The sequence below is a fragment of the Marihabitans asiaticum genome, assembly GCF_007828725.1.
GTDB classification, from domain to species: Bacteria; Actinomycetota; Actinomycetes; order Actinomycetales; family Dermatophilaceae; genus Marihabitans; species Marihabitans asiaticum.
In genome coordinates this window covers 629,687-743,979 of record NZ_VIUW01000001.1, presented here as the reverse complement: position 1 = coordinate 743,979, position 114,293 = coordinate 629,687, and the positions used below count along the sequence as shown (strand labels likewise).

Annotated in this window: 103 protein-coding genes, 3 tRNA genes and 1 riboswitch (2 of these 107 running past the window's edge); of the genes, 39 read left to right on the top strand and 67 right to left on the bottom strand. The window is 71.7% G+C overall.

Going from position 1 to position 114,293, the window contains the following annotated elements:
* The 17 genes from FB557_RS03510 to FB557_RS03430 all read right to left on the bottom strand — a co-directional run.
* Positions 1–774 carry the 5' portion of a polyprenyl synthetase family protein gene (locus FB557_RS03510; protein ID WP_144855559.1) on the bottom strand. The gene continues 231 nt to the left of window position 1, outside the view, so the window shows 774 of its 1,005 coding nt (coding positions 1–774); its start codon is at positions 772–774; its stop codon lies off the left edge, out of view.
* Positions 775–779: 5 nt separating this feature from the next.
* A complete protein-coding gene (gene nuoN, locus FB557_RS03505) occupies positions 780–2,357 on the bottom strand; it encodes an NADH-quinone oxidoreductase subunit NuoN (RefSeq protein ID WP_144855557.1) in 1,578 nt (525 codons plus the stop codon).
* Complete coding sequence (locus tag FB557_RS03500; protein WP_144855555.1) at positions 2,357–4,057, bottom strand: NADH-quinone oxidoreductase subunit M; 1,701 nt, start codon at positions 4,055–4,057, stop codon at positions 2,357–2,359. Before FB557_RS03500 ends, nuoN begins: the two co-directional genes overlap by 1 nt.
* Positions 4,057–5,985, bottom strand: coding sequence for an NADH-quinone oxidoreductase subunit L (nuoL, locus tag FB557_RS03495; RefSeq protein WP_144856070.1), 1,929 nt, complete (start codon positions 5,983–5,985; stop codon positions 4,057–4,059). The genes FB557_RS03500 and nuoL overlap by 1 nt, the downstream gene beginning before the upstream one ends.
* 28 nt (positions 5,986–6,013) lie before the next feature.
* Positions 6,014–6,313 (bottom strand): NADH-quinone oxidoreductase subunit NuoK, encoded by a 300-nt coding sequence (gene nuoK / locus FB557_RS03490; protein ID WP_144855553.1) that lies wholly within the window; start codon positions 6,311–6,313, stop codon positions 6,014–6,016.
* Positions 6,310–7,083 (bottom strand): NADH-quinone oxidoreductase subunit J, encoded by a 774-nt coding sequence (locus FB557_RS03485; protein ID WP_144855551.1) that lies wholly within the window; start codon positions 7,081–7,083, stop codon positions 6,310–6,312. Before FB557_RS03485 ends, nuoK begins: the two co-directional genes overlap by 4 nt.
* Positions 7,080–7,712, bottom strand: coding sequence for an NADH-quinone oxidoreductase subunit NuoI (gene nuoI / locus FB557_RS03480; RefSeq protein ID WP_144855549.1), 633 nt, complete (start codon positions 7,710–7,712; stop codon positions 7,080–7,082). The genes FB557_RS03485 and nuoI overlap by 4 nt, the downstream gene beginning before the upstream one ends.
* Complete coding sequence (gene nuoH / locus FB557_RS03475) at positions 7,705–9,138, bottom strand: NADH-quinone oxidoreductase subunit NuoH (RefSeq protein ID WP_144855547.1); 1,434 nt, start codon at positions 9,136–9,138, stop codon at positions 7,705–7,707. The genes nuoI and nuoH overlap by 8 nt, the downstream gene beginning before the upstream one ends.
* A complete protein-coding gene (locus FB557_RS03470; protein WP_144855545.1) occupies positions 9,135–11,612 on the bottom strand; it encodes an NADH-quinone oxidoreductase subunit G in 2,478 nt (825 codons plus the stop codon). The genes nuoH and FB557_RS03470 overlap by 4 nt, the downstream gene beginning before the upstream one ends.
* Positions 11,609–12,931: an NADH-quinone oxidoreductase subunit NuoF gene (gene nuoF / locus FB557_RS03465; protein WP_144855543.1), complete on the bottom strand. Its 1,323-nt coding sequence runs from the start codon at positions 12,929–12,931 to the stop codon at positions 11,609–11,611. Before nuoF ends, FB557_RS03470 begins: the two co-directional genes overlap by 4 nt.
* A gap of 1 nt (position 12,932) precedes the next feature.
* Positions 12,933–13,856, bottom strand: coding sequence for an NADH-quinone oxidoreductase subunit NuoE (nuoE, locus tag FB557_RS03460; RefSeq protein WP_144855541.1), 924 nt, complete (start codon positions 13,854–13,856; stop codon positions 12,933–12,935).
* A complete protein-coding gene (locus FB557_RS03455) occupies positions 13,853–15,196 on the bottom strand; it encodes an NADH-quinone oxidoreductase subunit D (RefSeq protein WP_144855539.1) in 1,344 nt (447 codons plus the stop codon). The genes nuoE and FB557_RS03455 overlap by 4 nt, the downstream gene beginning before the upstream one ends.
* On the bottom strand, positions 15,196–16,053 hold the full coding sequence (locus tag FB557_RS03450) for an NADH-quinone oxidoreductase subunit C (protein ID WP_144855537.1): 858 nt from the start codon (positions 16,051–16,053) through the stop codon (positions 15,196–15,198). Before FB557_RS03450 ends, FB557_RS03455 begins: the two co-directional genes overlap by 1 nt.
* The gene (locus FB557_RS03445; RefSeq protein ID WP_144855535.1) at positions 16,050–16,637 is read right to left on the bottom strand and encodes a NuoB/complex I 20 kDa subunit family protein; all 588 of its coding nucleotides are present in this window, start codon (positions 16,635–16,637) and stop codon (positions 16,050–16,052) included. The genes FB557_RS03450 and FB557_RS03445 overlap by 4 nt, the downstream gene beginning before the upstream one ends.
* Positions 16,638–16,659: 22 nt before the next feature.
* Complete coding sequence (locus FB557_RS03440) at positions 16,660–17,022, bottom strand: NADH-quinone oxidoreductase subunit A (RefSeq protein ID WP_144855533.1); 363 nt, start codon at positions 17,020–17,022, stop codon at positions 16,660–16,662.
* Positions 17,023–17,095: 73 nt separating this feature from the next.
* Positions 17,096–18,427 (bottom strand): geranylgeranyl reductase family protein, encoded by a 1,332-nt coding sequence (locus FB557_RS03435; RefSeq protein ID WP_246074368.1) that lies wholly within the window; start codon positions 18,425–18,427, stop codon positions 17,096–17,098.
* Between the two features lie 151 nt (positions 18,428–18,578).
* Positions 18,579–19,271 (bottom strand): demethylmenaquinone methyltransferase, encoded by a 693-nt coding sequence (locus tag FB557_RS03430; protein ID WP_144856065.1) that lies wholly within the window; start codon positions 19,269–19,271, stop codon positions 18,579–18,581.
* Positions 19,272–19,467: 196 nt separating this feature from the next.
* Between FB557_RS03430 and FB557_RS03425 the strand changes: the two genes are divergently transcribed.
* Positions 19,468–20,769 carry an isochorismate synthase gene (locus tag FB557_RS03425; RefSeq protein ID WP_144855531.1) on the top strand — a complete coding sequence of 434 codons (1,302 nt, stop codon included), beginning with the start codon at positions 19,468–19,470 and terminating at the stop codon, positions 20,767–20,769.
* A 24-nt stretch (positions 20,770–20,793) separates the two neighbouring features.
* On the opposite strand, the gene FB557_RS03420 is transcribed toward FB557_RS03425, so the two are convergent.
* From FB557_RS03420 to FB557_RS03365, 12 genes are all read right to left on the bottom strand, one after another.
* Positions 20,794–21,666 carry a carbohydrate ABC transporter permease gene (locus FB557_RS03420; protein ID WP_144855529.1) on the bottom strand — a complete coding sequence of 291 codons (873 nt, stop codon included), beginning with the start codon at positions 21,664–21,666 and terminating at the stop codon, positions 20,794–20,796.
* On the bottom strand, positions 21,666–22,589 hold the full coding sequence (locus tag FB557_RS03415) for a carbohydrate ABC transporter permease (RefSeq protein WP_144855527.1): 924 nt from the start codon (positions 22,587–22,589) through the stop codon (positions 21,666–21,668). Before FB557_RS03415 ends, FB557_RS03420 begins: the two co-directional genes overlap by 1 nt.
* 137 nt (positions 22,590–22,726) lie before the next feature.
* The gene (locus FB557_RS03410; protein ID WP_246074366.1) at positions 22,727–24,100 is read right to left on the bottom strand and encodes an ABC transporter substrate-binding protein; all 1,374 of its coding nucleotides are present in this window, start codon (positions 24,098–24,100) and stop codon (positions 22,727–22,729) included.
* 101 nt (positions 24,101–24,201) lie between these two features.
* Complete coding sequence (gene menD, locus FB557_RS03405; RefSeq protein ID WP_170236167.1) at positions 24,202–26,055, bottom strand: 2-succinyl-5-enolpyruvyl-6-hydroxy-3-cyclohexene-1-carboxylic-acid synthase; 1,854 nt, start codon at positions 26,053–26,055, stop codon at positions 24,202–24,204.
* Between the two features lie 22 nt (positions 26,056–26,077).
* Positions 26,078–27,607 carry a hypothetical protein gene (locus FB557_RS03400; RefSeq protein ID WP_144855523.1) on the bottom strand — a complete coding sequence of 510 codons (1,530 nt, stop codon included), beginning with the start codon at positions 27,605–27,607 and terminating at the stop codon, positions 26,078–26,080.
* Complete coding sequence (locus tag FB557_RS03395) at positions 27,604–27,924, bottom strand: hypothetical protein (RefSeq protein ID WP_144855521.1); 321 nt, start codon at positions 27,922–27,924, stop codon at positions 27,604–27,606. Before FB557_RS03395 ends, FB557_RS03400 begins: the two co-directional genes overlap by 4 nt.
* A 96-nt stretch (positions 27,925–28,020) precedes the next feature.
* Entirely contained in the window at positions 28,021–28,998 is a 978-nt protein-coding gene (locus FB557_RS03390; protein WP_144855519.1) for an o-succinylbenzoate synthase, read from the bottom strand.
* Between the two features lie 7 nt (positions 28,999–29,005).
* The gene (locus tag FB557_RS03385; RefSeq protein WP_144855518.1) at positions 29,006–29,416 is read right to left on the bottom strand and encodes a VOC family protein; all 411 of its coding nucleotides are present in this window, start codon (positions 29,414–29,416) and stop codon (positions 29,006–29,008) included.
* Positions 29,417–29,478: 62 nt separating this feature from the next.
* A complete protein-coding gene (locus FB557_RS03380; RefSeq protein ID WP_246074365.1) occupies positions 29,479–29,874 on the bottom strand; it encodes a PIN domain-containing protein in 396 nt (131 codons plus the stop codon).
* 4 nt (positions 29,875–29,878) lie between these two features.
* Positions 29,879–30,100, bottom strand: coding sequence for a type II toxin-antitoxin system VapB family antitoxin (gene vapB, locus FB557_RS03375; protein ID WP_144855517.1), 222 nt, complete (start codon positions 30,098–30,100; stop codon positions 29,879–29,881).
* Between the two features lie 123 nt (positions 30,101–30,223).
* Entirely contained in the window at positions 30,224–30,565 is a 342-nt protein-coding gene (locus tag FB557_RS03370) for a DUF2200 domain-containing protein (protein ID WP_144855516.1), read from the bottom strand.
* Positions 30,566–30,686: 121 nt separating this feature from the next.
* Complete coding sequence (locus FB557_RS03365; protein ID WP_144855515.1) at positions 30,687–31,580, bottom strand: hypothetical protein; 894 nt, start codon at positions 31,578–31,580, stop codon at positions 30,687–30,689.
* A 139-nt stretch (positions 31,581–31,719) separates the two neighbouring features.
* Here FB557_RS03365 and FB557_RS03360 point away from each other — a divergent pair, with 139 nt between their 5' ends.
* The 6 genes from FB557_RS03360 to FB557_RS03335 all read left to right on the top strand — a co-directional run bounded on the left by FB557_RS03360 (position 31,720) and on the right by FB557_RS03335 (position 37,866).
* A complete protein-coding gene (locus tag FB557_RS03360; protein WP_246074363.1) occupies positions 31,720–32,688 on the top strand; it encodes a 1,4-dihydroxy-2-naphthoyl-CoA synthase in 969 nt (322 codons plus the stop codon).
* A 119-nt stretch (positions 32,689–32,807) separates the two neighbouring features.
* The gene (locus tag FB557_RS03355; protein WP_144855513.1) at positions 32,808–33,389 is read left to right on the top strand and encodes a TMEM165/GDT1 family protein; all 582 of its coding nucleotides are present in this window, start codon (positions 32,808–32,810) and stop codon (positions 33,387–33,389) included.
* A complete protein-coding gene (locus tag FB557_RS03350) occupies positions 33,382–34,200 on the top strand; it encodes a YwiC-like family protein (protein ID WP_281290039.1) in 819 nt (272 codons plus the stop codon). Before FB557_RS03355 ends, FB557_RS03350 begins: the two co-directional genes overlap by 8 nt.
* Before the next feature lie 28 nt (positions 34,201–34,228).
* The gene (menE, locus tag FB557_RS03345; protein ID WP_144855511.1) at positions 34,229–35,398 is read left to right on the top strand and encodes an o-succinylbenzoate--CoA ligase; all 1,170 of its coding nucleotides are present in this window, start codon (positions 34,229–34,231) and stop codon (positions 35,396–35,398) included.
* Positions 35,399–35,727: 329 nt separating this feature from the next.
* Positions 35,728–36,600 (top strand): 1,4-dihydroxy-2-naphthoate polyprenyltransferase, encoded by an 873-nt coding sequence (locus FB557_RS03340; protein WP_144855510.1) that lies wholly within the window; start codon positions 35,728–35,730, stop codon positions 36,598–36,600.
* A 15-nt stretch (positions 36,601–36,615) separates the two neighbouring features.
* Positions 36,616–37,866 (top strand): PQQ-dependent sugar dehydrogenase, encoded by a 1,251-nt coding sequence (locus FB557_RS03335; protein ID WP_144855509.1) that lies wholly within the window; start codon positions 36,616–36,618, stop codon positions 37,864–37,866.
* Between the two features lie 6 nt (positions 37,867–37,872).
* Here the strand turns inward: FB557_RS03335 and FB557_RS03330 are convergent, their stop codons facing one another.
* The 7 genes from FB557_RS03330 to rsmI form a co-directional block, all read right to left on the bottom strand.
* The gene (locus FB557_RS03330) at positions 37,873–38,148 is read right to left on the bottom strand and encodes a DUF4229 domain-containing protein (RefSeq protein ID WP_144855508.1); all 276 of its coding nucleotides are present in this window, start codon (positions 38,146–38,148) and stop codon (positions 37,873–37,875) included.
* Complete coding sequence (ccsB, locus tag FB557_RS03325) at positions 38,148–39,209, bottom strand: c-type cytochrome biogenesis protein CcsB (protein WP_246074362.1); 1,062 nt, start codon at positions 39,207–39,209, stop codon at positions 38,148–38,150. Before ccsB ends, FB557_RS03330 begins: the two co-directional genes overlap by 1 nt.
* A gap of 21 nt (positions 39,210–39,230) precedes the next feature.
* Positions 39,231–40,811 carry a cytochrome c biogenesis protein ResB gene (gene resB, locus FB557_RS03320; protein WP_246074360.1) on the bottom strand — a complete coding sequence of 527 codons (1,581 nt, stop codon included), beginning with the start codon at positions 40,809–40,811 and terminating at the stop codon, positions 39,231–39,233.
* A complete protein-coding gene (locus FB557_RS03315; protein WP_144855506.1) occupies positions 40,808–41,557 on the bottom strand; it encodes a cytochrome c biogenesis CcdA family protein in 750 nt (249 codons plus the stop codon). The genes resB and FB557_RS03315 overlap by 4 nt, the downstream gene beginning before the upstream one ends.
* The gene (locus FB557_RS03310) at positions 41,554–42,204 is read right to left on the bottom strand and encodes a TlpA family protein disulfide reductase (RefSeq protein WP_144855505.1); all 651 of its coding nucleotides are present in this window, start codon (positions 42,202–42,204) and stop codon (positions 41,554–41,556) included. The genes FB557_RS03315 and FB557_RS03310 overlap by 4 nt, the downstream gene beginning before the upstream one ends.
* Positions 42,201–43,046, bottom strand: a complete 846-nt coding sequence (locus FB557_RS03305) for a histidine phosphatase family protein (protein ID WP_144855504.1) — start codon at positions 43,044–43,046, stop codon at positions 42,201–42,203. The genes FB557_RS03310 and FB557_RS03305 overlap by 4 nt, the downstream gene beginning before the upstream one ends.
* Before the next feature lie 193 nt (positions 43,047–43,239).
* Positions 43,240–44,061 (bottom strand): 16S rRNA (cytidine(1402)-2'-O)-methyltransferase, encoded by an 822-nt coding sequence (gene rsmI, locus FB557_RS03300; protein ID WP_144855503.1) that lies wholly within the window; start codon positions 44,059–44,061, stop codon positions 43,240–43,242.
* 28 nt (positions 44,062–44,089) lie between these two features.
* Between rsmI and FB557_RS03295 the strand changes: the two genes are divergently transcribed.
* On the top strand, positions 44,090–45,676 hold the full coding sequence (locus FB557_RS03295) for a dolichyl-phosphate-mannose--protein mannosyltransferase (RefSeq protein ID WP_144855502.1): 1,587 nt from the start codon (positions 44,090–44,092) through the stop codon (positions 45,674–45,676).
* Positions 45,677–45,811: 135 nt separating this feature from the next.
* The gene (locus FB557_RS03290; protein ID WP_144855501.1) at positions 45,812–49,402 is read left to right on the top strand and encodes a TM0106 family RecB-like putative nuclease; all 3,591 of its coding nucleotides are present in this window, start codon (positions 45,812–45,814) and stop codon (positions 49,400–49,402) included.
* Between the two features lie 163 nt (positions 49,403–49,565).
* Here the strand turns inward: FB557_RS03290 and FB557_RS03285 are convergent.
* A tRNA-Ala gene (locus tag FB557_RS03285) sits at positions 49,566–49,641 on the bottom strand.
* A 127-nt stretch (positions 49,642–49,768) separates the two neighbouring features.
* Between FB557_RS03285 and FB557_RS03280 the strand changes: the two genes are divergently transcribed.
* Complete coding sequence (locus FB557_RS03280; protein ID WP_144855500.1) at positions 49,769–51,094, top strand: AI-2E family transporter; 1,326 nt, start codon at positions 49,769–49,771, stop codon at positions 51,092–51,094.
* Positions 51,095–51,131: 37 nt separating this feature from the next.
* On the opposite strand, the gene FB557_RS03275 is transcribed toward FB557_RS03280, so the two are convergent.
* From FB557_RS03275 to FB557_RS03265, 3 genes are all read right to left on the bottom strand, one after another.
* Entirely contained in the window at positions 51,132–52,109 is a 978-nt protein-coding gene (locus FB557_RS03275; RefSeq protein WP_144855499.1) for a hypothetical protein, read from the bottom strand.
* A gap of 80 nt (positions 52,110–52,189) precedes the next feature.
* Positions 52,190–52,837, bottom strand: coding sequence for a GNAT family N-acetyltransferase (locus FB557_RS03270; RefSeq protein ID WP_246074358.1), 648 nt, complete (start codon positions 52,835–52,837; stop codon positions 52,190–52,192).
* The gene (locus FB557_RS03265) at positions 52,834–54,228 is read right to left on the bottom strand and encodes a UTP--glucose-1-phosphate uridylyltransferase (protein WP_144855498.1); all 1,395 of its coding nucleotides are present in this window, start codon (positions 54,226–54,228) and stop codon (positions 52,834–52,836) included. The genes FB557_RS03270 and FB557_RS03265 overlap by 4 nt, the downstream gene beginning before the upstream one ends.
* Before the next feature lie 24 nt (positions 54,229–54,252).
* Between FB557_RS03265 and FB557_RS03260 the strand changes: the two genes are divergently transcribed.
* A complete protein-coding gene (locus tag FB557_RS03260; RefSeq protein ID WP_246074357.1) occupies positions 54,253–54,813 on the top strand; it encodes a 5-formyltetrahydrofolate cyclo-ligase in 561 nt (186 codons plus the stop codon).
* On the opposite strand, the gene FB557_RS03255 is transcribed toward FB557_RS03260, so the two are convergent.
* Positions 54,810–57,449: a penicillin acylase family protein gene (locus tag FB557_RS03255; protein WP_246074355.1), complete on the bottom strand. Its 2,640-nt coding sequence runs from the start codon at positions 57,447–57,449 to the stop codon at positions 54,810–54,812. The two genes, FB557_RS03260 and FB557_RS03255, sit on opposite strands and share 4 nt — an antisense overlap.
* A gap of 40 nt (positions 57,450–57,489) precedes the next feature.
* On the opposite strand from FB557_RS03255, the gene FB557_RS03250 reads away from it, so the two are divergent.
* Positions 57,490–59,031 carry a potassium/proton antiporter gene (locus FB557_RS03250; RefSeq protein ID WP_246074353.1) on the top strand — a complete coding sequence of 514 codons (1,542 nt, stop codon included), beginning with the start codon at positions 57,490–57,492 and terminating at the stop codon, positions 59,029–59,031.
* Between the two features lie 22 nt (positions 59,032–59,053).
* The gene (locus FB557_RS03245; protein ID WP_144855495.1) at positions 59,054–59,428 is read left to right on the top strand and encodes an FmdB family zinc ribbon protein; all 375 of its coding nucleotides are present in this window, start codon (positions 59,054–59,056) and stop codon (positions 59,426–59,428) included.
* On the opposite strand, the gene FB557_RS03240 is transcribed toward FB557_RS03245, so the two are convergent.
* On the bottom strand, positions 59,418–59,918 hold the full coding sequence (locus FB557_RS03240; RefSeq protein ID WP_144855494.1) for a DUF421 domain-containing protein: 501 nt from the start codon (positions 59,916–59,918) through the stop codon (positions 59,418–59,420). The two genes, FB557_RS03245 and FB557_RS03240, sit on opposite strands and share 11 nt — an antisense overlap.
* 187 nt (positions 59,919–60,105) lie before the next feature.
* On the opposite strand from FB557_RS03240, the gene FB557_RS03235 reads away from it, so the two are divergent.
* On the top strand, positions 60,106–60,753 hold the full coding sequence (locus FB557_RS03235; RefSeq protein ID WP_170236166.1) for an SAF domain-containing protein: 648 nt from the start codon (positions 60,106–60,108) through the stop codon (positions 60,751–60,753).
* Positions 60,754–60,918: 165 nt separating this feature from the next.
* Positions 60,919–61,287, top strand: a complete 369-nt coding sequence (gene mscL, locus FB557_RS03230; protein ID WP_144855492.1) for a large conductance mechanosensitive channel protein MscL — start codon at positions 60,919–60,921, stop codon at positions 61,285–61,287.
* A 331-nt stretch (positions 61,288–61,618) separates the two neighbouring features.
* Here the strand turns inward: mscL and FB557_RS03225 are convergent, their stop codons facing one another.
* Together FB557_RS03225 and FB557_RS03220 are read right to left on the bottom strand one after the other, a co-directional pair.
* Positions 61,619–65,278: a DUF4011 domain-containing protein gene (locus FB557_RS03225; protein WP_144855491.1), complete on the bottom strand. Its 3,660-nt coding sequence runs from the start codon at positions 65,276–65,278 to the stop codon at positions 61,619–61,621.
* Between the two features lie 10 nt (positions 65,279–65,288).
* Entirely contained in the window at positions 65,289–66,527 is a 1,239-nt protein-coding gene (locus tag FB557_RS03220; protein ID WP_246074351.1) for an MFS transporter, read from the bottom strand.
* A gap of 52 nt (positions 66,528–66,579) precedes the next feature.
* Here FB557_RS03220 and FB557_RS03215 point away from each other — a divergent pair.
* Positions 66,580–66,651, top strand: a tRNA-Arg gene (locus tag FB557_RS03215).
* A gap of 226 nt (positions 66,652–66,877) precedes the next feature.
* Here the strand turns inward: FB557_RS03215 and FB557_RS14860 are convergent.
* On the bottom strand, positions 66,878–67,279 hold the full coding sequence (locus FB557_RS14860; RefSeq protein WP_170236165.1) for a tyrosine-type recombinase/integrase: 402 nt from the start codon (positions 67,277–67,279) through the stop codon (positions 66,878–66,880).
* Between the two features lie 347 nt (positions 67,280–67,626).
* Between FB557_RS14860 and FB557_RS03205 the strand changes: the two genes are divergently transcribed.
* Complete coding sequence (locus tag FB557_RS03205) at positions 67,627–68,364, top strand: DUF6994 family protein (protein WP_144855489.1); 738 nt, start codon at positions 67,627–67,629, stop codon at positions 68,362–68,364.
* A gap of 147 nt (positions 68,365–68,511) precedes the next feature.
* On the opposite strand, the gene FB557_RS03200 is transcribed toward FB557_RS03205, so the two are convergent.
* The gene (locus FB557_RS03200) at positions 68,512–69,120 is read right to left on the bottom strand and encodes a hypothetical protein (RefSeq protein WP_144855488.1); all 609 of its coding nucleotides are present in this window, start codon (positions 69,118–69,120) and stop codon (positions 68,512–68,514) included.
* 129 nt (positions 69,121–69,249) lie between these two features.
* Here FB557_RS03200 and FB557_RS14105 point away from each other — a divergent pair.
* Positions 69,250–69,347, top strand: a tRNA-Arg gene (locus FB557_RS14105).
* Between the two features lie 119 nt (positions 69,348–69,466).
* Here FB557_RS14105 and FB557_RS03195 read toward each other — a convergent pair.
* Both FB557_RS03195 and FB557_RS03190 read right to left on the bottom strand, forming a co-directional pair.
* Entirely contained in the window at positions 69,467–69,832 is a 366-nt protein-coding gene (locus tag FB557_RS03195; RefSeq protein ID WP_144856054.1) for an SRPBCC family protein, read from the bottom strand.
* Between the two features lie 52 nt (positions 69,833–69,884).
* On the bottom strand, positions 69,885–71,201 hold the full coding sequence (locus FB557_RS03190; RefSeq protein WP_144855487.1) for a glycoside hydrolase family 15 protein: 1,317 nt from the start codon (positions 71,199–71,201) through the stop codon (positions 69,885–69,887).
* Between the two features lie 60 nt (positions 71,202–71,261).
* On the opposite strand from FB557_RS03190, the gene FB557_RS03185 reads away from it, so the two are divergent.
* Together FB557_RS03185 and FB557_RS03180 are read left to right on the top strand one after the other, a co-directional pair.
* A complete protein-coding gene (locus tag FB557_RS03185; protein ID WP_144855486.1) occupies positions 71,262–72,629 on the top strand; it encodes a TrkH family potassium uptake protein in 1,368 nt (455 codons plus the stop codon).
* Positions 72,622–73,041 carry a potassium channel family protein gene (locus FB557_RS03180; protein ID WP_144855485.1) on the top strand — a complete coding sequence of 140 codons (420 nt, stop codon included), beginning with the start codon at positions 72,622–72,624 and terminating at the stop codon, positions 73,039–73,041. Before FB557_RS03185 ends, FB557_RS03180 begins: the two co-directional genes overlap by 8 nt.
* 91 nt (positions 73,042–73,132) lie before the next feature.
* Here FB557_RS03180 and FB557_RS14285 read toward each other — a convergent pair whose 3' ends face one another.
* From FB557_RS14285 to FB557_RS03165, 3 genes are all read right to left on the bottom strand, one after another.
* A complete protein-coding gene (locus FB557_RS14285) occupies positions 73,133–74,110 on the bottom strand; it encodes a C40 family peptidase (protein ID WP_246074349.1) in 978 nt (325 codons plus the stop codon).
* A gap of 1 nt (position 74,111) precedes the next feature.
* Positions 74,112–74,302: riboswitch (cyclic di-AMP (ydaO/yuaA leader) on the bottom strand.
* Positions 74,303–74,598: 296 nt separating this feature from the next.
* Positions 74,599–75,300, bottom strand: a complete 702-nt coding sequence (locus FB557_RS03170) for an iron-dependent transcriptional repressor DtxR (protein WP_144855484.1) — start codon at positions 75,298–75,300, stop codon at positions 74,599–74,601.
* Entirely contained in the window at positions 75,297–76,544 is a 1,248-nt protein-coding gene (locus FB557_RS03165; RefSeq protein WP_170236164.1) for an MFS transporter, read from the bottom strand. Before FB557_RS03165 ends, FB557_RS03170 begins: the two co-directional genes overlap by 4 nt.
* A 55-nt stretch (positions 76,545–76,599) precedes the next feature.
* Here FB557_RS03165 and FB557_RS03160 point away from each other — a divergent pair, with 55 nt between their 5' ends.
* Both FB557_RS03160 and serC read left to right on the top strand, forming a co-directional pair.
* Entirely contained in the window at positions 76,600–77,382 is a 783-nt protein-coding gene (locus FB557_RS03160; protein WP_144855482.1) for a hypothetical protein, read from the top strand.
* The gene (gene serC / locus FB557_RS03155; RefSeq protein ID WP_144855481.1) at positions 77,379–78,506 is read left to right on the top strand and encodes a phosphoserine transaminase; all 1,128 of its coding nucleotides are present in this window, start codon (positions 77,379–77,381) and stop codon (positions 78,504–78,506) included. The genes FB557_RS03160 and serC overlap by 4 nt, the downstream gene beginning before the upstream one ends.
* Before the next feature lie 168 nt (positions 78,507–78,674).
* Here the strand turns inward: serC and FB557_RS03150 are convergent, their stop codons facing one another.
* From FB557_RS03150 to FB557_RS03140, 3 genes are all read right to left on the bottom strand, one after another.
* A complete protein-coding gene (locus tag FB557_RS03150) occupies positions 78,675–79,970 on the bottom strand; it encodes an MFS transporter (protein WP_144855480.1) in 1,296 nt (431 codons plus the stop codon).
* Positions 79,971–79,980: 10 nt separating this feature from the next.
* The gene (locus FB557_RS03145) at positions 79,981–80,412 is read right to left on the bottom strand and encodes a MarR family winged helix-turn-helix transcriptional regulator (RefSeq protein WP_246074347.1); all 432 of its coding nucleotides are present in this window, start codon (positions 80,410–80,412) and stop codon (positions 79,981–79,983) included.
* Positions 80,413–80,599: 187 nt separating this feature from the next.
* A complete protein-coding gene (locus FB557_RS03140) occupies positions 80,600–82,099 on the bottom strand; it encodes an NCS2 family permease (protein ID WP_144855479.1) in 1,500 nt (499 codons plus the stop codon).
* Between the two features lie 32 nt (positions 82,100–82,131).
* Between FB557_RS03140 and FB557_RS03135 the strand changes: the two genes are divergently transcribed.
* Positions 82,132–82,413: a DUF2530 domain-containing protein gene (locus FB557_RS03135; RefSeq protein WP_246074345.1), complete on the top strand. Its 282-nt coding sequence runs from the start codon at positions 82,132–82,134 to the stop codon at positions 82,411–82,413.
* Between the two features lie 18 nt (positions 82,414–82,431).
* Here the strand turns inward: FB557_RS03135 and FB557_RS03130 are convergent, their stop codons facing one another.
* Complete coding sequence (locus FB557_RS03130) at positions 82,432–83,175, bottom strand: DUF3027 domain-containing protein (RefSeq protein ID WP_144855478.1); 744 nt, start codon at positions 83,173–83,175, stop codon at positions 82,432–82,434.
* Positions 83,175–83,570, bottom strand: a complete 396-nt coding sequence (locus FB557_RS14705) for a cold-shock protein (RefSeq protein WP_144855477.1) — start codon at positions 83,568–83,570, stop codon at positions 83,175–83,177. Before FB557_RS14705 ends, FB557_RS03130 begins: the two co-directional genes overlap by 1 nt.
* Positions 83,571–83,731: 161 nt before the next feature.
* Between FB557_RS14705 and FB557_RS03120 the strand changes: the two genes are divergently transcribed.
* Positions 83,732–85,042: an MFS transporter gene (locus FB557_RS03120; RefSeq protein WP_144855476.1), complete on the top strand. Its 1,311-nt coding sequence runs from the start codon at positions 83,732–83,734 to the stop codon at positions 85,040–85,042.
* A 7-nt stretch (positions 85,043–85,049) separates the two neighbouring features.
* Here FB557_RS03120 and FB557_RS03115 read toward each other — a convergent pair whose 3' ends face one another.
* The gene (locus tag FB557_RS03115) at positions 85,050–85,958 is read right to left on the bottom strand and encodes an aldose 1-epimerase family protein (RefSeq protein ID WP_170236163.1); all 909 of its coding nucleotides are present in this window, start codon (positions 85,956–85,958) and stop codon (positions 85,050–85,052) included.
* Between the two features lie 183 nt (positions 85,959–86,141).
* Here FB557_RS03115 and FB557_RS03110 point away from each other — a divergent pair, with 183 nt between their 5' ends.
* The gene (locus tag FB557_RS03110) at positions 86,142–88,430 is read left to right on the top strand and encodes a helicase-associated domain-containing protein (protein ID WP_170236162.1); all 2,289 of its coding nucleotides are present in this window, start codon (positions 86,142–86,144) and stop codon (positions 88,428–88,430) included.
* Between the two features lie 127 nt (positions 88,431–88,557).
* Here FB557_RS03110 and FB557_RS03105 read toward each other — a convergent pair whose 3' ends face one another.
* Entirely contained in the window at positions 88,558–89,505 is a 948-nt protein-coding gene (locus FB557_RS03105; RefSeq protein ID WP_144855473.1) for a hydroxymethylglutaryl-CoA lyase, read from the bottom strand.
* A gap of 35 nt (positions 89,506–89,540) precedes the next feature.
* Here FB557_RS03105 and FB557_RS03100 point away from each other — a divergent pair, with 35 nt between their 5' ends.
* The 8 genes from FB557_RS03100 to FB557_RS03065 all read left to right on the top strand — a co-directional run bounded on the left by FB557_RS03100 (position 89,541) and on the right by FB557_RS03065 (position 98,650).
* On the top strand, positions 89,541–90,050 hold the full coding sequence (locus FB557_RS03100) for an O-acetyl-ADP-ribose deacetylase (protein ID WP_144855472.1): 510 nt from the start codon (positions 89,541–89,543) through the stop codon (positions 90,048–90,050).
* 51 nt (positions 90,051–90,101) lie between these two features.
* Positions 90,102–90,722 carry a hypothetical protein gene (locus FB557_RS03095; RefSeq protein WP_144855471.1) on the top strand — a complete coding sequence of 207 codons (621 nt, stop codon included), beginning with the start codon at positions 90,102–90,104 and terminating at the stop codon, positions 90,720–90,722.
* 49 nt (positions 90,723–90,771) lie between these two features.
* Complete coding sequence (locus tag FB557_RS03090) at positions 90,772–92,424, top strand: DNA repair helicase XPB (RefSeq protein WP_144855470.1); 1,653 nt, start codon at positions 90,772–90,774, stop codon at positions 92,422–92,424.
* 149 nt (positions 92,425–92,573) lie between these two features.
* On the top strand, positions 92,574–93,299 hold the full coding sequence (locus FB557_RS03085) for a response regulator transcription factor (protein ID WP_144855469.1): 726 nt from the start codon (positions 92,574–92,576) through the stop codon (positions 93,297–93,299).
* Positions 93,299–94,747 (top strand): sensor histidine kinase, encoded by a 1,449-nt coding sequence (locus tag FB557_RS03080; protein WP_144855468.1) that lies wholly within the window; start codon positions 93,299–93,301, stop codon positions 94,745–94,747. Before FB557_RS03085 ends, FB557_RS03080 begins: the two co-directional genes overlap by 1 nt.
* 70 nt (positions 94,748–94,817) lie before the next feature.
* Complete coding sequence (locus FB557_RS03075) at positions 94,818–96,143, top strand: S1C family serine protease (protein ID WP_246074343.1); 1,326 nt, start codon at positions 94,818–94,820, stop codon at positions 96,141–96,143.
* Between the two features lie 213 nt (positions 96,144–96,356).
* The gene (locus FB557_RS03070) at positions 96,357–98,282 is read left to right on the top strand and encodes a DUF2339 domain-containing protein (RefSeq protein WP_144855467.1); all 1,926 of its coding nucleotides are present in this window, start codon (positions 96,357–96,359) and stop codon (positions 98,280–98,282) included.
* Positions 98,283–98,353: 71 nt separating this feature from the next.
* Positions 98,354–98,650 carry a WXG100 family type VII secretion target gene (locus FB557_RS03065; RefSeq protein WP_144855466.1) on the top strand — a complete coding sequence of 99 codons (297 nt, stop codon included), beginning with the start codon at positions 98,354–98,356 and terminating at the stop codon, positions 98,648–98,650.
* Between the two features lie 67 nt (positions 98,651–98,717).
* Here FB557_RS03065 and FB557_RS03060 read toward each other — a convergent pair whose 3' ends face one another.
* The 6 genes from FB557_RS03060 to FB557_RS03035 form a co-directional block, all read right to left on the bottom strand.
* Positions 98,718–101,237, bottom strand: a complete 2,520-nt coding sequence (locus FB557_RS03060) for an ABC transporter permease (protein ID WP_144855465.1) — start codon at positions 101,235–101,237, stop codon at positions 98,718–98,720.
* Positions 101,237–101,977 (bottom strand): ABC transporter ATP-binding protein, encoded by a 741-nt coding sequence (locus tag FB557_RS03055; RefSeq protein WP_144855464.1) that lies wholly within the window; start codon positions 101,975–101,977, stop codon positions 101,237–101,239. The genes FB557_RS03060 and FB557_RS03055 overlap by 1 nt, the downstream gene beginning before the upstream one ends.
* Before the next feature lie 203 nt (positions 101,978–102,180).
* Entirely contained in the window at positions 102,181–103,806 is a 1,626-nt protein-coding gene (groL, locus tag FB557_RS03050; protein WP_144855463.1) for a chaperonin GroEL, read from the bottom strand.
* 257 nt (positions 103,807–104,063) lie between these two features.
* On the bottom strand, positions 104,064–104,354 hold the full coding sequence (locus FB557_RS03045; protein WP_211356466.1) for a DUF3263 domain-containing protein: 291 nt from the start codon (positions 104,352–104,354) through the stop codon (positions 104,064–104,066).
* A gap of 136 nt (positions 104,355–104,490) precedes the next feature.
* Positions 104,491–105,864, bottom strand: a complete 1,374-nt coding sequence (locus tag FB557_RS03040) for a pyridoxal phosphate-dependent decarboxylase family protein (protein WP_144855461.1) — start codon at positions 105,862–105,864, stop codon at positions 104,491–104,493.
* Positions 105,865–105,933: 69 nt separating this feature from the next.
* The gene (locus FB557_RS03035; protein WP_144855460.1) at positions 105,934–106,281 is read right to left on the bottom strand and encodes an ArsR/SmtB family transcription factor; all 348 of its coding nucleotides are present in this window, start codon (positions 106,279–106,281) and stop codon (positions 105,934–105,936) included.
* A 75-nt stretch (positions 106,282–106,356) separates the two neighbouring features.
* Between FB557_RS03035 and FB557_RS03030 the strand changes: the two genes are divergently transcribed.
* From FB557_RS03030 to FB557_RS03010, 5 genes are all read left to right on the top strand, one after another.
* Complete coding sequence (locus tag FB557_RS03030) at positions 106,357–106,818, top strand: ArsI/CadI family heavy metal resistance metalloenzyme (protein WP_144855459.1); 462 nt, start codon at positions 106,357–106,359, stop codon at positions 106,816–106,818.
* Complete coding sequence (gene arsB, locus FB557_RS03025; RefSeq protein ID WP_144855458.1) at positions 106,815–107,906, top strand: ACR3 family arsenite efflux transporter; 1,092 nt, start codon at positions 106,815–106,817, stop codon at positions 107,904–107,906. The genes FB557_RS03030 and arsB overlap by 4 nt, the downstream gene beginning before the upstream one ends.
* Positions 107,907–108,076: 170 nt before the next feature.
* Positions 108,077–108,325, top strand: a complete 249-nt coding sequence (locus FB557_RS03020) for a three-helix bundle dimerization domain-containing protein (protein ID WP_144855457.1) — start codon at positions 108,077–108,079, stop codon at positions 108,323–108,325.
* A 116-nt stretch (positions 108,326–108,441) separates the two neighbouring features.
* Positions 108,442–109,119, top strand: a complete 678-nt coding sequence (locus FB557_RS03015) for a uracil-DNA glycosylase (protein WP_144855456.1) — start codon at positions 108,442–108,444, stop codon at positions 109,117–109,119.
* Positions 109,116–109,946 carry an SGNH/GDSL hydrolase family protein gene (locus FB557_RS03010; RefSeq protein ID WP_144855455.1) on the top strand — a complete coding sequence of 277 codons (831 nt, stop codon included), beginning with the start codon at positions 109,116–109,118 and terminating at the stop codon, positions 109,944–109,946. The genes FB557_RS03015 and FB557_RS03010 overlap by 4 nt, the downstream gene beginning before the upstream one ends.
* Positions 109,947–110,045: 99 nt before the next feature.
* Here the strand turns inward: FB557_RS03010 and FB557_RS03005 are convergent, their stop codons facing one another.
* Positions 110,046–111,023: an LCP family protein gene (locus FB557_RS03005; RefSeq protein ID WP_170236161.1), complete on the bottom strand. Its 978-nt coding sequence runs from the start codon at positions 111,021–111,023 to the stop codon at positions 110,046–110,048.
* A 205-nt stretch (positions 111,024–111,228) separates the two neighbouring features.
* Here FB557_RS03005 and FB557_RS03000 point away from each other — a divergent pair, with 205 nt between their 5' ends.
* Complete coding sequence (locus FB557_RS03000) at positions 111,229–112,404, top strand: acyl-CoA dehydrogenase family protein (protein WP_144855453.1); 1,176 nt, start codon at positions 111,229–111,231, stop codon at positions 112,402–112,404.
* On the opposite strand, the gene FB557_RS02995 is transcribed toward FB557_RS03000, so the two are convergent.
* A complete protein-coding gene (locus FB557_RS02995; RefSeq protein WP_144855452.1) occupies positions 112,361–113,821 on the bottom strand; it encodes a WS/DGAT/MGAT family O-acyltransferase in 1,461 nt (486 codons plus the stop codon). The two genes, FB557_RS03000 and FB557_RS02995, sit on opposite strands and share 44 nt — an antisense overlap.
* Positions 113,822–113,874: 53 nt before the next feature.
* On the bottom strand, positions 113,875–114,293 hold the end of the coding sequence (locus tag FB557_RS02990; RefSeq protein WP_144855451.1) for an alpha/beta fold hydrolase. It continues 547 nt past the right edge of the window; the window shows 419 of its 966 coding nt (coding positions 548–966); its start codon lies beyond the right edge, outside the window; the stop codon is at positions 113,875–113,877.

The window sequence follows — 114,293 nt, the reverse complement described above, 5'->3', positions numbered from 1 at the left end:
CTCGGAGGCCAGGGCGTTGAGCACCGGCAGCGTGCGCTTGCCCTCCCGCAGGTCGGTCCCCGGGGTCTTGCCGGAGTCACCCGAGCGAGAGGCGATGTCGATGAGGTCGTCGGCGAGCTGGAAGGCCACCCCAAGACGCTCGCCGTACTCGGTCGCCATATCGACCACCTCGGGGCTGCACCCGCCGAACATCGCGCCGTAGCGGGCCGCGGTCGCGACGAGCACGCCGGTCTTGTCGGCGAGGACGCTGCGGTAGTACTCGCGCGGGTCCTGCCCGTCCGGGCAGGGACGGTCGTCGCGGATCTGACCGGCGCACAGCCGGATGAAGGTCTGCGCCTGGATCTTGACCGCCTGCGGACCGAGATCGGCGATGACGTCCGAGGCGCTGCCGAAGAGCAGGTCCCCCACGAGGATCGCGGTGGAGTTGTCGTACTTGGCGTTGGCGCTCGGCGCGCCACGGCGCAGGTCGGCCTCGTCCATGACGTCGTCGTGGTACAGGCTCGCCAGGTGGGTCAGCTCCACCCCGGCCGCAGCGGCGACGACCTCGTCGGTGATGCCGTCGCCGAGCTCCGCAGCGAGCATCGTCAGGACAGGCCGGAACCTCTTGCCGCCGGCCTGCGCCAGGTGGAGGTTGGCCTCGCTGATGAAGTCGTCCTCGTGCCGGGTGCGCTCGACGATCAGCCGCTCGACCCGCTCGAGCCCGTCGCTGAGCCGCTCGACGAGCTCCTCGCTCGCCCCCGGGACCGCGACGACACCGGGCGTCGCACTCGTCACAGCGGTCACCGCACGAAGGTGCTCGACTGCGCGGCGAGGTCGAGCAGCGGGCCGGGGACGACACCGAGCAGCACGGTGAGGACGACCCCGACGGCGATCGCGACGACGGAGAGCAGCGCCGGCTGGGCCAGGCCCACGTCACCGGACGGAGCGGTGAAGTACATGAGCACGATGACCTTGACGTACACGAAGGCGGTCACGGCGCTGGCAAGCACACCGATGACCACGAGGAGGACCCCGGAGAGCCCACCGTGCGCGACCGCGGGCATGAAGGCGGCGACCTTCGCCGTGAAGCCGGAGGTGAGCGGGATACCGGCGAAGGCGAGGAGCAGCAGCGTCATCGCGGCCGCCACCCACGGGTGCCGTCGTCCCAGACCGGCCCACTGGGAGAGGTGGGTGGCCTCCGCGCCGTTCTCGCGGACCATGTTGACCAGCGCGAAGGCGGCGATGGTCGAGGCGCCGTAGGCCACGAGGTAGAACATCACCCCGCCCACCGCGGTGATGTCGAAGGCGAGCAGGCCGACGAGGATGAAGCCGGCGTGCGCCACCGAGCTGTAGGCGAGCAGTCGCTTGATGTCGGTCTGGGTCACCGAGAGCACGGCCCCGACGATCATCGTCAGCGCGGCGATGACGACCACGCCCGGGCGCCACTCCCACCGCGTGCTCTCCAGGCCCACGTAGACCAGCCGCAGCAGCGCCCCGAAGGCCGCGATCTTGGTGCAGGCGGCCATGAAGCCGGTGACCGGGGACGGCGCGCCCTGGTAGACGTCAGGGGTCCAGGAGTGGAAGGGCACCGCCCCGACCTTGAAGAGCAGGCCGACGAGCAGCATCGCGACGCCGGGCAGGAGCAGCGGCTCGAGGTCACCGCTCGACGCGGCCGCGGCCTCACCGATCGCGGGGATGCGGATCGACCCGGCGTAGCCGTAGATCAGGCCTGCGCCGAAGAGGAAGAACGCCGAGCTGAACGCCCCGAGAAGGAAGTACTTCAGGGCGGCCTCCTGCGAGAGGAGGCGACGCCGACGCGCCAGCCCGGTGAGGATGTAGAGCGGCAGCGAGAGCACCTCGAGCGCGACGAACATCGAGAGCAGGTCGTTCGCGGAGGTGAACATCATCATGCCGCCGAGGCTGAAGAGCGCGAGCGGGAAGACCTCGGTCGTGGCCAGGCCGGCCCGGGCCGCGGCACTCTCGATCGCCGAGCCGGGAGTCGCGGCCCCCATCGGCGTGAAGGCGTCCGGCCCCTCGCCGCCGAACCGCTCGGCCATCACGAGCAGACCGACCAGCCCGAGGGCCAGCAGCACCCCGCTGAGGAAGCGGCTCGGGCCGTCCACGGCCAGCGTGCCGGCGACCGTCGTCCCCGTCACCGAGTCGGCATCGGGGAGGACCAGGGCCGCGAAGGCGATGACCAGGGCGAGGACCGCCAGCCCGACCTGGATCGGGTACCGGAGGCGACGCGGCGCGAAGGCCTCGACGAGGACGCCCAGTACCGCCGCCGCGAAGACGACGATCATCGGCGCGATGGCGACATAGTTGATGTCCGCCATCTCGAACTCGCCCGCTGCGGGCAGGGTGAGCAGGGCAGTCATCAGTGGTCACTCCCGTTGGTCGAGGCGTCGGCGGACTCGGCCGAGGACGCGGGGACGGCATGGTCGGGATCGCTCACCCCGACGAGGTCCAGCGTCCGCTCGACCGCCGGGTTCAGCACGTCGAGCACCGGCGCGGGGTAGAAGCCGAGGATGAGGAAGCTCGCGATGAGCGGGGCGACGACCGCCTTCTCCCGCCAGCTGAGGTCGGCGACGAGGCCGATCCGGCCGGCACGCACCCCTTCGTCGAGGTCCTCACGGATGTACGGCAGGTCCTGCTCCCGCTGCGCCGACTCGTCCCCGCGGAGCAGGGTCGGCTCCCCCTCGACGATCTCCGGCGTCGGGCCGGTCATGACCCGCTTGTACAGGAGGAGCACGTAGAGCGCGGCGAGCACCAGGCCGAGGGCAGCGATCGCACCCGCCCACGGGTAGCGCTGGAAGGTGCCGGTGATCACGAGGAACTCCGAGACGAAGGAGCTCAGGCCAGGCAGCGCGAGCGCGGACAGACCCGCGACGAGGAAGACGCCCGCGAGCACCGGGGTGACCCGCTGCCAGCCGCCGTAGGCGTCGATCCGCGTGCTGCCGCGACGCGCGACGAGCATCCCGGCGACGAGGAAGAGCGCGGCGGTGCTGAAGCCGTGGTTGATCATGTAGAGGTTCGACCCGGCATGGGCCGTGGAGGTGAAGGCGAAGATGCCCAGCACGATGAAGCCGAAGTGGCTGATCGAGGTGAAGGCGATGAGCCGCATCATGTCGACCTGGCCGATGGCAAGCACCGCGCCATAGAGGATCGACACCAGCGCGAGCGCGATGACCACCGGGGTGGCCCACTGGCTGGCCTCGGGGAAGAGCTGGAGGCAGAAGCGGATCATGCCGTAGGTCCCGACCTTGTCGAGCACGCCGACGAGCAGGGTCGCCACGGCCGGCCGGGACTCGGCGGCCGCGTCGGGCAGCCAGGTGTGCACGGGCCACATCGGCGCCTTGATCGCGAAGGCGATGAAGAAGCCGAGGAAGAGCCACTTCTCGGTGCTGCCGCCGATCTCCAGGCCGGTGAGGCGCTCGACGAGGAAGCCGTCGGAGCCGCCGGGGCCGGCGATGTAGAGACCGATGACGGCGACGAGCATGATCAGCCCGCCCGCGAGGGAGTACAGGAGGAACTTCACCGCGGCGTACTGGCGGCGCTCACCGCCGTAGAGCCCGATGAGGAAGTACACCGGGATGAGCATCGCCTCGAAGAAGACGTAGAAGAGGAAGACGTCGGTCGCGGCGAAGACCCCGACCATGAACGGCAGGAGCGAGAGCAGCAGCGCGAAGTAGGTGCTCTCGCTGCGGGTCGAGACCGTCTCGTCCTCCGCGCTGGCCGCCAGACTCGCCGTTTGCCGCCGGTCCAGGTCGTGCCAGGCGGCGAGGAGGCAGATCGGCGCGAGGACGAGCGCCATGAGGATCAGGGCCAGCGAGATGCCGTCGACCCCGAGGGCGTAGGAGACGCCGAGCGAGGGGATCCAGGAGTGCTGCTCGGCGAGCTGGAACTGCTCACCGGAGCCGGTCTGGAACTGCGTGGCGGCGGCCACGCCGATGGCCAGCGTCAGCAGCGAGACGCCGAGGGCGACCCGCTTGGCCAGTCCCCCGGGGAGGAAGGCCGTGACCAGCGACCCGACGAGCGGGACGACGATCAGCAGGGTGAGCCAAGGGAAGTCCGACATCAGTTGATCACCCACAGAGCACCGAGGAAGACGACGACGCCGGCGAGCATCGTCAGGGCATAGCTACGCGCGAAGCCGTTCTGCACCTTGCGCAGGGCCGAGGAGGACCCGCCGATACCTGCGGCCAGGCCGCTCAAGGCACCGTCGACGCCCGCCTTGTCGGCGTAGTTGAGGCTTCTGGTCAGCAGGATGCCGGGCCACTGGAAGAACCCGGAGTTGATCTGGTCCTGGTAGAGGTCCTCGCGGGCCGCGCGGGTGAGCAGGGACCCCTTCGGCGCGGTCGTCGGGACGCTCTCCTTGACGTACCGGAACCAGGCCAGGGCGAGGCCGATCGCGACGACGACCAGCGTCGCGCCCATGATCACCGGGATCGGCAGCACCGGGTGCTCGTGCTCGTGGTGGCCGAGCACCGGCTCGAGCCAGGCCGGGAAGTCCAGGAGCACCATGACCAGACCGAGGGCGGCGGAGCCGACCGCGAGGATGATCATCGGCACCGTCATCGTCGCTGGGGACTCGTGCGGGTGCACGTCGTCGGTCCAGCGCGCCTTGCCGTGGAAGGTCATGAGGAACAGACGGGACATGTAGAACGCGGTGACTCCGGCGCCGAGGAGGGCGGTAAGCCCGAACACCCACGGCTGCCAGCCCTCGCCGATGAAGGCGGCCTCGATGATCTTGTCCTTGGACCAGAAGCCGGCGAAGGGGGGAACGCCGAGGATCGCGAGCCAGCCCAGCCCGAAGGTGATCCAGGTGATCTTCATCGCCCCGGACAGCGCGCCGAAGCGGCGCATGTCGACCTGGTCGTTCATGCCGTGCATGACCGACCCGGCGCCGAGGAACATCCCGGCCTTGAAGAAGCCGTGGGTGATGAGGTGGAAGATCGCGAAGGCGTAGCCGACCGGCCCGAGGCCGGCGGCGAGCATCATGTAGCCGATCTGGCTCATCGTCGAGGCTGCGAGGGCCTTCTTGATGTCGTCCTTGGCGCAGCCGACGACCGCTCCGTAGACGAGCGTGATCGCGCCGACGATCGCGACGACGAGCCGCGCGTCGGGCGAAGCGTCGAAGATCGCGTGGCTGCGCACGATGAGGTAGACACCCGCGGTGACCATCGTCGCGGCGTGGATCAGGGCCGAGACCGGCGTCGGGCCGGCCATGGCGTCGCCGAGCCAGCTCTGCAGCGGGAACTGCGCGGACTTGCCGCACGCCCCGAGGAGCAGCAGCAGGCCGATCGCGGTGAGCGCCGCGGTCGAGGCGTCAGGCACCCCGGCGTTGACCGTGGCGAAGTCGACCGCACCGAAGGTGGCGAAGATCAGCGCGATCGCCAGCGCCATCCCGATGTCACCGACGCGGTTGACGACGAAGGCCTTGTTGGCCGCGGTCGCGTAGGCCGGCTTGTGGTTCCAGAAGCCGATGAGCAGGTACGACGCGAGACCGACGCCCTCCCAGCCGACGAAGAGCAGGAGGTAGGAGTCGGCGAGGACGAGCAGCAGCATCGCCGCGACGAAGAGGTTGAGGTAGGCGAAGAAGCGCCGCTTGTCCGGGTCGTGCTCCATGTACCCCAGGGAGTAGACGTGGATCAGCGACCCGACGAAGGTCACGAGCAGCACGAAGCTGATCGACAGCGGGTCGATGAGCATCCCGGCGGAGAGCTCGAAGCCTCCGGCGGGAATCCACTCGTAGAGGTCGAGGTGGGCGGCCCGCTCGGCCGGGTCCTGGCCCAGCATCGCGACGAGGATCGCGGCGCCGAGCGCGAAAGAGGCCCAGGACAGGCCGGTCGCGAGGAGCGGCCCGAAGGAGTTCGTCGCCCGGCCCCCCAGGAGGAGCAGCGCGGCGCCGGCGAGGGGCAGCGCGACGAGCAGCCAGCCCCAGGCCGTCAGGCCCGAGGCTGCGCTGGCCGCAGCGGCTCCCCCTTCGCCGACCAGGGAGACCATCAGCTGGTTGTGCACCTTGTCCGGCTCCTTACAGCTTCAGCAGGTTGGCGTCGTCGACCGAGGCCGACCGGCGGGCACGGAAGATCGCCATGATGATGCCGAGGCCGACGACGACCTCGGCGGCTGCGACGACCATGACGAAGAGGGCGATCGCCTGACCTTCGAAGCTCCCGTGCATCCGGGCGAAGGTGACGAAGACGAGGTTGGCGGCGTTGAGCATGAGCTCGACCCCCATGAAGACCACGAGCGCGTTGCGCCGCAGTAGCACGGTCGCTCCGCCGACGGTGAAGAGCACCGAGGCGAGCAGGATGTAGTTGAGGTAGCTCATCGCTGGTTGCCCTCCTCGATCGAGCTCTCGGTGCGTCCGGACAGCTCGACGTAGCGGGTGGGCACCGTGACCTGGTCACGCGCGGCGAGCGTGCGGTTGATCGACAGCTCGGAGATGCTGCCGTCGGGCAGCAGCGCCGGGGTGTCGACCGCGTTGTGGCGTGCGTAGACGCCGGGCACCGGGAGCCCGGCGACGTTCTTGCCCTCGCGGAACCGGCGCTCGCTGAGCATGCGTTGGGTCGGCTTGGGGGTGAGCCGCTCGCGGTGGGCCAGCACCATCGCGCCGAGCGCGGCGGTGATGAGCAGCGCTGCGGTGACCTCGAAGACCCAGATGTAGGGGCCGAAGGCGTAGTGCGCCATCGCGACGACGTTGCCCGGGTCCTGGCTGGGGCCAGCCAGGCTCGGCTCGCCGTCGTAGCTGATCCGCCCGACCATCGAGAAGAGCAGCACGATCAGGCCGAGGGAGAGGACCGCGGTGGCGAACCGGTGCCCGGTGAGCGTCTCGACGAGGCTGTCGGAGTGGTCGACGCCGACGAGCATGACGACGAAGAGGAAAAGCATCATCACCGCGCCGGTGTAGACGAAGATGTGCACCACCCCAAGGAAGGGCGCCTCGAGCGAGATCATGTAGAGCACGCCGAGGCAGATCATCGTCACGACCATGCCGATCGCGGCGTGCACTGCCTTGCGTGCGAAGAGCAGAGCGAGCGACGCGCCGACGGCGACGATCGCCACGGCCCAGAAGGTCACCCCTTCGCCCGTGCTGGTCATGACCGCGCCTCCACGTCGTCCTCGTTCCTCGCCGGGCCGTCGGCGTGATCGGCGTGGTGGTGCTCGACCCACGCCTGCTGCTCGGGCGTGGCCTGGGTGACCTTGCCCTGGTAGTAGTCGCGCTCCTCCATGCCCTCGACCATCGGGTGGGGCGCGGGGAGCATCCCCTGCTGCACCGGCGCGAGCAGCTGCTCCTTGGTGAAGATGAGGTCGGCGCGGTTGTTGTCGGCCAGCTCGTACTCGTTGGTCATGGTCAGCGCCCGGGTCGGGCAGGCCTCGATGCACAGCCCGCAGAAGATGCACCGCAGGTAGTTGATCTGGTAGATCCGCCCGTACCGCTCGCCGGGGCTGAAGCGCAGGCCCGCCTCGTCGTCGTTGCTCTCGCCCTCGACCATGATCGCGTCCGCCGGGCAGGCCCAGGCGCACAGCTCGCAGCCGACGCACTTCTCCAGCCCGTCGGGGTGCCGGTTGAGCTGGTGGCGCCCGTGGAAGCGCGGCTGCGTGGGCCACTTGACCTCGGGGTACTCCTGGGTGGCCACCTTCCGGAACATCGTCGAGAAGGTGACGCCGAACCCGGCGACCGGGGCGAAGAGGTCCGAGAAGAACCCGCCCTTGCTCTCGTCAGCCACGGTGCTGCTCCTTGTCGCTGCTCGTGGTGCTGTCGTGGGTGCTGTCAGTGCCGTCCCGGCGCGCCGGTGCCTCGGCGAGCGCGGTCGCTCCCCCGCGGCCGCGCGGGCTCTCGACGAGCCGCTGGCCGGGCAGCGGCGGCACGGGGTGGCCGCCGGCGAAGGGGTCGACCTCGCCCGGGATCGCGGCGGCGGCCTCGGCGGCCTTGGTCTGCTGCTCGGTCCTGGTCTCCCAGAGCCAGGTGCCTCCGAGGACGATCGCGGCGATGAAGCCAATGACGATGAGCGAGGCGATGGAGATCTCCAGGCCGCCCAGGCTGACCACCCCGCTGCCGAAGAAGCCGACCTCGGGCCGGGCCGCGCGCATGAAGGCCACGGCGATGACCCACACGAGGGTGACCGGGATGAGGAACTTCCAGCCGAACTTCATGAACTGGTCGTACCGGGTTCGCGGGAGCGACCCGCGGAGCCAGACGAAGAAGAACATGAACATCCACAGCTTGAGGGTGACCCACAGGACGCCCCACCAGCCGCCGTTGAACATCCCGTCGCCGATCGCGGCGATGCCAGGAGGTGCCGCGGGGCCCCCGAGGAAGAGGGTCGTGGCGAGCGCGGAGACGGTGAACATGTTGATGTACTCGCCGAGGAAGAACATCGCGAAGCGCATGCCGGAGTACTCGGTGAAGTAGCCACCGACGATCTCACCCTCACCCTCGGCGAGGTCGACCGGCAGCCGGTTGGTCTCGCCGACCATCGTGATGACGTAGACGACGAAGCTGACGCACGCCGGGATGATGAACCACATGTCCTGCTGCGCGTGGACGATCTGGCTCGTGCTCATCGACCCGGCGTAGAGGAAGACGGCGACGATCGCCAGACCCATCGCGATCTCGTAGGAGATGAGCTGGGCGGTGGCGCGCAGACCACCGAGCAGCGGGTAGGTCGAGCCCGAGGACCAGCCGGCGAGGACGATCCCGTAGGCGGCGACACCGGCGACGGCGAGCACGAGCAGCGCGGCGACCGGCAGGTCGGTCAGCTGCAGCGGGGTGCGGTGCCCGAACATCATCACGTCCCCGCCGAAGGGGATGATCGCGAAGCCGACGAAGGCCATCGTCGCGAAGATCAGCGGGGCGATGGTGAAGATGAAGGCGTCGGCGGCCTTGGGCCGCACGTCCTCCTTGAGCATCGACTTCATGCCGTCGGCGAGGGTCTGCAGCAGCCCGAAGGGGCCGTTGCGGTTGGGCCCGGGGCGCTGCTGCATCCGGCCGATGATTCGGCGCTCGAACCAGATCACCAGCAGCACGGAGAGCAGCAGGTAGACGAAGATCATCAGCGCCTTGACCAGCGAGAGCCACACCGGGGTGTCGCTGAAGTCCGCCCGCGGGATCGAGGGGTTCACCTCGGCGGCGAGGACGACGAGGTCGGTCATGCGGCACCACCCTTGGTCACGGTGACGACGGCTCCGGCCTGGCCGGCCAGGGCACGCAGGTCACAGCTCTCGGAGTTGGTCGGCAGCCACACGACGTGGTCGACCATCGGCTGGATGTGGACGGGCACGGTGACCCGGACTCCTCCGCCGGAGACGGTGACGAGGTCCCCGGGCACGATCGAGAGGGTCTCGGCGCTGACCGGTGACATCACCGCCCGCGGGGCCTTGGCGGTGCCGGCGAGGAAGGGCTCGCCGTCCTGCATCGTCCCGCGGTCCAGGAGGGTTCGCCAGGTCGCGAGGACCATCTCGCCCGGGCCGGGACTTGGGACCGACACCGGCGAAGGGGGGTCCCCTGCGTCGTCGGTGCGGCCGCCCTGGGGGGCGCGGGGGGCGAGAGCGTCCATCTCGGCGCGCACCTCACGCAGCGACCGGGTGCCGAGGAAGACCCCCAGCTCGTCGGCGAGCATGGAGAGCACCCGGTGGTCGGCCATCGCGGTGGTGTCCAGGGCCGCCCGGTACGGGCGGGGGCGGCCCTCCCAGTCCAGGAAGCTCCCTTCGCTCTCGTCGTGCGGGGCGACCGGCAGGACGACGTCCGCGAAGGGGGTGACCGTGCTCTCGCGCAGGTCGAGGGAGACGACGAAGGCGCGGCGCAGCGCCTCGTGGCCGTCGGCGTGGCCGATGTCGTCGACGTCGACACCGCCGACGACGAGCCCGCCGATCTCGCCGATCGACGCGGACTCGAGGATGGCGGCGGTGTCGCGGCCAGGGGTGGTCGGCAGCTCGGTCTCGGCCTGCCACAGCTCGGCGATCTCGGAGCGGTCGGCCTGGTCGGCGACGAGGCGGCCGCCCGGCAGCAGGCTCGGCAGCGTGCCGGCGTCGAGCGCACCACGCTCACCGGCGCGGCGGGGCACCCAGGCGACGCGGCCGGAGGCGCTACGGGCGAGGTCGGCGGCGGCGGCGAGGGCGCCGGGCACGGTGGCCAGGCGCTCGCCGACGAGGACGATCGCACCCGGGTCGCGCAGCGCGGTCCGGGCGGCGGCGAAGGCGTCGCTGCCCATGTGCTCGCTCGTGCCGTCACCGGCGAGGGCCTGCAGCACCTCGGTCTCGGTGCCGGGAGCGCTCGGCAGGAGCGTCCCGCCGAGCTTGTCCAGCCCGCGGGTCTCCAGCGGCGCGATCGAGAAGACCTTGGTCGCGGCCTTGCGGTAGGCCTTGCGCAGCCGCAGGAAGACGATCGGCGACTCCTCCTCGGGCTCGAAGCCGACGAGGACGACGGTCGTGGCGGTGTCGAGGTCGGCGTAGGTCACGCCGCCGGTCTCGGGGGTGGAGCCGACGACGTGCTCGGCGAGGTAGCGCTCCTCCTCGGCCGAGTGCGGGCGGGCCCGGAAGTCGACGTCATTGGTGCCCAGCGCGAGGCGGGCGAGCTTGCCGTAGGCGTAGGCGTCCTCGCGTCCGACGCGGCCTCCGACGAGCACGGCGGAGCGGGTGGCGCGCAGCCCGTCGGCGGCGACCGCCAGGGCCTCCTGCCAGGAGACCGGGACGAGCTCGCCGTCGCGGCGCACCATCGGCAGCTCGAAGCGGTCGTCGAGCATGGGGTAGGTGAAGGCCCAGCGACCCTTGTCGCAGTTCCACTCCTCGTTGACCTCCGGGGTGGCCAGGGCCATGCGCCGCATGACCTTGCCCCGGCGGTGGTCCACGCGAAGGGAGCAGCCGCTGGCGCAGTGCTCGCACACGCTCGCGGTGGAGACGAGGTCGAAGGGGCGGGAGCGGAAGCGGTAGGCCGCGCCGGTCAGCGCGCCGACCGGGCAGATCTGCACCGTGTTGCCGGAGAAGTAGCTCTCGAAGGGCTGCTCCTCGTAGATGCCGACCTGCTGCAGCGCGCCTCGCTCGACGAGCGCGATGAAGGGGTCACCGGCGACCTGGTCGGAGAAGCGGGTGCACCGGGCGCAGAGGATGCAGCGCTCGCGGTCGAGCAGCACCTGGCTGGAGATGTTGATCGGCTTGGGGTAGGTGCGCTTGACGTCCTCGAAGCGCGAGCTCGCCCGCCCGTTGCTCATCGCCTGGTTCTGCAGCGGGCACTCCCCGCCCTTGTCGCAGACCGGGCAGTCCAGGGGGTGATTGACGAGCAGCAGCTCCATGACGCCCTGCTGCGCCTTGTCGGCGACGGCGGAGGTGAGCTGGGTCTTGACCTCCATGCCGGGGGCCACGGTCATCGTGCACGAGGCCTGCGGCTTGGGCATCGGCTTGACGTTGCCCTCGCGGTCGGGCATCGCGACCTCGACGAGGCACTGCCGGCAGGCGCCGACCGGGTCCAGGCCGGGGTGGTCGCAGAAGCGTGGGATCTGGATGCCCAGCTGCTCGGCGGCGCGGATGACGAGGGTGTCCTTGGGGACCGAGACCTCGAGGCCGTCGATGGTCAGCGCGACCATCTCGACCTCGGGCGCCTCGCCCGAGCTCTTGTCGCTCGTGACGGTCATGCGTTCACCTTCACGGATCGCTGGTTGAAGAGGGTCGAGGCCTCCGGCGGGAAGGCCTCCCACCACGGGGTGTGGCACCCGACCTCGAACTCCTCCCGGAAGTACTTCACCGCCGAGGTCACCGGGCTCGTCGCGCCGTCACCGAGGGCGCAGAAGCTGCGGCCGAGGATGTTGTCGCAGATGTCGACGAGCTTGTCGATGTCCTCCGGCGTGCCCTTGCCGTGCTCGAGCCGCTCGAGCACCTGGGCCAGCCACCACGTGCCCTCGCGGCACGGGGTGCACTTGCCGCAGGACTCGTGCTTGTAGAAGTCGATCCACCGCGAGACCGCGCGGACCACCGAGACCGTCTCGTCGAAGATCTGCAGCGCGCGCGTGCCGAGCATCGAGCCCTCGGCGGCCACGGACTCGAAGTCGAGCGGGACGTCGAGGTGACGGTCGGTGAAGATCGGGGTGGAGGACCCGCCCGGGGTCCAGAACTTCAGCTTCTTGCTCGGGTCGCGCATACCGCCGGCCATGTCGATCAGCTCGCGCAGGGTGATGCCCAGCGGTGCCTCGTACTGGCCCGGGTACTTCACGTGACCGGAGAGGCTGAAGATGCCGAAGCCCTGCGACTTCTCGGTGCCCATGTCGGCGAACCAGTCCGAGCCGTGCAGCAGGATCGGCGGGATCGAGGCGATCGACTCGACGTTGTTGACGACGGTCGGCCGCGCGTAGAGCCCGGCGACGGCCGGGAAGGGGGGCTTGAGCCGAGGCTGGCCGCGGCGGCCCTCGAGGGAGTCCAGCAGCGCCGTCTCCTCGCCGCAGATGTAGGCCCCGGCGCCGGCGTGCACGGTGACGTCGAGGTCGTAGCCGGTGCCCTGGATGTCCTTGCCGAGGTAGCCGGCCGCGTAGGCCTCCTCCACCGCCCGCAGCAGCCGGCGGTAGACGTGCACGACCTCACCCCGGACGTAGATGAAGGCGTGGTTGCACCCGATCGCGAAGGAGGTGATCGCCACCCCTTCGATGAGGAAGTGCGGGGCGGCCATCATCAGCGGGATGTCCTTGCACGTGCCCGGCTCGGACTCGTCGGCGTTGACCACGAGGTAGCGCGGCCCGCCGTCGTCGGGGGGCAGGAAGCCCCACTTCATGCCGGTGGGGAAGCCAGCCCCACCGCGGCCGCGCAGGCCTGAGTCCTTGGCCATCTGCACGAGGTCGGCGGGCTCCATCGTCAGCGCCTGCTTCAGCGCCTGGTAGCCCTCGTTGTCCTCGTAGGTCGCCAGCGTCCAGGACTGGGGGTGGTCCCAGAACTTCGTGAGGATCGGTGTCAGCTGGGTGGCCATGTCACTCACCCTCTCCCGGGGTGTTCTCGTCCTTGTTGTCGTCGTCGGCGAGCTTGGTCGCCTCGGCCGCCTGCGCGTCCTCGCCGGTCGGCGTCTCGTCCGGCTCGTTGGTCGGGGCGTTGACCGAGTCGTGCCGGCCGGCTGCCTGGCCGGACACGGAGGCACCGGCCGCGGAGGGCTCCTCCTCGGTGGCCTGGGAGCCGGAGTGCGAAGGGGGAGCCTGCCACCCTTCGCGCTTGGCCACCTCGACCCCGCGCAGCGAGGCCGCACCCGCACCGGGTCCCTCGTCGGCGAGGCCGTCGGAGAACCCGGCGAGCACCCGCGAGACCTGCTTGAAGGAGCACACCCGCGAGGGGCCCCGGGAGGGGGTGACCTCCTTGCCGGCCCGCAGGTCGTCGACGAGCGCGGTGGTGGACTCGGGCGTCTGGTGGTCGAAGAACTCCCAGTTGGCCATGACGACCGGGGCGTAGTCGCACGCGGCGTTGCACTCGACCCGCTCGAGGGTGATCATCCCGTCCTCGGTCGTCTCGTCGTGGCCGATGCCGAGGTGCTCGGAGACGGTGTCGAAGATCTGGTCACCGCCCATGATCGCGCAGAGGGTGTTGGTGCAGACCCCGACCGTGTACTCGCCGTTGGGGTGGCGCTTGTACTGGGTGTAGAAGGTCGCGACGCCGGAGACCTCCGCGGTGGTGAGGTCGAGCACGCCGGCGCAGAACTCGATGCCGCGGCCGGTGACGTACCCGTCCACGGACTGCACGAGGTGCAGCAGCGGCAGCAGCGCCGAGCGCTTCTGCGGGTACCGGGCGATGACCTGCTCGGCCTCCGCCGACAGGGTCTCGAGGACCTCGTCGTCGTAGGGCTCCTTGCTCTCGCTGCTGACGTGCAGGTGACCCGAGACGGTCACCTCTCCGAAGCCACCACTCATCGGTCGACGCCTCCCATCACGGGGTCGATACTCGCGACCGCGACGACGACGTCGGCGAGGTTGCCGCCCTCGCACATCGCCGATGCGGCCTGCAGGTTGTTGAAGCTCGGGTCACGGAAGTGGGCCCGGTAAGGCCGGGTCCCCCCTTCGCTCACCGTGTGGCACCCCAGCTCCCCCTTCGGGGACTCGACCGCCACATAGGCCTGGCCGGGCGGCACCCGGAAGCCCTCGGTGACGATCTTGAAGTGGTGGATCAGCGCCTCCATCGAGGTGCCCATGATGTTGCGGATGTGCTCGAGGCTGTTGCCGAGGCCGTCACCGCCGAGGGCCAGCTGGGCCGGCCAGGCGATCTTCTTGTCGGCGACCATGACCGGGCCGGGGTTGGCCTCGAGCTCGTCGGTCACCTGCTCGATGATCTTCAGGCTCTCGCGCATCTCCTCGAGCCGGATCGCCAGGCGGTCGTAGGCGTCCGCGCCGGTGCGGGTGACGACCTCGAAGTCGTACTTCTCGTAGCCGCAGTAGGGGGCGAGCTTGCGCAGGTCGTGCGGCAGGCCGGTCGAGCGCAGGATCGGCCCGGTGATGCCGAGCGCGGTGCACCCGGTGAGCGAGAGGTAGCCGACGTTCTTCAGGCGGCCCTTGAGGATGGGGTTCTCCAGGAGGAGCTGCTCGAGCTCACCGATGCCCTTGCGCACGACGGGCACGTACTCGCGGATCATCTCGATCGAGTTGCTCGAGAGGTCCTGCGCGACGCCGCCGGGGCGGATGTAGGCGTTGTTCATCCGCAGGCCGGTGATGTTCTCGATGATCGAGAGCAGCCGCTCGCGCTCGCGGAAGCCGATCGTCATGACCGTCGTCGCGCCGAGCTCCATGCCGCCGGTGCCGAGGCAGATGAGGTGGGAGGAGACGCGGGTCAGCTCCATCATGAGCACGCGGATCGCGTTGGCCCGCTCGGGGATCTCGTCCTCGATGCCGAGCAGGCGCTCCACGGAGAGGCAGTACGCCGCCTCCTGGAACATCGGCGTGAGGTAGTCCATCCGGGTGCAGAAGGTCACGCCCTGGGTCCAGGTGCGGAACTCCATGTTCTTCTCGATGCCCGTGTGCAGGTAGCCGATGCCCGCGCGGGTCTCGGTGACGGTCTCGCCGTCGAGCTCGAGGATGAGGCGGAGCACGCCGTGCGTGGACGGGTGCTGCGGACCCATGTTGACGACGATCCGCTCCTCGGGGTGCATCCCGAGGTCGCCGATCTGCTCGTCCCAGTCGCCGCCGGAGACGTCGATGACGTGGCCCTCGGCGGCCTCGTCCATCGGGGGGGTGGCAGAGAAGCTCGTGGACGTGGACATCAGGTGTACGACCTCCGCTGGTCGGGCGGCGGGATGGTGCCGCCCTTGTACTCGACGGGGACACCGCCGAGCGGGTAGTCCTTGCGCTGGGGGTGGCCGGGCCAGTCGTCCGGCATGAGGATCCGGGTCAGGGCCGGGTGCCCGTCGAAGACGATCCCGAACATGTCCCAGGTCTCCCGCTCGTGCCAGTCGGCGGCCGGGTAGATCCCGACGACGCTGGGCATGTGCGGGTGCTCGTCCGGGACCCCGCACTCGACCCGGACGCGCCGGCCGTGGTGGGTGATCGAGAGCAGCTGGAAGACGGCGTGCAGCTCGGAGCCCTCCAGGTCGGGGTAGTGCACCCCGGAGACCGACATGCACATCTCGAAGCGCAGCGCCGGCTCGTCGCGCAGGGCCTGCATGACGGTCAGCAGGTGCTCGGGGGCGACGTGCAGGGTGAGCTCGCCGCGGTCGACGACGACGGTCCGGAGCGTCCCCGCGCCGGTGGTCTCCTCGAGGGCGTCGACGACGGCGTCGAAGTAGCCGCCGTACGGCCGCTGGGAGGCGCCGGGGAAGAGGATCGGGCTGCGCAGCCCGCCGTAGCCGGAGGTGTCGGCGCCGCTGCTCGCGCCGAACATGCCACGCCGCTCGCCGACGACGACCGGCTCGTGCCCCTCGGGGACCGAGGTGCTCTCGCCCTCCGGCGCCTGCGGGCGGGTGTTGGTGTACTCGACCGGGCGGTTGGTCCCGGTGAGGCTCTCGGTCGAGGGGAAGCCCTTGTTCGCGGTGCCGCCCAGGCCCTCACCGACCCGGTGGACGCCCTGCTCGTCGGCCTTGGCGACCTCGGCGGTCGGCCGGTCCTTCTTCTCCTCACTCATGCCAGGAGGTTCCTTCCGACGAGGGACTCGTGGTCGTGGGTGGGCGCCATCTGCTCGGTGGGCGTCGCCCGCAGCGCGGCCTGCTCGGCGGCGCGTGCGGCGGCCTCGCGGTTGACCCCGAGCTTGCTGGACTGGATCTGCTCGTGCAGCTCGATGATCGCGTTGAGCAGCATCTCGGGGCGCGGCGGGCAGCCCGGCAGGTAGATGTCGACGGGGATGATGTGGTCGACGCCCTGGACGATGGCGTAGTTGTTGAACATCCCGCCCGAGCTGGCGCACACACCCATCGAGATGACCCACTTGGGGTTGGCCATCTGGTCGTAGACCTGCCGCACGACCGGCGCCATCTTCTGGCTGACGCGTCCGGCGACGATCATCAGGTCGGCCTGGCGCGGGGTCGCCGCGAAGCGCTCCATGCCGAAGCGGGCGAGGTCGTAGTACGGCGTGCCGACCGCCATCATCTCGATGGCGCAGCAGGCCAGTCCGAAGGTCGCCGGCCAGATGGAGGCCTTGCGCATGTAGCCGACGACATTCTCCAGCGTCGTCAGCGCGATGCCTGCGGGCAGCTTCTCCTCGAGTCCCATGTGACTTTTCTCCTGGTGCTGATCAGTCCCACTCGAAGCCGCCCCGGCGCCACACGTAGGCGTCCGCGACGAAGAACGAGTTGAGGAGGAAGAGGACGACGGCCATCAGGGTGAAGAGGCCGAGTTGGTCGAAGGCGACGGCGAAGGGGTAGAGGAAGAGCGCCTCGATGTCGAAGATCACGAAGAGCATGGCCGTGAGGTAGTACTTCACGGGGAAGCGCCCGCCCTCGGGCGCCTGGGGGGTGGGCTGGATGCCGCACTCGTAGGCCTGGGCCTTGGCGACGTTGGCACGCGCCGGGCCGACGACGAGGCTGGTACCGACCGACAGCAGGGCGAAGCCGAAGCCGAGGGCCAGGAGGATGCCGAGCGGGATGTACGGGTTCATCGCGCGCTGACCTCACTTTCCGTTCGCGTCGTGCTGTGACGCACGTCATCAATCCTAGGTGCCATGCCCGAGATCATGCGCTCGGGGCCAGGCGAGTCATGGCATTGATCAGCCGGTCGTCGAACCCGCCGCCACGCTCCTGCGGCAAGTTGGCCATGAGCTTGAGCAGGAACCGCATGAGCGTCGTCCGGGGCAGGCCGTACTTCGTGGCCAGGCGCATGACGTCGGGGTTGCCGATGAGCTTGGCGAACTCGGCGCCGAGCCGGAAGTAGCCGCCGTGCATCTGCTTCATCCGCAGGGCGTAGCGCTGCAGCACTGCCTCACGGGCCGCGAGGCTCGACGCCCGGAGGGCCTCGTCGATGACCTCGGCGGCGACGTTGCCCGCCTCGAGGGCGTAGTCGATGCCCTCGCCGTTGAAGGGGTTGACCATCCCGCCGGAGTCGCCGACGAGGAGCAGGCCGTCGGCGTAGAGCGGCTGACGGTTGAAGGCCATCGGCAGGGCCGCAGACTTGATCGGCCCGGTGATCGTCGCCTCGGAGATCCCCCACTCCTGGGGCATCGAGGCCACCCAGCGGCGCATGACGTCCTTGTAGTCGGTCCTGCCGAAGGCGTCGGAGGTGTTGAGGATGCCCAGGCCGATGTTGCTCCGGCCGTCGCCGACGCCGAAGAGCCAGCCGTAGCCCGGCATGAGGATGTCGCGGCCGTCCTCCCCCTTCGTCCACAGCTCGAGGTGGGACTCCATGTACGGGTCGTCATGCCGCGGGGTCTCGTAGTAGGCACGCACCGCGACGCCCATCGGGCGGTCCTCGCGCTTCTCCCGGCCCATGGCCACGGCGAGGCGCGAGCTGACGCCGTCGGAGGCGACGACGACCGGGGCACGGAAGGTCACCCGCTCGCCGGTGGCCCGACCCTGGTCGTTCATCACCTTGGCGACGACGCCGACGACCCGGCCGGTCTCGTCGCGCACCGGCTCGGTGACGTTGTGCCGCTCCAGCAGCCGCGCGCCGCAGCTCTGCGCGTGCCGGGCCAGCCGCTCGTCGAGGTCGCCGCGGGCCCGGACCATGCCGAAGGAGGGGAAGGAGTCGACGTCGGGCCAGTCGAGCTGCAGCCGCATGCCGCCGCCGATGATCCGCAGGCCCTGGTTGTGCGCCCAGCCGTCGGTCTCGTCGGTCGGCAGGCCGAGGTGCATCAGCTGGCGCACCGCGCGCGGGGTCAGCCCGTCACCGCAGATCTTGTCGCGGGGGAAGGCGGACTTCTCCAGCAGCACGACGTCTCGGCCGGCCTGCGCGAGCCACGCGGCGGTGGCGCTGCCGCCCGGCCCGGCGCCGACGACCACGACATCGGCATGCACGACCTCGCCGGCGGTCGCGCCGGTGGTCTCTGCCTCGGTGGCGGGGTGGGTCACGCTCGTCCTTGGGGTGCTTGTGAACGGATTCACGAACTACGACAGGTTACCCATGCCGCGACGGTGGGATCAGTGAGGATCGCCTAACCCGACGCGGTCCCTCGACGCCCCCTTCGGCGGACGAGCGCAGCGAGCAGCCTCGACGGGAGGATCAGGCAGCGACGCCGCGGTGCAGCGCCACCACCCCGCCGCTGAGGTTGGTCCACTCCACCTCGCCCCAGCCGGCCGCGACGAGGTCGCTCGCCAGCTGACGCTGGTCGGGCCAGGCCTGGATCGACTCGGCGAGGTAGACATAGGACTCCGGGTTGGAGCTGATCCGGCGGGCGATCGCGGGGAGCGCCGCCATGAGGTAGCGCTTGTAGATCGTGCGGAACACCGGGACGACCGGGTCGCTGAACTCGCAGACGACGAGCCGCCCGCCCGGCCGGGTGACCCGGCGGAACTCCTCCAGCGCGACGTGCCGGTCGGCGACGTTGCGCAGGCCGAAGGACATCGTCACCGCATCGAAGCTCTCGTCGGCGAAGGGCAGGCGCATGGCGTCGGCGGCGGTGAGGCCCAGCTGGGGGCTGCGGCGCTTGCCCTCGCGAAGCATGCCGAGGGAGAAGTCGGCGGGCACGACGTCGACCCCGCCCTGGGCGAAGGGCTCGCTCGAGGTCGCGGTCCCGGCGGCGATGTCGAGGACCCGCTCCCCCGTCCGGGCTCCGACCGCCTCGAGCACCGCCTTGCGCCAGAGCCGGTCCTGCCCGAGGGAGAGCACGTCGTTGGTCAGGTCGTAGCGCGCAGCGACATCGTCGAACATCGCGGCGACGTCACGGGGGTCCTTCTCGAGCGAGGCGCGGGTCATGGCCGACATCCTCCCACCCCCTTCGCCCTCCCCCTTCGCCCCCAGTCCCGGCTCCACGAAACCCAGCCGGCTGGGTTTCGTGGAACTGGCTGGGTCTCGAAACCCAGCTGGCTCATCAAGACCCAGCCAGCTGGGTTTCGTGTGCCGGGCGAGGCCGGGGGCCGGCGGGAGTACCCGGGCGTAGGCTTGCCCGGCGATGACGACCCTGGACCCGACCCCTTCGCACGCGGACGCGGCCGTGCCCTTGCACGCACGAAGCCGCTCGATCCCGCTCAGCGACGCGAGCGACCTCCTGGCCCTGCTGCCGGTCAGCGCGCACGACGAGGTGCTGTCCTGGGTCCGCAAGGGCGAAGGGGTGATCGGCTGGGGAGTCGCTGCCTCCTACGAGACCAGCGGCGAGGACCGCTTCGAGGCGGCCGAGCGATGGTGGCGCGAGACCGCCGACGCCGCCGAGGTCGAGGACGCGGTGGACCAGCCGGGCAGCGGCCTCGTGTGCTTCGGGTCCATGGCGTTCGCCGCGGACTCCGACATCCCGTCGCGCCTCGTCGTGCCTGAGGTCGTCGTCGGCCGGAGGGGCCGGCACGCCTGGGTGACGACCATCGCCGCCGCCGACGACCCCCCGGCATCGGGGACCGACGAGCGCCTCGGACCGCAGCCGGAGCCGGCCGCCCCGCAGGCCGTCCGGTTCAGCGACGGCGAGCTCTCCGCCGGGTCGTGGGCCGGGGCGGTCGACCAGGCGCTGCACCGCATCGCCGACGACGAGCTCGACAAGGTGGTCCTCGCGCGCAGCCTCGACGTCGACTCCGACGTCGACATCGACCCCCGGTGGATCCTGCGCCGGCTCGCCGAGGACTACGACACGACGTGGGTCTTCGCCGTCGCGGGGATCGTCGGTGCCACGCCGGAGATGCTCGTGCGGCTCGAGCGGGGGCTGGTGACCTCGCGGGTGCTCGCCGGGACGATCCGGCGCACCGGCGACGACAGCCATGACCTGGCCCTCGCCGGCTCGCTCGCCCGGAGCAGCAAGGACCTCGAGGAGCACGAGTACGCGGTGCGCTCGGTCGCCGACGCCCTCGCCGAGCACACGAGCTCGATGAACGTGCCCGAGGCGCCCTTCGTCCTCCACCTGAACAACGTGATGCACCTCGCGACCGACGTCGCCGGCGTCGTCGACGACACCTCGACCTCGCTCACCCTCGCCGCCTCCCTGCACCCCTCGGCCGCGGTGTGCGGCACCCCCACCGCGGTCGCCGGTGAGGTCATCGCCGAGCTCGAGCAGATGGACCGCGGTCGCTACGCCGGCCCGGTCGGGTGGATGGACGCCGGGGGTGACGGCGAGTGGGGGATCGCGCTGCGCTGCGGTGTCTTCACCTCGCCCCGGTCGCTGCGTCTCTACGCCGGGTGCGGCATCGTCGCCGGCTCGGACACCGCCAGCGAGGTCGCCGAGTCCGACGCGAAGTTCCTGCCCATGCGTGAGGCTCTCTCCCCGCGCGGCTGACCTCTCCCCCTTCGCCGGTCGCGGTTACTTGACCGAGCCGGACATCAGCCCGCCGATGAAGTACTTGCCCAGGACGATGTAGACGAGCAGCGTCGGCAGCGAGGCGATGAGCACGCCCGCCATGATCTGGGCGTAGTCCGGGTTCTGCCCGCCGGCGAGCTCGTTGAGCGCGTAGGTCACCGGGCCGTTGTTGCGGTTGGTGAGGAAGAGCGCGAAGAGGAAGTCGTTCCACGCGCTGGTGAACTGCCAGATGAGGGTGACGACCGCGGCCGGCGCCGAGACGGGGATGACGACCGAGCGGAAGATCCGCCACATCCCCGCGCCGTCGACCGTCGCGGCCTCGAGGATCTCCTTCGGCACGGCGGTCGCGTAGTAGTTGCGGAAGATCAGCGTGCAGATCGGGATGCCGAAGATCGTGTGCACCGCGATGAGCACGACGATCCCCTCGAACCACGGGAAGACCGACTGGACGTCGATCATCATCGACTGCAGCGGGATCATCACCGCCTGGTACGGGATGAACATGCCGAAGAGGAAGAGGGTGAAGACCGTCTGCGCGCCGGGGAACTGCCAGCGGGCGAAGACGAAGCCGTTCATCGCCCCGAGGATCGTCGCGAGGACCGCGGAGACCACGGCCATGACGACGGTGCGCACCAGCGCCGGAGCCAGCCGCTCGAAGGCGCTGACCCACCCGTCGAAGGAGAGGTCGGTGGGCAGGCTCCACGCCCCGCTCGGGGTGACCGTCGACTTCAGGCTGGTGACGACGAGGACGTACATCGGCATGAGGACGAGCGCGGCGAAGAGCACGAGCAGTGCCACCCGGAGCACCTTGGCCCAGCCCGCGCTGCGGGTGCCCGGCGCGCCGTGGTGCTCGATGGTCGAGGTGTCAGCAGCCATCAGCCACGCTCCCGCTCGGTCCGGTTGGTGTACCAGAGGTAAGGGACGACGACGACGGCGACGATCACGAGGATGATCGTCGCGTTGACGGCCGCCGCCACCGGGTCACGCTGGGCGAAGAGCTGGGTCCACATGAGGGTGGCCGGCACCGACGCCGTGTACGAGTTCGGGCCGGCGATCGCGTAGATCAGGTCGAACATCTTCATCGACATGTGTCCGACGATGATCAGCGCGGAGAGCGCGATCGGCGAGAGCTGGGGGAAGAGGACGTGGCGGTAGACCTGCCACTCGCTCGCACCGTCGATGCGGGCGGCCTCTCGCTGGTCCTCCCCGATCCCGCGGAAGCCGGCGAGGAAGAGCGCCATGATGTACCCGGAGAGCTGCCAGATCGCGGGCAGCGCCATGGCCGCCATGTTCCACCGGCTGTCGGCGGACCACCAGCTCGACTGCAGGCCGTCCAGGCCGAGCTTGACGAAGAGCTGGTTCAGCCCGATGGCTGCGCCCTCCCCCTTCGCCGGGCTGAGCAGCCAGCGCCAGACCACGCCGGCGGCGATGAAGCTCACCGCCATCGGGAAGAGGTAGATCGAGCGGAAGACCCCTTCGCCGCGCACGCCCTTCTCGAGCAGGATCGACCAGAGCAGCCCCATGATCATCGTGCCGACGACGAAGACGACGGTGAGGACGAGCAGGTTCCACAGCGCGTGCTGGTAGTCGGCCGACCCGAGCAGCTCGGTGTAGTTGCGGTACCCGCCCTCGTGGATCGAGCGCTCCTCGAACTTCCCGCCGACGACGACCCGCCGGGTCGCGACGTTGAGCGAGGTCCAGATGTTCTGCGCGATGAGGTAGTAGACGAAGATGCCGACGAGGATGATCGACGGCAGCACCATGAGCAGGCCGGGCAGCCAGTTCTTCGGCCGTTGCATCGCATGCACTCCTGGGGTGGCGAAGGGGGTGTCGGGAGGTGTCGCGAAGGGGGTGAGGGGCGAAGGGGGTGCCCTCAGGGGTGACGCGGGCCGGACCCCGATGGGCGTCGGGGTCCGGCCGGCTCACCCGGTAGGCGTCACTGCCCGTGCTTCTCCGCGGCGGAGGTGAGGTCGGAGACCATGGCCTCCTCGTCCTGGGCGGAGTAGAACTTCGCCACGGCGGAGGAGACGTCGGTCAGCCATGCCAGCGGCACCGCAGCGCCGTGGGCGATCGAGCTGACGATGGTGTCGGACTGGAAGTCCTCCATCGCGCTCTGCTGGTACTCCGGGAACTCATCGGCTGCGACGTCGGTCCGGGCCGGGATCGACCCCTTCGCCTTGTTGAAGGCCAGCTGGCCCTCGGCGGAGCCGACGGTCATGAGCCAGTCCTTGGAGCCGTCGGGGTTGTCGGCGCCCTTCGGCAGGGTGAAGGAGTCGGCGAGGAAGTCGAAGACGCCGTCGGTGCCGGGGACGGGGAAGTAGGTGTAGTCCTCGCCCTCGGTGGCGTCGTTCTCGGTGAACTGCGCGACCGCCCAGTCGCCCATGACGTTGTACGCAGCGTCGCCCTTGTAGACCGCGTCGATGCTCGGCGGCCAGTCGTCACCGTCGGAGGCGGTGTTGGCGTAGCCGAGCAGCTCCTTGTAGTGGCTGACGGCGGTCTTGACGCCCTCGGAGTCCCACTTCGTCGAGCCGTCGAAGAGCCCGTTGTAGCTCTCCGGGCCGAGGTCGGAGAGGAGGACGGTCTCGAAGAGCTGGACCTGGGTCCACGTGCCGCCGATGTGCAGCGGCGTCTTCACCCCCGACTCCTTGACCTTCTCCATGTCGGCGAGCCAGGCCTCCATGTCGGCCGGCGGCTCGTTGATGCCGGCCTCCTTGAGCACCTTCGGGTTGGCCCAGACGACGTTGGCGCGGTGGATGTTGCTCGGGATCGAGTAGATGTCGCCCTCGACGGTGAGCCGGTCGAGCAGGTCCTGGGGGAAGACGTCGGAGCCGCCGAGGGCAGCCATGACGTCGTTGACCGGCTCGATCTGGTCGGCGGCGATGTAGTCGGTCAGCTCGGCGCCGGCGTGCCCCTGGAAGGACCCGGGCGGGTTGTCGTTCTCCAGGTCCGAGGCGAGCTTGGCCTTGGCGTTGGACCCGGCACCGCCAGCGACGGCGAGGTTGACGAAGGAGTCGTTCGGGTACTGCTTCTCGAACTCCGCGGTGAGCGCGTCCAGCCCCTTCTTCTCCGACCCGTCGGCCCACCAGGTGAAGACACCGACCTCACCGCCGGCCCCACCCTCCTTGGGCTCGTAGGCCTCGGCGCTGTTGGTCTCCGAGCTGCTGGCATCGCCGGCGCCGGCGTCCCCGGAGCCCCCCGAGTCGCCCCCGGTGGCGCACGCGCTCAGCCCGAGGGCGGCGACGGCCAGGAGCGCGGCGGAGCGTGTCGTGGATGTACGCATGTCGTTCCTTCCGCTGGTCGGAGCGAGCATGCCCCGACGGTGGTGCACACGTGAGTCGTGTGCGGACATTATGAGCACGCGCTTCGCCGCCCGTTCATCGAACCCGCGGATCGTGACCGGGCCGTTGCCGGCTAGTCGATCCCGGCGGCGGCCAGGCGAAGGGAGTCGAGGTCGCCGCGTCGTCGGCCCAGGTCGAGCGGCACGCGGAGGACCCGGATGCCTCGGGCGGGTTCGCCCAGCGCGGCCGCGAGGTCCGCGCCGGTCGTCACGGTGCGCGCCGGCCACCCGTGCGCCTGCGCCACGGCGCAGAGGTCGCTGCGGGTGGGGGTGGCGAAGACCCGCTCGAAGTCGGCGGAGCGCTCCGGCGCGCCGTGCTCCAGGGTGCTGAAGATGCCGCCGCCGCGGTCGTCGAGGACGACGACGGTCAGGTCTGGCACCGGTTCGTCCGGGCCGAGCATGAGAGCGGTGGCGTCGTGGAGGAAGGTCAGGTCGCCCACGACCGCGATCGTGCTGGCCTCGGGGTCGGCCAGGGCGAGCCCGGCGGCGGTGGAGAGGCACCCGTCGATGCCGGCGAGCCCGCGGCTGGCGACGACGTCGACGTCGGCGCGCGGTCGGGCGAGCCCGAGGTGGTGGTCACGGGCGGCGCTGCTGCTGCCGAGGAAGACCCGGGCCCGCGGCGGTGCGGCGCGGTCGACGGCGGCGAGGACCTGCATCCCGCTCTCGAGCCGCTCGGCCTGCAGGAGCGGGCCGGCCGCCGAGGCCAGGGCCCGCCCGAGCTCGCGCCAGTCCCGCAGCCAGGAGTCCTCGGGCCCCCGACGGGCCGCATCTGCGGGGTCGGTCCGCAGGGAGGCGAAGGGGTGGATGCTTGCCTGCTCGTGCGTCGGGTCCGCCCAGGAGTGGGTCTCGCTCACGAGGTGGACCTCTTCGGCGGCGCGCTGCAGGGCGGCCACCTGCCGCCCGAGCGTCGGACGGCCGATGACGACGAGGGAGCGCACGGGGTGCCGCGCGCGCCACGCCTCCGCGTGCAGGGCGAGCGTGCCGTGCGGGAGGAGGACGTCGGCGTGCTCTGGTGGGGGCGGGGAACCGGGCTCGGCGAGCACCGGCACCCCGTGGGCGCTGGCCCAGGCGAAGGCCGCGCGCCGGTGACCGGCGGTCGGCAGGTCGCCGATGACGGCGAGCGTCCCCGGCCCGTCGGGCAGTCTCGTGCCGGGCTGACGCTCGGACGCCAGCGACAGGTCATGGTGCGCTTGGCGCGGGTCGCGGTTCTCTTGGCGCGGGTCGCGGTGCCCTCGGCGTAGGTCTCGCACCCACGGGCCGCCGTCGTCGCGCCCGCGGCACGACTCGGGGAGCGCGACCCCCTCCCCGCCCGGGACGAGCGGGTCGCGGTAGGGCAAATTGAGATGGACCGGGCCGGGGTGGGCGAGGTCGGGGTGGGCGAGGACCGCGCCGACCGGCTCTCCCCCTTCGCCGCCGGTCGCCGCGGACACGGCACGCGCGGCCGTGGTGCGCAGGGCCGCGCACTGCTGGGCGAGCCGATCGCCGGCAGGGGTCTCGAGGTCGACGAAAAGCCGGGTCCGGGCCGGGCCGAAGATGCCCACCTGGTCGGTGGCCTGGTTGGCGCCGACGCCGCGCAGCTCCGGCGGGCGGTCCGCGGTGAGGAGCAGCAGGGGCACCTGCCCGTGGTCGGCCTCGAGGACGGCGGGGTGGAGGTTCGCGACGGCGGTGCCGCTCGTCGTGACGACCGCCGCCGGCACCCGGCTGACCTTGGCCAGCCCGAGGGCGGTGAAGGCGGCTGCACGCTCGTCGACCCGGACGTGCAGGGTCAGCGCACCGGTGCGCTCGAGGTGCTGCGCGGCGTAGGCGAGCGGGGCGGAGCGCGAGCCGGGCGCGAGGACGACATGGCGCACCCCGAGGCGGACCAGCTCGTCGAGCAGCGCGAGCGCTGCGACGACCGACGGCGTCGCGGGGTCGGGGCTCGTCTGCACGCCTGAGATCGTCGCACGTCGCTCACTCTCGAGGCACCCGCTCCACGTCGTAGTCGACGACCACCGGCGCGCCAGCACCGCCCGGCGCGCCGAGGAAGTCGAGGGCTCCGGCGCGCCACTCCCGCAACGAGGGCTCGTCCGCGAGCTGCCGGTCGAGCAGGGCAGCGGTCTCGACGTACCGGAGGTTCTCGTGGGCGGCGGTGGAGCGTCGGCGCTCGGCCGCGTCGTCCAGGTCGCGTCGCACGGTGACCCACTCCCCCGAGTCGGGGTTGCGCTCCCCGTCGAGCATCGGCACGAGGTCCTGGCGGTGCTCCAAGGAGAGGACCGAGACCCCCTTCGGCATGGTCACCCCGCCGATCGGTGCGCCAGAGGTCACGACGTGGGACACCCCCCGGTGCCGCCGGCGGAAGGCCGGGTCGGCGGCCAGCCGGGCCGCCGTCAGCCCGCCCTGGCTGTGACCGGACAGCAGCACCGGGTCGTTCACCCCCTTCGCGCTCCTGCCGACCCGCGCCTTGGAGTCGGCGAGGGCCGAGCTGACCGCCGCCATCGTCAGCGTCGAGCCACCCGCGACGAGGGCCATGTTGCTCGTCATGTCGAAGGGCTCCGCGCCCGGCTTGACGTCGAAGGTCTGGGTGCCGGGGATGTCCACGACCCAGGCATAGCCGCCGTCCGCGGTCGGCAGCCCGGTGACCCGCACCTGGTCGCCGCCGGAGGTGGGCGAGTCGTTGGCCACGAGGTCGGCCAGCCCCGCCGGCCGTCGCCACCCCTCGGCCGCCGGGTCGACCGCGGTCGCCGTGGTCCGGACCGCGAAGCCGGACTCGTCGAGGACGAGCCCACCGCCCAGCGCCGTGATGGTCGCGGCGGCGTCCTCGTGACTCGCGGACGGGTAGGGCACACCAGCCCTGCGGGCGGCGACGGCCAGGCCCAGACCGACGAGGGGCTGGCCCTCGCCCAGCCCGGTGAGCAGCCCCTCGGCGCCGCCGACGAGGTGCTCGAGGACCCACGGCTGCTCGTAGACCAACCGGTCCGCAAGCGGTCCCGCCTCGGCCTGGACGTCCCGGGTGAGACCGAGGGAGGCGCGAAGGTGGGGTCGCAGCCACCGGGCGTCGAGGCGCTGAACCCCCTTCGCCACGACCCAGCCGGCGGCGGTGAGCCCGGCGACCGGCAGCACGAGGGGCGCGAGGGCGGCCCCGACGGCGGTCCCGACCGCCTGGTCGGCCTCGTCCACGGCGCGCTCCGCGGCGGCCTCGCCCGCGCGGTAGCTGAGGACGCAGGCCGTCACCGCCTCGGCGAGGCCGCGCAGCGCAAGGGACTCACCGGCCGCTCCCCACGGACCTGCGGCGGAGGCCAGGTCGCGCTCGCAGCCCCACGAGGCGGCGGGAGCGAGGACACCGGCCACCGCGAAGAACGGGTGGGCCGCGACGGCCGCGATGTCGCCGGCGACGTCGCTCAGCTCGTCGGAGAGGTCACGCAGCCGGCCAGCTGCGACCTCGAGCGTGTCCAGCCCGACGGCTACTCCCCCGGCGCCGCCGCTGACCTCGAGCCCGCTCACCTGGCCAGCTCCAGCGCCGCAAGCGCCGCCGCCCGGATCCCCCGCGCCCGCCCGGCGGCCGCCGCCCCGAGCGCGCGCACCTGGGCGGCTGAATCGTCCAGGTCCGCTGCGACCCGGCGCAGCCGGGCGCACCGCTCGTGCACCTGGTCCTCGTACAGCTGCGCCGCGTGCGCCTGCCACTCCAGCTCGGCGCACTCGGCGACCACGGCCGCGATCGCGGCCACCCGCCGGCTCAGCGCCTCCAGCCGCGCGGCCAGGTCAGCCGGCACCCCGTCGTCGTCGAGGTCGAGCATCCGGGTGACGTCCAGATCGAGCATGCCTGCGATCGAAGCCGCACGCAGGCCTTGCCGCGAGGCCGCCCACCTCGGCTGTGGACGGGCGGGCGCACCCGGAACGGGCTGTGAATCGTGCCCTCAGAGCAGCGCCCACGCCGCGCCCAGGCGCTCGCGCCACCACTGCACCCGCTCCGGCGGTGCGGCGAGCTCGTCCAGGCGTGCCTCGTCGACCACCACCTCACGTACCGGCAGCGACCCCGCTCGCGGCACCAGCGGCTCGTGCGTCACGTCACCGTCGAGCAGGTTGACGGTGCCCAGCCCGCAGGCGAAGGGCAGCTCCGGCAGCGCCGCCGCCAGCGCCACCCCGGCCCGGATCCCCACGCTGCTGTCCAGGGCGGAGGAGACGACGGCGGGCAGTCCGCAGTCCTGCACCACCCGCAGCGCCGAGCGCACCCCGCCGAGGGGCGCGACCTTGACGACGACGACATCGGCGGCCTCGAGCCGGGCGACGCGGAGCGGGTCCTCGGCCTTGCGGATCGACTCGTCCGCGGCGATCCGTACGTCGATCCCGTTGCGGGCCAGCGCCATCCGCACCTCGCGCAGCTCGGTGGCGGTTGCGCAGGGCTGCTCGACGTACTCCAGGGCGAAGGGGGCGAGCCGGCTGATCGCGTCGACCGCCTGGTCGACCGACCACCCGCCGTTGGCGTCCAGTCGGACCTGGCCGTCCGGCCCGAGGACGTCGCGGACGGCGGCGACCCGGGCGAGGTCGTCGGTGAGGGACTGGCCCCTCTCAGCGACCTTGACCTTGGCGGTGCGGCACCCGTCGAAGCGGGCGATGACGGCCGGGACTGCCTCCGCGGTGACGGCGGGAACCGTTGCGTTGCACGGGATCTCGTCGCGCAGCGGCGCCGGCCATCCGGTGTCGGCGGCCTCCAGGGCGGCGGCGAGCCATCGGCTCGCCTCGGGCGGCTCGTACTCGACGAAGGGGGAGAACTCGGCCCACCCCTTCGCTCCCTTGACCAGGGCGACCTCCCGCCGGTCCAGGCCGCGGAAGCGGACCCGCAGGGGGATCGAGACAACCCGCAGGCTCTTCTGGAGCTGCTCGAGCGAGGTCATGGGATGGTCACCGGTCGCGGCTGGAGAGCACGCAGAACTCGTTGCCCTCGGGGTCGGCCAGGACGGTCCAGGTGACCTCGTCGGCGTGCTGGCCGACATCGACGTAGGTGGCGCCGCGCTCGACCAGGGCGGCGATCTCGGCGTCCCGGTCCTGACTGCGGTGGGGGGCAAGGTCGATGTGCAGCCTGTTCTTGACCGCCTTCCCCTCGGGGACGGGGACGAAGACGAGCCCGGTCCGCGCGCTCAGCCAGGTGCCGAGGTCATCGATCACCTCGTCGTCCGCGGCCACGTCCGGCACGACGCACACCTCGTGCTCGTCCTCGTAGGCGATCTGCCAATCGAGTGTCTGCGCCCACCACCGGCCGAGCGTCGCGATGTCGTGGGCGTCGACCACGGTCGTGTACCAGCGCAGAGCCATGGTCATGAAACTACTCGGCGCTGACGCTACTCGGCTCTCCGTCTGCGGGGTGTGAGCGAAACTCAGAGGTGGAGACGTTCGATGGGCTGGCCGGTGGTCTCGGCGATGAGGTCGAAGTCCTTGTCCAGGTGGAGCACGGTGAGCCCGGCGAGTTCAGCAGTGGCTGCGAGGACGAGGTCGGGAACAGAGGGCGCGCGATGCTGGCCGCGTCCGGCAAGAAGGAGCTGGACCTCAAGCGATCGGTCCTCGATCGCTGGGGTCAGGTACTCGACCGGCATGGACGAGAGCGGGGGAGCAGTGAAGGCGCCGTGGGCGGCGGCACCGCCGCGGGCGGAGTACCCGATCTCAAGTCGGGTCATCGCGGTGATCCGGATCAGGCCTTGCTGGATGCGATTCGCCCACTCTTCAGCGTCTGGACTCTCACTATCCGCACGAGCGCGGACTTGTCGATGAGCCACTCGCTCACCGCCACGCGTTGCCCATTACCTCGGGATCGACCAGATCCGCGAACCGGTCGGCGAACAGGCGCAGGTCCGAGGGCGTGACTGGGCTTGCGACGGTCGCGGCATCGGCGGCGAGTCGGCGACGGATGTACTCAGCCCGGGACAGGCCTAGACGTGCAGCATTGGCGTCGACGCCAGCCAGAACGGCGTCGGGTATATCTCGGACGAGCACATCAGCCATCGGAAGACCTCCTGATATCGGATGATCTCACTACACCGCTCGCTTCCCGCCGGCCTGCCGGGACCAACCAAACCTTGCCCCAGGAGCTCGTACCTGCCCAGGGCTTCGCGCCCGCGCCGATGATCAGCCCCGCAAGACCTTCTCCATCGGGCGGCCCTTGGAAAGCTCGTCGACGAGCTTGTCCAGATACCGGATCTGGCGCATCAGCGGGTCCTGCACCTCCTGGACCTTCACGCCGCATACCGACCCGGTGATCTCGCTCGCGGCGGGGTTGAGGGTCGCGGCGGCGAAGAAGTCGGCGAAGGTGGTCTCCTCGGCAAGATGCTGCTCGAGCTCGGCCTGGTCGAATCCCGTGAGCCACCGGATCACCTCGTCGACCTCGCCCTGGGTGCGCCCCTTCTTCTCCACCTTTGTCACATAGTGCGGGTAGACCGAGGCGACGCTGGTGGTGAAGATCCGGTGCATCCGACCAGAGTAGGTACGGCGCATGCTCGAGATCAGCGCGACCGAGACCAAGGCGATGCGCACCGACCTGGCCGACATCGCACGGGAAGCCGAACGGAGGGCCGGTCAGGCCTAGCGGGCGTCACCCCTTCGCGGCGTCGGTCTCCAGGCGACCCGCCAGGTCGCGGTAGACGACGAGGCTGCGCCGGAAGGACGACAGCAGCAACGAGGCATCCCCGAGCACGTACACGCTCGGCGCCTCCGCCGGAGTCCGTCCGTGCGGCCACTGCGGCCCACCGACCAGCTCCGCCAAACGCCCCGACCTGTCCGTCGGCACGGCGCGATCAGCCACTCCCTCGAGCAGGGTCTTGACGGCGAAGCCGCGCCCGGTGCCCGCGAGCGCGTTGGCCTTGATCACGCAGTGCAGCACCGCGGCGGCGACCCAGGAGTCCTCCACCTCACGCCACGCGTCGAGGACCTTCGCCCCCGCGGCCCGCACGAGCAGCCGCCGGCTGGCGGTCAGTAGCTCGGGACCGAGGAGGAGGTGGCCGTAGGCGGCCTGGACGTGCTCGTCGATGATCTGCACCCGCTCGCGCAGATGCCCAGGGACAACCCCGAGGTCGAGCTCCTCGTCCGCCGGCAGGGGTGTCGTGTCGAGCGAGGCGAGCCCGTCGGCTCCCCCGACGACCCGGCCGAGCCAGTCGAGCATCGCCTCGTGCGGCTCCTCCCGGACTGGCACAGGGCGCTCGACGACCCGGGGCCCGCGAAGCAGCCCGCGTCCCTCCAGCTCGTAGGCCGCGCACTCGTACCCGCTCCCCTGAACGGCACGCCGCCGCACGTCGACGAGGTGGCCGTCGATGAGCACGATCTCGGTGAGGTCCCCCGGAGCCCCACCGCCGGGACCCGGCTCCCACCCGTCGTGGCCGAGGTGGGGTGCTGGGAACCCGTCGATGATCGAGGCGATGCAGTCCTCGCAGGAGCAGTCCTCCTCTCCCCCGTCGTACGCCTCGACCGCCCGCAGCCATCGCTCACCCATGTCCTTCTCCTCCGTCGTCGCAGGGCTCGTGCGGACCACTCGACCGGCTCGCGGTCGAGGGCGCTCCCCCCTTCGCCCGCCTGTGGACGACGTTGCCGAGGGCCGAAGGGGTGTGGACAGGCAACTACGCTGGTCGCTCGTGAGTGCACTGACCGGCCTGAGCGAGACCTTCGACCCGAGCGCTTGGGAGGAGGTGCCCGGTTTCGATGACCTGACCGACATCACCTACCACCGGGCGAGCGGCGACGGACCGTCGTCCGGGGTGGTGCGGATCGCCTTCGACCGGCCCGAGGTGCTCAACGCCTTTCGCCCGCACACCGTCGACGAGCTGTACCGCACCCTCGACCATGCCCGCCGCACCCCCGATGTCGGCGTCGTCCTGCTCACCGGCAACGGCCCCTCACCGCGGGAGGGCAGCAGCGCGACGACGCAGGGCTGGTCCTTCTGCACCGGCGGCGACCAGAGGATCCGCGGCCGGTCCGGGTACCAGTACTCCGGCGAGGGCGGCGACGAGACCGCCGCCGGTGTCGACGAGCGGCGGGTCAAGGCCGAAGGGGGGCGCCTTCACATCCTCGAGGTGCAGCGGCTGATCCGCACGATGCCCAAGGTCGTCATCGCGGTCGTGAACGGATGGGCGGCCGGTGGCGGGCACAGCCTGCACGTCGTCTGCGACATGACTCTCGCCAGCCGCGAGCACGCCCGCTTCAAGCAGACCGACGCCGACGTCGGCAGCTTCGACGCCGGGTACGGCTCGGCCTACCTCGCCCGCATGGTCGGGCAGAAGGCGGCGCGCGAGATCTTCTTCCTCGGCCGGGCCTACACCGCCGAGCAGATGCACCAGATGGGCGCGGTCAACATGGTCATCGACCACGCCGACCTCGAGCGCGAGGCCCTCGCCGTCGCCCGGGAGATCATGGGCAAGAGCCCGCAGGCGATCCGGATGCTCAAGTTCGCCTTCAACCTCGCCGACGACGGGCTGATGGGTCAGCAGGTCTTCGCCGGCGAGGCGACCCGGCTGGCGTACATGACCGACGAGGCCGTCGAGGGGCGCGACCAGTTCCTCGAGAAGCGCGAGCCGGACTGGTCGCCCTTCCCCTGGTACTTCTAGGAGGGGGCACCGGCCTTGCGTTCCCCGATTCGAAGAAGAACCGACCGCTCGACGTGACGCTCCTTCTTCGAACCACCTGACCACGCCCGACCGAACACCCAAGACGGACCAGGACTCACGTGGATGCCTTCCTCCTCTCCACCGCGGTGATCTTCCTCGCCGAGCTGGGCGACAAGTCCCAGCTCATGGCGATGACCTTCGCGACCCGCTACCGCGCCCGCGACGTCATCCTCGCGATCACCGCCGCGACCCTCATCGTCCACCTCGCCTCGGTCGCGATCGGGGCGGCGATCGGCACCGCCTTCGCCGACTACCAGTCCTGGATCGCGGTCGCCGCCGGTATCGCCTTCGTCGCCTTCGGGCTGTGGACGCTGCGCGGCGACGAGCTGACCGAGGAGGAGGCCGGCAAGGCCCGCAAGGCCACCGGGAGCGCACTGCTCGCCGTCGGTGGCGCCTTCTTCCTCGCCGAGCTCGGCGACAAGACGATGCTCGCGACGATCACCCTGGCCACCCGGGAGGGGTGGTTCGGCACGTGGATCGGGTCGACCCTGGGCATGGTGGCCGCCGACGCCCTCGCCATCGCCGTCGGGGCGGTGCTCGGCCGCGCGCTGCCCGAGCGTACGGTGAAGATCGGAGCCGCCGTCCTGTTCTTCCTCTTCGGCGCGCTCCTCATCGCGGAGGGAGCAGGCTGGGTTGGCTGAGCGGGTCGCTTCGGTCGAGCGAAGGGGGACGAGCTCGCCTCGTCGGTCTGGTCGCCGCCGGCGACCGCCGGGCTGGGTCCCGAACCAGCACGGCGCGTGGGCGATGCTGATCGCCCCGGTCGTCCTCGGCGCACTCCTCGCCAGCCGCCTCGACTGGCGCCATCTGCTGCTCCTCGCCTTCGTCGTCAGCGGCTACCTCGCGTTCTTCGCCACCGGCCTGTGGCTGAAGTCCCGCCGCAAGGCCCGCTACCTGCCACCCCTTCGCGCCTACCTGCCCCTGGCCGCGCTGCTCGGGCTGGGCGTGCTCGCGGCCGCGCCGCACCTGCTCGCCTGGGCGCCGCTCTTCGCCCTGCCGCTCGCGATCGGGCTCTATGCGTCGGCCACCCGCGACGAGCGCAGCATCTGGTCCGGGCTCGCGACGACCGCCGGCGCGACCCTGCTCACCCCCGTCGCCTACGACGTCACCGGCGGCTGGGGCGACCAGACCGCGACGGTGTGGTGGGCCACCGCGGCCCTCGGCGGCTACCTCGCGGGCACCGTCTTCTACGTCAAGACGATGATCCGGGAGCGGGGGGCGAAGGGGTGGGCGCTCGCCTCGCTCGGATGGCACGTGCTCGCTCTCCTGGTCGTCGCGATGATCCCCGACGTCGTCGACCGCGTGTCCGACCACCCCGCCGCAACCGCGGTCTACGTCCTGCTCCTCCTGCGCTCGATGCTCTTCCCCCGCTACCGGCTCTCGCCCAAGGCCGTAGGGATCATCGAGATCGTCGCGACCGTGGCCGTCGTCCTGGCGCTCGGTCTGACCGGCTAGAACGCGCGGTACGCAAGGATAGGCCGCGATGCCCGAGCCGCTGATCACCGACCTGCCCATGTCCGCAGGGCCCGCTGGCCTTGAGGTGCTCCCTCGGCTGGAGCGGGCGCTGGCCGGGCAGGGCCCGGTCCGCCCGCACGACCCGAGCGTCACCCCGCAGCCGCTGCCACGGCACGACGGAGAGCTGCCGTCCGACCTCGCCGTCGTCGTCGGGACCTCGGGGTCGACCGGCACTCCCAAGCTCGCGATGCTCGGTGCCCAGGCCCTCGCCGCGAGCGCCGCCGCCACCCACGACCGGCTCGGCGGGCCGGGGCAGTGGCTCCTCGCCCTGCCACCGCACCACGTCGCCGGGCTGCAGGTCCTGCTCCGGTCGATCCACGCGGGGACCCGGCCGGTCGTGACCGACCCGAGCCTGACCCCCTTCGCGCTGGTCCAGGCCGTCGCCGCGATGGACGGCGAGCGCCGTTACGCCTCCCTCGTCCCCGCCCAGCTGGGCCAGATGGTCGAGGATCCCATGGGCTTGGAGGCGCTCAGCCGCCTCGATGCCGTCCTCGTCGGGGGCGCCGCCACCCCGCCGCCGGTGGCCCAGCGGGCCCGCGACGCCGGGGTGCGCATCGTCCTCACCTACGGGATGAGCGAGACCTGCGGCGGATGCGTCTACGACGGCCGGGCACTGTCGGGGCTCGACGTCCGGGTGTCCGACCGGGGCACCCTCGAGCTCGGCGGGCCGTGCGTCGCGTACGGCTACCTGGGAGAGCCTGAGTTGACCGCGGAGTACTTCGTGACCGACGCCGGGGCCCGCTGGTTCCGCACCGACGACGTCGGCAGCGTCGACGAGCGCGGCAAGGTCAGCGTCACCGGGCGGGCCGACGACCTCATCAACTCGGGGGGGCTCAAGGTCGCCCCGCGCCTGGTCGAGGAAGCCGCCCTGGCGCACGTGCCGGCGATCACCGGCGCGATCGCGGTCGGGGTGCCGCACGAGCGCTGGGGCGAAGGGGTGGCCCTCCTCGTCACGACCTCGCCGGGTGGTCCGCCGGTCGGCTCGGTACCCGAGGGCGGGGTCGCGCAGATCCGCGAGATGCTCCGGGCCCACCTGCCTGCGCACGCGCTCCCCCAGGTGGTGCGGGTCACCTCGAAGCTGCCGACGCTCGGACCGGGCAAGCCCGACCGCCGAGCCGCCGCTCAGGTGCTGGGCTGACCCACGACCGTCCCACGACGTCGCGCGCCTCGACCACCTCGCGTCTGCGCACACCCTCGCGCCACCTCACGTCTGCGCACACCGCCTCGGACCCGACCGCGGTGTCGCCGCGAGGACATACCCCTTCGCGGACGAAAACTACGGATCGGTCATATGCCCATGCACGGGATGCATGGGCATATGACCGATCCGTACTATGTCGCGGAGAGGGGGTACCCCTCTCGTGCGCCTCACCAGGACGGACGCGAGCGTCCGGCGGCACGGGGTGGGCGAAGTTCGTAGAATTGGGCGACACCCTCCCTTCGCCCAGGAAGTTCTAACGCGCCCTCATGGCCACACTCGCCCAGTGGATCGCCGGGTCCCGGCCCCGCACCCTCCCCGCCGCCGTCGCCCCCGTCGTGGTCGGCACCGCAGCAGCCGCCGCGATCGACAAGAGTGATCTCGCCCTCGCGGTGATCGCGCTCGTCGTCGCGGTGAGCCTGCAGATCGGGGTCAACTACGCCAACGACTACAGCGACGGGGTCCGCGGCACCGACGAGGAGCGAGTCGGGCCGGTGCGCCTCGTCGGGCAGCGCCTGGCCGACCCGGAGAACGTCAAGCTGATGGCCTTCGGGTGGTTCGGGGTCGGCGCCCTCGCCGGTCTGGCCCTCGTCGCGCTGGCCCAGACGTGGATCCTCGTGCCGCTCGGCGCGCTGGCGATCCTCGCGGCGTGGCGTTACACCGGCGGTGACAACCCGTACGGCTACCGGGGCCTGGGCGAGGTCTACGTCTTCGTCTTCTTCGGTCTCATGGCCGTGCTCGGCACCCAGCTCACCCAGGCCGGCGAGACCACGCTCGTCGGTCTGCTCGGGGCCATCGCGTGCGGGGCGCTCACCTCGGCGATCCTCGTCGCCAACAACCTGCGCGACATCCCGACCGACCGCCAGAGCGGCAAGCACACCCTCGCCGTCCGGCTCGGCGACCGGGGCACCCGCACGCTGTACCTCGGGCTCGTCGGCGTGGCCGTGCTGTGCACCCTGCTCATGGCGATCTGGCACCACTGGGCGCCGATCTCGCTCATCGGTCTGGTCATCCTCGCCCCGGGCATCAAGGCCGTCGTCGGCGGCGCCACCGGACGCGCGCTCATCCCCGCGCTGGCGACCACCGGCATGGGCTTGCTCGCGTGGAGCCTGCTCCTCTTCTTCCCGTTAGCCCGCGGCTGAGGGCACGCTAGGGGGATGAGCTCACGTCCCCTCGCCCTGCTCGCCGCCGCCGTGGTCGGTCTCGGTGGGTGCTCAGGAGGTGGGGCAACCCCAGGGGCCTCTCCCAGCAGCGACGAGCAGGCCGGCGGGTCCAGCCAGCAGAGCGGCTCCTCCCCCGACGCCATCCCGACCGAGCGGGTCGACGACCTCCAGGTCGAGGTCGTCGCGAGCGGACTGGAGCACCCCTGGGACATCGGGTTCCTCGGCGACGGCTCGGCCGTCGTCACCGAGCGGGCCGGGCGCCTGCGGCACCTGCCCAGCCTGGACACCGGGACCCAGCCGGTCGAGCTTCGCGCCGGGCTGGACGATGTCTACGCCCAGGGCGAAGGGGGTCTGCTCGGCCTCGCGGTCCTCGGCCAGGGCGAGAGCGGCTGGGCCCAGGCGCAGGTGGTGGTCTGCTTCAACCACGCCGAGGACGGCGAGCCGGTCGACATCCGGCTCGTCCAGCTCACCCTCGACCCGGCGAACCGGCGGGCCACCCGAGACCGAGACGTGCTCACCGGGCTGCCAACCTCCACCGGCCGGCACTCCGGGTGCCGACCGACCCTGGCCAGCGACGGGACCCTCTTCGTCGGCACCGGCGACACCGCTGACCCCGGCGTGCCCCAGGACCTCTCGAGCCTCGGCGGCAAGGTGCTGCGGATCGACCCCGACACCGGCGATGGGGCGAGCGGTAACCCCTTCGCCGACAGCTCCGACCCCGACCAGCGGCGCGTCTACTCCTTCGGGCACCGCAACGTTCAGGGGGTCGCGCAGCGACCCGGCACCGAGGACGACCCGCAGGTCTGGACCTCCGAGCACGGGCCGAGCGTGGACGACGAGGTCAACCTCATCGAGCCCGGCGGCAACTACGGGTGGGACCCCAGCCAGGGCGGTGAGGTGAGCAGCTACGACGAGTCGGTACCGATGACCGACACCGAGCGCTTCCCGGACGCGGTCGAGGCGGCGTGGAGCTCCGGCGACCCGACCGAGGCGATCGCGGGAGCGGCCTTCCTCGAGGGCGAGCAGTGGGGTGAGCGGGAGGGGATGCTCGCCGTCACCGCGCTCAAGGGCGAGAAGCTCATGCTCTTCGCTCTCGAGGGCGAGACGGTGACCCAGGTGCAGGTCCCGGCTGCGCTGGAGGAGCACGGCCGGCTGCGCGCCGCCCGGCTCGGCCCCGACGGTGCGCTGTACGTCACGACGAGCAACGGCTCCGACGACAAGGTCTTGCGGGTCACCCCCGGCTGAGGCCGCTCAGCGGAAGTGCTCGTCGTCGACGCTCTCGTCGGACTCCACCGTCGTCTTTGGCTCCTGGTGACGGGCCTCCAGACGGGCCCGCTGCCGCTCCTCGATCCGACGCACCGCATCGTCGCGGAAGGGCCGCAGCACGAAGAACGAGACGACCATCGAGAGCAGGAACGCGCCGACGACCAACCAGGGTCGCTGCGCCTCGTCGCGCAGACCTACCAGCCAGAGCGCGGAGAGACAGCCGAAGAAGACGAGGATGCGCAGGATCGTGTAGCGCAGCATCAGCCCACTCCTGCGTAGCTGTGCTGGCCGACGAAGTAGAAGTTGACGATCGTGTAGTTGATGACGATGCACGCGAAGCCGGCCAGCGCGATCCAGGCGACGGTGCGCCGGTCGGCGTTCTTGGTCACCCGGGCGTGCAGGTAGGCGGCGTAGACCACCCAGATGACGAAGGTCCACACCTCCTTGGGGTCCCAGTTCCAGTACGAGCTCCACGCCTGACGGGCCCAGATCGCGCCGGCGATGAGGGTGAAGGTCCACATCGGGAAGGCAACGACGTTCATCCCGTAGGAGAGCCGCTCGAGCTTCGGCGCCGCGGGCAGCTTGGCCCAGAACGAGCGCTTGCTCGCCCGGTCACGGATGAGGAAGAGCGCCGCGAGCACCGCACCGACGATGGACAGCCCGGTCGCGAGGGTGGCGATCGAGACGTGGATGACGAGCCAGTACGAGTCGAGGCTCGGCACGAGCTCGGCCGCCTCGGTGTACCAGATCGTCCCCGCGAGCCAGAGGAGCAGGGTCACCGGCGCGAGGACGAAGAGACCGAGCCAGTGCATGCCCCGGCGCAGCGGCACGAGGCAGTACGCGAGCATCGCGAAGAACCCGCCCGCGACCGAGAACTCGAAGAGGTTGCCCAGCGGCGCCCGCTCGACCGACAGGCCCCGCAGCACGAGCGAGAGCAGCAGCAGTCCCGTGCCCAGCCAGGACAGCGCGCCGCCGATCCCGGCACCGACGCGTGCCCGCTCGGGGTCTGCGCCCGACCGTTCGTCTGAGGTTCCCCGGGGATCTGCGGCAGTGGGGGGGTCGGTGGAGGGCGACCGTTCGTCTGAGGCTCCCCGGGGATCTGCGGAGGCCGGGGCACCGGCGAGGGCGGCGACCTGCTCGGCCCGGGCGCGGGCGCGCGCGGAGCGGGCGGCGTCATCCGCCTCGACCGCGGCCTCCGCATCACGCTCCGCCGCAGGGACCGCTCCGGCGAGATAGACGGCATAGGCGATCATCGCCAGCGTCAGCACACCGACAGCGGAGTAGAGGGCGTAGTTGGCGTAGATCGCCAGGGTCTCGTTCATCACGCTCTCGATTCTCGCACCTCAGCGCTCGGCGGGCGCCGAGCGCTGCGACAACTCGTCCGCGAGGTCGGTGACCACCCGGCTGAGGCGGTCGTCCTCCCCCTTCGCCATCCCGCCGAGGTGGACGACCGACCGGCCGTCACCGGCGGGCACGACCCGGACGAAGACCCGGCGTCCCCGGATGACCAGGGACGCGATGAGGCCGAGCAGCGCTACCACGGAGGAGCCGAGGACGAGCTCCTTGCCGGGGTCGTCGCGCACGGCGAAGCCGGCGAAGCGGTCCACTCGGTCGAAGGTGACCGTGCCCCGCCCGCCGGGCAGGTCCTTGGTCTCCCCTGGCTGCAGCCAGATCCGGGCGATGTCCTCGCTGCCGTCGTCCGGGGCGACCGGCTCCATCGTGTCGGTGTCGATCGAGAAGACCGACTGGGCCGACCCCTTCGGGTAGAGCTCACCCTCGTAGACGCTCATCGCCAGCGCCGGGTTGCGCAGGTCGGGGAAGACCGAGATCGGGCCCTGGGTGTCGTCGATGACCGCGGTCGGCAGGAAGAGCCCGACGAGGCCGAGCTGCTTGGGCTGGGCGGCGCCGACCTTGATCGCACCGGTCGAGCGGTAGCTGCCGTCCTGGGCGAGGAAGGCGGTGGCGCCGGAGTAGATCACCTGGCCGTCCCGGTCCTTGACGGTGACGACCGGGGCGTAACCGTTGCCGAGGAGGAAGACGGTCGCGTCGTCGAGCTCGAGCGGCTCGTTGACGGCGACGTGCGCGGGCTGGGTCGCCCCGCCGAGCCGGTCGGCGTAGCGCACCTCGGCGGAGAAGGCGCGCGGCATGCCGATCTGGCCGGCCTGGTCCTCCTCGAAGCTGGCGGTCATCTTCTCCACGGTCAGGGCGAAGGGGGTGAGGTCCTCCCCGTCGACGAGCGGGCCGGGAGCCCAGGTGTCGTAGCGGGTCACCGTGGAGACGAAGGACTCGCCCTCGGGCACGACGATGTCGGCCCGCCAGCCGTAGAGGTGCCCGATGGCCATCCCGACGATGAGGGTGACGAGCGAGCCGTGGAAGAGGAGGTTGCCGACCTCCTTCAGGTACCCGGACTCGGCGGAGATCGTCGTCTCGTCGTGGCGGGCGATGCGGAACCGCTTGCGGCGCAACGTACTCGCGGCATCGTCGAGCACAGCGGGCAGGTCCTCGTCGGCGACGACGAAGGCGTCGTGAGCCTCGAGCCGCTGCAGCCGCCGAGGGGCACGAGGAGGCCGTGCCCGCAGCTGGCGGGCAAGGGTGATCGTGCGCGGGACGATGCACCCGACGAGCGAGGTGAAGAGGAGCAGGTAGATCGCCGAGAACCACGGCGAGGAGTACACGTCGAAGGCGTACAGGCGGTCCAGGACCGGCCCGGCGTCGGGGTGGCGCTCGATCCAGTCCGTCGTCCGGGCAGGGTCCAGGGAGCGCTGGGGGAACATCGACCCGGGAACGGCGCCGATCGCGAGGAGCAGGAGCAGGAAGAGCGCGGTGCGCATGCTCGTGAGCTGCCGCCACGCCCAGCGCGCCCAGCCGACCGGTCCGAGCCGGGGTTGGGTGACGCCGTCCCGGCGGGTCGCGCGGGTGCTCACAGCACCACCTCGAAGCCGCTGATCCACCGGTTCTGCAGCCACACCGTGATCTCGGCCCACCAGCCGGTCACGAGGAGCACCCCGATGAGGAGCAGCAGCACCCCGCCGGCGAGCTGGATGCCGCGCTGGTGGCGCCGCAGCCACCCCGAGACCGCGCCCCACCGCTCGTAGGCCCCCGCGATGAGGACGAAGGGCAGGCCCAGCCCGATGCAGTAGGCGATCGCGAGGACGACGGCGCGGGTGGTGCCGGCGTCACCGGTCAGCGAGAGGGCGAGGACCGCGGCGAGGGTGGGGCCGACGCAGGGAGCCCAGCCGAGCCCGAAGACCGCGCCGAGCACCGGTGCACCGGCCAGCCCCGTCGCCGGGCGCACCGGTAGCCGCACGGTGCGCTGGGTGCGCCGGCCACCCGCGCCGAGGAAGACCAGCGCCATGGCGATGACGAGCGCCCCGCCGACCCGGCTGAGCAGCTCACGATGCTCGACCAGGGCCCGCCCGGCGGAGGCGACGAACATCGTCGCGAGGACGAAGACGACGGTGAAGCCGGCGACGAAGAGCAGCGCCCCGAGCATCATCCGGCGCGGCGAGCGTCGCTCCAGGCTCGTCTCGGACAGCCCGGTGACGTACCCGAGGTACCCGGGCACGAGCGGCAGCACGCACGGCGAGGCGAAGGAGACCAGGCCCGCCAGCGCCGCGAGCAGCGCGGCGAGCGGAAGGGCTCCCCCTTCGATCGTGTCGGCGGGGTTCACCCCGCACTCTCCTCCGCAGACGACTCATCCGAGGACTGCGCCGGCGACTCGGCGAGCACATCGTCGACCAGGCCGGTCAGGGTCGACTCGCTGATGACCCCCTGGACGACGGCCGCGACCCTCCCTTCGCGATCGAGGACGGCGGTCGAGGGCTGGGTCGCCAGCACCCCCTGCATGTCGATCGCGGTGGAGCCGGACTTGTCGAAGATCGATGGCCAGACGAAGCCCCAGGCAGCGGCCTGCGCCTTGCCGGTCTCGATCGACGGCTCCCGGTAGTCGATCCCGACGAAGCGCACCGGGGCGCCCTGCTCCTGGTACTTCTCGTGGACGGCGACGAGGTGCGGCGCCTCCCGCTCGCACGGCCCGCACCACGACGCCCAGAGGTTGACCACGACGACCTCGCCGCGCAGGTCCTGCAGGCTCAGCTCCTCGCCGTCGAGGGTCGGCCCGGTGAGGGTGATCGGCTCCTTGCGCTCCTCGGGCGGGGTGGTGACGATCGAGCCGTCGCCGGCGACGTATCCCTTCTCGGAGCCCTGCTTGGCCTGCTCGGCGACGGAGTTCGGGTCGGAGGAGCAGGCGGACGCCCCGGCGAGCAGGGCTGCGCCGGAGAGGACTGCGGTGACGCGGCGGGCGAAGGGGGTGGTCATGCCCCGGTGGTCTTCTGCGCCTGCGGGTAGAGGTGGGCGGCGGGCTCGGAGTACTCGACGGCCTCGAGCTCGTCGCCGCGGTAGACCAGGGTGGTCAGCGAGGCGAGGTTGCACTGGCGGCGGCGCGGGTCGTGCCACAGGCTGCGGCCCTCGAGCGCGCTGCGGATCGTCCAGATCGGCAGCTGGTGGCTGACGATGACCGCCTCGTGGCCGCGGGCGTGGTCGCGGGCGTTCTCGATGGCCTCGGTCATCCGCTTGGCGATGGCGCGGTAGGACTCGCCCCAGGTGGGCTTGGTGGGGTCACGCACCCACCACCAGCGCCGCGGGTCGAGCAGCAGCCGCTTGCGGAAGCGTCGCCCCTCGAACTTGTTGCCCGCCTCGATCACGCGAGGGTCGATGATCGCGCGCTCGATGCCGTGCCGCTCGATCGTCGGGGCGGCGGTCTCGGCGGTGCGCACCAGCGGGGAGTGCACGACAAGGGTGATGTCGCGCTCGGCGAGGTGATCGGCGACGACCCGCGCCATCTCGTGCCCCAGCTCGGAGAGGTGGTAGCCGGGCAGGCGGCCGTAGAGGATCTTCTCGGGGTTGTCGACCTCGCCGTGGCGCAGCAGGTGCACGACGGTCCGCTCGCTGCCGCCGGTGGAGGGGCGGTGACCCTCGCGGGCGCCCTCGGCGGCCTCGCGGGCCGCGCCCTTCGCCGACTCGGAGGTCTCGACCGGGCCGGGCACGTCCGTGCCGGAGTCGGGGGCGACCTCGGGGCCGAAGGGGGAGTCCTCCTGACCGTCCAGCTCGCGCTCGTCGACGGGGTCGAGCGCGTCCTTGGGCTGCGGCGACTGGCTCATGGCCTGGATTGTCTCAGGCGAGCCTGGGAACGCGGTGCGCCGGGACGCATTCCCGCTGCCCCTTCCCCTCACGAAACCCAGCTGGCTGGGTTTCGTGGACCTGGCTGGCTCTCGAGGCCCAGCCAGGTCCACAAGACCCAGCTGGCTGGGTTTTGTGGAGCGGCGAAGGGGGCGAGTCGGCCGAGCGAAGGGGTCACCCCAGCGTGGAGTCGTAGAGCGCCTTCTTGCTCAGCCCGGTCTGCTCGGCGACGTGGGCGGCGGCCTCCTTGCGGCGCATCCCGCCCTCGACGAGCCGAGCCACCTGCCCGGCCCCGTCCTCCAGCGACACCGCGACCTCCGCTGCCGGTGCGCCGGCGACGACGACGGTAATCTCCCCCTTCGCCCCCTCGGCAGCCCAGTCCGCAAGCCCGGCCAGGCCGCCGCGGCGGACCTCCTCGTAGGTCTTGGTCAGCTCCCGGCACACCGCGGCCGGCCGCTCGCCGCCGAAGGCGCCCGCCATCGCGGTCAACGTCGCCGCGAGCCGGTGCGGTGCCTCGAAGAAGACCATCGTGCGCCGCTCGCCCGCCAGCTCGCGCAACGCCCGGGCCCGCTCCCCCTCCTTGCGCGGCAGGAAGCCCTCGAAGCAGAAGCGGTCCACCGGCAGACCCGAGACCGCGAGCGCCATGAGCACCGCGCTCGGGCCGGGCACGCAGGTCACCGGCAGGTCCGCCGCCGCGCACGCCTGGACCACCCGGTACCCCGGGTCCGAGACCGAAGGCATGCCCGCGTCGGTCACGAGGAGGACCCGCTCCCCCTTCGCCACCGCGTCGACGAGATCAGCGGTGCGCGAGGCCTCGTTGTGCTCGTGGTAGCTCACCACTCGGCTGGGCACGCTCACCCCGAGGGCCGCGCACAGCCGGCGCAGGCGTCGGGTGTCCTCGGCCGCGACGACATCGGCCGCCGTCAGCTCCTCGGCGAGCCGGGGCGCGGCATCACGCGGGTCACCGATCGGGGTGGCGGCGAGGATCAGAGGCATGGGGGCAGTCTCGCCTACGATGCGGGCCATGGGTCGCGTCGAGGAGCTGCGCGTGCGGCTCCTCGGCCGACTTCCCACCTTCGACTCTCGCCGCGAGCGGCTGCTCGGCTGGCTCGGTCCGCTCCTCTTCGCGGTCATCGGGGGTGTCCTGCGCTTTTGGCGGCTGGACCGGCCCCACCAGCTCGTCTTCGACGAGACCTACTACGTCAAGCAGGGCGTCTCGATGCTGCGCTACGGCGTCGAGATGCGCTGGACCGGCGACGGCGAGGAGGTCGACCCGCTCTTCACCGCCGGCACGCTGGACGTCTTCAAGACCGCCGAGGGCGACATGGTCGTCCACCCACCGGTTGGCAAGTGGGTGATCGCGGCCGGGGAGTGGCTCTTCGGGCCGACGAGCTCGTGGGGATGGCGCTTCGCGGTCGCGCTGCTCGGCACCCTCTCGATCCTCATGATCGGGCGGATCGCGCGGCGGCTCTTCGCGAGCAGCTTCCTCGGGACGGCGGCGGCGTTTCTCACCGCGTTCGAGGGGCACCACTTCGTGCACAGCCGCACGGCGCTGCTCGACATCATCCTCATGTTCTTCGCGCTCGCGGCCTTCGGCGCGCTGCTGGTCGACCGGGACGACTACCGGCGACGGCTAGCGGCCGCGGTGGGGTCCCTGCCGGCGAGGGGCCCGGACCGGCTGGCTCGGCTGCGATACGGCCCGATGATCTGGTGGCGGCCCTGGCGGCTCGTCGGCGCGCTCATGCTCGGGCTGGCCTGCGGCACGAAGTGGTCGGGGCTGTACTTCTTCGCCGCGTTCGGGCTGATGAGCGTGCTGTGGGACGTCGGGGCGCGGCGCGCGGTCGGGGTGCGGCACTGGCTGGTCACGGGTCTGTGGCGGGACGGGGCGTGGGCCTTCGTGACGATGACGCCGGTGATCCTCGCGACCTACCTCGCGAGCTTCGCCGGGTGGTTCGCCAGCGACCGCGGGTACGCCCGGCACTGGGCGAGCGAGCACCCCGGCGAAGGGGTGACGTGGTTGCCCGAGTCGCTGCGCTCCCTGCTGCACTACCACCACGAGGCGCTGACCTTCCACAACGGCCTGACCTCGCCGCACACCTACGAGTCCAACCCGTGGTCGTGGATGATCCAGTCCCGGCCGACGTCCTTCTTCTACGAGGGCAAGGACGCGAGCGCCGTCGGCTGCGAGGTCGAGAAGTGCTCGAAGGCGATCACCAGCCTCGGGTCGGTCTCGATCTGGTGGGCGGCGACCGCGGCGCTCTTCGTGCTGCTCGTGGCGTGGGCGATGCGCCGCGACTGGCGAGCGGGGGCGATCCTCGCCGGCTTCGTCGGGGGGTGGCTGCCGTGGTTCGCCCTGCAGCACCGGACGATCTTCACCTTCTACACGATCTCCTTCCAGCCGTGGGTGATCCTCGCGGTGGTCTACCTGCTCGCCCTGGCGATGCCCCCGGCCAGGTCGAGCGCGCTGCGCAGACAAGTGGGGTATGCGCTGATCGGCGGATACGCGCTGGTGGTGCTGGCCAACTTCGCCTTCTTCTGGCCGATCTGGACCGCCCAGGTGATCCCCTACGAGCACTGGCAGTGGCGGATGTGGTTCCCCAGCTGGGTCTGACCCCGGCCCCTCCAAACTGCTGCATGCAGCACTTCGGTGTCGGTGCAGCAGATGCAGGTGCGGCACCGACACCAAACTGCTGCAGGGTCGCCCGACCCGGACGCGCTGTCGGCCCCCGGCCGTAGCCTTCGGTCCATGCTCTTCCCCGACGGCGGCGCCCCCGGCCAGGTCGTCCTCTCCGCGAGCGACCTCCGGGCGGCCGGCGAGTGCGAGCACGCCCTGCTCGCCGAGCTCGACGTCGCGACCGGCCGCTCCCCCGCTTCCCCGCTCGAGGTCGACGAGGTGGCGGCGCGGGCGGCTGACCTCGGGACCGCCCACGAGCAGCGCGTGCTGCTAGCCCTGGCCACCGCCTACCCGGGCGGGGTGCGCAGCCCGGTCAGACCCGCTCCGACCCCGCAGGGCTACCGCGAGGCGATGCACCAGACCCTCGCCCTCATGGCCGACCCCCAGGTGGCGGTCATCCACCAGGCGTGCGTCTACGACGGTGGGCTGCCAGGCACCGCGACCCCGCTCGTGGGATTCGCCGACTTCCTCGTGCGCGGCGACGACGGCGCATGGATCGTCTGCGACGCCAAGCTCGCCCAGTCCGAGTCGGTCACCGCCCTGCTGCAGATCGGCGCCTACGCCGACATCCTCCAGCGGGCACGGGCGGCCCTCGACGGGGGGGCGAAGGGGGCGGTGCGGCTCGCCCCCTTCGCCCGCCTGATCCTCGGTGACGACGAGGTGAGCGACACCGCGCTGGCCGACCTGCTGCCGGTGGTCCGCGCCCGGCGGGCGCGACTGACCAGCCTGGTCACCGACCAGCTGGCCGAGCACGATCCCGTCGGCTGGGGTGACCCCCGCCTGGACGCGTGCCTGAGCTGCCCGCACTGCCAGCGCCACCTCGAGGCGCGCGACGACGTGCTGCTCGTGGCCGGGGTGCATGCCGACCAGCGCGCCCGGCTCACCGCGGTCGGGGTCGAGACGATCACCGGGCTGGCCGACCTGCCCGAGGACGCCCGAGTCCCCGGGCTGCGCCCCGACCGCCTGCAGCGGCTCCGGGCGCAGGCACGACTCCAGCTGCGCGCCCGCGAGACAGCGTCCCACGGCACGTCCGGCGAGGCGTCGCTGCCCGTGGAGGTGCACACCCCCGGCGCCCTGGCGATCCTGCCGCCGCCGAGCGAGGGCGATGTGTTCTTCGACTTCGAGGGCGACCCGATGTGGCACGAGCCGGGGTCACGGGTGTGGGGGCTGGAGTACCTCTTCGGCTGCCTCACCCACGACGGCGGAGCCCAGACCTACCGGGCCTTCTGGGCGCACAGCCGGGCCGACGAGGGCCGGGCGCTGATGGACTTCCTCGGCTGGCTGCAGGAGCGGCGGCGCCGTTGGCCGGACCTGCACGTCTACCACTACGCCGACTACGAGCGGGCCGCCCTGCTCCGCCTCGCCGCCCGCCATGGTGTCGGGCAGCAAGTGGTCGACGCGCTGCTCGTCGACGGCGTGTTCGTCGACCTCTACCCCGTGGTCAAGGCGGGGGTCCGGGTCGGGACCGGGTCGTACTCGATCAAGAAGCTCGAACCCCTCTACATGGGCGATGAGCTGCGCGACGCCGACGGGGTGACCGGCGGCGGGGACTCGATCGTGGAGTACCACCGCTACGTCCAGGCCGGGCTCGACGGCGACGGGGCGTTGGCGGCCGAGCGGCTCGAGGACATCCGGCAGTACAACGAGTACGACTGCCTCTCGACGCTCCGGCTGCGGGACTGGCTGCTGGCGCGAGCCGATGAGTACGGCATCGCGCCCACACCCGGGCGCGCGGCGCCGGACCCGGACGAGCAGGTCGAGGACGAGCACCCGGTCGAGGTCGCCGTCCGCGAGCGTCTCGGCGACCTCCCCCGAGAGCAGCGCACCGCCGAGCAGCAGGCCCTGGCGATGCTCGGCGCCGCGGTGCAGTACCACCGCCGCGAGGCCAAGCCGCACTGGTGGGGTCACTTCGACCGGCTCGAGAGCCCGGCGGAGCAGTGGGTGCGCTCCGGCGATGTCTTCGTCACCGAGTCCGCCCGCGTGCTGCAGCCGTGGCAGCGGCCCACCCCGCGCAGCAACCCAGTGCGCCTCCTCGAGCTTCGTGGTGAGCTCAACCCTGGGCTCGCCAGCCGGGTCGGTGGGTCGCTCGTCGCCGTCTACGGCGACCCGGTGCCGCCGTGCCTGGCCAAGGACAAGCTCCCGCACGGCGCTCGCGAGGTGACGATCCAGGACCTCTCCTCCACCGTCGACGAGCACGGGGTGGAGGTGAGCACCATCGTCGTCGCGGAGAAGCTGCCGAACGGGGGCGAGGATTACCACTGCCTCCCGATCGGTCTCGGCCCCAGCGCTCCCCCGCCGGCCGGCAAGATCGTCGAGGCGCTCGAGCGGGTCGCCTTCGAGGCCCTCGACGCCGAGGGCGCTGCCGCAGCGCCGGCCACGCCCGCGCTCGACCTGCTCCGGCGGGTCCCGCCGCGCCTCACCGGGCGCACCCATCTGCCGCGCACCGGTGACAGCGTCGCGGACGTGCGCGACGCCCTGCTGGCCCTCGACCACTCCTACCTCGCGGTGCAGGGGCCGCCGGGCACGGGCAAGACCTATGTCGGCTCCCGCGTCGTCGCCGAGCTGGTCCTGACCCACCGGTGGCGGGTGGCCGTGACTTCGCAGAGCCACGCGGCGGTCGAGAACTTCCTCGACGCCGTGGTCGAGGCGGGCGTCCCCGCGGGGCAGGTCGGCAAGCGGGACGCGAAGGGGGATCAGCCCGCCTGGACCGTGCTCGAGGGCTACGGGCACGCCGGCTTCGCCGCCGAGCACGACGAGGCCGGGCGGGGGTACGTCATCGGGGGGACGGCGTGGGATCTCACCCACCCGGAGCGGATCGAGCCCGGGCAGTGCGATCTCGTCGTCGTCGACGAGGCTGGCCAGTTCGCGGTGGCGCCGACCGTGGCGGTCTCGACCGCCGGCCGGCTGCTACTGCTCCTCGGCGACCCGCAGCAGCTGCCGCAGGTCAGCCAGGGCACCCACTCCGAGCCGGTCGACGCCTCCGCCCTGGGGTGGCTGATCGATGGCGCCTCGACGATGCCGGAGGACCTCGGGTACTTCCTGCCCGACACGTGGCGGATGCACCCCGACCTCACGGCACCGATCTCACGCCTCGCGTACGACGACCAGCTGGGCAGCAAGGCCGGCGTGACCGGCGCGCGCTCGCTGGAGGGCGTCGCCCCCGGGCTGCACGTCGTGCCCGTGGACCATGCCGACCGGCGTACGTCCTCCCCGGAGGAGGCGGAGGCGATCCGTGACCTCATCACCTCGCTCCAGGGCCGCACCTGGACCGACCCCGGAGCCGACGAGGGCGGCGGCGCTCGCCCCCTTCGCCCCGCTGACGTGCTCGTCGTCACCGCCTACAACCATCAGGTGCGCACGGTGCGCGCGGCCCTCGACGCCGCGGGGCTTAACGAGACCGTCGTCGGCACCGTCGACAAGCTCCAGGGTCAGCAGGCGCCGGTGGTGATCGTCTCGATGTGCGCCTCGACGGTGCACGACGTGAGCCGCGGCCTGCGATTCCTGCTCAGCCGCAACCGGCTCAACGTCGCGATCTCTCGCGGCCAGCACGCCGCCTACGTCGTGATGTCGCCACGGCTGGTCGAGGCCGCCCCCCGCAGCCCCGGCGAGCTGCGCGCGCTGGGTGCCTTCATGGGCCTGGTGACGGACTCCCGCACGCCTTGAGCAGGGATCAAACCTCTCCGATATCCCGCCTGCCCCCGCCGTCGCGAGTGAGCGCGACACGCCGCTACCCCGTGCGCGTAGCGGCGTGTTGCGCTCACTCGCTGGTGACATGACAAGACCCTCAAGCCCGGTGGCTCGAGGGTCCGTGAGATGTCGGGTCACATGGTGGAGCTGAGGGGATTCGAACCCCTGACCTTCTCATTGCGAACGAGACGCGCTACCAACTGCGCCACAGCCCCAGGTGCAGCGGCCACGATAACACCGAGCGATCCACCCGGGCCAAACGACTAGGCTCACCGAAGCGTCGGGCGCGGCACGCCCCCTTCGCCGTTGCCGAGAACACGCGCCCGACCTGCGAGGACACCGATGCCAGAGGATCACCAGCCCGACACCTCCGGCTCCCCGGACCCCACTCCTCGGCGTCGCCGGCTGCCGTCCGTGGCCGACGTCGTCGCGGCGGTTCGGGAGGGCCAGGCGAGCACCGTGCCTCGGCCGATCGTCGTCGAGTCGCGCCCCTCGGCCGAGAACCGCGAGGACCGTCACTTCGTGCCGCCGATGGTGCGCGCCGCGAGCGAGTGGACCTGGCGCACCTTGGTCATCGGCGTCGGCATCCTGGCCCTGCTCAAGCTGATGAGCATCATGGCGCAGGTCGTCTTCCCCGTCATCGTCGCCGTGCTGCTCGCCGCCCTGCTGCACCCGATCTTCCGCCGGCTCAACGCGATCATGCCGCGCGGGCTGGCCTCCGGGCTGACCGTCATCGGGACCCTGGCGGTCATCTCGGTCCTGGTCAGCTTCGTCGTGAACCAGTTCACCCACCAGTTCGACGACATGTCGAGCCAGGTCAGCGAGGGCATCGGCAGCATCCGCACCTGGCTCCGTGACACCTTCGGCCTCTCCGACGGCCAGCTGAGCCAGTACATCGAGCAGGCACGCGACCGGGTGGGGCAGAGCGGCGAGCTGGGTCAGTACGCGGCGCAGGCCGGCTTCACCGTCGGGACGGTCCTCACCGGGGCGGTCATCGCCCTCTTCACCCTCTTCTTCTTCCTCTACGACGGCCCGGCGATCTGGAGCTGGATCGTGCGACTCTTCCCCCGCACGGCACGGACCAAGATCATGTCCAGCGGCCAGATCGCCTGGGGCCAGCTCAAGGCCTTCACCCGGGCGACCATCCTCGTCGCGGGAGCCGACGCCATCGGGATCAGCCTGGGCGCCATGCTCCTCGGGGTCCCGTTCGCGTCGGGCATCGCCCTGCTCGTCTTCCTCGGCGCGTTCGTCCCGGTCATCGGTGCCTTCGTCTCCGGCTTCATCGCCGTGATCCTCGCGCTCGTCGCTCAGGGCCCGGTGACCGCTCTGCTCATGTTCGGCGTCGTCGTCCTCGTGCAGCAGGTCGAGTCCAACGTGCTGCAGCCACTCCTGCTGGGTCGCGCGGTCCGGGTGCACCCACTCGCGGTGATCCTCGCGATCGCCGCAGGCGTCATCGTCGCCGGGATCTTCGGGGCGCTCGTGGCCGTCCCCCTCGTCGCCGTGCTCAACGCCGTCTCCCACCACCTGCTCGACCCCGATCCGCCGGAGGTCAGCTCGCCCGAGGCGCTACTCACGCCGGAGGAGCACGCCGAGGTAGAGCAGGAGGTCGCCGAGAGCGAGGAGTCCTCGGAGATCAAGCCCGGGGAGTCGCCCTACCGGTCGTCCTGACCGCGCGCTCGGACGCGGCGGCTGCGAAGGAAGCGGGTCAGCCCGTGATCGCGCGGGGGGCGACGACGTCGTCCACGTCGTCGTCGATGGCCGGCAGCGCCTGGGGAGCGTCGCCGCTCGCAGCGGCGGCCACCGGCTCCTCGGTGACGGGGCGCGCGGGCGCCTTCGCCTTCATCGTGTACGTGGGCCGCGGGACCGGCACCGGCTCCCACGTGCCGTCCTCGGCCGGGTCGTGCCCGGTCGGGTGGTCGTCGGCCGACGGCGAAGGGGGAACCTGCTCGCCGGCACGGTCCTCGACGTCGAAGGGGGAGTCCGTAGCCACCTCGTCCGCCTCGGCGGCGACGTCGCGGTGCTGCGGCGCCGGCCGGGCCACCGCGGCCCGCACGGCTGCGCGGTCCTCGGCGGGGTGGACGCGGTCGACGCCTTCGGCGTGGCCGACAGAGCTGGGGCGGGCGCTCGCGGCCCGACGTGCGTGGCCACGCTGAGCGCTGCGTCGCGCCTGCTCGGCCCGCACGTCCTGGCGCAGCCACCCGAAGGACGCGACGAGGCCGACGAGGAGAAGACCCGGGACGAGCCACGGCAGCGGGCCGACGGCGGCGAGCAGGAGGGTGAGCGGGAGCAGCACGAGATGGGTCAGCAGGGCCAGGCCCCGCACCTTGCGCGGCGCGTCGACGACGGCTGCCACGGCGCCCGGCCGGGACGAAGCCGGTGTCGGTCGGGTGGCGAAGGAGGCGGTCCGGTCGAGGCGGCCGACCGAATCACGCTGCCGCGCCTCCGGCGCGCCGCGCTTGACGACGACCTCCGGCCGAGCAGCGCGCGCGGGAGAGACGACGTAGGACCGGGCCGGCTGCTCGGTCTGGCTCAACCGGTGGGCGTCGAGGACACGCATCGCGGCCGAGAACCGGTCGACCGAGCGGATCGTCGCGAGGTGATCGCGGCGCCTGACCCAGTACTGCACAAGATATGCAGCCCAGATCGCCACGACGACGACGAAGATCAGGCTGCTCGACTGCACGACGCCAGACTATGAAGGGGAACTCCTGTGACTGGTGAGGCAGCACGGTGTGTCGCGGCGGCCGTCTCGCACGCGGGCCCTCATCCCGGTGGTGCGGCGTGCAAGCGACCCATCAGACCCCCTTCGCCGAGGTCCTCGGCCAGCACGGCAAACGAGCGGTGGTCGCGCCAGTCGCCGTCGATGTGCAGGTACCGCGCACGCAGGCCCTCGTCACGCAGGCCCAGCTTGCGTACGACCGCCAGCGAGGCGGTGTTCTCCGGCCGGATGTTGATCTCGACCCGGTGCAGCCCGAGCGCACCCAGCACATGGTCGCCGGCGAGCGCCACCGCCGTCGGCGCGATCCCCCGGCCGGCTACCTCCTCGACGACCCAGTACCCGAGCGTGCACGACCGGAACGACCCGAGGATGATGCTGCTCACCGTCAGCTGACCGACCAGGCGGTCGTCCACGACGACGACGAAGGGGAGGGCGGCCCCCCTTCGCGCGTCCGAGTCCATCCGCGCCTGATAGCTCCCGAAGTCCTCGCTCGCCCCCGGCACCGGCGGGGTCGCATCCCACGGCCGCAGCCAGGATGCGTTGCGCGAGCGGGCCTGCACGAACTCCCGCTCGTCGCCGGCGCGCAGCTCGCGCAGCAGCACCTGCTCACCGCCCGGGGTGCGGCCGCGCAGCTCGACCGGCCAGCTGGCCCTGTCGGCCCGCCCCCCGAGGATGCGGCGCAGCACGCTCACGACAGCTGCACGTCACCCTCGAGACGCGTCCGGTCGGGCACCTCCGCCGGCTGGGCGGCGGAGACCGTCACCTCACCGGCGCAGGAGACGTCGGCACCGAAGGTGATGTCACCCTCGACGGTCAAGGAGGTGCACTCGCGCAGCGACGGCGAGCCGTGCGGGAACCGCGCGTCGAAGTCCGCGATGAGTTTGTAGTGGTCGTCCAGCGAGATCACCGGGTCGGGCCGGTCCGAGGCAGCCTGGACCAGGGAGTCCCCGTCGAGACCGAAGAGGTCGCTGCGCAGCAGGAGCAGCTCGTTGGTCGTCTTCACCGGGCGGAAGCGGCTGCGCGGCACGCGGATGGCCTGGCTGCCGTCGAACCGCTCGATCGCCGCGCCCATCGCCGACTCGATCTGGATCACCTTGGTCGAGCTCTTGTCGGTGGGGTCGACGGTCTTGCGGTTGACGACGATCGGCAGGCCGAGCCCGCCCTCCTGCTCGCCGAGCATCGCGGCGAGGTGGTCGACGCTGACCCAGAGGTTGTTCGTATGGAACCACTGGTGGCGCTCGGTGTCCTGGAAGTAGTGGTCCTCGCCCTCGGGGACCATCGCGGAGTCGCGCAGGACCAGCCGCCCGTCGCTCTTGCGCACCGCGAGATGCCCGCCCTTGCGGTCGTTGGCGGTGCGCTCGGTGACCTCGGCGGCGTAGGGCAGGTCCTCGCGCAGCAGCCACGCCGCGATGTCCGGGTCGCAGCTGGCGCCGAGGTTGTCGGCGTTGGAGATGAAGACGTAGCGGATCCCGTGCTCCTGCATCTGGCCGAGGATCCCGCTGGCGGCCAGGGAGACGTAGACATCGCCGTGGCCGGGCGGGCACCACTCCAGGCTGGGGTCCGCCGGGTGCTCGACCGGGGTGAGGTCGTCGGCGCGCAGCTTGGGCTCCATCGACTGGACGAAGTCCAGCGGCAGGGACTGCTCGGCCAGCTCGGGGTAGGCCCGCAACGCCTCCAGCGACGGCTCGCGAGTACGGAAGGAGTTCATCAGCACCAGCGGCGGGCGCACGCCGAATCGCTCGCCCAGACCGAGCACCTGGCGGGCGATGATGTCGATGAAGGTCAGCCCCTCCATCGCCACGAGCGCGGTCTTGGGCCCAGACATCCCCATGCTCGTGCCCAGCCCGCCGTTGAGCTTGACGATCGCCACCTGGCCGAGCGCAGCCGCCCGCTCCTCGTCGGTGACATCGATCTCGGTCAGCTCGGGCACCTCACCCATCGGCTCGATCGAGTCCTCCGGGATCAGGCCGGCGGCGCCCTCGGCCAGCTGCCTCCAGTAGGACTCGAAGACGGCCCGCGCGCGCGGGTCGACTCCCTTGTCCTGCATCTTCGCCAGTGCCTGCTCCAGCCCCTGTGCTGTCATGAACGCCAGCCTACGATGAGGCTCGTGGAGGATCCCCGGGCCGCCAAGCGCGAGCTGCGCACCCGTCTGCGCGGGCAGCGTCGCGAGATCAGCGCGGCGCGCGACCTGGGCTTCGACGACGCGGCCCTGCGCGGGCACATCCTCACCGTCGCCGAGACGGTCCGGCCGGCCAAGCGGCGTGGTGTGGCCCTGTCCTATCTCTCGCTCCCTCACGAGCCGCCGACGACCGCCACCAACCGTGCCCTGGTCGACCAGGGCTGGCAGGTGCTCGCGCCGATCACCCTCGACACCCTCGACCTCGACTGGTTCGACCTCGCCGACGAGGGCCGGACCCCGCTCGGCGTCGGCGCACCTCAGCGCGCCGACCTCGCGCTCGTCCCCGGCCTGGCCGTGGACCGCCACGGCACCCGCATGGGTCAGGGCGGCGGCTGCTACGACCGCGTGCTGCCCCGCCTCCGGGCCGGCACTCCCTTCGCCGTGCTGCTCCACCCGGGAGAGCTGACCACCGATCCCCTCCCCCGAGAGCCGCACGACCAGCCGGTGCGCCTGGTGCTCACCGCCGACGGCCCGGTCGAGGTCGGCTAGCCACCGTCCTCGGCCGCGGCCGGCTCGAGGGTCAGCTCGTCCTCGGCCGCCTCGCGCACAGCGCCCTCGGTGAATCGCCACGGGTAGGTCTGGGCGGTCGCCCACGCCTGGACCTGGTCGGTGTAGTGGTCGTCGAAGGGCCGCCCGCTCGCACCGGTCTGGTTGACCCAGCGCGAGGCGTCAAGGTCATCGAGGTCGACCACCATCCGCATCGACGGCGCAGCGGTGACGTCGAATCCCGCAGAGGCGTCCCAGGCGTTGGCGTTGACGATCGAGCTACCGCCGGGCAGGGCGTAGCCGCCGCGGTTGAAGATGGCCCGGACCGGTGCGGGGACGCTCTCGCCGCCGAGCACCTGGTGCGTGAGGTTCGCCTGGTGCAGGTCGCCCCAGCGCCAGCCGGACGGGTCCTTGCCGAGCCGCTGGGTGAGGTCGAGGCGGGCGTCGACCAGCGCCTGACGCAGCACCTCGTCTCGGCCCTCGATGACCCCTGCGGTGCCCCGGTTGTCCCACCACCCCGAGCGCGGGTTCTCCAGCAGCCGGGTGACCGCCTCCCACTGTGTCGAGCTGCCCGAGGCCTGCAGGTCGCTCGGCAGGTCGTCGTTGAAGGTCAGCCGGACCAGCTGGGACCACACGGCGTTGTAGTACGCCGCGGCGGCCCCGGCCTGGCCGTCGACCGGCTGGGTGTAGTCCCACTCGCGCAGCAGGTCGCGGGCGTCCTCGACGAAGGGGTCGTCCAGCTCGATGCGCATGAGGTGCTCGACGAGAACCGGCGCGAACTCGTGCCGCGTGTCCCCCTGGATCCGCGCCATCTTGTCCGGTGTGATGGTCGGCTCGCTCGCGAGGAGGTCGAGGATGCGCTGCGCCCGGTAGCCGTAGTCCCAGTCCTCGGTAAGGAAGGGGCGGACCTGCCGGGTCACCATCTGGTTGGCGGTGACGATCAGCCCGTCCTCGGGGTTGTACACGTGCGGGAGCTCCTCGAAGGGGACGAAGCCCTCCCAGTCGAAGCGGCTGTCCCAGCCGGGGACGGGCAGCTGGCCCGGGGAGAGACCGGGTGGCCCGTCGACCCCGTAGCTGCGGATCGGGACCGCTCCCGGCGCCTGGTAGCCGATGTTGCCCTCGACGTCGGCGTACACGAGGTTCTGGCTCGGGACGGCGAAGTCGCGGGCCGCATCCTGGAACTCCTCGAAGTCACCCGCCCGGTTCAGCGCGAAGATCGCGTCGGCCGTGGTGGCGGGCGTGAGCGCGGTCCAGGCCAGCGATACCGCGTAGCTGCTGTCGCCCTCCACCCCTTCGGGATCCTCGCCCGCCTCGGCCACGCCGCTCACGACGTCGGAGACGATCGGCCCGTGCACCGTGGAGCGCACGGTCATCGTCACGTCCTCACCCCCGGCGACCGCGATCGTCTCCTCCCGCAGCGTGAGCTCGACGTCCTCGCGGTCACGGCGGTAGGTCTGCTCCTCGTCGTCGACGTCCTCGAGGTAGAAGTCGGTGACGTCCGGGGCGAGGTTGGTGAATCCCCAGGCGATCTTCGCGTTGTGCCCGATGACGACACCGGGGAGCCCGGCGAAGGAGTAGCCGCTCACCTCCAGCGGGCACTCCTCGCTCACCTCGCGGCAGTGCAGTCCCACCTGGTACCAGATGCCGGGGATCGAGATGCCAAGGTGCGGGTCGTTGGCCAGCAGCGGCTTGCCGGTGGAGGAGCGATCCCCCGAGACCACCCACGAGTTGGAGCCGATCCCCTCTCCGTGACCGAGCAGCTCGGGCACGGCGTCGAGGGCCTGGCCAGCGGCAGCCAGGGCGTCCTGCGTCGCCTCGTCCCGGACGCCGGGCGAAGGGAGGGACGCCGCCTCCGCGGAGGCAGCGGACTCCCCCTTCGCCTGCTCGATCGGGGCCGGGTCGGAGGACCCCCGGTCGCGCTTCGGGGTCCACTCATCGGCCGAGAGGATCGGCTCGCGCTGGCTCGCGTCGTACTCGGGGAAGAAGTCGCGCATCATCGAGTCGCTGACCTTGCCGCGCATCCGGGCCCGGGTGAGCTCCTGGGTGTAGTTGCCGCGCAGGTCCCAGGCCATCGCCTTGAGCCACGCGAGGGAGTCGACCGGGCCCCACTCCTCCACCCGGTAGTCCGGGTTCTGCTGGGCGAGCACCGTGTACTCCAGGGCCATGTCGCCGATCCCGTCCTGCGCCTCGATCCAGGCGTTCACCCCGTCGGAGTAGGCCTGCAGCGCCCGGCGGGTGCTCGGCTCGAGCATCGGCAGCTCGGCCTCGGCGACCCGCCGCCACCCCATGGTGCGGATCACCTTGTCGGTCTCGACACCGGCCTCGCCGACCATCTCGCTGAGCCGGCCGGCGGTGATCCGGCGGCGCAGGTCCATCTCGAAGAAGCGGTCCTGGGCGTGGACGTAGCCCTGGGCGATCATGAGGTCATCGAGCGTGTCCGCGTAGATGTCGGGGACGCCGCGCTCGTCGCGGAGGACGGTCACCGGGGCGCTGAGTCCCTCGACCTGCAGCGTGCCGTCGGTGTCGGGCATCGTGCGGCGGACCTGGGTCCAGGCGAGCGCACCGAGGGCGAGGGCGAGCACGACGACCGCCGCCGTGATGCCGATGACTACGCGGCGAATCGTCGAAGAGGAAGGCACCCTGCGAGACTATCCACGGTCGAGGACGGGAGGTGGGACCGTGGGCTGGAGTGCCGCCGACGCGCTCGTCGACGCTGACTCCCTCGGCCCGGTTCTCCTCGTCTCGGCCGCGGTCCTCGTCGTCTGCATCGTCGCGGTCCGACTCACCGCCCGGTCCGGCCTCCCCACGCTGCTGGCCTACCTCGCGGTCGGTCTGGTGCTCGGCGAGGGGGGCCTGGGGATCAACTTCAGCTCCGCCGAGATCGGGCAGGTCCTTGGCTACTCGGCGCTGATCCTCATCCTCGCCGAGGGCGGCCTGACCACGCGCTGGAGCTCGATCCGCAACGCCGTCGCCCCGGCGGTCACCCTGTCGACCGTCGGCGTCGTGGTGTCGGTCTTCGTCACCGCCGCAGCCGCGCACTGGCTCCTGGGTTGGAGCTGGCAGGTCTCGCTGCTCGTCGGGGCCATCGTCAGCTCAACCGACGCGGCGGCCGTCTTCTCGGTGCTGCGCACCGTGCCGCTGCCGCGGCGCATCTCGGGGATGCTCGAGGCCGAGTCGGGGTTCAACGACGCCCCGGTCGTCATGCTTGTCGTCGCGATCACGACCAGCCTGGCCAACCCGGCGGAAGCCCAGCCGTGGTGGATGATCGGCATCCTCGCCGTGGTCCAGCTCAGCGTCGGAACGGTCATCGGCGCGGCCGTCGGCTACGTCGGCGGGGGGCTGCTGCGTCGCACTGCGGCGGCGACCTCCGGGCTCTTCGCCATCGGCGTGGTGTCGGTCTCGGTCCTCGCCTTCGGCGCGGCCACGGTGGTGGGCACCTCGGGCTTCATCGCCTGCTACGTCGCCGCGCTCGTCATGGGCAACATGTCGCTCCCGCACCGCTCGGCGATGCTCGGCTTCGCCGAGTCGGTGGGGTGGTTGGCCCAGATCGGCCTCTTCGTCATGCTCGGCCTGCTCGCCTCGCCCAGCGGCTTCGTCGACCAGCTCACCCCGGCCCTCGTGCTCGGCCTGGTACTGCTCCTCCTGGCCCGCCCGGTCTCGGTGATCGTCTCGCTCACGCCGTTCCGGGTTGGGTGGCGTGACCAGGTCTTCTTATCGTGGGCCGGTCTGCGCGGCGCGGTGCCGGTCGTCCTCGCCACCGTCCCGGTGACGGTGGGTGTCGACGGGGTGAGCTGGATCTTCGACCTCGTCTTCGTGCTCGTCGTCCTCTTCACCCTCATCCAGGCTCCGTCGCTGCCCTGGGTGGCACGCCACCTGGGGGTCACCGAGTCCGGACACACCCAGGACCTCACCGTCGAGTCCGAGCCGCTGGAGTCGATCGACGCCGACCTCGTGGAGGTCGCGGTCGAGGAGGGGTCTCGGCTGCACGGCGTGCAGGTCTTCGAGCTGAGACTGCCGAAGGGGGCGAACGTCGCCCTGATCGTGCGGGACGACGGCTCCTTCGTCCCGTCGCCGACGACGCCGATCCGGGTGGGTGATCAGCTCCTCGTCGTGAGCAGCCGCGGGTTGCGTAGCGAGGTCGAGCGGCGGGTGCGAGCCGTGAGCCGGCACGGCCGCCTGGCGGGGTGGATCCCAGAGCCCAGCGGGTCCGACGCGCGGTGAGCTCGGTCCGTATGATTCCGCCGTGCCTACCTATGCCTACGGCTGCACGGAGTGCGGTCACGAGTTCGACGCCGTCCAGTCTTTCTCCGAGGACTCCCTGACGCAGTGCCCGGAGTGCGGCGGCGCGCTGCGCAAGAAGTTCGGCGCGGTCGGCGTGGTGTTCAAGGGCGGCGGCTTCTACAAGACCGACTCCCGGTCGACGACCGGCTCCGGCTCGTCGTCGACCTCGTCCGGCGGTTCGAGCTCCTCTGCCGATGCCGGCTCGGGGTCGGGATCGGGCAAGGACTCCGGCGCGTCCTCCAGCGCGTCGACGGGCAGCACGACCGGATCGGGCACCGCCTCGGGGTCGACCTCCTCCGGGACGGGGTCCTCCGGGAGCGCCGGCGTCACGACGTGATCACGCTGATCGTGCCTCCGGACTCGAGCACCGCGTACCGCACCTCCTCGACTCCGGTGACGCCGGCCTGACGGAGCTGCTGCTCGAGGATCACCGGGGAGACCCTCTCGCGCCGCAGCCGGTCGTGCAGGATCCGGCCGTCGGCGACGAGGACGACCGGGTCATTGTCGACGAGGTCCTGCACCGTGCGGGAGCGAGCGCCCGCGGCCGAGATGACCATCTGCGCGATCACGAGGACAAGGAGCGCGATCGCCGCCGGCGCGATGCTGGGACCCAGGACGGCGCTCGCGACGAGCGAGCCCGCGGCCACGTTCGTGAGGAAGTCGTAGGACGTGAAGGACGAGAAGGTGCGGGTGCCGAACGTGCGCGCCAGCACGACGATGTACGCCAGCATGAGTAGCGTCGCCGCGACGATCTTGACGACAAGAGCCATGGACCAGCCGCCCAGCGGGGTCAGCACGTCCTGAACAGCCTGTAGCACCACGTCCATGGCCACCAGCGTCGCACCTCGGCGGCGTCCGACTCGGGGAACGCGGGGCCCCTCCCCCGCCGGTACCAGCCCTCGGACGCAGGACCGCCTCCCTCGGTGTGCACAGGGCAGCGCCGTCCCCCACGACTGTCCACAGGGATCGCGACCCTTGGCGCAGAGGTCGGCGGGTCGACCTAGCGTCCCGAGCATGACCGCGATCCTCGCCGAGCACCTCCCCTCGCTCTTCGGGCCCGGCCGCCGTCCGGCCTGGCGCAGGACCGTGGCGCGGCGACTGCTGGCCCTGGCGTGCGTTGCCTTGGCCCTGAGCACCGTGCTGGGCGAGGTCGGGCCCGGTCCGACCCGGCGGGTCGTCGTGGCGACCGCGCCGACGGGTGCGGGCGAGCCCGTCACGCAGGGTGCGGTCCGGCTTGAGGAGCGCCCGGCAGCCGAGCTTCCGGACGCGGCGCTGACCGCCCTCGACCAGGTGGTCGGGCTGATGAGCACCGTGGACGTCGCCGCAGGGGAGGTCTTCACGGGGGCACGGGTGCTGGGGCGGGACCGCGCGGTAGCGGGGCCTTCACGCCGGTTGGTGAGCGTTCCCCTGGCCCTCTCCTCGCCCGGTGTGTCGGTCGGCGACCGGGTCGACGTCTTCGTGCCGGGCTCCTCGACCGCGGTGGCCACCGGCGGTCAGGTTGCCGCGCTTCCCGCATCGGAGGACCAGGGCAGCCTCACCGAGCCGACCGCCGTGCTGTCGCTGCGTCCCGAGGATGCCGCTGCTGTGATCGGGGCACTCGACGCGGACCGGGCCGTCGGTCTCGTCCTCATCGCGCATCACGTCCCGTCCGATGCGGCGTGATACGTGTCACATCAGCGCAGGAAAGGCCAGGTGAGAGCCCCGCGAGCCGGTCGGCGAGGACGTCAGCCTGGACGCCGAGTTGCACTGGGCACGGCGCCACCTCATCCTTCTATGTCGGCGTACGAACCGACGCCGCCACCGCTCTCACTTAAGGACATCACCCCCATGAAGGGCTTCAGAGACTTCCTCATGCGCGGCAATCTCGTCGAGATCGCCGTCGGCCTGATCATCGCCACCGCGTTCGCCTCCCTCGTCACCGCCTTCACCAACGTGCTCATCGAGGCCATCGGCAAGCTGACCGGTGGTGCGGAGTTCAACTTCGACGAGATGGAGATCTTCGGGTTCCAGTCCGTCGGCCCGTTCCTCACCGCGCTCGTCGCCTTCCTCATCATGGCGGCCGTCGTCTACTTCGCCGTCGTCAAGCCCTACCAGGCGATGCGCGAGCGCTTCGTCGCCGAGGAGGAGGAGACCACCGACGAGTCCGTCGAGCTCCTCCGCGAGATCCGCGACTCCCTGCGCGCCGGTCGCGGCTGACCCACGACCCCTCGAGGTGCACGGGCCGCCTGCGGCCCACCTCGGAGCGCCCGAAGGGGCGGAAGCGATCGCTTCCGCCCCTTCGTCGTCCCTGGACGCGCGTCGTCTCCCGGCGCGTGCTAATGCCAGTGCGGCGGCCGCTCGTCGAGCAGCCACTGCTCTCGGGCGTCTGCCGCCGTCGACCCGTCGCTGTCTCGACCGCGCCGTCGGCGGGGAGCACCGTCCGGCTGCGCGCTCGCTGCCCGCGCCGCTTCCGAGGTGCCAGGGTGCTGCGCCCTCCGCCGCCCGCGGCGCGGCCGGGCCTCATCCCCTGCGTCGGAGTCGTCGCTCATCACAGGTCTGCGTGGTCGTTCGGACGGCAGGCCTCCTGCAGGGCGCGGAGCACCTTGGCCTCCTGGCGGGCGGGGTCGGCGAAGATGTCGATCGCCCAGAGCCGTAGGTGTCGCCAGCCGAGAGCGGTCAGCTCCTGAGGGAGGATCCGGTCACGCTGCCGAGCGCCGGCGCGGGTGGCGGACTCGGGCCCGTCGAGGCTGATGGCCAGCTGGTACCCGCTGCGGTCGGGATCGCCGACCGCGATGTCGACCCGGTGCACGCCGTGCCCGACCCCGGCCACCGCCCGGAGTCCCGCGAGCTGGAGTCGCTGCACGAAGCCGTCGACGAGCGCCCCCGCGCCCCCATCCGCCCCAGACCGCACCTGCCAAGGCAGGTACCCGGCCTGGAGCGCCCCCGATTGCGGGTCGGCGCCCTCTTCGCTGGGATCACCCCGGCTGGGATCGCGCTCGAGATCGTCCAGCTCGGCCAGCACCTGACGCAACGCGGCCGTGCCGCTGTCACGCGGGGCTGCGCGCAGGTCGCGGACGGTCACGGGGGTCACCCAGTCAACCTGCCTGCGGCCCCGGGTCAGTGCGGTCACGACGAGCCGTCCGCCCCCGGCCGCCGCCAGAGCGCGTGAGGACCCGGTGGACGGGGCGCCGGCGGCGCCCTCGACGCTCACCGGTCCGACGCTCACGACGACCCGGTCTCGTTGCTCGCGCTGCCACCGGTCGACGGGCTTGATCAGCAGCGGTTCGTCCAGCCCGTCGATCGCGCGCGCCACGTCCGGACGCTGCCGGACGATCTCGCGCACGGCCGCGCGGATCTCCGCGGCCCGCCCTTCGTCGAAGGTGACCACGCCCAGAGATTCGCACCCGGTGACCGCCCGCTCGGCGACGAGAGCCGCGACGACCCCCACCTCGCTGCCCGCGTCGTTGCTCAGCTGACGCAACCGAGGAGTCGGGTCCTCGTCCGGCGCGGGCGTGTGCACCAGGCCGCGGTCCACGGCACTCGGCAGCCAGGGCCTCGGGTCGCCGCTCACCCGAAGCCGGACCACTGGAAGAAGGGTCTCAGCGGGGTCAGCGAGCCCCGCGTAGTCCAGCGGCGGCGCGGTGATCGCCGGGTCTGTGCTGTAGCCGCGCGGTCCCTGCTGCGTGGTGTCACCGACGACGACCAGCTGGTCGGCCCGGGCGACCGCAGCCGCGACGCGGGCCAGGGTGGTCCGGCTCGCGTCGTCGACGACGACGAGGTCGAAGCGCTCGTCGGCGGGGAGGACCAGCCCCACGGCCAGCGGGCTCATCGCCCAGCACGGGGCGCTCGCGCGCAGCAGGTCCTGCCAGGTGTGCAGACCGTCGCGCCATCGCGGCGCCGCCCGTCGACCCTCCGCGGCCGCCGCGACCGCGTGCGCGACCCGGCGGCTGCCCCGGCCCTGCTCACGGAAGGTCGCCCGGGCGGCTCGGTGCACGTCCCGGGCGTTGGCGGCGACCGTCCCGCGGTCGGCCTCGACGAACTCCTCAAGGGCCGCGTCGAGGTCGGCGCTCGTCACCGAGCCGTAGTGCGTGTCGTCGCTGGCGACCTGCTGCAGCACGGACATCCACCAGACGTAGCGCAGCTCGTCAGCCACGGCGGCCTCGGGCACCCGGCGACGGGCGAGGTCGTCGACCACGTCGCCCAGACCCGTCTCGTCGAGGGCATCGAGGTCGTCCTGGGTCTCGGCACAGGCGAGAGCGCCCGCACGATCACGCCGCAGCTCGCGGAGGCGGTCCCGCAGCTCGTCGTAGGGCAGCTCCGCCAGGGGCCGTTGCTGCGACGGCAGCACCTCGTCGAGCGAGGCCAGTGCGTCGTGCACCCGCTCGTACGCGTCGTGGGCGTCGTTGATCGCCACCGGGATGCGCGGCCGGCCTCCGCCACCGACGATGCGGGCCCAGGATGCGCGCTGCTCCCGCGCCTCGACCAGTGCGGCGTGCAGGTCGGCAGGCGGGCGCCCCGGACGGAGCAGCTTGCGCGCCTGCCGGCTCAAGCGCCGCCGCTCGATCACCCCGAGGTCGGTGGTGGGCGAGGTCGCGTCGATGAGCGGCTCGACCGGAGCGTCGAAGAGCTCGGGCCGGAAGATGTCCAGGGTGTCTCGCACCCGCTCCACCGCCGAGAGGAATCGGCCGTGATCGGCCGGTGCCTGCGCCACGGGCTCGGTGATGTCGCGGAAGACCTCGATCATCGTCGCGTCCAGGGCCGCGAGGTCGCGCTCCAGCAGCCCGTCGATGGTCTCCTCGGCCCAGCTCACCCCCTTCGCCGGTGTCAGGCGGGCACGCCACCAGGGTGAGACCGACCCCCGCCGGTCCCACGCGAACTCGTGGGCCAGCCGAGCGGCGTGGGGGGCCGAGCGCTCGATCGCGTCCAGGTCGGTGCGGCGCAGGACATCTTGGGCCAGCCGGACACGGCAGTGTGGCGGCGGGTCAGCCGCCGCGAGAGCCACGACGGCGTCGCGCGCCTCGGCGACGCTGACCCCCCAGGGCTCGCGCGGCAGGTTGGTCGCGTGGGCGTGGCGGTCGAGGATCTCGGCGGCGCGGGCGGCGCGGCGCCGAGTCTGCACGGCGTCGGTCTCGTCTCCCTGGGCGGGGACCTGCCACCGACCGGTGATCTGGGTCGGGTCGACGGCGCCGGCAGGGTCGTCGACGTGCAGCACGAGGTCGCTGAGGCCGACCCGCTCGAGGTAGCGCGCGGCGGCGTGCAGCGCGGCGGACTTCTCGGCGAGCAGCAGCACCCGACGGCCGTCCGCCGCGGCCCCGGCGATCACCGCGGCGACGAGGCGGGCCGCGTCGATGCCCGGCGGGGACTCGACGTAGAGGTCCTCTCCTCCGCAGATGCGGTCCAGCACCGCCTGCTGCTCGGCCGGTAGGTCGAGGACCGAGCGGTCCACCCCTTCGTCCGGCTGTCGACCGCCGACGATCCCCTGCGACGGGGTCTCACCCCGGAGCACCCGCAGCGCCCGATGTCCCGCGATCCGCTGCTCCATCGCCTCGAGGTCGGCGATCGACTCGGCCTTGCCGTACGGGTAGAGGGCGAGGTCCAGCGACGGGCTGACCTCGAAGCCGGGAACCTCGGTGCACCTCTCCCGCAGGGCGGCGTACACGGGGTCAGGGTTGAAGCCGTTGCCCGGGCCGCGACCGAGGTCGACCAGGCGGGCCACCTTGTCCGCGCCACCTGCGCGGGGTCCCAGCACGGTCAGCAGGGCGGGGTTGATCTCGACGTCGGCGTGGAAGTCCAGGCGCAGGTCTGCATCGACGTCCGTCGGGCGCAGGTCGACCCGTCGCAGCAGCACCGGCGCGGCGGGCGATCGCTCGGGGTCGTGGGTGTGCCAGGTCGCCGTTCCCATAGCGAGGAACGACGTGGTCAGGCCGTGCTCCTCGGCGATCTCGCAGGCTCGCTCGCGCAGCCGCGTCGCCGCCCGCTGGGCGCGCAGCCGGGCGTCGCTCTCGCGGACGAGGTCGCTGATCCGCACGGCGCGCCCGGCGAGGAGCATCGCGATGCCCCCAGGGTGGGCGTGGGTGAGGGGGACGACCTCGCTGGTGTCGCGGCGGGGCCAGATGAGGGTGTTGGGCCCCCCGAGCTCCATGAGCTCCTCGCGCCAGACGTCACTCGTCCCTGCCGAGGGGGACGGACGCAGGGGCGGCAGACTCACACGCCCGAGGTTAGCCCGCCGGGCGCGGTCCTTCGCGGTGGCGCAGCGCGACGACCCCGACCAGGGCCGCAAGCAGGCCGACGGCCACCGCGAGGACGGCGTAGCCGAGCCGGTCGAAGACGACACCCGCCAGCGCGCCACCGGCTGCGGCGGTCAGCCCCATCACGAGGTCGGCGACGCCCTGGGCTGCGGGCCGGTCGCGAAGGGGGATGACCTGGGTCAGCAGGGTCGACCCGGAGACGAGGGTGCAGCTCCATCCCAGACCGAGGAGGACCAGACCTGCGGTGAGCGGCAGCGAGCTGCCGTCGGGGCTGATCCCGGCCGAGATCGCCGCGACGAGGAGGATGCACGAGCCGGTGACTGCGACGGCGCGGGCGCCGAGCCGGTCCACCGCCCACCCGGTGACCGGGGAGAGCGCGTACATCCCGGCGATGTGCAGGCTGATCGTCAGGCCGATGACATGCAGCTCGGCGTGGCCGTGGCGCATGTGCAGCGGGGTCATGATCATCAGGGCGACCATCGTCGCGTGGCCGAGGGCCATGACCGCCAGACCGGTGACGGCGAAGGGGTGAGCCCGGATCGTGCGCAGCCCCTGCCGGACCCCTCCGCGGGTGCGACCCGGCTCGTCGTGGTCGACGTGCTGGGCGCGGGCGACGAGCAGCGGGTCGGGGCGCAGGAAGATCTGCAGCACGGCCGCGGCGAGGAGGAAGCCCGCGATGGCCAGGACGAAGGGGCCGGCCAGCGGCGGCAGGCGGAGGACGTCGGCGATGTCTGCGCCCGGTCCGGTGAGATTGGGGCCGGCCACGGCCCCAACGGTGGTGGCCCAGACGACGAGGGAGAGGTCTCTCCCCCTTCGCTCGTCGGCAGAGAGGTCGGTCGCGGCGAACCGGGCCTGGCTGTTGGTTGCGGTGCCGGCGCCGAGGAGCAGGCTGGCGAGGATCAGGAGCGGGAAGTTGCCGAAGACGGCGGCGGCGATCATCCCGAGCCCGCCGAGGGTGGCGAGGAGGTAGCCGGTGCGCAGGCCGGGGCGGCGGCCACGCTCGGCCATGATCCCGGCGATGATCACCGCGAAGATGGCGCTACCGAGCACCTGCGCGGTGCCGCCGAAGCCCGCGAGCGCCTCGGAGCCGGAGAGATCGGCGGCGAGAATCGCACCGACGGTGACCCCCGCCCCCTGCCCCAGCGCTCCCATCGTCTGTGACGTGACCAACGTGAGGATGGTCCTCGTCTGCGCAGGGTGGCCGGTCACGGCGGCAGGCTAGGCCAAGTACTCTGTCCGGGGCCGCCCGGGTAGCGGCCACGCCCTCGTAGCTCAGGGGAAGAGCACTTCTCTCCTAAAGAAGGTGTCGCAGGTTCGAATCCTGCCGGGGGCACAGCCGATCCTGCGAGCTTGCGAAGCAGGATGGATGGGCCCCCGGCAGAAGTAACAGGTGCTCGAACGGAGTGAGAGCGCCGACGGGGGCACTGCTTGATTCCGGGTTTCTCGGATCTGGGAAGCACTCGCTAGGGCCGGCTGTGGCCGGGTTATGGCCGGGTCACGCCTCAGAAGACCCTCCGCCGAGCCCGTCTAGAGCCCTCGCGACAGCGTCGAGCTCGTCGTCATAGAGGTGCGCGTAACTCCGAGCGAGCCGTCGTGGTGATCGAACCGTGGCCCATGGCCTTCTGGATGAATCGCAGGTCAGCACCCGCCATCCGAGCCAGGCTCCCGAAGGTCCGCCGCAGGTCGTGCGGTGTCACCTCGTCCAGGCCGAGCGAGGCGCGAGCCGAGTCGAACCCTGACCGACGCCGCCAGTTGCGACTGCGCATGTAAGTGTCCTCAGGCGACGGGAAGACCAGGTCCCTTCGCCCCCACCCAGTGCAGACATGCAGCGTCCTTCTCGACCGCGAAACGTTGATGGGGTCACTGTGCAAGTCGGCGCCGACATCGAGCGGCGATTGAGGCGCTGGCCTCCCTACCGGCTGCTCTGCGGGTTGTTGCGGTAACGGTTCTGCCGAGTTCACCTCTTACAGATCAAGGCGCGCCTCCGGCGCGCGGGCATGCGGCCCCGCCCGTTCCGGGCTCGGCGGGCGTACCTGGCCCCGCACAGCACACAGCAAGAGCGCCCCGGTCCAGTACCGAGACGCCTTCACCATCCGAGCCACCGACCCATCGCTACACGATCCGGCCTCCGGGCCACCGCCTCAAGCGGCAACCGAGCACCGTGGCCCAGGAAGGTGCTCCCGCACCTGCTCACGACGCTTCTCCCAGCGTGGCCGCTTGACCCGGCGACCCTCAGACCGACTCTGCTCCGCTATGAGTTCGGTGGCTCTCTTTGGTCTCCAGCCTGGACTTGGTCGACACTGGATGAGTGGATGCGGCTCCCTGGCTCGACGTTGAGCACGACTTCTTCGCTGATACCCCCAAGGGGAAGGACCCGGACCACCGCAGCGACTCCTTGCGGCGGTTTCATCAGTTGCTGTGGTCAAAGCCCCTGCGATCTGGGCGAGCCATCCGCCTCACTCTTCCATCTCGGAGGAACGAGGGCTACCTGATCCACCAGGACGGCGAAACGAGGCTCTGGTTCGGCAGCGATGCCATTACCCACTCCTACGGCAGCTGGCTGCGACCCGCGCCCTTGGTCCAGGCCGTCAGCGGCCTCACCGACGAGCAGCGAAGCAGGTACCTCGGGCAGCCCTACACGATCGCCCAGACGATGATCTGGCCCGTGCGAGCGTCCGATAGGCCCACGATCAACCAAGCGCGTGGCACTCGCTCCGCGATCGCCGATCGGATCGATCTCACCTTGGAGTGCATCCGACGCCACTACGACTGCAGCGGCGAGTCGCCGCTCACGGATGTCCTCACCGCCTACGGGGACTTCTTCGCCATGTTCCAAGGCTTCGACGAGTTCATCGACTTCTTCCACCTACAGGACCTCGTCAGCGACGACTACGCCAGGGTCAGGTACTTCCTTCCCAACAACGACTTCCAGCGCCACGGGTCTCCCCAGACCACACAGGAGTACGTCGACTACCGCGAGGCACAGCTCGACTTCGTCGACCGCCGAAGCAGGCGCATCGACCAGTGGCTGGCCGAGCACATCTGACAGGACCACGACACACCCGGAGGCGCCCCGGCCGGCACTCCGCCACCATCGTGCGATGGCCTGCCCCACGTCGTCAGCGACCGCTGATGGTTAGCTCCATGCCGTCGAATGGGGTTCCGCTTCTGTCGACCCTCCGGGTGGAGCTCCTCAGATCGACTGAACGTCGCTTCCCACGCGGACGAACCTCTCGCCGCCGACCGAGAAAACCAGGGACACACGAGGGGCTAGCTCAGCTTTGACGACCTTGTTTGCCGCCTGCTGAGGCTCCGTAGGGAGCTCTTGAAGACCGAGCTCCTCGACTGACTCCGTTACGCCGAACACCCTTCCGGTGTGTACTTGGTTCGCGCTCATGAGCACCTTCTCGGCATCGGTGCCACGGTCGAGAACGAGGGAGACGTCCGTCATGTCGACGGCGCCTTGGTTGGTCACCTCGATGTTCACCTTGGTGTAGGTGCCTCTGGACTTAATCGGGACCATGGGCTTGTACCTGACGGCACTACGGCGAGAATCCAGGGTGATGGCACGCTTTCGTTCCGCGGCGTCATCCCTGAACGTTCGTACTCCGTAGATGAGCGCCCCTACGGTACCCAGCCCGCCGACCCACGTTCCTAAGGAGCCAATGGCGTTGACACGGACCTCGCATCCGGGTCCGGGAGCACAAGCAGTCCAGCTCCCCATACCCCAACCGATCACGATGCCCGCAACGACTCCAATGAGCAGGCCAAGAAGACCGTCCAAGCGGCCAAGGAGTTTCACCCCCGCATGGTTGCAGCCCTTCGAGCGCTTCGTGGGCTTCCACGACGGAACTTGGTGATCGAGTCGCCCCGGCGAAGGCCGGATTTTGGACGTACGACAGACGCCGCGGCCGCCACGACCGAAGGCGACAACCCCGAGTTCACGCGGTTGGCACGGTTCCTAACCGACCAGACCGGACCCTCGCGACTCTCCTAAAGAAGGTGTCGCAGGTTCGAATCCTGCCGGGGGCACAGCCGATCCTGCGAGCTTGCGAAGCAGGATGGATGGGCCCCCTAGCTAGCGCGCGTGGGAACATCAGCCCATTGACTGTTGATGCGGGGCACTCAGCAGGTAGCCCCCAGTGCCGTCAGCTCACCAACCGGTGCAGGGCCCACCAGGCCAGCGGCCGGTACCCGATCACTAGCACGGCCGGAGCGTGCACGACCACCCACGCCGTGACGCCCTCGCCCACCTCGTCGACACCGTGGTCTAGCGGTACCCCAGGTCCTGGGCCGACCCGCCAGGACCATCGGCGTGCCGACTCGTCGACATCGGTGATGACGAAGGGGATCCGACCGACCGGGGAGGCCAGCACCTCCCCCTTCGTCCCCGGTCGGATGACCGGGTCATCGCACCGCACACCCCGAATCTGGGGCGCCCACGATGACCAGGTGTCAGGCGTCGTGTACCGACGCCACACCTCATCGGCCGGCGCCGGGCCAGTCGCGCGCACGAGGGAGGTCACGACCACATCCTCTCGCGCCCGGACGCATCCGCGGGCCCGCTCATACCCCTTCGCTCAGGGCACGAAGGGCGAGGACCACCGACGCCGCGGTCCAGGCCAACGGTGCGGGGCCAGCGGGAGAGCCGTCGGCGAGCACCTTCTCGGGCAGGGACCCGGCCACCGTCCGGTGCTCGTCGAGCCAGCGCAGCGTCTCCTGCGCCCGCTCGCGGGTCGCCGGATCGCCCGCCCAGGCGCCCGCAAGCACCGCGGTCTCCGGCGTCCAGGCCACCCCGTCGACGCGCCACCCCACACCCGGCGCGTAGCCGCCGTTCGCCCGTCGCATCCGCCCTGCGGCGCCGTCCAGCGCCGCCCGGAGCGACCCCTCGGCATCCCCCGCCGAGCGATACGGCGGCAGCATGAAGGCGATCGCCGTGTCGCGCTGGGTCCGCCCCCGCTCCCGCGGCCACCCGGCGGCCCCGAAGACCGCCGCCGCGCGCTCCTCCAGCCGCTCCGCCGCCCGGGCGCACCGCCGAGCCAGCCCCACGTCCCCTTCGCCACCCAGGCGGGCGAGCACCGGGACCGCGGCCTCGAGCCCGGCCAGGATCGGCGCCACCGTCCCCAAGGTCAGGCGTGAGGTCGCCACCTCCCAGTAGTCCGGGCTGACCCGCGGCAGGCCGTCGGCGCCCAGGCGGTCCAGTCCCATCCGGGCGCACCGCCGCACCAGATCCGCCACGACGTCCCGGTACGGCCCGCCGACCCACGTGCCGTGCAGCCGCCCGCACGCCCAGAGCACCCAGCCGATCCCGTCGTCCTGCGGATGACGCCCGTCCGGCACTCCCCCTTCGGGCAGGTACCGCGCCTCTACCCGGTCCTCCCCGACCAGCCGGGCCAGCGCCGCCAGCTGGCGGACCGCCGTACCGACGTCGCCCAGCTCGGCGAACGCCACCGCGACGTGCGCGGTGTCACGCGGCCAGGCGTAGCGCCACCGCCCCTCCCAGCCCGCGACGGCCACCGGCAGCCGCCACGACAGCACCCACAGGTCCAGCGCCGCCCCCGTGAGCAGCTCGCGGTGCTCACCGGTCGGGTCGAGCAGCGCGTACGGGATACCCGCCAGCAGCTCGTCCTGCGCCGCCACCGCCGCCTCGGCACCCCGCCCGTCCAGCGTCCGCCGCCCCTCGACGAGCAGGCCACGGTCGGTCTCCTCGACGCCCCGCCGGGAGGCGCGCCACCCCCCTTCGCCGACCGTCGTCGCCACGGTCACCCCGAAGGACAGCTCGTCGGCCCGAGCCCGACCGTCCCGGTAGGCGCCTCCCGCGCCGGCCACGCCGAGCGCGAGCAGCCCGCCGCCACCGGTCAGGGCGGCGCGGCGAGAGATCACGGCCACATCCTGCCCGGCGAGTTGCGGCGGCGGCGCAGAGCAGGTCTAGAGTCCCGACTCGTGGATCGAGGAGCACGCACTCCTGCGGGCCGAGCGATCGACCTGCTGCTGGCCAACCCCGCGCGGTCGGTGCTCACCGGCTTCGCCGCCTTCATCACCCTGGGGACCCTCCTCCTCCGGCTGCCCATCGCGCACGAGGAGGGGCAGAGCACCGACCTCATCACCGCGCTCTTCACGGCGACGTCCGCGACCTGCGTCACCGGTCTGGTCACCGTCGACACCGCCACCCACTGGTCGGCCTTCGGCGAAGGGGTGATCCTCGCCCTGATCCAGGTGGGCGGCTTCGGCGTGATGTCGGCCGCGTCGTTGCTCGTCCTCCTCCTCGGGCGGCGGCTCACCGGCGCCACCTCGATCCTCAGCCAGGCCGAGTCCCGCGCGGTCGAGCACGAGGAGGCCCGCTTCGTGCTGCGCGGCATCGCCCGGGTGACCCTGCTCGTCCAGGGTGTCGTCGCGATCGCCCTCTTCCTGCGCTTCTGGCTCGGCTACGACATGCCGGTGGGTCAGGCGGCCTACCACGGCTTCTTCCACAGCCTGTCGGCGTTCAACAACGCCGGCTTCGGGCTGCGCGCCGACAGCATCACGCCGTGGGCGCAGGACCCGCTGATCAACCTGCCGCTCATGGCTGCGGTGATGATCGGCGGCATCGGGTTCCCCGTGCTGTGGGGTCTGCGCCGTCACCTCTTCCGGGTCGGACGGTGGTCGGTGCACATGCTCGTGACCGTCTGGGTGTCGGTCTTCTTGTGGGTGGCCGGGGCGCTCGCCTTCGCCGTCTTCGAGTGGACCAACCCGAAGACGCTCGGGGCGCTCTCGCCGGGCGGTCGGGTGATGGCCTCGGCATTCCAGTCAGTCGTCGCGCGCACTGCCGGCTTCAACAGCGTGTCCATCGGCGACCTGCACCCCGAGACCCTGCTGACCCTCGACGCCTTGATGTTCGTCGGCGGCGGGAGCGCCGGCACGGCCGGCGGGCTCAAGGTCGGCACCTTCGCCCTGCTCGGCTTCGTCATCTGGGCCGAGCTGCGCGGCGAGCCGACGGTGCACGCCTTCCACCGGCGCCTGCCGTCGGCGACGATCCGGCAGGCGCTGACCGTCGCCCTGCTGTCGGTCGGCGGGGTCGCGACCGGCACCGCCGGGCTGCTCATCGCCACCGACGCCGAGCTCGACGCGGTCCTCTTCGAGGCGGTCTCGGCCTTCGCCACCGTCGGGATGTCCACCGGACTGACCCCCGAGCTCGGGGTCGGCGGTCAGCTCATCGTCATCGGGCTGATGTTCTTCGGCAGGCTCGGTCCGATCACGCTCGGCGCCGCGCTGGCGCTGCGCAACCGACCTCGGCGCTACGAGGTCCCGGAAGAGAGGGTTCTCGTTGGCTAGGTACGACGTCGCCGTGCTGGGGCTCGGCCGCTTCGGCAGCGCGCTCGCCATGGAGCTCGAGCAGGCCGGGGTCCGGGTGCTCGGCGTGGACACCGACGAGCGGCTGGTCCAGTCGCTCGCCGACGACATCCGGCATCTCGCGATCGCCGAGGCGCACGACGTCGAGACCCTCGAGCAGCTCGGCATCACCCCCGACACCCTGTGCGTGCTCGGGATGACCGACATCGAGGCCTCCCTGCTCATCCTCACCTCGCTGAACTCCCTCGGGGTGAAGGAGATCTGGGCCAAGTCGGGGTCCTCGCAGCACACCAAGGCGCTCAGCCGGCTGGGGGCGACCCGGATCATGCAGCCGGAGCGCGAGGCCGGCCTGACGATGGCCGGCGAGCTCATCGACCGTCAGGCGAAGGGGTGAGCCCACCCGCTCGAGAACGGCGACGCCCCCGCCGGCGGGAACCGTGGTTCCTGCCGGCGGGGGCGGGCGAAGGGGGGAGGTCGGGTGCCGGTTACTGGACCCGGCCGTAGCCGGACACGCCGCTGAAGACCGGGCGGACCGAGACCGACTTGCCCGTCCGCGGAGCGTCGATCATCTGGCCGTTGCCCACGTAGATCCCGACGTGCCAGGCAGGGGAGCCGAAGAAGACGAGGTCGCCCGGCTGGGGGTTGCTCACCGGCACGGTGGCGGCCTGCTGCGCGGTCGTCACGCGGGGCAGGGACTTGCCGGCCTTGCCGAAGACGTACTGGGTGAAGCCCGAGCAGTCGAAGCCGGAGGGGCTGGACCCGCCGTAGACGTACGGGGTGCCGGTGTACTGCTTGGCGATGCCGATGACCCCGCCGGACGTTGCCGGCGGCGCGCTCTGCTTGGCCGTGGTGGACGAGCTGCCCGAGCCGCTCGACGACGAGCCGCTCGCGCTGGTGGAGGAGCTGCTCGAGCTGGTGGACGAGGAGCTGCCCGAGCCGCCGGCGGAGGGCTGGCTGGACGTGGCGTCGGCGCTGGAGGACTCCGACTGCCCGGCCTGCTCCTGCGCGGCCTGGGACTCGCGCTCGGCGTCGCGGGCCGCGCGGGCCTCCTCGGCCTCGCGGGCCTCCTGCGCCGCCTGAGCCTGCTCGGCCTCGCGGGCCTCCTGCGCCTCACGCTGGCGCTGCTCGACCAGCCAGCGGGGCGGACCCTCGGGCTTCTTGACCGCCTCGACGGTCAGGGCGCCGAAGGCCTGAGCGGTGACCGACGGGGTGACCGTCTCGGGCGCGGCGACTGCCGGGGCCGCTGCCGCCGGCGCGGCCGCTGCGGGACGGGACTCCGCGACGGCCTCGGTGTCGGCCGCGACGGCGGGCACCGCGACGGCGGCGACGAGCCCACCCGTCGCGGCGAGGACGGCGGAGCCCTTCAGGAGGGGCGTGGACGCCTCGGAGACGAGGGTCGCCAGCTCGGTCGCCGGGTTGTAGCGGCCTGCCGCGCGGTGGCGGCCGTGTGCACGTTCGGTCACGTCATGTCCTCTGCGCGCCTACGAGGTGAGCTGTCGGGTTCGGGTGGAGGTTCACCCGGCCCTCGGCCGCCCGCGGGCGACCTGGAGGACTTGACCCCTAGGAGCTTGCGCTCCGCGAGTGGGTCCCCCGTTCCTGCTGCATGTGATGCCAGGGGCACCGACCACGGCAGCAGGACTCGGCGATCCGTGGTTGGCGGCCCACCGTGTCGTGGTGGACGTGCCCGACCGTACACACCGCCGAACCGAATGTCACATTCTGGTCACGGCGAGCCGGGATAGCGCGCCCGCCCAGCCCTGCCCCCTTCGTCCCCAGTCCCGGCGCCCGCCTAGGCCCCCTTCGCCACTCGTGCCGTTCGGGCAGAAATGGCGGGCGTGTCGCGCGACACGCCCGCCATTTCTGCCAAGAGGGCAAATCTGGCGACTGGGAGGAGCGAAGGGGGTACACCCACCCCGAATCGGCGCGCGCCGATGAGCGCTTCGGGTGAGACTCAGGGCCGGCCGACGAAGACGTGGCTGGCGACGTCGAGCGGCAGGGACACCCCTTCGCTCCTGGGCTGGCCCTCGCGGACGATGACGATCCGGTCGGCGTCGTCGAAGACGTCGACCCGCTCATTCGGGCGGATCTCGGCGGCGGTCAGCAGGGCGAGGGCTCCCTCGTCGCCCTGGACCGGCTCACCGAGTCGGCGCACGACGTGCGGGCCCTCGATCGCGTTCACGGCGACCTCGGTCAGGCTGGCCAGCCCCTCGCGGAAGTCGTCCGGGCCCTCCTCGCCGAGGAGCTCGTCCAGACCGGGGATCGGGTTGCCGTAGGGGGACTCGCGGTGCTCGCCGAGCAGCGCCACGATCTTGCGCTCGACCTGGTCGCTCATGACGTGCTCCCAGCGGCAGGCCTCCTCGTGGACGAACTCCCACTCCAGGCCGATCACCTCGGTGAGCAGCAGCTCGGCGAGACGGTGCTTGCGCATGACCCTCGTGGCGTAGCGGCTGCCCTCGTCGGTCAGCGCGAGGCGCCGGTCCTCCCCCACCGTCACCAGCCCGTCGCGCTCCATCCGGGCAACGGTCTGCGACACCGTCGGACCCGAGTGGTCCAGCCGCTCCGCGATCCGGGCACGCATCGGGGTGATGCCCTCCTCCCTGAGCTCGAAGATCGTCCGGAGGTACATCTCAGTGGTATCGACGAGGTCCTTCACGAAGATGATTGTGCAACGTCGCGCCCACTTAGGCCACCCTTAGCCGCTGCTCGATCGCTGCGGAGGGTCCACCACCCCACCCACCCCGCGCCGAGCAGCCCCACCACGCCGATCGCGAGCGCCGTCGTCGTGAGGCTGACCAGCGCGGTGAGCACGGCCACGGCCAGCGAGCCGCCGGCGTGCCCGACCTCGCCGCAGAAGCGCCACCCACCGAGGAACTCCGAGCGACCGGCGTCGGGGGCGTTGTCCGCGCCGAGCGTCATGACGATCCCCGCGCCGAGCCCGTTCGCCACCGCCATGGCGCTCGCGACGGCCACGAGGCCGCCGAAGCCGTCCGCCAGCGGCAGCGCCGCGATGGTGACCGCGAGCAGGACGGTCATCGGGGTCGCCACCGCCGCGCGCCCCACCTGGTCCATCACCCATCCCGCCGGGTAGACGAGGAGCAGCTCGAGCGCGCCGGCCACGGCGAAGGCGGTCGAGCTCTCCACACCGCCGAGCCCGAGATGGGCGGCCCAGAGGGGCAGGATCACCACGCGCGCCTGCCGCAGCGCGGACATGATCACCACGGCCCCGCCGACGGTGAGCAGGGTCCGCGCGTGGCGCCGCAGCACCCGCACGAGGCTGCCCAGCCCCTGCTCGCCCGCCGCTGCGGCGCCCATCGCCCGGTCACGGGAGGCGGTGATGTCAGGGGTCAGCGCGACGATGGTCAGGGATGTCGCCGCCCCGGCGATCGCGACGACGAAGGCCCCCTGCAGCCCAACCAGCGACACCGCCACGCCCCCGAGGGCCGGCCCGAGGAGCATCCCCAGCCGCAGCGCGCCGCCGAGCAGGGACATCCCACGAGCGAGCCGGTCCGCCGGCAGCAGGTCGATCATGAATCCCTGGCGGGCGAGGAAGTACACGCTGCTCGCCAGACCCGCGACGCACAGCGCGGCGCCCATGACGACCAGGCTCGGCACGAACCCGGCCACCGCGAGCGCGACCACGTCGACGACCCCGGCAAGTACGAGGGCACGCCGCTCACCCACTCGGGCGACGAGCACCCCGGCGGGCAGCGCACCGATCAGCTGGCCCACGCCGATCAGCGCGACGACGAGCCCCGCGGCCGCGAGAGAGGCGCCGAGCTGCTCGTGCGCCCGCAGCGCGGCGACCGGCAGCACCGCGCCGATGGCCGTGCCGTTGCCGATCACCGGCCCGTAGGCCGGCAACGCGATCTGCCGCCAGGCGAAGGGGGGTGCGCTCACCGACTCAGCCTGGCACCTCCCGTCGGGCGCGCCTGCGTCAGTAGGCTCAGCGGACATGGCCACGGATCACCCCCCTTCGTCCTCGGTCGTCCCCGCTGCACGGTCCGGCCCACCGGGCTGCGGCAACGGCGGCTGGGTCTGCGGACTCCTCGCCGAGCGGGTCGACGCGCTGAGCGCGGCGACCGACGACCTGCCCGCGGTCCAGGTGCGGCTCTCGGCCCCGACGCCGGTCGAGACCCCGCTGCGGTGGGAGGTCGACGGGGAGGCGGGCGACGCCGACGTCAGCGTGCGACTGCTCGACGGGGAGACGCTCATCGGGTCGGCGCGGCGAGCTCCGGCGCCCGCGCTGACCGTGCCGAGCCCGGTCGACCTCGCGACCGCGCGCCAGGCCGCCGCCGACTGTGACATCACCAGCCACCCCTACCCCGGGTGCTACGTGTGCGGCCCGGATGCGGCGGATGGCCTGCACATCTACGCCGGATCGGTCCCCAGCACGTCGGTGCACGCCGCGACGGTGACGCTTCCGGACGAGGGGCTGCCGCCGGTGCTCGCCGCGCTGGACTGCCCCGGGGCCTTCGCCGTCGGCTTCGGCGAGGACACCCTGCTGCTCGGCACCTTCACCGCGCAGGTCCTCGCCGACGTGCCGCGGGAGCGCGAGCTCGTCGTCATGGCGTGGGACGAGGGCCGGGAGGGGCGCAAGCGGCACTGCGGCACGGCGCTGCTGGACGGCGGCGAGGTGCTCGCGCAGGCCGCCGCGACCTGGATCGTCGTCACCCGGGAGACGATCCCCGGCACCGCGCCCGCGGGGTCGGCTGCGACCGGTCGGGAGGGCTCGTGAGCGCGCTACCGGCCCACCTGCTCCCGACCGACGGCCGATTCGGCGCCGGCCCGAGCAAGGTGCGCCCGGAGCAGGTCGCCGCGCTCGCTCGGCTGGCCGAGGTCGGTGACGGGAGGACGCCTCTGCTCGGGACGTCGCACCGGCAGCAGCCGGTGCGCTCCCTCGTCGGGTCGGTGCGGCGCGGGCTGCTCGACCTCTTCGACGCCCCGGACGGCTACGAGGTGGTGCTCGGCAACGGCGGGTCGACGGCCTTCTGGGACGTGGCGACCTTCGGCCTGCTGGAGCAGAAGGCCCAGCACTGCGTCTTCGGTGAGTTCTCCGCCAAGTTCGCCGAGGTGACCCGCTCCGCCCCCTTCGTTCAAGACCCGAGCGTGCGCGAGGCGGCACCCGGGTCGGTCGCCCTCCCCGAGCCCGAGGAGGGGGTCGACCTCTACGCGTGGCCGCACAACGAGACCTCGACCGGCGCGATGGCTCCGGTGCGCCGGCCGAAGGGGGATCCCGGCTCGCTCGTCGTCGTGGACGCCACCTCGGCGGCCGGTGGCGTCGCGGTCGACCTCGCCGAGACCGACGTGTACTACTTCGCGCCGCAGAAGTGCTTCGCCTCCGACGGGGGGCTGTGGCTGGCGCTGATGAGCCCGACCGCGATCGAGCGCGCCGTCGACCTCAAGGACTCGGGCACGTGGATCCCGGCGAGCCTCGACCTCGTCACCGCGATCGAGCAGTCCCGCCAGGACCAGACCTACAACACCCCGGCGCTCGCGACCCTGGTGATGCTCGACGAGCAGGTCCGCTGGATCCTCGACAACGGTGGGCTGGCCTGGGCCGACGCCCGGACCCGGGAGTCCTCCGGCCTGGTCTACGACTGGGCCGAGGATCGGGCGGAGGCCACCCCCTTCGTCCGTGAGGTCGAGCACCGCAGCCAGGTGGTGACGACGGTCGACTTCGCCGACGACGTCGACGCGGCGGCGATGGCGGCGACGCTGCGCGAGCACGGCGTGGTCGACGTCGAGCCCTACCGCAAGCTCGGCCGCAACCAGCTGCGGATCGCGACCTTCCCCGCGATCGAGCCCGACGACGTCCGGGCCCTCCTCGCCTGCCTGGACCACCTGCTCGACCACCGCTGACCAAAGTGCTGCATGCAGCACTTCCGCGGCCGTGCAGCAGATGCATCTGCTGCACGGCCAACAAAGTGCTGCGCGGTCGGCCGACCTCCTACAGGAAGAACCCCGCGGCGACGGCGAAGACGAGGGAGAAGAGGACGACGATCGTCGTCACGCGGCGAACTCGTGGGCTCATCGGGCGGCCTCCGGCATCGTGTGGGTGGGTCGGCGCACCGGGGTGCTGGTCACGACGATCCGCGGACGGCGCGCCGACTCATAGCTCACCGACACGTTCTCACGATGGGCGAGCCAGACCGACACCGCCGCGAGGGTGAGCGCGATGGCGATCGCTCCGACCCCGATGGTCCAGCGCGGCCCGAGGACGTCGCCGATCCACCCGACGACCGGCGCGCCGATCGGGGTGCCGCCGAAGAAGATCGCCATGTACAGGGCCATGACCCGGCCGCGCATCGCGGGATCGGTGCGCATCTGCACCATCGCGTTGGCCGTGGTCATCGCGGTGAGCGCGGTGAGCCCGCACGCCGCGAGCGCGACGGCGAAGGCGAGGTAGCCGGGTGCGAGCGCCGCGGCGCCGGCAGCCACGGTGAAGCCGAGCAGGGCGAGCAGGAGCACCCGCAGCCGCGGCTCGGAGCGCCGGGCGGCGAGCAGGGCCGCGGCGAGCGAGCCGATCGCCATGACCGAGCCGAGCAGGCCGTACTCCTGAGACCCCTTGTCGAAGACCTGCGTGGCCATGAGCGCGATGGTGATCTGGAAGTTCATCCCGAAGGTGCCGAGCACGAAGATCAGGAGCATGACGAGCTGCAGGTCGGGACGTCCGCGCACGTAGCGCAGCCCCTCGGAGATCGAGCCGCGGCGGGCGGCCCGCGGCGCCGGGGTGAGATCGGCGGCGCGCAGGGCGGCCAGGGAGAGCAGCACCGCGGCGAAGGTGGCGGCGTTGGCCAGCATCGTCGGGCCCGACCCGACGGCCGCGATCGAGACACCGGCGACAGCAGGGCCGACGAGGCGGCCGAGGTTGAAGGAGGCGCTGTTCAGCGCGACGGCGTTGGGCAGCCGGGTGCTCGGCACCATCTCGCCGACGAAGGTCTGCCGCGCCGGGTTGTCGAAGGCGGTGGCGACACCGGTGAGCAGCGCGAGGGCGTAGAAGTGCCACAGCTGCGCGGTGCCGGTCAGCACGAGGACGCCGCCGATGAGGGCCGAGAGCAGCAGCACGGTCTGGGTGACCATGAGCAGCGTCCGCTTGGGCAGCTGGTCGGTCACGGCGCCGCTCCACGGCGCGAGGAGCAGGACGGGCAGGAACTGCAGGCCGGTGACGATGCCGAGGGCGCTGGCGGAGTGGTCGGTCAGCTCGGTGAGGACGACCCAGTCCTGGGAGACCCGACCCATCCAGGTGCCGACGTTGGAGATCAGCGCGCCGAGCGCCCAGACGCGGTAGTTGCGGATCGAGAGAGAGGCGAAGGTGGGGCTCACGGCTGGGCAGTCACCTCGCCGCGATCCGGTCGAGGATCTGGGTTGCCGCGGTGAGCGTGGCCCGGTCGGTCTCGCTCAGCTCGGCGACGCGGGAAACCATCCAGGCGTCCCGGCGGGCCCGGGTGCGCCGCAGCGTCTCCCGGCCGGCGTCGGTGAGCGAGATGAGCACCTGGCGCCCGTCGTCCGGGTGGTCCGAGCGGTCGAGCAGCCCGTCGTCGACGAGGCAGGTCAGGGTGCGGGTCATGCTCGGCGCGGAGACCTTCTCGATCTCGGCGAGCGCTCGCGGCGTCAGCGGCCCGGCCTCGAGGCGGGCGAGCACGGAGAACTGGTGCGGCGCCACCTCGTGGTCGCTCTCGAAGCGGACCCGGCGGCTGATCCGCATGCACGCCAGCCGGAGATCCTCCGACAGGGCGCGCACGGACTGGTCCTGGGCCGTGGGCACTGGCTCATCCCCCTTCGCTGTCATGGTCGGGACAGTTAGCACAACTCATTACTCTTGCTAACTATTCCCTGCCTACAAGACCCAGCCAGCTGGGTCTTGTGGACCTGGCTGGGCCTCGAGACCCAGCCAGGTCAGCGAAACCCAGCCGGCTGGGTTTTGTGGGGACGCCCAGGACGGCGAAGGGGGGTCAGCTCACCCCGAGGACGTCCTTGATCGGGTCGATCGCGAAGTAGAGGACGAAGAGCCCGGAGGTCAGCCACATGAGCGGGTGCACCGACCCGGCCCGGCCGCGCACGATCTTGAGGAAGACGTAGGTGACGAAGCCGGCGCCGATGCCCGCGGTGATCGAGTAGGTGAAGGGCATGAGGATGATCGTGAGGAAGGCGGGGATCGCGATCTCCAGGTCGTCCCAGCTGATCTGGGTGACCTGCTGCATCATGAGGAAGCCGACGAGGACCAGCGCCGGGGTCGCCGCCTCGTAGGGGACCATCGCCACGAGCGGGCTGAGGAAGGTCGCCAGGAGGAAGAGCACGCCGGTGACGATCGCCGCGAGGCCGGTGCGCGCCCCTTCGCCGACGCCGGACGCGGACTCGATGTAGGAGGTGTTCGAGGAGACGCTGCCCGCGCCGCCGGCGATCGCGCCGATCGAGTCGACGACGAGGATCCGCTGGCTGTTCGGCGGGTTGCCCTCCTCGTCGAGCAGGCCACCCTCGGCGCCGACGGCGACCATCGTGCCCATCGTGTCGAAGAAGTCGGCGAGCATGAGGGTGAAGACGAGCAGCGACGCCGAGACGATGCCGATCTTGCCGAAGGACCCGAGCAGGCTGAACTGGCCGAGCAGCCCGAAGTCGGGCATCGAGACGACCTGGTCGGGCAGGGCGGGCACGTTCAGACCCCAGCCGGTCGGGTTCTCCACCGTGCCGTCGGTGCCGACGATGCGCGGGCCGATGTCGGCGAGCGCCTCGACGATGATCGCGAGCACGGTCGTGCCGATGATGCCGTAGAGGATCGCGCCCTTCACCCCGCGCAGGTACAGCGCGAAGATCACGAAGAGTCCGACGACGAAGACGAGCAGCGGCCACCCGGCGAGGAAGCCGCCGACGCCGAGCTCGCCGAGCGGCCCGCCGGCCGCCTTGCGCACGAAGCCGGCGTCGACCAGCCCGATGACGGCGATGAAGAGACCGATGCCGACGCTGATCGCGACCTTGAGCTGAGCCGGGACCGCGTGCAGCACGGCCTTGCGGAAGCCGGTGAGCACGAGGAGCAGGATGATGATGCCCTCGAGGACCACCAGGCCCATCGCGTCGGCCCAGGTCATCCCGGGCAGCTTGGCGATGCCGAAGGCGACGAAGGCGTTGAGCCCAAGCCCCGCGGCGAGCGCCAGCGGGTAGTTGGCGACCGCGCCCATGAGGATCGTCAGCAGCCCGGCGACGAGGGCCGTGCCGGCGGCGACGAGGGTCTTGGCCTGCTCGACGTCGCCGCCGCCGAGGAAGCCGCCGGTTGCGTCGGCCTGCGTCCCGATGATCAGCGGGTTGAGCACGACGATGTAGGCCATGGTGAAGAAGGTGGCGAGCCCACCGCGGACCTCCCGGCCCAGGGTCGAGCCGCGCTCGGTGATCTTGAAGTACCCGTCGAGTCCGGCGGGCGTCTTCGAGCCGGCTGCGGTGGCGTCAGGGGTGGAGGACATGGCGGCAGGTTAGTGGGCCTACCCTGACCTTCGTGACCCAGGACCGTGGCACCGCCGAGGTGGACGAGGAGAGGGGCGAAGGGGGGAGCCGGCCGGCTCCCGTACCGGCTCCGGTGCAGCTACGCACCGACCGTCTCGTCCTCGTCGGGATCGGTGCGTGGCTGGTCGCGCTCGTCGTCGTGCTGCTCGTCCCGGCCCTGCGCTCGGGGGACCGCGACTGGTGGCCGTGGGCGTGCGTCAGCGGTGCCGCGCTCGGGTGCCTCGGCTACGCCTACCTGCGTCGTGGTCGGGGCAACGCCGCCGATGCCACCTGAGCGGCGAAGGGGGTCGGCTCAGAGCTCGTCGTAGGTCAGCTCGTCGAGGATCGGGTCGGGCAGCTGCTCCGGGTCGGGGTGGGTGATGTCGACCTCGGAGTGCGCACCGCACCCGTGGTCCAGGCTCACCACGGTGCCGTCGCTCGGGGACCACTCGTTGGCGCACACCCCGAAGGTGGAGCGCAGCGCACCGGCCAGGGGCACGAAGTAACCGCAGGTGACGCAGTGCTCCTTGGCCTTCTTCGCGTGCGGGGAGTCCGGCCCGTGCTCGCCGTCGTACCACCGCTGAGCGGCGGCTTCCCTCCCTTCGCCCGAGAGGACCCGGGGCCGGCCCAGGCCCAGCTCCCACTGCGCGAGGGTGTCGACCTCTTCCTCGCCGGTGGCCTCGAAGCCGGCGACGAGGTTGGGGTCGTCGTCGACCTTCGGGGTGACATCGCCGGGGCCGACGTCGCCGGGGGCGAGTCGCTCGGACCAGGGAACCCACTCCGGCGGGAGGAGAGCGTCCTCGCCCGGCAGCAGGTGGGTCTCGCAGATCGTGGGGGTCTTGGCCCGCGGCGCCCGGGACAGGGTCGCCGCCCACCGCCAGCCGCGGTACCCGGGCGCGGTGCAGGTGTAGTAGTGCGTCCCGAGCCGCTCGCCCTCCATGACGAAGCCCTCGTGCTCGCCGACCGTGCCCGCGTCGGCGATCTCGAGCACCGCCTCACGACCGACCTCGGTCGCGGTGCGCAGGACCGTGTCCGTCCGGACCGACTTGGCCGCCATCAGGCGTCCAGGTCGTCCGCGACGCGACGCAGCACGGTCGCGATCTTCTTGCCGTGCCCGCGGTCGGGGTAGCGGCCGCGGCGCAGGCCGCCGGAGATGTCGTCGAGGAGCTTGATGAGGTCCTCGACGATGACGACCATGTCCTCGGGCTCCTTGCGGTCCCGCTCGCGGCGGTTGGCCGTCACGCTCGGAGCGGGGTCGAGCACCTGGACCGACAGCGCCTGGCTGCCGCGCCGCCCCTCGACGATGCCGAACTCGACCCGCGTGCCGCCCTTGAGGGTCTCGGTGCCCTGGGGCAGCGCGTTCGCGTGGAGGAAGACGTCCTCGCCGTCGTCGCCGGAGATGAAGCCGAAGCCCTTCTCCTGGTCGTACCACTTGACCTTGCCAGTCGGCACGGTGCACCTCTTGATCGGTCGTCGCGGCGCGCTCGCGCCGCGGATGTCATCAACGTTCCGGGGGCGCGCGGGGGCCGAGCCCGCCGCGCGTCTGTGGTCCTAGGCTAGCCGTCCTGCTCTCGAGATGCCGAGTCCTGCCAGGTCGGGCACAGTGTGACGCCATGACCACACCCGCCACATCCCTCCTGCCGGTGGACGTCCCCGCCGGCAGCATCGAGCCGGGTGTGCGGGGGTTCTGGCGGGCGTTGCCGCGGGAGGGCCGCTTCCTCCTCTCGACCGTCGCGCTGCAGCACCTCGGACGCGGGATGACCCTGCCCTTCACCGTGATCTACCTGGGCGAGGTGCGTGGCTTCAGCCTCGAGGTCGCCGGTGCGCTGCTCGGCGCGACAGCGGTCGTGGCGGCCGTGTACGGCCCGATCGCGGGCACCTTCGTCGACAAGGTTGGCGCCCGCCTGGTCGTGATGTCCGGCAGCATCCTCGCGAGCATCGGCACCGTTCTGCTCGCGGCGACCACCAACCTCACGATCGCCGTGCTCATGGTCCTCTTCCTCGGTCTGGCGCACGGCACCGGCTGGTCGGCGTCGAACAGCCTCATCTCGGCGATCGTCGCGGGGCCGCTGCGGCAGCGCTACTTCGGGGTCAACTTCGCCCTGCTCAACCTCGGCATCGGTGTCGGCGGCCTTCTCGCCGGCGTCGTCGTCGATGTCGACCGGCCGATGACCTTCGTCCTGCTCTTCCTCCTCGACGCCGTCCTCGTCCTCATCCCCGTGATCTGGCTGCTCGGGCCGCTGCGGCACGTGCACGGCCGCGCTCTTCCCGGCGCGGACGATGACCGGCCCTCCTACCGCACGGTGCTGCGGCGCCCCGGCTTCGGCTGGATCCTCGGCGTGACCGCGCTCAGCTCGATCGTCGGCTACGGCCAGATGGAGGCGGGCATCCCCGCCTTCGCCCGGAGCATCTCGCAGGTGAGCACCGAGGCGGTCGGCGCCCTCTTCGCCGCCAACACCGTCGTCATCGTCGCGCTGCAGTTCACCGTGCTGCAGCGCATCGAGGGCCACCGGCGGACCCGGGTGATGCTCGCGATGCTCGCGATCTGGATGCTCGCCTACGGCCTCCTCGGCCTGTCCGGGCTGCTGCCGGGATCGCTCGCCGCCGCCGTCCTCGCCGTCTCCTGGGGTGCGGTGTTCGGCCTGGGCGAGACCCTGCTCCAGCCCTCGATCCCCGCGATGGTCAACGATGCGGCGCCGGACCACCTGCGCGGCCGGATGAACGCGGCGAACTCGACCGCCTTCATGCTCGGGGCCGTGGTCGGCCCGGTGCTCGCCGGCCAGATCCTCGGCAAGGACCAGGGCTGGCTCTTCGTCGCGGTGATGGTCGTCGGACTCCTGGGCTGCGCGGCGATGGTGCTCAAGATCGAGCGCATCGTCCCCCCGGCGATCAACGGCGTCCCCGAGAGCAACCCCTCGCCCTGAGTCCGGATCAGACCCGGCGTGCCTCGATCCCCCACTGCGCGGTCCACGTCTGGTCCGGCTCGAGCAGCACGAGCGAGGTCCCGGTCGCGAAGGCGTCCGCCGGGCACGACAGCGGCTCGACCGCGATGCCCGGCACTCCCCCTTCGCCCCTCGCCCGCCCGGTGAAGATCTGCACCCAGTCCAGCCCAGGCCCGCCCCACACCGAGCTGGTCATCACCTCGGTCTCCAGGCGCACCTCCCAGCACCGGTCCTCGCCGCGGGTCAGGTCGGTGTAGGCGTGGTCCAGCGAGCGCTCGCCGAGGCGGGCGCCGTCGCGCAGGTCGAAGGGGGTGCCCCTCACCGGGCGAAGGGAGGTCGGCAGCTTGCGCTCGTCGACCTCCATGACCTGCTCGGCCGGCACCGTCAGCCGGGCGTCGTCGGCCCGCGTCTCCCCCAGGGTGAGATAGGGGTGCGCGCCGTACCCCCACGGGGCCACCTCCCCGCCGACGTTGGTCGCCTGGGTGGTGCAGGTCAGGCCGCGCTCGTCGAGGACCCACGCCACGCTCACCTCGACGTGGAAGGGGTAGCCCGGCCGCGGCAGCAGCGTGTGGGCGAGCACGACCGCGTCGTCGTGACGCTCGCGCAGCCGCCACCCCTCCCACCGGGCGAGCCCGTGGCTGGCGGTGCCGGTCTCCGGCTCGGTGATCGGCAGCTCGTGCTGGACTCCGTCGATCTCGTAGCGCCCGTCGCGCAGCCGGTTGGGCCACGGGAGCAGCAGCTGCCCTCTCCCCGCCGAGGCCATCTCCTCGCTCGGGTAGCCAGCGACGACGTCGTGGTCGCCGAGACGCAGGGCGCGTAGCCCGCCGCCGCCCTGGACGAGCACCGCCGCCCACTCGCCGTGCTCGATCTGCCACTGCTCGCCGCTCGGGTGAACCATGGCCGCAAACCTAGCCCTCCCCCTTCGCCCGCCTGTCCCCCCGTCGTCGCCTGATCCGCGGCCTCCCCACATCAAAATGCTGCCGGCTGCATCTTCGTGAGCAAGCAGCATCTCGAGCTGCGGCTCGCTCACCGAACTGCTGCTGGCAGCACGTCGAGATGGAGGCCCGGGTAGCGTGACGTGGTGCGATCGCTGGCCGACGACCTCCGCGCGCGCAGCGACGAGGAGCTGCGGCGCCTGCTCGTCCTGCGCCCCGACCTCGCCCGTCCCGCACCGTCGGACGTGACCGCCCTCTGCGCCCGCGCAGCGACCCTGGCGAGCACCACCCGGGCCGTGGACCATCTCGCCGAGGAGCGCCTCGACGTCCTCGTCGGCTGCGCCGCTCTCGAGGGGGCCGAGCGCGCCGCGCTCGACGGGGTGGACGAGCCGGTTGCTGCGGGTCTGGTCGAGCTCACCGGGCTGACCGGCGAAGGGGTGTCAGCTCACCTGCTCGAGCTGCGCGACGCGGCCCTGCTGTGGCGTTCGCCGGACGGGTTGCGGCCCACCCGGGCGGTCCTTGAGGCGCTCGGGCCGTACCCCGGCGGTCTCGGCCCGCCGGCGACCGAGCTCGAGCTGGACCACCTCACCGACGCGGAGATCCGCGCGCAGCACGCCGAGGCGCCGTCCGCGGCGGCGCGGGTGCTCGAGCGGCTCGCTGACGCCGGGCCGGTCGCGACCGTCGCCGCGCAGGAGCAGTCCGGCGAGGCCGCGCGCTGGCTCGCGGATGCGGGTCTCGCCGCGGTCAGCCCCGACCCTGCCGACGGGGCCCGGCTGCGGGTCGTCCTGCCGCGGGAGGTCGTGGTCGCGCTGCGCGGTGGGTCGCTGCGCCGGCGGGAAGAGCCGACGGCGAAGGGGGCGAGCCCCGGGTCGTCGACCCTCCACCGCTCCGGGGTAGCGCACGACCCCGAGGCCGCCGGTGCCGCGGTGGTCCTGGACGTCGTGGCCCTCGTCGACGAGGTGCTCGAGCACCTCGAGAGCGCCCGGCCCAGGGTGCTGCGCAGCGGAGGCCTCGCGGTGGCCGACCTGCGCGCCCTGGCCCGGGAGACCTCGCTGGAGCCGCTGGACCTGCGCTTCCTCCTCGACGTCGCCCTCGGGGCTCGCCTCCTTGCCGAGGACACCGCGGGCGATCCGACCTGGCGCCTGACCACCCTCGTCGACACCTGGCGCGAGGCCCCCACCGCGCAGCGGTGGGTCGACCTCGTGAGGCCGTGGCTGACCTCCCTTCGCACCTCTGCGCCGCCGCTCGAGGACCCCGCGGCCGCCCGCGCCCTCTCCGAGGACCTCGTGTGGCCCCCGATCCGCGGTCTGCGCGCCGACCTGCTCGCCGGTCTCGCCGAGGCCACCGAGCCGGTCGACGATGCCGCGGCCACCCGGCTGCTGGGGACCCGACGGCCCCGGCGGATGCCCCGCGACGCCGAGCGGGTGGTCTCCTCGGTGCTGGGCGAGGCCGCCCGTCTCGGCGTCCTCGTCGACGGGGTGCTCACCGAGGCCGCGCGCCGGCTCGTCGACGGTGATCCGGCGGGGGCCCGGGATGCGCTCGCCGAGCGGCTGCCCGCGCCGGTCGAGCACGCGCTGGTCCAGGCCGATCTCACCGCGGTCGTCCCCGGTCCGCCCAGCCCGCACCTGGCCGAGCTGCTCCGGCACAGCGCCGTGCTGGAGTCCCGCGGCGGCGCCTCGACCTATCGCTTCACCCAGGACTCCGTGCGCGGGGCGCTCGACGCGGGCATGGACGGCGAGCAGCTGCTCGACCAGCTCGCCGCCGCCAGCCCGACTCCGCTGCCGCAGGCCCTGGACTATCTCGTGCGCGACGTCGCCCGCCGGCACGGCCAGCTGCGGGCGGGCGGGGTGGGCAGCTACCTGCGCAGCGACGACGAGGCACATCTCGGCCAGCTGCTGGCCAACCGCGAGCTCTCCCACCTGCAGCTGCGCCGGATCGCTCCTACCGTGCTCGTCTCGCCCGTGGCGGCGGGCACCCTCGTCGAGTCGCTGCGTGAGGTGGGTGCGGCGCCGGTGCGGGAGAGCTCCGGTGGGGTGATCAGCGCCCCGTCGTCGGCCCGGCGGGTGGCGCCGCCCCGGGTGCCGGCTCCTGCGGACCAGGTCGCGGCGGACACCGGGGCCGTGGTGTCGGCGATGCGCCGGGGCGAGGAGCGGCTCGCCCGCCGGGTGGCATCGGCCACGACCTCGGACGCGGCGGGCGCTCCGGCGATCCCGCCGATGGACCCCGCGGGCGTGGCGGCCCTGCTGCGCGAAGCCGCCGCCGACCGGGTCCCGGTCTGGGTCGGCGTCGCCGACTCGATCGGAGAGGTGCGCACCCTGCGGCTGGTCCCCGACGCGGTCGAGGGCGGTCGGGTCCGGGGCACGGTCGAGGACTCACCCCGCACCTTCGGCATCCACCGGATCACCGGGGTCGCCCCCACCACCCCCTCTCCCTGACTCCGCCTTCGCAGATCCCCGGGGAACCTCAGACGAACGGTCGCCCCACCCCTTCGCAGATCCCCGGGGAACCTCAGACGAACGGTCGGCACCTCACCCCTGCCTTGGCAGGTGCGAAGGGGGTGAGTCAGGAGGTGCCGGAGAGGGCGCGGACCACCCGGCTGGGCGCCGGCCGCCCGAGCTGATCGGCCATCCAGACACTGGTCTCGACGAGCGCCTCGAGGTCGACGCCGGTCTCGATGCCGAGCCCGCGCAGCGCCCACAGGAGATCCTCGGTCGCGAGGTTGCCGGTCGCCGACTTCGCGTAGGGACATCCGCCGAGACCGCCGGTCGAGGCGTCCACGACGCGCACCCCGGCCCGCAGGGCGGTGAGCGTGTTGGCCAGCGCCTGCCCGTAGGTGTCGTGGAAGTGCACGCCGATCCGCTCGACCCCGATCCCGCGGCGGTCCAGCTCGCTGAGCAGCGCCTCGACGTGCCCCGCCGTGCCGGTGCCGATCGTGTCGCCGAGCGAGAGCTGGTGGCACCCCAGGTCCATCAGCGACTCGCACGCGTCGGCGACCTGGGTGACCGGCACCGGTCCCTCCCACGGGTCGCCGAAGCACATCGAGACGTAGGCGCGCACCCACAGGTCCGCATCCAGCGAGCGCCTGACCACGGGCGCGAACATCTGCACCGACTCGGCGAGCGAGCGCCCGAGATTGCGCTGGGCGAAGCTCTCGGTGGCCGACCCGAAGATCGCGACCGCACCCACGCCGTGCTCGAGCGCCCGGTCCAGCCCCTTCTCGTTGGGCACGAGAACGGGTCGGGTCCGGCCCCGCCCCAGGTCACCGAGATCTGTCAGCAGCTCACCGGCGTCGGCGAGCTGGGGCACCCACCGCGGGCTGACGAAGGAGGTCGTCTCGACCGTGCGTAGGCCGGCGGCAACAAGTCGGCGCACGAACTCGGCCTTGACCTCGGTCGGGACGACCGCCTTCTCGTTCTGCAGCCCGTCGCGCGGTCCGACCTCGTAGATCGTCACCTCGCCCACCCCTTCGAGGGCGGAGCTCGTGATCGGCTGCGGCAGGCCCGTCGTCATCCCCTCATCCTCGCACCGGGTGCGACGATGGGGCCATGCCGACGATCCACGCGGTCCAGGGAGACATCACCGAGGCCGAGGTCGACGCGGTGGTCAACGCCGCGAACAGTGCAATGCGCGGCGGCGGAGGCGTCGACGGGGCGATCCACCGGGCCGGCGGACCGGCCGTGCTGCGGGACTGCGTCGAGCGCTTCCCCGACGGGCTGGCCACCGGCGACGCCGGCTGGACCACGGCCGGCGAGCTGCCGGCACGGTGGGTGATCCACACCGTCGGCCCCAACTACGCCGCCGGCCAGCGCGACCGCTCTCTGCTGGAGTCGTGCTACCGGCGCAGCCTCGCGGTCGCCGACGAGCTGGGCGCGCGGACGCTCGCCTTCCCGCTGATCAGCGCCGGGATCTACGGGTGGCCGAAGGGGGATGCCGTCGCCTGCGCGGTCGAGACCATCGCGGCGACCGCCACCGAGGTCACCGACGTCACCCTCGTCGCCTTCGATGCCCAGACCCTGGCGATGGTCGAGTCGGAGCTAAGGGGAGCCGTCCCGTAGCCTGCCTGCGGGAGGGCAGGGACCTCCGGCACCGACAGGAGGACGCAGGGCATGAGCGAGGACCAGGACCAGCCGAAGGGTGAGCAGCCGGACCCGAGCGAGGGGCACGGCAGCACCGATCCCACGCAGCAGTGGCAGCAGCCCCCGACCCAGGCCCAGCCCTACGACTACAGCCAGGGCACGTACAACCCCCACGGCGTCGGCGGCCAGCCGCCGTACGGACAGCAGCCCGGGTACGACCAGCCCGGCTACGGCCAGCAGGGGTACGACCAGTCCGGTTACGGCCAGCAGCCCTACCCCGCTGCGAGCGGCTACCAGCAGCCGGGCGGCCAGTACCCCGCGACCAACCCCTACGCGCAGCCACGCCCGGCGGGCAGCTCGGACGCCAACGTCTCGGCGATCATCCTCACCGTGCTGTCCGGCCTGGCGACCGTGTCCTGCTACTGCACCCTGATCGGTATCGCGCCGCTGATCTTCGGCATCCTCGGGATCGTCAAGCAGGGCACCGACCCCGCTGGCGCCGCGAAGATGACCAAGATCGGCTGGATCGTCTTCGCGGTGCTCACCGTGCTGGCGATCATCGCGGCGATCGTCTTCTTCATCTGGGTGGGCCAGCAGGAGAGCGGCTCGAGCTACGACGGTGGCTACGAGACCTACTCCTTCACCCTCTGAGCTCGTGCACTCCCCTGACCATCTCTGAGACCGGAACCGCTGCACCCCCATGCCCGACGGCGCCCTGATCGTCCAGTCCGACAAGACCGTCCTGCTCGAGGTCGACCACCCCGGTGCCGCCGCCGCGCGGCGGGCGATCGCCCCCTTCGCCGAGCTCGAACGCTCCCCCGAGCACATCCACACCTACCGGGTCACCCCCCTCGGCCTGTGGAACGCCCGCGCAGCGGGCCACGACGCTGAGCAGGTGGTGCACGCCCTCGTCGAGCACTCCCGCTACCCCGTCCCCCAGGCCCTCCTCGTCGACGTCGCCGAGACGATGGACCGCTACGGGCGGCTCTCCCTTCGCAAGGACGACGACGGCCGGCTCGTCCTCGTGACCACCGACCGGGCCGTGCTCGCCGAGGTGCTGCGGCACAAGAAGATCGCGCCCCTCATCGGTGACCGGGTCGACGAGGACACCGTGCTCGTGCACCCTTCCGAGCGGGGGACGCTTAAGCAGGAGCTGCTCAAGGTTGGCTGGCCCGCCGAGGACGAAGCGGGCTACGTCGACGGCGAGGCCCACCCGATCGAGCTCGACACCGGCGACTGGTCGCTGCGCCCCTACCAGGAGCAGGCGGTCGACGGCTTCTGGGACGGCGGCTCCGGAGTCGTCGTCCTGCCGTGCGGGGCGGGCAAGACCCTCGTCGGCGCGGCCGCGATGGCCCGGGCCAGGGCGACGACGCTGATCCTCGTGACGAACACCGTCGCGGCGCGGCAGTGGAAGGACGAGCTGCTCGCCCGCACCTCCCTGACCGAGGACGAGATCGGTGAGTACTCCGGTGCGCGCAAAGAGATCCGGCCGGTCACCATCGCGACCTACCAGGTGCTCACCCTCAAGAGGAAGGGCGTCTACCCCCACCTCGAGCTGCTCGACGCCCGGGACTGGGGGCTCGTCGTGTACGACGAGGTGCACCTGCTGCCCGCCCCGATCTTCCGGATGACGGCGGACCTGCAGGCGCGGCGTCGGCTCGGCCTGACCGCCACCCTGGTCCGTGAGGACGGGCGCGAAGGGGATGTCTTCAGCCTCATCGGGCCGAAGCGTTTCGACGCCCCGTGGAAGGACATCGAGACCCAGGGGTACATCGCCCCCGCGGACTGCGTCGAGGTGCGGGTGTCGCTGCCGGAGGCGATGCGGATGGCCTACGCCACCGCCGAGCCCGAGGACCGCTACCGGCTCGCCTCGACCACCCCGGCGAAGCTCGACGTCGTCGAGCGTCTCGTCGCCGAGCACCGTGCCACCGAGCCCGACGGTGCGCCGACGCTGGTCATCGGCCAGTACCTCGATCAGCTCGACGAGGTGGTCGAGCGGCTCGGCTGCGACCTCATCACCGGACAGACGCCGGTCAAGCAGCGTCAGCAGCTCTTCGCCGACTTCCGCGAAGGGCGCACCAACCTCCTTGTCGTCTCGAAGGTGGCCAACTTCTCGGTCGACCTGCCCGAGGCGTCGGTCGCGATCCAGATCAGCGGCACCTTCGGCTCACGCCAGGAGGAGGCGCAGCGACTCGGGCGGGTGCTCCGGCCGAAGGGGGACGGCCGCACCGCGCACTTCTACACCATCGTCGCCCGCGACACCGTCGACGCCGAGATGGCCGCCCACCGGCAGCGCTTCCTCGCCGAGCAGGGCTACGCCTACCGGATCGTCGACGCCGAGGACCTCCCCTGACCCCTCCCGATTATCGGGTTAAGGGACTACATGCACCTTCACCCGACTACCGACCTCGGGTGAAGGTGCAACAACCCCCTCAACCCGATAATTGGCGCTTACAGGGAGTGCCCAGCAGACTCCCAGGGGCCGGCCGCAGACTGGCAGGCATGAGCCTGACCTCAGCATCCGACCAGGGCACCGACGGGGCCCGGCTGCTCGTCGTCGAGGACGAGCCGAACATCCGCGAGCTGCTCGCCACCTCGCTGAAGTTCAACGGCTTCGAGGTCGAGGTCGCCGGCGACGGGCGCGCGGCGCTGGACACGGCCGCGACCTTCCTGCCCGACCTCGTCGTCCTCGACGTCATGCTGCCCGACTTCGACGGCTTCGAGGTGGTCGACCGGCTGCGCGGACGCGGCCAGGAGATGCCGGTGCTCTTCCTCACCGCCCGCGACTCCCTCGACGACAAGATCAAGGGACTGACCGTCGGCGGCGACGACTACGTCACCAAGCCCTTCTCGCTCGAAGAGGTCGTCGCCCGGATCCGGGTCATCCTGCGTCGGACGATGGAGGAGGGCGACGCTGAGGCGATCCTGCGCTTCGCCGACCTCGAGCTCGACGAGGACGCCCACGAGGTCCGCCGCGCGGGCAAGGTCATCGAGGTCTCCCCGACCGAGTTCAAGCTGCTGCGCTACCTCATGCTCAACCCCAACCGCGTGCTGTCGAAGAGCCAGATCCTCGACCACGTCTGGGACTACGACTTCCGCGGCGAGATGGGCATCGTCGAGTCCTACATCTCCTACCTGCGGCGCAAGGTCGACACCGACGGACTCCCGCCCCTCATCCACACCAAGCGCGGGTTCGGCTACATGCTGCGGATGCCGCCGGAGGCGTGATGCCCGCCGGGCGCAGCAGCACCGAACCCGACTCCAGCAACGCGGTGGTCCGGTTCCTGGAGTCGATGCCGCTGAGCTACCGGCTCCTTGCGATCCTGCTCACCCTCCTGCTCGTCGCGCTCACCCTCACGAGCATCACGACGAGCTACCTCATGCGCCGCGACCTGCTCGAGAGCACCGACACCCAGCTGGTCAACGTCGCCGAGCCGGTCGCCCAGAAGCTGCTGACCTACCGCAGCGCCGACTCCACCCTGCCGAACTCCTACTACTTCGCCTCGATGCCGACCGACCCGTCCCAGGGTTGGGCGATCCGGCCCGCCGGCGAGATCAGCGACCCCGACCTGCCCTATCTCTCCGCCGAGGACCCGCGGGTGACCCAGAGCCAGCCCTTCTCGGTCAGCTCCAAGAGTGGGTCGACGACCTGGCGGTTCATCGCCGGGAGCGTCAACGACGGCAAGGGCACGACCTTCGCCGTGGGGGTCCCCCTTCGCTCCCAGCAGCACGCCGTGGCCCGGCTGCTCTCGATCACCGTCCTCATCGGGATCATCGTGACGATGGCCTGCGCCGCACTCGGCTGGCTCGCGATCCGTCGCGCCTTCCGACCGCTGCGCAAGATCGAGGACACCGCCGCCGCGATTGCCGGCGGCGATCTCACCCGCCGGGTGCCGGTGCGGACCAGCGACGACGAGGTGGCCTCGCTCTCGCACTCGCTCAACGTCATGCTCGGCCGGATCGAGAACTCCTTCGCGGCCCAAGAGGCGTCCGAGGCCCGGATGCGCCGGTTCGTCGCCGACGCGAGCCACGAGCTGCGTACCCCGCTGGCGACCGTGCGCGGCTACGCCGAGCTCTACCGGCAGGGGGGCCTGCCCAGCCAGGAAGCGCTCGACACCTCCATGCAGCGCATCGAGGGCGAGGCGGGTCGGATGAGCGGCCTTGTCGACGACCTGCTCACCCTGGCCCGGCTGGACGACCCGCGGCCGCTGGAGCGCACCCAGGTCGACCTGCTCGTGCTCGCCGCGGAGGCGGTGCACGACGCCCGCGCCCGCGACCCCGAGCGCCAGATCTCCCTCACCGGGCTGAACGGGCAGCTCGAGCCGGTGCTCGTGCACGGCGACGAGGGCCGGCTGCGGCAGGTGCTCGGCAACCTCCTGACCAACGCGCTGATGCACGCCGGGCCGGGCGTCCCGATCGAGGTCGCGGTCGGCGGGGAGCCCTCGAGAGCCGTCGTCGAGGTGCGTGACCATGGCGCCGGCATGGACGAGGAGACCGCGGCGCGGGTCTTCGAGCGCTTCTACCGGGCCGACAAGGCGCGCTCGAGGGCGAAGGGGGGAAGCGGGCTGGGTCTGGCCATCGTCGCCGCCATCGTCGACCAGCACGGTGGCGACGTCACGGTGCGGCCGACCCCGGGCGGCGGGGCGACCTTCCGCGTCGACCTGCCGGCGGCCTGACCCCGTCGCGATCGCACAGACTCCTCACAGCCCGGCTGCAGGGCAGGCATAGCACCGGGGCGTGTCATAGGTGGTGCACAGCGAGACCACCCACCGCACGCAGGAGATCCTCATGGACGAGCGCACCAGCCCCCTTCCCCGCCACGACACCGCCAGCGTCCCGCCGGCCGCGGGTGGGGTGCCCGGCTTCACCTACGAGCCGATGACCTCTCCCGCGGCGCCCGAGCCCCCGGCGCGTCGGCGAGGCGCCGGGCTGCGCCGGGTCGGCGAGCTGAGCGCGGTCGCCGTGCTCGCCGCGACCCTCGCCAGCGGCGGGACCTACGCCGCGACGACCGCCCTCGACCGGCCCTCGGCGACGACGAGCGCGGAGTCGAGCGGCCTGGGCGCCGACAGCAGCGTCGTGCCCGTCACCGACGCGCAGAAGACCTCACCGGACTGGGAGGCGGTGTCCTCGGCGGTCTCGCCGAGCGTCGTCGCCATCGCGGTGAAGGGCGCCGAGGGTCAGGGGCAGGGCTCCGGTGTCGTCATCGACGACCAAGGCCACGTCCTGACCAACAACCACGTCGTCTCCGGCGCGGGCAGGGATGCCCAGCTCCAGGTGACCCTGGCCGACGGCAACACCTACACCGCGACCGTCGCGGGCACCGACCCCTCGACCGACCTCGCCGTCATCACGATCACCGACCCGCCGAAGGACCTGAAGCCGGTGAGCATCGGGTCCAGCGAGGACCTCACGGTGGGTGACCCGGTCATGGCGATCGGCAACCCGCTCGGGCTCGCCGGAACCGTGACGACCGGCATCGTCAGCGCGCTGGACCGTCCGGTGGCGACCGAGGGCGAGTCGCAGGACGAGGACCCCTTCGCCCCGGGTCAGGGCAGCGCCTCGAGCGCGACCGTCGTGACCAACGCGATCCAGACCTCGGCGCCGATCAACCCCGGCAACAGCGGAGGGGCGCTGGTCGACGCTTCCGGGCGCCTCATCGGGATCAACTCCTCGATCGCGACGACGAGCGCCAACTCCGGGTCGATCGGCATCGGCTTCGCCATCCCGGTGCAGCAGGCGACGATGATCGCCGAGCAGCTCATCGAGAACGGCAGCGCCGAGCACGCCTTCCTCGGAGTCTCCACCCGGGACGCCAGCGCCACGGTTGGTTCCGCGACGCGGGCCGGTGCCGAGGTGGGCGAGGTGACCCCGGGATCGCCCGCCGACGACGCCGGCCTGAGGTCCGGCGACCTCGTCATCGCCGTCGGGGGCGCACCGGTCACGTCCTCGACCTCCCTCGTCGGGCACGTCCGCGAGCGCGCGGTCGGCTCGAGCACCGAGCTGACCGTCATCCGGAGCGGCAAGGAGCACCGGGTCGAGGTCACCCTCAGCCGGCGCGACTCAGCGAACTGACAGCCAGGCCGAAGGTCGGTCCAAGATCCCTTCGGTTTGATAGGACTCACGAAGGCCAGCAGGGTCAGGACGAATCCCGTCTCCTCCCCGGTTCGGCGTCCCGGCCCGGTCTTCGTGAGGGGTGCTACCTCTTGGACCCGGGTGTGGCGTCCGGTCCAGGGCACGAGTAGCCAGATTCATGCCCCCGGTGTGTTGTGGCGGCACACTGGGGGCATGAGTCCCCCGCAGCAGCCCGAGCTGGAGAGTCTGCGCGCCGAGCTGCGGACCGTGGAGGCCGAGTTCGCCGAGGCGATGACTCGCATGTACCAGGTCGGCAACCATCTCGCGCGGGTGCGGACAGCTCTCGACACCTACGAGGCCCGCGCCGCCTCGCGCCAGGCATCCCCGCAGGCCCCCGTCCCGGGAACTCACCCGACGGCTCCTGTCCCGCCACCGCCCCTTGCGCACCCGGGACCGACCCCTCCCCCCTCGTCCCCGCCCCATCCGATGGCACCGGTGGGGGCGGCCGGAGGCCACCACCCTTCGCCCGCGTCCCCGCCCCCACGCACACCGCTCCCCCCACCCGGCCGGCCCACGACCCCGGCCGACCCCTGGTGGCAGCGCGACGGGCTCGTCGCCAAGGTGCTCGCGGTGGTCGGAGCCAGCGTCACCCTCATCGGTATCGCCCTGCTGCTCGCCCTCGCGATCCAGGCCGGCTACTTCGGCCCCCTCGCCCGGGTCGTCACCGGAGCGGTGCTCGCCGCCGCCCTCGTCGGTGCCGGGCTGCTCGTGAAGCAGCGGCAGCGGGGAAGCGCAGGCGCACTCGGGCTGGTGGGCACCGGATTCGCCGCTGCCTACCTCGACATCCTCGCGGTGACCCGGATCTACGAGTGGCTCCCGCCCGCCGTCGGTGTGCTCGTCGCGGGTCTCGTCGCCGCGGTGGGTCTGGTGCTCGCACGCGCCTGGGGCAGTCAGCTGCTCGCCGTGCTCATCGTGCTCGGGGTCGCCGTCCTCGCGCCGGTGATCGCCCCGGGTGAGGCGCTCCTCGTCGGCAGCTTCCTCCTCGCGCTGACGATCGCGGCCTACCCGGCGCAGATCGGCCGACACTGGGTGGCCCTCGACGTCGCCCGGGTGCTCCCGACCACCCTCTACGCGATGATCGCCGTCGGCGTCCAGGGCGATGGACACCGCGGCACGGTCATGGCCGTGGTGCTGGCGCTCTTCGTGCTCGGCACCGCCGCAGTGGGCCTGCGCCGTGGTGGACCACTCTCCCCCAACCTCCTCGTCCTCGTCGCGACACTGCCCGCGCTCGTCGCCGGGTTGGCGGAGACCCGCTGGGTGGGCCTCGGGGTCCTCGTGCTCGTCGTCATCGCACACGTCGCGGCAGCGGCGCTCACCCCGGTACGCGGCGTCGACCTGCCGTGGCAGCTGCGCGGCGTCTGCCTCTTCGTCGCCGCAGTGACGAGCATCGCGGCGGCCGCCCGGCTCGTCGAGGGGCCTTATGTGCCGCTGGCGATCGTCGTCGTCGCGATCTCGTGGGTCGCGGCCAGCGCGGTGATCCGTGACCGGTCGCTGACCGTGGCGGCGGTGATCACCGCCGTGGTCGCGCTGACGACGAGCCCGCGGCTGATCCCGCTCGCGTGGCTGGAGAGCGAGGCGCCGAGCACGAGATGGCAGCACCTCGCCGAGGCCGCCGCGCTCGTCGTGCTGCTCGCGCTGCTAGGGGTCGCCGCGCGGCGGATCGCGCCGGGTCAGCGCGCGCTCGCCGCGACCGGCCTGGCGGCCGCCGCCCTGCTCGCCCCGCTCACCCTCGTCCTCGCCGGGTCGCTCACGGCCCGTGCCGCGCCAGGCACCCACCCCGCCGACGGCTTCGTCGTCGGGCACATGCTCGCCAGCGTGCTCTGGATGGTCATGGCAGCGGCCCTGCTCGTGCGCGGTCTGGGCCGGGGTGAGAACGCCGGCACCGCGGTGCGGGTCGGCCTGGCCCTCGCGGCGCTCGTCGTGGCCAAGCTGCTCTTCTACGACCTCGCCGCGCTCGACGGTCTGCCGCGGGTGCTCAGCTTCATCGTCGCGGGGATCGTGCTGCTCGGGATGGGGGTCTGGTACGCCCAGGCGCTGGAGCGCTCACGCACCCCTGTGGATAACTCCACGGCCGAGTAGGCCAGATTCCCTAGCGTCTTGGAGATGACGGGCCGACACATGCGGTCCGCACCTTCGAGAGGAGCACAACCATGGGGACCAACTTCTCCGTGAGCACCGACGCCCTGGCGACGAGCTCGTCGGACGTGATGGGCATCTCCGCCGACATCGAGTCCTCGGTCTCGGCGATGATGGGCCGGCTCACCGCGCTGCAGTCCGAGTGGAGCGGGTCGGCTGCGGCCAGCTTTCAGCAGCTGGCCGCCGACTGGCGGTCCACCCAGCAGGTGGTCAAGACCAGCCTCGACGAGATCGCGCAGGCGCTGCGCGCCGCGAGCCAGACCTACGACGAGGCCGAGGCGGCGTCTCGGGCGATGATGGGCGGCCGGTAGGCCGGGACGGGACCGGGCGAAGGGGTGAGCTGCTCACCCCTTCGCCCGGTCCGGTCCACGCCCCGCCCTACTCGGTGCTGATCGCCTGCAGCACGTCCATCCGGCTGGCCCGGAAGGCCGGCCAGAGCGCGGCCAGCACCCCGATCACCGCGGCCAGTACGAGGAAGACGAGCAGCTGCAGCCACGGGATCGAGAGCACCGTGATGCCGTCCTCCTCGAGCGCCCGCTGGATCGCCACCCCTCCGACGACGCCGAGGCCGATCCCGAGGACCGCTCCGAGGAGGGCGATGGTGATCGACTCCAGCCGGATCATCCGACGCAGCTGGCTGCGGGAGAGTCCGACCGCGCGCAGCAGCCCGATCTCCCGGGTGCGCTCCATCACCGACAGCCCAAGGGTGTTGACGATCCCGAGGATCGCGATGACGATCGCCAGGCCGAGCAGGGCATAGATGAGGTAGAGCAGCTGGTTGATGCTCGCGCGCTGCTCGTCGGAGTAGGACTGCTGGTCCTTCAGCGTCACGAGCGGCTGACCCTCGATGACGGACTCGAGGTCGGCCTTGACCGCCTCCTGGTCCGCGCCCTCGTCGAGGAAGACGAAGACCCAGTTGTCCGCCGCCTGCGCGCCCAGGGACTCCAGCGCGTCGATGCTCACGAGGAGCTGGTCGTTCTGGGTGGCCGCGATCTCGTCGTAGAAGCCGGTGATCGTCAGGTCCGTGCTCTGCCCTCCGCTGGTGACGGTCAGCGTGTCGCCGATCGAGCGGCCCTCCTGCTGACTGCTGCCGACGAGGACGCTGCTCGGGTCGAGGGTGTTCTCCCCCTCGGTGATCTCGATGTCCTCGACCTCGCCGAAGGTCTGCGGGTCCACGGCCTGGACGAACTGACGCTCCCCGTCGAGCTCGACCGACGCGAAGCGGACCGGCGAGACGGCGCGGACGCCGTCGACGTCGGCCGCTCGCTCGGCGACCTTGGGCGAGAACGGCTGACCGATCGCGTTGGAGTAGATGTAGTCGGCGGTGAAGGTGTCCTCGATCTGCTTGTCGATGCTCGCGGACGCGCTCGAGGAGAGCACCCCCATGAGCGCGACGAGGGTCATCCCGATCATCAGCGCCGATGCGGTGGCAGCGGTGCGCCCCGGGGCGCGCACGGCGTTCTCCTCGGCCATCCGCCCGACGCTGCCGAAGACCTTCCGGTAGAGCCACCCCAGCCCGCGGATCACGGGCAGCCCCACGATCGGGGAGAGGAAGGCGGTACCCAGGAGGGTGAGCACGAGACCCGCGCCGAACCACCACACCTGGTTGTCCTCGACCACGAAGAGCCCGGCGAGGAAGACCGCGACACCGACGACCAGCAGCGCCACCTCGAGCGCGCGACGGATCGGGTGACCGCCGCTCGTGCCGGAGCTCTCCCGCATGGCCTCGACCGGGGCGACCTGACCCGCCCGCCGAGCGGGGATGTACGCCGCGAGCAGGGTCACGAGAACCCCGACGGCGTAGGCGGCGATGACGGTGCGGGGGGTGAAGACCAGGCCGGTCCCGCTGAGATCCAGGCCGAGGGTGCCGAAGAGCGCCTGGATGGCCATCGCGAGCAGCACCCCGAGCGCCAGCCCGAGGGTGCTGCCGACGATGCCGACGACGAGGGCCTCGACGAGCACCGACATCGTCACCTGGCGACGGCTCGCGCCGATGGCGCGCAGCATCGCCAGCTCGCGGCCGCGCTGGGCGACGAGGATCGAGAAGGTGTTGATGATGAGGAAGGACCCGACGAAGAGGGCCACCCCGGCGAAGACGAGGAGGAAGGTCGTGATGAAGCTCAGCCCCTCCTCGATCTGATCGGCCGTCTCGTCGGCGATCGCCTTGCCCGTCCGGGCCTCGAAGCCGTCGGGCACGAGCCCTGCCGCCGAGTCGGCGACCTCCTGCTCGGCGCCGTCCTGCGTGGTGAGCCAGGCGGAGGTGTAGGCGTCCTCGCCGCCGAGGAAGTACTTCTGCGCGGTCGCGGTGTCGAAGAGGGTGATCGAGGCGCCGGCCATCCCCCCTTCGCCGAACTCGAAGGTGCCGACCAGCTCGGCCTCGAGCTGCGGATACTCGCCTGCCGTCACCATCTGCACGGTGTCGCCGAGGGCGAGCCCGGCGCGCTCGGCGGTCAGGGAGTCGACGGCCACCTCGTCCTCGCCGGTCGGGGCGCGCCCCTGGTCGTACTCGACGACCTCCTTGCCCAGCTGGTTCGGCGCATCGGTGTGGTTGAAGGCCATCGCCGGCGCCCCCTGCCCGCCGACGACGTTGCCGTTCTCGCCGACGACGAAGACACCCATCGCGTCGACGTTGCCGTCGACCCGCTCGACCCCGTCGAGGTCTTCGAGGGGGGCCAGATCCTCGGCGGGGATCACGGCGCTGGAGTCGAAGTCGGCTCCCTCGGCCCGGACGACGACATCACCCACGGTGCCCTCGACGATGCCGTCGAAGGTGCGGCCCAGGGTGTCGGTGAAGATCAGCGACCCAGTGACGAAGCCGACGCCGAGCACGATCGCCATCGCCGACATCACGAGCCGCAGCTTGCGAGCCGCGAGCGACTTCAGGGTCGAGCGCAGCATCACCGCACCTGCTCGGTCGGGCTCATCATCGCCTCGATGATGGCCTCTCGCGAGGGGTGCCACAGCTCGTCGACGATCTGCCCGTCACGCAGGATGAGCACGCGGTCGGTGTGGCTGGCCGCGATCGGGTCGTGGGTGACCATGACGATGGTCTGGTCGAACTCGTCGACGCTGCGCCGCAGGAATGCCAGGACGTCCGCCGAGCTGGTGGAGTCGAGGTTGCCGGTGGGCTCGTCGGCGAAGATGATGTCGGGCTTGCTCACCAGCGCCCGGGCGCAGGCGACGCGCTGCTGCTGCCCACCGGAGAGCTCGCTGGGTCGGTGACCAAGCCGGTTGCGCAGGCCCACGGTGTCGATCACGAGGTCGAACCACTCCTGGTCCGGCTCGCGCCCGGCGATCGCCAGCGGCAGGGTGATGTTCTCCTCGGCGCTGAGGGTCGGCACGAGGTTGAAGGCCTGGAAGACGAAGCCGATCCGGTCCCGGCGCAGCTTGGTGAGGTCCTTCTCCTTGAGCCGGGTGATGTCGACATCACCGATCTCGACCCGCCCAGAGGTGATCGAGTCCAGCCCGGCGAGGCAGTGCATGAGGGTGGACTTGCCGGAGCCGGACGGGCCCATGATCGCGGTGAACTCACCTCCGCCGATCTCGAGGTCGATCCCGTCGAGGGCGGCGACGGTGGTATCGCCCTTGCCGTAGGTCTTGCGTAGATCGGTGGTGCGTGCGGCGACGCGAGTGCTCATGAGCTCCCCTGGTGGCGGGTGGTCTAGGTGGGTCGGTGACCAATCTAGGGCGGCCCGAGCGTGAAGCTGAACCGGGTTCTCCGCCGAGCGCGGGTGGGGGTAGCCCCCCTGCGAGAGGTGACAGGTGGCCGAGACAGGCGAAGGGGGTGGCCCTCCCGGTTGGGAGGACCACCCCCTTCGTCAGTGGGTGGCGCGAGCTCGGGTCAGAAGCCCATGCCGCCCATCTCGTCGCCACCGGGCATCGCCGGGGCAGCCTTCTCGGGCTTGTCCGCGACGACGGCCTCGGTGGTGAGGAAGAGCGCCGCGATGGAGGCGGCGTTCTGCAGGGCGCTGCGGGTCACCTTGGCCGGGTCGATGATGCCCTCGGCGATCATGTCGACGTACTGGCCGGTGGCCGCGTTGAGGCCCTCGCCGGGGGTGAGGCCGGCGACCTTCTCCGCGACGACGCCGCCCTCGAGGCCGGCGTTGACCGCGATCTGCTTCAGCGGAGCCTCGGCGGCGACGCGCAGGATGTTCGCGCCGGTCGCCTCGTCACCCTCGAGCTGAAGGCCCTCGAAGGCGGCCTTGGTCGCCTGGAGCAGGGCGACGCCACCACCGGCGACGATGCCCTCCTCGACGGCGGCCTTGGCGTTGCGCACGGCGTCCTCGATGCGGTGCTTGCGCTCCTTGAGCTCGACCTCGGTCGCCGCGCCCGCCTTGATGACGGCGACGCCGCCGGCGAGCTTGGCGAGGCGCTCCTGGAGCTTCTCGCGGTCGTAGTCGGAGTCGCTGTTCTCGATCTCGGCCTTGATCTGGGAGACGCGGCCGGCGATCTGGTCGGCGTCACCGGCACCCTCGACGATCGTCGTCTCGTCCTTGGTGACGACGACCTTGCGGGCGCGGCCGAGCAGGTCGAGGTCGGCGGACTCGAGCTTGAGGCCCACCTCCTCGGAGATGACCTGGCCACCGGTGAGGATGGCGATGTCGGCGAGCATGGCCTTGCGGCGGTCACCGAAGCCGGGGGCCTTGACCGCGACGGACTTGAAGGTGCCGCGGATCTTGTTGACCACGAGGGTGGACAGGGCCTCGCCCTCGACGTCCTCGGCGATGATGAGCAGCGGCTTGCCGGACTGCATGACCTTCTCCAGGAGGGGCAGCAGGTCCTTGATCGAGCCGATCTTGGAGTTGGCGATGAGGACGTAGGGGTCCTCGAGCACGGTCTCCATGCGCTCGGTGTCGGTGACGAAGTAGCCGGAGATGTAGCCCTTGTCGAAGCGCATGCCCTCGGTGAGCTCGAGCTCGAGGCCGAAGGTCTGGCTCTCCTCGACGGTGATGACGCCTTCCTTGCCGACCTTGTCCATGGCCTCGGCGATCTTGGCGCCGATCTCCTTGTCGGCGGCCGAGATCGAGGCGGTGGCGGCGATCTGCTCCTTGGTCTCGATCTCCTTGGCCATCGAGAGCAGCTGGTCGGCGACCGCGGAGGTGGCCTTCTCGATGCCGCGCTTGAGCGCCATCGGGTTGGCGCCGGCGGCGACGTTGCGCAGGCCCTCGCGCACGAGTGCCTGGGCGAGGACGGTGGCCGTCGTCGTGCCGTCACCGGCGACGTCGTCGGTCTTCTTGGCGACCTCCTTGACCAGCTCTGCGCCGATCTTCTCGTAGGGGTCGTCGAGTTCGATCTCCTTGGCGATCGAGACACCGTCGTTGGTGATGGTGGGGGCGCCCCACTTCTTCTCCAGGACGACGTTGCGGCCCTTGGGGCCGAGGGTGACCTTGACTGCGTCGGCGAGGGTGTTCATGCCGCGCTCGAGACCGCGGCGGGCCTCCTCGTCGAAGGCGATGAGCTTAGCCATTCGGGTGGTCCTCCACACGATTGTTGGTGGCTGACCGGGCGGTGCCCGCGACGGACGAGTCAGGCCGGGCACCTCACGTCGATGCCACGGCGCCGACCCTCACCGGACCGGTCGGGTTGTTATCACTCTCGGGTCGAGAGTGCTAACGCCATTATTGGCACTCGTGAGGGCAGAGTGCAAACGCCCGTGCCACCGGTCCACGGCGAAGGGGGACCCTCGCCGCAGCGGCGGGATCCCCCCTTCGTCCTCGGGTCTCCTCAGCGCTCGAAACCGAGTCGGCGCGCGCTGCGGCTGCGCTGGCGGGCCTGGCGCATCCGGCGCAGGCGCTTGACGAGCATCGGGTCCTCGGCGAGCGCGGCCGGGTTGTTGATGAGGCCGTTGAGCACCTGGTAGTAGCGGGTGGAGCTCATGTCGAAGAGCTCCTTGATCATCTGCTCCTTGGCGCCCTGGTAGGTCCACCACTGCCGCTCGAAGGCAAGGATCTCGCGGTCGCGATCGGAGAGCGGGGCGTCGGTCGCCTGAGTCTGCTGGTGCGCTGCGGAGCTCACGGGGCCTCTTCCGGTTGGTGGCTGCCAGGTCGGCGTGCCCGCCACTATAGCGATCGAATGACAGCGGTGTCATTAGACCGGCGTGGCGGCTGGACAGCGCGCCACGCGCGTCACTCAGGCCTCTCCGGCCCCACGCTCAGGCCATCGTCGCGAGGATCTCGTCGATGTCCTCCTCCGTCGTCTGCGGGTTGACGATCGCGAAGCGGGCGAGGGTCTCGCCGGCGTGCGAGGTGGGCACGACGAAGGCGACCTCGTCGGCGAGCAGGCGGTCCGACCACGCCTGATAGTCGCCCGCCTCCCACCCGAGGCGACGGAAGACGACCACCGACAGGTCGCGATGGGCGACGAGCTCGAGGTGCTCGCTCTCGCGCACCCGCCGTTCGGCGTAGGCAGCGACCTCCAGGGTGCGCTCGATCGCGGTCGCGTAGGCGTCGGTGCCGTGCGTCGCGAGGCTGAACCAGAGCGGCAGCCCGCGGGCCCGCCGGGTCAGCCCGACGGAGTAGTCGGTCGGGTTCCAGTCCGGGGTGTCGGTGAGCACGTCGAGGTAGCTCGCCTTCTGGGTGTGCGCCGCCCGCGCTCGTGCCGGGTCCCGGTAGAGCAGCGCGCAGCAGTCGAAGGGGGCGAAGAGCCACTTGTGCGGGTCGACGATGAAGGAGTCGGCCCGCTCGACCCCTGCGAAGCGCTCCCGCACGCTCGGGGCGGCGAGGGCGGCGCCGCCGTACGCGCCGTCGACGTGGAACCAGATACCGTGCTCGGCGCACACATCAGCGACCTCGGCCAGCTCGTCGATCACCCCGAAGTTCGTCGTCCCGCAGGTGGCGACCACGGCGAAGAAGGTCTCCGGCCCCTCCCGCTCGATGACCTCCCGCAGCGCCGAGCCGGTCAGGCGCAGCTCCTCGCTCGGCGGCACGGTGACGAGCTCGGCGTCCATGACGTCGCAGGCGCTCTTGATCGAGCTGTGCGCCCCTTCGGTCGCCGCAACCCGCCACGGCCGGTGCGGGCGCTCCCCCTTCGCCGCCGCCACGGTCGCACGCTCGCGCGCACTGTGCCTGGCCGCGACGAGCGCGGAGAGGTTGCCGATCGTCCCGCCGGGTACGAAGACTCCCCCGGCGGACTCGGGCAGCCCGGCGAGGTCGGCGATCCAGCGCAGCGCCTGGTTCTCGGCGAAGACCGCGCCGGAGCCCTCCAGCCAGGACCCGGCGTACATCGAGGACGCCGAGACGACGAGGTCGAACATCGTCGCCGCGTCGCTCGGCGCGCACGGGATGAAGGAGAGGTAGCGCGGGTGGTCGACCGACAGGCAGGCCGGGGCGAGGACCTCCTCGAAGAGGCTCATCGCCCGCTGGCCGCCGAGCCCCTCGGCGGTGATCGTCTGACCGGCCCGGTCGAGCAGCTGCTCGGGGGTGAGGGTGTAGTCCAGCGGGACCGGGTGCAGCTTGAGCCTGCCCTCGGCGTAGCCCAGGACGGACTGGCCGAGGCGGTGGATCGAGGCGTCGCTCATGCCGTGCATGGTCGGCACTCTAGGGCCGGCCCGCGCCGACCTCCCACCGTGAGCTCGCGCGAAGGGAGGGCAGAGGCCTCAGGTGCCGAGCGCGCGCCGGGCCAGCTCGAGCCGCTCCGGGACGAGGCTGAACCACGCCCACTGCCCGCGGCGCTCGCGCTCGAGGAGCCCGGCGTCGACCAGGACCTTGAGGTGGTGGGAGACGGTCGGCTGGGCCAAGCCGAGGGGCGAAGGGAGGTCGCAGGCGCACACCTCGCCCCCCTCGGAGCAGCGCACGATGCTGATGATCTGCAGGCGGACCGGGTCGGCGACCGCCTTGAGCAGCCGGGCCACGGCGTCGGCCTCGTCGCGGTCCAGCGGCGCGCTCCCCGGCTCCGCGCAGCACTTGGCCACGGCGGTGTCGAGGAGCGGGAGGGTCGTCGCCATGAGGTCCATATTGACACACATCTATATTGACGAGTATCAATGCAGGTGACTGACCACCCCCGACGAGGAGCCCGCATGAGTCGAGTCCAGCTCGCCCTCAACGTCACCGACCTCGAGGCCTCGATCGCCTTCTACTCCGCCGTCTTCGGCGTCGAGCCGCACAAGCGCCGACCCGGCTACGCCAACTTCGCCGTCGTCGAGCCGCCGCTGAAGCTCGTGCTCATCGAGACCGACGAGGCCACCCGCGGCCACGGGGCGGCCGGGGCGCTGAACCACCTCGGCGTCGAGGTCGAGGACGGCGAAGGGGTGAGCGCGGCCCGCGAGCGCATCGGCGCCGCCGGCCTGGCCTCCTTCGACGAGGACGACACCACCTGCTGCTACGCCCTCCAGGACAAGGTCTGGGTGCACGACCCCGCCGGCACCCCCTGGGAGTTCTACGTCGTCAAGGACGACGACCCGACCGACGCGCGCCCAGCGAGCGCGTCGCTGCCGGTGCTGACCACCCCTTCGCCCTGCTGCACCTCGGAGAGCCGATGACCACCACTGCCGCGACCGACCACCCTCCCGTCGTCGGCAGGCTGTCCACCCTCGACCGGTTCCTGCCGCTGTGGATCGGGCTGGCCATGGTGCTCGGGATCGCTCTCGGTCGCCTGGTGCCGGGGCTGGCCGAGGCGCTCGAGGCGGTGCAGCTGGACGGCATCTCGCTGCCGATCGCGCTCGGGCTGCTCGTCATGATGTACCCCCCGCTGGCCAAGGTGCGCTACGACCGGCTCGGCACGGTCACCACCGACAAGCCGATGATGGTCTCCTCGCTGGTGCTGAACTGGGTGGTCGGCCCGGCGGTGATGTTCGCCCTCGCCTGGGTCTTCCTGCCCGACCTGCCCGAGTATCGCACCGGCCTGATCATCGTCGGCCTGGCCCGCTGCATCGCCATGGTGATCATCTGGAACGACCTGGCGTGCGGGGACCGCGAGGCGGCCGCGGTGCTCGTCGCGCTGAACTCGATCTTCCAGATCATCGCCTTCGCCGCCCTCGGCTGGTTCTACCTCTCCGTGCTGCCCGGCTGGCTGGGCCTGGAGCAGACCGCCCTGGACGTCTCCTTCGGGGACATCGCCAAGTCGGTCCTGATCTTCCTCGGCATCCCCCTGCTGGCCGGGTACCTCTCCCGGCGGATCGGCGAAGGGGTGAAGGGTCGCCCTTGGTACGAGGGCACCTTCCTACCGCGGATCTCCCCCTTCGCCCTGCTCGGGCTGCTCTTCACGATCGTCCTGCTCTTCGCGCTCCAGGGTGAGGCGATCACGAGCAAGCCGCTCGACGTCGCGCGCATCGCGCTCCCGCTGCTGGTCTACTTCGCGCTGATGTGGGGCGGGGGTTACCTGCTGGGCAAGGCGATCGGCATGACCTACGAGCGCACGACCACGCTCGCCTTCACCGCCGCCGGCAACAACTTCGAGCTCGCCATCGCCGTCGCGGTCGCCACCTTCGGCGTCACCTCCGGCCAGGCGCTCGCCGGTGTCGTCGGCCCGCTCATCGAGGTGCCCGTGCTCGTCGGCCTCGTCTACGTATCGCTCGCCCTGCGCGACCGCTACCCCCACCCCAGCCCGCTCGACCAGGAGATCTCCTGACCGAGCTTCCCCGACCCCACGCCTTCGCAGATCCCCGGGGAGCCTCAGACGAACGGTCACCCCCTTCGCACCCCAGCTGGGCGACAGGCACCGGGCTCGCCGCACGCAACTCCGACCCCGAGCGGCCATGCGGTGTTAACCTTCTGTTCACTCAGAACCGAGGAGGGCGCATGCTCCAGCCGATCACCGTCGAGCACGTCATGACCAACATCGCCAGTGACCTGTGCCGCCGCTACCCCGAGCTGGCCTGCGAGCGGATCGAGGCGATGGTCCAGACCGAGCACGAGCGCCTGGCCCACGAGTCCGGCGAGACGCACCAGCACCCTGAGTTCCTCGGCGCCCTCGTCGAGCACGCGGTCAAGGACCGGCTGCACGAGATCGCCGGTGCGCCACGGCCAGCGACCGGCGTCACCGCCTGAGACCGGTCGACCACGCGGACAGGCCCGACCGACCACCACGTCCTTGTCGGTGCAGCACAGACATGTGCTGCACCGCCGACGAAATGCTGCATGCAGCACTTCGGTAGCGTGCCGGGGTGGCTGCCCGACCCCTGACCGAGCTGATCCACCCCTCGTGGGCAGAGGCGCTCGAGCCGGTCACTCCGACCATCACGCGCATGGGCGAGTTCCTCCGCGCCGAGGTCGCGGCAGGGCGCGGCTACCTGCCAGCCGGCGAGCACATCCTGCGCGCCTTCACCATCCCGCTGGAGGACGTCCGCGTCCTCGTCGTCGGCCAGGACCCCTACCCCACCCCGGGGCACCCGATCGGGCTCTCCTTCGCCGTCGCCGGCGACGTCCGCCCGCTGCCGAAGTCGCTGACCAACATCTTCCGCGAGCTGACCACCGACACCGGCGCCCCGATGCCCAGCACCGGCGACCTCACCCGCTGGGCCGAGCAGGGCGTCATGCTGCTCAACCGCAGCCTCACCGTGCGCCCCGGCAGCCCCGGCAGCCACGCGGGCAAGGGCTGGGAGGAGGTCACCGACCGGGCCATCGAGGTGCTCGCCGAGCGCGGCGGTCCGCTCGTCGCGATCCTCTGGGGCGCCAAGGCCCGCTCGCTCGCACCCACCCTGCGCGACGTGCCGCGGATCGAGTCCGCGCACCCCTCTCCCCTCTCCGCGAGCGGCGGCTTCTTCGGCAGCCGCCCCTTCTCCCGCGCCAACGCCCTGCTCACCGAGCAGGGCGCCGACCCGATCGACTGGAGGCTGCCATGAGTCACGCGCCGCCCCGCCTGTGGACCTCGTACGTCGCCGTGGGCGACTCCTTCAGCGAAGGGATGTCCGAGCCGGACCCGCGGCAGGCGGACCGGTACCTGGGCTGGGCCGACCGGCTCGCCGACGCGTTGGCGCGCCGGCTGGAGAGCGAAGGGGGTCAGGCCCCCTTCCGCTACGCGAACCTGGCGGTGCGCGGGCGCAAGCTCGACGACGTCGTCGGCCGCCAGCTCGACGAGGCGCTGCCGATGGGCGCCGACCTCGTCTCGATCGTCGGGGGCGGCAACGACATCCTGCGCCCCAATGTCGACCTCGAGGCTCTCGCCGACCGGATCGAGGGCGCCGTCGAGCGCGCCCGCGCCACCGGCGCCGACGTGCTCCTCGCCACCCCGACCGACCCGGCCAAGGCGGGGCTGCTCGCCTCCCTTCGCCCGCGCCACGCGGTGCACACCGCCAACCTCTTCTCCATCGCCCAGCGCCACGGCGCGCACGTGCTCAACCTCTGGTCGATGCGCTCGCTGCAGGACTGGCGGATGTGGTCCGAGGACCGGATCCACCTCTCGCCGGAGGGGCACCGCCGGGTGGCGCTGGCCGCGCTCGACGCCCTCGGACTGGACACCGACCGGACCGACTGGACCACCCCGCTCGAGCCGGAACCCCTGCGGCCGCGGGTCGAGCGTCTCGGCACGCACGCCCGGTGGGCTCGCACGCATGCCGGTCCGTGGGTGCACCGGCGGATGACCGGACGGTCCTCGGGTGACTCGATCACCGCGAAGCGGCCCGAGCTCTCCCCGCTGGCCCCCGGCGAGCTCCCCTTCGCCCACGCGTGACGAACGCACCTGCCAAGGCAGGTGCGAGGATCTGGCCGGACCTGGGTACCTGCCTTGGCAGGGGCGAGGGATCTGGGTATTCGCCGTGGCAGGTGCGGCTCAGCCGCCGAGGCGCCCGTCGGCGAAGTCGCGTAGGGACGCCTTCGCCTCGTCGCCGAGGAAGACCACCGACTGACCGCCGCCGGCCGTGCCGACCGGCCCCTTGGCCACGGTGTGCCCCACCTTGGTCGGTGACACCTTGAAGAAGGCCGCGCTGAAGAGCAGCATCTCCTCGGCCGAGAGGTTCGAGGTCGCGTGCTTGTCGATGACCGTCATCGCCTCCGGGATCACCTGCGGACCTGCCATCCGGGCCTGCAGCGCGGCCGCCGCGATGAGCAGCCCCTGGTTGCGCGACCGGTCGAAGTCACCCCCGGGCAGGGTCTTGCGCTCGCGCGCCCAGGAGAGCGCCTCCTTCCCGCTCAGGGTGCTCTCCCCCTCCGGGATCTGACCACCCGGGAGGTGGCTGTCCAGGGCTCGCGGAGCGTCGAAGGACAGCCCGCCGAGCTCGTCGACGATCTTGGTAAACCCGCTGAACCCGGTGACGACATAGCCGGCAGGCTCGATCCCGCTCACCTGCTCGACCGCCGCGACCTGGGCGTCGGGCCCCCCGTACACCAGGGCCGCGTTGAGCTTGCCCTGGCCGTGACCGGGGATCGGCACCCACAGGTCGCGGGCGAAGCCCATCAGTCCCGCTCCGCCCTCGCCGTCCACTCCCAGCAGCTGGATCGCGTCGGCGCGAGAGCGGTCCGCCGGCTCACCCGGCCGGGCGTCCGACCCGACGACGAGGACGTGGGTGCGCCCGCCCAGGCTCTGCGCCCCCTTCGCCTTCCCGAGGCTGGGCCACCAGCCGCCGACGACCCGCCAGTCCTCCCCCTTCGCCCGCACCGCGAGCGTCACGTCGCCGTCCTGCTCCCCGGTCCCGGTCACCACGGCGACCTTGGCACCGCGCCAACGCCCCGTCTCGGCCTTGCCGGTGACCGCGGCCCCGCCGTACCGGTCGCCGACCACGTCCGCGAGACCCTTCGGTGCTCCCGTCACCGTCGAGGCCTGCCTCTGCGAGGACGACGTCGCCGAGGACGCACCGGTCGAACCGGTCTGAGCATCCGATGTCCCGCTCGGGGCGTCGACGCCCCCGCTGCACGCGGACAGGGCGAGCGCCACGGCTGCGAGGCACGAGGTCAGGGCTGATCGGCGATGCACATGGCCCATGCCACCACAGCCCGCGCTCGTTAGAGTGCCGTTCATGCCCGCAACCCGGCTGATGCCCACAGAGATCGGTGAGGATCTCATCGAGCTGACCCGCACGATCTGCGACCGCTCCCTGCGCCCGAAGGTCGACGAGGTCGAACGCCAGGCCGAGGGCGGCGAAGTCTTCCCCCGCGAGGTCTTCGCCGAGCTGGGTCAGGCCGGCCTGCTCTCGCTGCCCTTCCCCGAGGAGCACGGGGGTGGGGGCCAGCCCTACGAGGTCTACCTCCAGGTGATCGAGGAGATCGCCTCGGCATGGATGTCGGTCGCGGTCGGCACCTCGGTGCACTCGCTGACCTGCTTCCCCGTGGCCACCTTCGCCAGCCCCGAGCAGCAGGCGACGCTGCTGCCGGGCATGCTCTCCGGCGACCAGCTGGGCGCGTACTGCCTCTCCGAGCCGCAGGCCGGCTCGGACGTCGCGGCCATGGCCACCCGGGCCACCTGCGACGGCGATGGCTGGCGGCTCAAGGGCCGCAAGGCGTGGATCAGCCATGCCGGCCACGCCGACTTCTACACCACCTTCGCCCGCACCAGCGACGACGGGGCGAAGGGGGTGAGCTGCTTCGTCGTGCCCGCGGACGCCGAGGGCCTGGACTTCGCGCCGCCGGAGAAGAAGATGGGCCTGCACGGCGACACGGTGCGCGAGGTGTTCTTCGAGGACGTGCCGGTCAGCGACGACCGCCGGATCGGCGAGGTCGGCCAGGGCATGAGCATCGCCATGGCGGCGCTGGACTCGGGTCGTCTCGGCATCGCCGCCGCCGCCACCGGGCTGGCCCAGGCGGCGCTGGACCTGGCCGCGGGCTACGCCACCGAGCGTGAGCAGTTCGGCCGAACGATCGGCGAGAACCAGGGCCTGGCCTTCATGCTGGCCGACCTCGAGGCCGCCGTGACCTCGGCCCGCGCCACGTACCTGCACGCGGCCCGCCTGAAGGACGCCGGCCGGGCCTTCTCCCGCCAGGCCGCGGTCGCCAAGCTCGTCGCGACCGACGCGGCGATGCGCGTGACCACCGACGCCGTCCAGGTCCTCGGTGGCGCCGGCTACACCGCGGACTTCCCCGCCGAGCGCTACTTCCGCGAGGCCAAGATCACCCAGATCTTCGAGGGCACCAACCAGATCCAGCGACTTGTGATCAGCCGCGACCTGCTCCGCCCGCGCTCTCACCGACGGCGCTGAGCAGCACCTCGACCTCCTCGAGCATCCGGTCGGCGAGGCTCTGCACGTCGGGCATCGCACGGCGGCAGGCGACGATGCCGACGCCCAGGTGCTTGCCGAAGCCCTGCAGCGTGATGTTGAGCCCGACGCCGTCGACGATGATCGAGAGCGGGTAGACCGTCTCCAGCCTGGCCCCGCCCAGGTAGACGGTGATGTCCGGGCCGGGGATGTTGGAGAGCACAAGGTTGAAGCTGCGGAAGCGCCGCATGAGCCCGAGGTCGAAGACCGCGCGCATCCCGCGCCGCAGCAGCATGGGCGGCGTGAGCTGGATCCCGCCCTCGTAGAGCTCCTTGGGGATCGCGACGCCGTGGCTCTTGGCGGCCGAGCTCGTCGCGTGCGCGGACTGCAGCCGGTCGAGCGGGTCGTCGAGGTGGATCGGCAGGGGCGTGAACATCGCGGTCACCGAGTTGCCCGCCCCGCTGGAGCGGTCCGCCGCGAGCGCCACCGGCACCATCGAGACCAGCGGCTCGTTCACCGCGCAGCCCTGCCGCTCGAGCCAGTCCCGTACGGCGGCGGCGGTCAGCGCGATGACGACGTCGTTGATCGAGACCCCGGCAGCGTTCTTGATCGTGCGCAGGTCGTCCAGCGGCAGTCGGGTCAGGGCGATCTTGCGCTGGGCGCTGATCTTGTCGTTGAAGGGGGTCGCAGGGGCGCGAAGGGGGGTGGCCGCGCTGTCGAGCTCGTCGCCCGGGTCGAGCGCCCGGGTGATCTTCGGCGCGGCCTGGAAGGCGAGAGCTGGCAGGTAGGCCAGCGCCGAGCGTCCGAGGCGCACCATGTCAGCGGGGCGTGAGGTGAGGTCGAGGGCTGCCCTGCCCAGCAGCCTGGCTGCGGAGGGCTCGCGGCGCGGCTCGAACGGCGTCGGCTCACCGGGCATGATCCCGGGCTCGAGGTCGACCATGGCGGTGAGCAGCTCGACCCCCGTCGCGCCGTCGATGACGGCGTGGTGCACCTTGGTGTAGATCGCCACCCGCCCGTCGGGGAGACCGCTGATGATGTAGGCCTCCCACAGGGGGCGGCTCATGTCCAGCGGGCGCTCGTGCACGCGGGCGACCGAGTCGAGCAGCACCTCCATCGTCCCGGGGCGCGGCAGCCCCAGCTCCCGGACGTGGTAGTCGAGGTCGAAGTGGACGTCGTCGACCCAGTAGGGGCGGTCCAGGCCGAAGGGGACGTGCTTGAGCCGCTTGCGGAAGTGGCCCATCCGCGGGAGTCGCTCGGCCACCAGCGCCCGGTAGTGCGCGAGGTCGAAGGGGACGTCCATGTCCGTCGTGTCGAGGATGACCAGGCTGGCCACGTGGCCGGACTGCCGGTCGGCCTCCAGCCCGAGGAAGGCGCTGTCCAGCCCGGGCAGCTGGATGGGGCCGGGAGAGGAGATGTCCATGTCTCACGTCCTTCGCGTACGAGGCCGCAGGGGTGGTGCGGCCGCAGGTGTGGTCAGCCGGACTGGTCCTCGAGCTCGACGGCCGCCCAGTCGGTGATCGCGTCCATCGTCTCGTCGGGGACCTCGATCATCGGCACGTGACCGACGCCGGGCATCTCGAGGTAGGTCCAGTCCTCGTTGAGCCTGGCCGCCCAGCGCGCGGCCGAGACGGGCACCAGCCGGTCGTGGGTGCCTTGGATCAGCAGCACCGGCACGTCGATGCCGGCCAGCCGGGCGGCGGTGACGCTGTGCCGGGCGAGCGCGGAGATCATCGTCTGCCCGGCCTCCCGGAAGGCGCGGGGTTTCTCCCGGAAGGACAGCTGGGCGTGGGCGAGGTCGACGTGGGCCTCGAGCACGTCGCGGTCCATGAGCTCCCAGCGGGCGACGCACAGCCGCAGCGTGAACTCCACCTCGCCGGCCACGGTGACCGAGC

Excerpts from the sequence above, each read along its gene's own strand:
- nuoN (WP_144855557.1), bottom strand. The coding sequence starts at position 2,357 with ATGACTGCCCTGCTCACCCTGCCCGCAGCGGGCGAGTTCGAGATGGCG.
- FB557_RS03500 (WP_144855555.1), bottom strand. The coding sequence starts at position 4,057 with ATGTCGGACTTCCCTTGGCTCACCCTGCTGATCGTCGTCCCGCTCGTC.
- nuoL (WP_144856070.1), bottom strand. The coding sequence starts at position 5,985 with ATGGTCTCCCTGGTCGGCGAAGGGGGAGCCGCTGCGGCCAGCGCAGCC.
- nuoK (WP_144855553.1), bottom strand. The coding sequence starts at position 6,313 with ATGAGCTACCTCAACTACATCCTGCTCGCCTCGGTGCTCTTCACCGTC.
- FB557_RS03485 (WP_144855551.1), bottom strand. The coding sequence starts at position 7,083 with ATGACCAGCACGGGCGAAGGGGTGACCTTCTGGGCCGTGGCGATCGTC.
- nuoH (WP_144855547.1), bottom strand. The coding sequence starts at position 9,138 with ATGACCGACCTCGTCGTCCTCGCCGCCGAGGTGAACCCCTCGATCCCG.
- FB557_RS03470 (WP_144855545.1), bottom strand. The coding sequence starts at position 11,612 with ATGACCGTCACGAGCGACAAGAGCTCGGGCGAGGCGCCCGAGGTCGAG.
- nuoF (WP_144855543.1), bottom strand. The coding sequence starts at position 12,931 with ATGGCCACCCAGCTGACACCGATCCTCACGAAGTTCTGGGACCACCCC.
- nuoE (WP_144855541.1), bottom strand. The coding sequence starts at position 13,856 with ATGAGTGGTGGCTTCGGAGAGGTGACCGTCTCGGGTCACCTGCACGTC.
- FB557_RS03455 (WP_144855539.1), bottom strand. The coding sequence starts at position 15,196 with ATGTCCACGTCCACGAGCTTCTCTGCCACCCCCCCGATGGACGAGGCC.
- FB557_RS03450 (WP_144855537.1), bottom strand. The coding sequence starts at position 16,053 with ATGAGTGAGGAGAAGAAGGACCGGCCGACCGCCGAGGTCGCCAAGGCC.
- FB557_RS03445 (WP_144855535.1), bottom strand. The coding sequence starts at position 16,637 with ATGGGACTCGAGGAGAAGCTGCCCGCAGGCATCGCGCTGACGACGCTG.
- FB557_RS03440 (WP_144855533.1), bottom strand. The coding sequence starts at position 17,022 with ATGAACCCGTACATCCCGCTCGGCATCCTCCTGGCCCTCGGCTTCGGC.
- FB557_RS03430 (WP_144856065.1), bottom strand. The coding sequence starts at position 19,271 with ATGACCCGCGCCTCGCTCGAGAAGGACCCCCGTGACGTCGCCGCGATG.
- FB557_RS03425 (WP_144855531.1), top strand. The coding sequence starts at position 19,468 with ATGACGACCCTGGACCCGACCCCTTCGCACGCGGACGCGGCCGTGCCC.
- FB557_RS03420 (WP_144855529.1), bottom strand. The coding sequence starts at position 21,666 with ATGGCTGCTGACACCTCGACCATCGAGCACCACGGCGCGCCGGGCACC.
- FB557_RS03415 (WP_144855527.1), bottom strand. The coding sequence starts at position 22,589 with ATGCAACGGCCGAAGAACTGGCTGCCCGGCCTGCTCATGGTGCTGCCG.
- FB557_RS03410 (WP_246074366.1), bottom strand. The coding sequence starts at position 24,100 with ATGCTCGCTCCGACCAGCGGAAGGAACGACATGCGTACATCCACGACA.
- FB557_RS03395 (WP_144855521.1), bottom strand. The coding sequence starts at position 27,924 with ATGCTCGATCTGGACGTCACCCGGATGCTCGACCTCGACGACGACGGG.
- FB557_RS03390 (WP_144855519.1), bottom strand. The coding sequence starts at position 28,998 with ATGACCTCGCTCGAGCAGCTCCAGAAGAGCCTGCGGGTTGTCTCGATC.
- FB557_RS03385 (WP_144855518.1), bottom strand. The coding sequence starts at position 29,416 with ATGGCTCTGCGCTGGTACACGACCGTGGTCGACGCCCACGACATCGCG.
- vapB (WP_144855517.1), bottom strand. The coding sequence starts at position 30,100 with ATGGCTGATGTGCTCGTCCGAGATATACCCGACGCCGTTCTGGCTGGC.
- FB557_RS03370 (WP_144855516.1), bottom strand. The coding sequence starts at position 30,565 with ATGCACCGGATCTTCACCACCAGCGTCGCCTCGGTCTACCCGCACTAT.
- FB557_RS03365 (WP_144855515.1), bottom strand. The coding sequence starts at position 31,580 with ATGGGTGAGCGATGGCTGCGGGCGGTCGAGGCGTACGACGGGGGAGAG.
- menE (WP_144855511.1), top strand. The coding sequence starts at position 34,229 with ATGCCCGAGCCGCTGATCACCGACCTGCCCATGTCCGCAGGGCCCGCT.
- FB557_RS03340 (WP_144855510.1), top strand. The coding sequence starts at position 35,728 with ATGGCCACACTCGCCCAGTGGATCGCCGGGTCCCGGCCCCGCACCCTC.
- FB557_RS03335 (WP_144855509.1), top strand. The coding sequence starts at position 36,616 with ATGAGCTCACGTCCCCTCGCCCTGCTCGCCGCCGCCGTGGTCGGTCTC.
- FB557_RS03330 (WP_144855508.1), bottom strand. The coding sequence starts at position 38,148 with ATGCTGCGCTACACGATCCTGCGCATCCTCGTCTTCTTCGGCTGTCTC.
- ccsB (WP_246074362.1), bottom strand. The coding sequence starts at position 39,209 with ATGAACGAGACCCTGGCGATCTACGCCAACTACGCCCTCTACTCCGCT.
- FB557_RS03310 (WP_144855505.1), bottom strand. The coding sequence starts at position 42,204 with ATGACCACCCCCTTCGCCCGCCGCGTCACCGCAGTCCTCTCCGGCGCA.
- FB557_RS03305 (WP_144855504.1), bottom strand. The coding sequence starts at position 43,046 with ATGAGCCAGTCGCCGCAGCCCAAGGACGCGCTCGACCCCGTCGACGAG.
- rsmI (WP_144855503.1), bottom strand. The coding sequence starts at position 44,061 with ATGCCTCTGATCCTCGCCGCCACCCCGATCGGTGACCCGCGTGATGCC.
- FB557_RS03295 (WP_144855502.1), top strand. The coding sequence starts at position 44,090 with ATGGGTCGCGTCGAGGAGCTGCGCGTGCGGCTCCTCGGCCGACTTCCC.
- FB557_RS03290 (WP_144855501.1), top strand. The coding sequence starts at position 45,812 with ATGCTCTTCCCCGACGGCGGCGCCCCCGGCCAGGTCGTCCTCTCCGCG.
- FB557_RS03280 (WP_144855500.1), top strand. The coding sequence starts at position 49,769 with ATGCCAGAGGATCACCAGCCCGACACCTCCGGCTCCCCGGACCCCACT.
- FB557_RS03265 (WP_144855498.1), bottom strand. The coding sequence starts at position 54,228 with ATGACAGCACAGGGGCTGGAGCAGGCACTGGCGAAGATGCAGGACAAG.
- FB557_RS03240 (WP_144855494.1), bottom strand. The coding sequence starts at position 59,918 with ATGGACGTGGTGCTACAGGCTGTTCAGGACGTGCTGACCCCGCTGGGC.
- FB557_RS03235 (WP_170236166.1), top strand. The coding sequence starts at position 60,106 with ATGACCGCGATCCTCGCCGAGCACCTCCCCTCGCTCTTCGGGCCCGGC.
- mscL (WP_144855492.1), top strand. The coding sequence starts at position 60,919 with ATGAAGGGCTTCAGAGACTTCCTCATGCGCGGCAATCTCGTCGAGATC.
- FB557_RS03160 (WP_144855482.1), top strand. The coding sequence starts at position 76,600 with ATGGCCACGGATCACCCCCCTTCGTCCTCGGTCGTCCCCGCTGCACGG.
- FB557_RS03140 (WP_144855479.1), bottom strand. The coding sequence starts at position 82,099 with ATGTCCTCCACCCCTGACGCCACCGCAGCCGGCTCGAAGACGCCCGCC.
- FB557_RS03130 (WP_144855478.1), bottom strand. The coding sequence starts at position 83,175 with ATGGCGGCCAAGTCGGTCCGGACGGACACGGTCCTGCGCACCGCGACC.
- FB557_RS03120 (WP_144855476.1), top strand. The coding sequence starts at position 83,732 with ATGACCACACCCGCCACATCCCTCCTGCCGGTGGACGTCCCCGCCGGC.
- FB557_RS03115 (WP_170236163.1), bottom strand. The coding sequence starts at position 85,958 with ATGGTTCACCCGAGCGGCGAGCAGTGGCAGATCGAGCACGGCGAGTGG.
- FB557_RS03105 (WP_144855473.1), bottom strand. The coding sequence starts at position 89,505 with ATGACGACGGGCCTGCCGCAGCCGATCACGAGCTCCGCCCTCGAAGGG.
- FB557_RS03100 (WP_144855472.1), top strand. The coding sequence starts at position 89,541 with ATGCCGACGATCCACGCGGTCCAGGGAGACATCACCGAGGCCGAGGTC.
- FB557_RS03095 (WP_144855471.1), top strand. The coding sequence starts at position 90,102 with ATGAGCGAGGACCAGGACCAGCCGAAGGGTGAGCAGCCGGACCCGAGC.
- FB557_RS03090 (WP_144855470.1), top strand. The coding sequence starts at position 90,772 with ATGCCCGACGGCGCCCTGATCGTCCAGTCCGACAAGACCGTCCTGCTC.
- FB557_RS03085 (WP_144855469.1), top strand. The coding sequence starts at position 92,574 with ATGAGCCTGACCTCAGCATCCGACCAGGGCACCGACGGGGCCCGGCTG.
- FB557_RS03080 (WP_144855468.1), top strand. The coding sequence starts at position 93,299 with ATGCCCGCCGGGCGCAGCAGCACCGAACCCGACTCCAGCAACGCGGTG.
- FB557_RS03070 (WP_144855467.1), top strand. The coding sequence starts at position 96,357 with ATGAGTCCCCCGCAGCAGCCCGAGCTGGAGAGTCTGCGCGCCGAGCTG.
- FB557_RS03065 (WP_144855466.1), top strand. The coding sequence starts at position 98,354 with ATGGGGACCAACTTCTCCGTGAGCACCGACGCCCTGGCGACGAGCTCG.
- FB557_RS03060 (WP_144855465.1), bottom strand. The coding sequence starts at position 101,237 with ATGCTGCGCTCGACCCTGAAGTCGCTCGCGGCTCGCAAGCTGCGGCTC.
- FB557_RS03055 (WP_144855464.1), bottom strand. The coding sequence starts at position 101,977 with ATGAGCACTCGCGTCGCCGCACGCACCACCGATCTACGCAAGACCTAC.
- groL (WP_144855463.1), bottom strand. The coding sequence starts at position 103,806 with ATGGCTAAGCTCATCGCCTTCGACGAGGAGGCCCGCCGCGGTCTCGAG.
- FB557_RS03040 (WP_144855461.1), bottom strand. The coding sequence starts at position 105,864 with ATGCACGGCATGAGCGACGCCTCGATCCACCGCCTCGGCCAGTCCGTC.
- FB557_RS03035 (WP_144855460.1), bottom strand. The coding sequence starts at position 106,281 with ATGGCGACGACCCTCCCGCTCCTCGACACCGCCGTGGCCAAGTGCTGC.
- FB557_RS03030 (WP_144855459.1), top strand. The coding sequence starts at position 106,357 with ATGAGTCGAGTCCAGCTCGCCCTCAACGTCACCGACCTCGAGGCCTCG.
- arsB (WP_144855458.1), top strand. The coding sequence starts at position 106,815 with ATGACCACCACTGCCGCGACCGACCACCCTCCCGTCGTCGGCAGGCTG.
- FB557_RS03020 (WP_144855457.1), top strand. The coding sequence starts at position 108,077 with ATGCTCCAGCCGATCACCGTCGAGCACGTCATGACCAACATCGCCAGT.
- FB557_RS03010 (WP_144855455.1), top strand. The coding sequence starts at position 109,116 with ATGAGTCACGCGCCGCCCCGCCTGTGGACCTCGTACGTCGCCGTGGGC.
- FB557_RS03000 (WP_144855453.1), top strand. The coding sequence starts at position 111,229 with ATGCCCGCAACCCGGCTGATGCCCACAGAGATCGGTGAGGATCTCATC.
- FB557_RS02995 (WP_144855452.1), bottom strand. The coding sequence starts at position 113,821 with ATGGACATCTCCTCTCCCGGCCCCATCCAGCTGCCCGGGCTGGACAGC.